Source organism: Spartobacteria bacterium UBA695, from assembly GCA_002298145.1.
Classification (GTDB): domain Bacteria; phylum Verrucomicrobiota; class Verrucomicrobiia; order Chthoniobacterales; family Chthoniobacteraceae; genus UBA695.
Genome location: DBMP01000006.1, coordinates 1 through 115,343, shown reverse-complemented (window position 1 = coordinate 115,343; position 115,343 = coordinate 1). Strand labels below are relative to the sequence as shown.

Genomic DNA, 115,343 nt, shown 5'->3' with positions numbered 1-115,343 from the left:
GGCAATGAAGCTTTTCCCCGGGGAGGAGTTTGGCCAGTTTTTCGCCGGCATGAACATTTTCGGGTGCGGGGGCCTGATCATCGGCAATCTTTTGATCGGGGCGTTAATGGACCTGGTTCATAACGACTACCGCATGGCCTTCCTGTGGACTACCGTGGTTTCGGGCCTGGCGATTTTTCCGATGCTGCGCGTGATCCGGGAATGGAAACGCTATGGAGGCCCCAATCGCTACGTGCCGCCGCTTCCGGTAGGGAAGGCATAAAAAGTCAACAGAATTTTCTTGCGGGAAAGCGAATCTTTTTTATATTCACAGACGTCTTAGAATTCATGACCCCCCAATGTCTTCCATATTCTCGACCGGCCGGGACTGACCTCGGTTCGCCTGCTCCGCTAGGGTTTAAACGGGAATCCGTCGTCGTTTCGGGGCTCGGGAGAATGGCTTTTGGGGTGATCCTGGGGAGTTTCGCGCTGGCCCACGGAGAGATCTCGCCTTTGTCGTTTGACGTGGCTTATCCCCAGGCCAGCACTCCGGGGGAGCGCATTTCGGTGGAAATCCTTGGGGATCGGCTGGGCCAGGCGGATGTGCTGCGTTGCGGACGGCTTGAGGTAGCGCTCGGCGGCGAAAAAGTCATGGATTTGGTGATTCCCGAAGATGCCGCGCCGGGCTCGAACCTGCCGATGAGCTTGAAAACGAAAGACGGAATCGAACACCTGCTGCCAGCTCTGGCCGTTGTTCCCGAAAGCAGCAGCTTTGGCCGCGACCGGCTCATCACGCGGCAGCCGCCTCTGGCTAACGGCAATCCGGCTCCGGCGGTTCTGCCACTGCGGGTTGGGGGGGATTTTTGCATCAACGGATTCAACGCGATCCATTCCGGCCCTTGTTTCAACGGTCCCTGGCCGTCCGAAGGGTGTTTCTTCCTGCGAACCGTTGATCACTCCGGAAGATATTCCGCCCCGTTTTGGTTCCGGCCCGTGGTCAGCCGCGATGAAACCCTCGCCGACTTTGGGTTTGGCAGCGAGGGTCCACAACTGGTCGACCGCTGGAGGAGGCATGCGCTCCTGCCGGTGGAAGGCGCGGTTAAAATCCAGGCGGGACTACCAGTGCTGGTCGGCCCGGTGCGCAAGCCCATTAACTTCACCGTAAATGACCTGCCCGCCGGACCGCTGACGCTTTCGTTTTGGCTCCGCCCCGGGCCCGCGTCAAAGCTGCAAGTCATTCGCGCATCGGGCATCCTGGCCGTGGGGATCGACGACAGTGGATGTTATTTTGCTAAGCGCAGCGACGACAGCAGGAATCCGCGCATCGCAACGAGCGCCGTCAAAGCCGCTGATCGTTGGCAACATGTCGCCGCGATTTTTAACGGTGTAGCCGTCCTGCTCTACGTAGACGGCCAGCAGGCGGCAATGGAGGCCTGTGACGGGCGAAAATCAGCGACCCGTGATCGTTGCGAAAATTTGGGATCGGAGGACGGGGGGAAGAATCCCTTCGTTGGCCAAATCGGCGCCTATGCCGTCTATAACCGGGCTCTGCCGCTCGAAACCGTTCGAGAGTTGTCCGAGGCATTCCATAACTCGGAATCCGCTTCTCTCGTAAAACTCGCCTTACCCTAAAGCTCAGCTCTCCCATGAAACGTCTTCTCATTTTCGCCGCATATCTGAGCATCGGCGCAGCAACCTTTCCCGTGGCTGCCGCTGAAACGGCGTCCGTGACACAACGCGGCATCCCCGTCATTTTCCACGCCTGCCCCAGTTGGTGCAACCCGCGTGGGTTTTCCGAACAATTCCGCTTTTGCTACGACCGCCCGTTTGCCCCCGGCGACGAGCCGGATTACGTCTGGCAGCTGCGGACCATGAAGGAAGCGGTGCCCAACAGCGCCTTGGCGATCTATTGCTTTGTCAACGAACGGCGTACCGTGGATTACTGGTGTGACATTTTCCAAAAATACCTGGATGCCGCCGCGCAAACCGGGGCCAAGGTGTTCCCGACCGTACATGCCGTCGATGGGGACCTTTCCAAGCGGCCGCAAGATCTGGAGAACCTTGCGACCGAACTCTTGAAACGCTTCGGCGACAACCCCAATTGGTATCAATGGAAGGGGCGTCCGTTCATGATGGATTACGGAAACGGCGGAATCCAGGAGCCCGAGGTGCTCAACGCCACCATTCAGAAAATCCGCGAGGCAAGCCGCCCTATCTTCTATGTTTCCGAACCGTTGAGCGATGTGGACTGGGCGGTGAAGGGAACCTTTTTGCCCACGGCAATCCAGTCGTTGTTACGGGAAGCGGACGGCGTTTATCACTTCACGCAGCCGTTGGATGGCGGTTTAGGCGGCTACAAGAATCTCAGCGAGGCCATCAGAAGAGCGGGATCCGACAAGATCTATGGCGCAGGCATCCAGGCTGGCTATTACGCTTCCCGCAAGGATGCCCGCAACTTCATTAGCAGCCGTGGCACCCTGACCTTGCGCAAAGGCTTCGCCGCGGCTCAAGCCGTCCCGATCGACCTGCTGCACCTCAAAACATGGAACGATTGGGTGGAAGCCACATCGGTCGAACCATCCTATGACCACACCCATGCCCTGCTCGACCTCATTACGGAGTTTGCGGACATCCTCAATAAGGCTCCGTTCCCTGCCGATACGCAACCCCGGGTGGTGGCCTCCTATCGCAAGAATGTCTTTCCCGGAGAAAACCTCGACGTCGAAATTCTGAACCTCCCAGTGGCGCCCGCCTTCGGTAGGTTATCCGGCAAGGTTAGTTTGAAGACCTCCAGTGGGAAGGCGCTCGGCGAAAAGAATTTTTCGAACCTCGACGGCACCGCTCTCGACGGGGTCGTGCTCTCGTTCCCCATTCTCGGCGATCTCACGCGCGACATGATCGAGGTCAGCGTGGAAGTCACCTCCGCCCGGGCCGGGAAACCTTACCATCGGTTCTATGAAGGTCTTCCTCCGGTTCCCGTGGTCGTTAACTCGGTCCAGGCGGATATGCTGGAGTTCAAGGTTCCGCTCCATCGCCTCAACCCGAACGCCAAAGTTCGCCTGCAAATCAACGGTGCGGACACAGCCCAGGCGAACTTGTCGGCTCCAAATCCCCGCCTGCTTTCGGTTGCTGTGCAAGGCGGCGAGCCGGTGCAGGGCGTGGCTTATTTGAAAGACGGCTCCGTAATCAACGATCCTGACGCCGCCTCGCGAAGCGCCGTGATCGACAACTGGATGAGCGATCCCTCGCTGGAGGGGGCGGCAAGCGGGAATGATTACTACGGGGCCTTGGTGGCCTTTCCGGATGGTACTGTTGCTTATTCCAATGGAGCCTGGGTCAATGAGCCTGCGGCGCAGGGGGGGTGGGCTTCGTATCAGTTTGAAAAGGAAAACAAATTCGCCCGCTACCCGGCTGGCGAAAACAAGCTTCGCGATCTCTCCGGCCACAAACTGCACGGGGATCTCTGCGCGCCAGCGGAGCAAAAACCGCCCCAATGGATAAACGTCGCCCCTCAGTTGGATGTTCTTAAATTTGACGGAAAGGGACAGACGGTGTTGCTGCCTCTTGACAGTGCACTGCCCGGGCCCATGTCCGTGGAGATGGCAATTTGCCCCGATGGCGTGGACCGGCAACAAGAGCTGCTAACCCAACGCGGCGCCTCCATTTCCCTACGTTTGGAGAAGGGAGGCCGCGTTTCCGCCCGCCGCCTCGATGAAAACCGTGAGTTCAAGACGGTAACCTCAACCGAAGCGCTTACGGCATCCCAATGGCATTTCATCACGGCCACGTACGACATGAAGAAGTTGAAGTTGTATGTGGATGGCAAATTTGCGGGCGAGGTGGAGGCGCGTGGACTTCGCTCCTCCGAAAAGGTTGTGCTTGGCGGTCCCCTCGGAACTTCCGATGGCGACGGTCTGGTCGATAAGACTTCCGCGGACAGCTATTTCGCGGGAGTCATGGGGCTGCTCCGCATTCTCGACGGGCCACTTGACGCCGATTCCGTGTCCACACAGGCGCGGCAGGCGCTCTTGGTTTTCTCCGGACTGTAACCCTTGCCGCACGTTATTTCCCCTATTCTCCTCATACTTCAAGAAAACAACAAATCATTAACCCCACGTAAATCATGAAAACCTCCTTACGGATTGTAACCTTATCCCTGATATTACCGGTTCTAAGCCCAGTGCCGAGCGTCTCCGGCGCTGACTTCGTTTGGTCCGGGACGGACAACAATTTCTCGAACGGTTTCAACTGGGGCGGTACCGCGCCCACCCCCTCCACGGTCAATACGTTTACATTTTCGGGCAGCCCCACGAATCTCGCGCCAGCCGTTGACACGTCCTACGCAACCTCGTCCATTACGTTTGCTTCGGGAGCGGGATCTTACACGATAGGATCTTCTTTGGGTTCAACGGCACAGAATTTCAAATTCAACGGCGGATCGGGGACCAACCTCATTACACAAAACTCATCAAACGCCCAAACCATCAATGCGACGGTCTATCTCGCCGCCAATACGTTGAATGTCGCGGGCTCCGGAACCGGCAACTTGGTGTTGAACTCGATGCTGTTCGATTCGACGGCGGCGGCGACGGGCACCATTGCCATTTCGGCCACAAACGTCACCCTAGGTTCGGCGGCCTGGACGGGCGCGACGGGAGCCACTGTCCTGTCCCTTAGCGCCACCAACGGCAGCCTGACCTTCTCGGGCGCAACGTATGCGGGACTGAGTCTTTTGAGTGTTAATCAGTCAAACAATAATTTCACCATTTCTGCCACCAATCCGAGCGGGTTCAGTTCCGCCACGAATTTCTGGTATTATGGCACCACAGTGTTCAGTGGAACCGCCGCCATTGCCTTGACTGGGAACATCCAGATGGCGGCGGCCAGCCAACGTGGGCTCACCTTTTCTAACACGGCCGGCGTGACCTTGGGCTCGGCGGGGTCAACGTTTGGAATCGGGTCCTTCTCCAATAAAACCCTCATGTCAGGTAGTGGCGTGCAGTTATCCGTGGCAAGCGGCTGCATCGCGACCATCGCCGCCAACGTCACAAAGCAGAATTCAACTGGAGTTAATTCCACGGGAACGACGGGGTTATTTTTGGTTAACAGCACAGGTGGAACGTTAATTTTTACGGGCAGCAACTCCTGGGATGGAGGGATAACGTACGCCGGCGCAGGGGGGACCATTCAGGTCGGCAATGGAGGAACGACCGGCTGCCTGGGTACGGGCGGCGTGAGCTTCAATCCTGCCGCCAGCGGTGCTTCATCTTTGGTTTATGACCGCAGCGATACGCTTGCCGATAGCAATAACATTTCCGGCAGGGGCACTGTTAAGCAGATTGGCACCGGCGCCACGATTCTCTCCGGTTCGAACTCGTACACTCAAGCTACCACCGTAAGCAATGGTACACTGCAGTTCGCCAACCGGCTTGCTCTTTACAGCGGTTCAACTGCGGGTTGGACGACATCGCAAATTGTTGTCAACTCGGGGGCGACCCTCGCGCTCAATGTGGGAGGGAGCGGCGAATTCACGCAGGCCGATCTTGATATTCTTAAAGGGCTCGGCACCTCCTCCGGCGGTCTCAAGAACGGTTCATACCTCGGAATTGATACCACCAACGCGAGCACCCCTTTCATTTATAGCTCGAACATCGCCAACACCAATAGCAAGGCCAACGCGATTGGCTTGGTCAAACTCGGTGCCAACAATCTCACGCTTTCCGGTAGCAATAGCTACACCGGCATGACGAAAGTCAACGGGGGCACGCTGCAGTTTGCCAAACAGGTCGCTCTTTACAGCGGTTCAGCAGCGAACTGGACGGCAGCGAAAATGGTTGTTAACTCAGGCGCGACCCTCGCGCTCAATGTGGGAGGGACCGGCGAATTTACGCAGGCCGACCTCGATGTCATCAAGGGGCTTGGCAGCTCCACCGGCGGTCTCATGAACGGTTCTTTCCTTGGGATTGATACCACCAACGCGACTGTTCCCTTTGTCTATGGGTCGGACATCGCCAACACCAATAGCAATGCCAACGCGATTGGCTTGGTCAAACTCGGCGCAAACACCCTCACGCTCTCCGGTAACAACACCTATAGCGGGGCGACCATCGTCTCCGCGGGCGAACTCGACATCACCGGTACATCCTCCAACAGCACGGTGAATGTGAATGGATCGATTCTGGGCGGCAACGGCACGGTGAATGGCCCCACGGTGTTCAACGGGGGCACACTTAACGGTAATGGACTTACACTGGGCGGCTTGGCGACCTTCAATGGAGCCGGCAATAGCCTGACCGGCATCGTAAATGCCAATGGCCACATTGCGATTTCCGCCTCGGGCGAACTGAACGTCAGCGGCACGGCCAACGGCAACATGACGGTCGGCAGCGGGGCGACCCTTACCGGTAGCGGTCAAGTGATCGGCACGGTTTCCGGTAGCAGCGCCACCATCAACGGCAGCGGCCTGAGCATTGGAGCCACCACTCTGAACGGTTCGAGCACGCTGAGCGGTTATAACATCGCCAGCAGCGTAACGGTGGCTGGCGGTACGACTTCTCTGACGGGCACCACCCAGTCCACCAGTACGCTTTCAGTCTCTACGGGCGCCACGTTGAACGCCAACGGCACTATTGCCGGAAGCGCCAATGTCAGCGGCTTGCTCAAAGGCAACAGCACGGTGACGAGCAACCTCACGCTAACCAGTGGCACTCTCTCCCCCGGCAACAGCCCCGGGATCACCACCGTCGAGGGCAACTTCTCCATGGACAAAAACTCCACTTTGGTGGTGCAAGTGAGCGGAACGGTGGCGGGAATTTCCTATGATCAGGTGAAGGTCAGCAGAAATGTGAGCCTTAACGGCACGCTGGATCTGAAAGAACTGAGCGGCCTGACGCTGGGCAACACCATCACGCTCATCGACAACACCGGCAGTGGCACGACGACGGGTTACTTCTCGGAGATTATCACGAGCGGCTCCACCTACACGGTCACCACCTCCGGCAGCACGTTTACGTTCTCGGTTGGTGGCACGGAATACCTCATAAATTACAAGGCCAAATCGGAGAACGACGGCCTGTATAACGACGTATCCCTGACGGTAGTTCCGGAGCCGAGCACGTGGGCAATGATCATTGGCGGCATCTGCATGCTGGGAATAACCCGGCGGTTGCGCAACTGATACGAATAATGCTAATCACGTTAATGTCCGCGAATGCGGGCACCAACGAAGGCCACCACCGTTTCAACAAAGACTATGAATCGGACCCATACTCAGCCTGAAAGTTCCGGTGCCGGATTTCGGTCCCGGCATAGGAATACCGCCGGTTTTTCGCTGATCGAAATATTGGTGGTAACCACCTTGATCTCGTTGATATCCACTCTGACCATTTCCACGTTCGTGGGTGGCGCCGATGTCAACAAAGACGCCTGGGAGATGAGTGGCCTGATCGAACGGGCCCGCGCCTACGCCATGGCCCAAAACACCTATGTATGGGTAGGCTTCAATATGACGGATGTCTCCACGGTTAACCAGTTGAACACGGCTGTTTTCGTCGTCGCGTCCCGCGATGGCTCCAGCAATTCGGCAACGGATAACCTGATTCAGATCAATAAGCCGGAAATATTGAAAAACGTCACGTTGAGCGACTCCCTTCCTGGCTATGGAAGCCGCCCAACCGTCAAGGTTGCTCAGCTTACCACTCAGACGCCGCCTTCTCCTGCCATCTCGCTACCGGGTGGGTTTGCGCAACGTTTTCAGTCGGATAACAACCGGGTCATCGAAATCCATCCCGATGGTTCCATTTCGTTGCCGGTGGACAATCCGCCGCCTGGTCTTCAATGGGTCGAGATTGGGTTGCAACCTACGCAAGGAGTCGCGAAGACGAGCAAAAATACCGCCGCGCTTCAAGTTGGATGTCTAACCGGTCAGGTGCGAGTCTTCCGGCCATGAAGATCCAGCGGACCAACGGCTTTTCTTTGGTAGAGGTGGCTATGGCGCTCGGCATTGCGAGTTTTTGCGTGATTGCGCTCCTGGGGCTTTTTCCCATCGGCTTGAATTCCACCCGCAATGCTTCCGAAAAGGCTTCGGCGATGAATCTCGCCATGGCGGTCGCCGCCGATCTTAAATCGACGCCCCTTCCGCTGACCACCGGAACCACGCCGATCTCATTCCGCTACCAACTGCCATTACCACTTTCCACTAAGGGCACCGTAAACCTCAGTGCCCCAACCTTTTTCGCCGACGAAGCCGGGCAAATGACAACCTTGGCCAAGGGAAATGCCCGTTACCTTGTGACCATTACCATGAGGACGCCCGCAAATCCGCTCGCGGATTCCATCGCGAGTCAAATCGCGCCGACGAACGCTGATATTCGGGTAAGCTGGCCGGCGGCGGCGAGCCTCGACTGCGCCTCCGGTTCCGTCGAAATCTTTACCACTTTGGATCGATGGTAAACGGCATGGATCCATTACAAAACGCGCCCCGAAATGGAAGATGCGCCTTCACGTTGATGGAGATTATCGTCTCCATGGCCGTGATGGCCGTTCTGGTCTGTCTGATTCTGCAAATCACCCACTCGGTCAGCACGGCCATCAATAACACCCACAAACACATGGATGCCGACGAACAGGCGCGCTTTGTCCTGGATCGCATGGCGTTCGACATTGTCCGGATGCTGAGGCGGACCGATATCGATTACACGTTTCAGAACACAGCGGCTTCCTCGGTCAATTCCGCAAACCCCGCCTTTCTCTCCTTCTATTCCACAGCGTTGGGCGATTCGAGCGCGTCGAGGCCCCTTTCGGTCATCGGGTATCGCGTCAATTCCGCCTATCAATTGGAACGGGGCGCGCTGCCCGTCAACTGGGTGCCCAGGGAAACCAGCCCGGCGGGAACCTTGACGGCCTTTTCCGCATGTGCCGTTGACCCGCAAACCCAAGAACTCCGCCCCACCCAAAAGCTGATGCAACCGAATACGCTGCCGAACATTTCGGATAGCGACTACCAAGTTGTGGGGGACCAGGTTTTCCGCTTCGAATTCTGCTACCTCGTTAACGGGGGAACGGGGGCGAAGCCATTCTTGAGCGCGACCCCGCCGACAAGCCTCGATGACGTACTGGCTATTGTTGTCGCCATCGCCGTTCTCGATTTGAAAAGCCGCAGCCTCCTTTCGGCCACCCAGCTGGACGCATTGGCTGGCGCGCTGCCCCCGGCAGCACAGATCGTGCAGAATGACCAGGACATCGCCACGGGCTGGAACAAAAAAGTGACGGACGGAGCCCTTTCCCGGAATAACGTAGCCGCCCCCCTTGCCGCCACGTCGGCCGTCCGGCTTTACCAGCGTTATTACTACCTCCCATGACTTTCCCTTCCCATCGTCAAGCTGGCAGCGCGCTCGTCATCGTTCTTTCCCTGGTTTTTCTTTTGACCGGGGTTCTCGTCGCTTTTCTCAGCCGGTCGATCCTGGACCAACAGATCGCGAGCTGCAGCGCCAGCCAAGCCCAAACCGACATTCTGGCCAAGGGCGCTTTGGAGATCGTCATTGGAGATATTCGCCAAGAAATCGCGGCGGGCTCAAAACCAGACACGGCGGGTGTGTATACGGCTGGAGGCGTGCGAATTTTTGTTCCTTCCAGTAACCAGACGGCAGTTCCTTTTGCGACCGGCGGCGTGGACCGCACGGCGTTTCCAAATGTGCTTAAGGAGAGCTTTGCCGGCCAGTCCTTTTTCTCCGGCACCGGCTACCTCACAGATACCTTTCCCTCCAGCAATCGTGCATCGGCCAGTGTGACGACGGCAGCGTCCCTCAATCATCGTGTGATCAGCGTCGCGCAGTGGAACGCGCCGTTGTTGATGGTCCCGACCAGCTCAACCGATGCCTCGCCGAAGCAGACTTTTACGCCCCCGAATTGGATCATTGTAACAAGGAGCGACGCGGGCGTGAATCAATCGGGCAATACGATCAGTTCCACGGATCTGCCTCATCTTAAAGACAAAGCGAACGCGGATTTCGCGATCGGGCGGTTTGCTTACGTCATCTATGACGAAGGGGGGGGGCTCGATATCAATGTCGCAGGGAACGGCCTTACACCCGCCCAGAACGCCCAGCGGGGATGGCTCCATCAGGTGGACCTGACGCAAATTCCCGGAATCGTACCCGCGGGCATTCCCGCATTGATCTCATGGCGCTTGGCATTGACCGGTAACAACGCGGATACGACGGCGGGCTCGGGCGGTATGTTTGATCCCACACGCTCCTTTTCGAGCATCATTAGCAATGGTGGCAGCGGGGATCAGTGTTTCCTTAGCCGCCAGGATTTGATCGCCTATGCCCGCAATCATTCCGATCAATTCAGTGCCGATTTATCGGCCCTTCAATACCTCTCGACCTTCTCCCGCGAAGCCAACGCGCCCAGTTGGACTCCAGAGGAGGACGCGGGGAACTCCTATAGTTATGCAACAAACGCGGAGGCCAGCAGCAGCGCCAACCGGGATCTTGCCAATGTCCGCGTGACCAACACCGATGGTTTCACGCGCAATGACAATACCGTGGCCAAGGTGGGAGACCCTCTCTTGAAAGCCCGCTTCCCGTTGAGCCGTATCGCATTGCTCAATGGAGCGACGACTCCATCGGCGGATACGTTGACCAAAATCAAAAATTACTTCGGCTTAAGCATCAAAAGCGGCGGAGGGTATCAGACCGTATGGATCTATAATCACGGCAGCGCGTCGAGCATCTATACGCTCGACCAGGTTGCGGGCGCCAAACGCGAACCCGACTTCTTTGAATTGTTGAAGGCGGCGATTCTCGCCGGTTCGTTGGCGCGTGATCCGGGCCCGCTATCCGACCAATCAGGCCCTTGTTTTGGCCCGGCTTCCGATGTCCAGGCCCTAAGTTCTTTGCCCGATGCCCAGATCATTCAAATCGGCGCGAACATCATCGACCAGTACGACTCCGACAGCTACCCCACCACAATCTATTTCCAAGCGATTTCAAACACCGGCTACGAGCCCCGGAATTATTTCTATGGGATTGAAAATCTTCCTTATCTTTCCCGCCTCTTCGCGATTAATCCCTACAATCCCGCCTCCCGGACATTTACGGGATACATTCAACCCGAAGTCTGGAATCCTCATCAGGCAACCAATGTGGATACCAATACCAGCCCCAGTAACTTCAAGGTCGTCGCCCTTGGGAGTGTTCAGACTGGAATCAAATATTATACGCCATCAGGAAGTTACAGCGGCGCGAATGGAAGCACCGTCATCTTCAGCAACTCGCTCGACCCCTCCACCGCAGTCAGTTCGGCGCAAATCACCTTTCCGAAGTCGGCGGCTTTATATAATCCCACGGTGCTTTCGTCCACTATCGGCGCCTCCTCTGATTCGCAAAATATGCCGACTCATTTGGCCGGAGTGCCGAACCCCGTGTTGTTTCGGTCGGGAACGAGCCCTGCCATGCCTACCACCGGAACCTTATCAACCGGAGCCATTCGTCCGTCACCGTCGATGAGTTTCATGATGGAATACCAAGCAGCGGATGGCAACTGGTATCCTTATTCAACGACTTATAACATCAAAATGCCGTCTCTAACCGGCACTGACAGCGGATACAGGTACGCTTACCTTAAAGCGGATCCCCGGACGGACCGGTTCGGCCTTTCCCAACACTGGCACACCACCCCCGGAAGCAGTCTCCGACCGGATGCCGGGGCCGGGCAGGAGATTATCTATTTTAGTCCCACGAACGGCTTTACATGGAATCCAAATCAGAACAGCGCTCATACCTCGGGATTCTATTTGGGACTGCTTAGCAGCAATACCAAAGCTGCGGTTGGCGGGAATATTGGATATTACGAGGATCGGGATGCCACTGTGCGTCCCGGTGACGCGATCTACGGTGTTTCAAACGCCGCCGGAGATGGTTGCCCGCTCGCTTTGACCACAAATGCGATGGAAAGCCGCCGCCCCGTCATTCTCAATCGTCCCTTCCGCTCGGTGGGGGAATTGGGCTACGCTTTCCGTGACCTGCCATGGAAGAGCCTTGATCTCTTTACGACCTCAAGCGCGGACGCGGCCCTGCTGGACGTTTTCTCCGTAAACGATGCGCCGGTAATGGCCGGGCGCGTCAATCTCAACACCCGTAACCGGGCTGTTCTTGAAGCGGCGCTCTCGGGCGGGCTGAAACTTGAAGCGCAGGCAGCCTCGGTCAGTTCGGTATCAGCCCCCGCTAGCGCCGTTCTTTCCACGGATGTCTCGGATATCGCAAACGCCATTGTCAACTGGACCAGTAGCGCAGCGGCTAGTCAGGGACCGCTCTTGAACCGGGCCGATCTGGTAACCAGGCTCGCGACGGTGATCGGGAGCGCGCTCTCGACGACTCCAGACCAAGCCAACAAGACGCAACGGGAAGCCGCCGTGCGTGCCCTGGCGGATGTTTCCAACACCCGCACATGGAATTTGATGGTCGATCTTGTCGCCCAGACCGGGCGTTATCCAACGACCGCTACCAATCTTGATCAATTCCTTGTGGAAGGCCAACGCCGCTACTGGCTTCACTTGGCGATTGACCGTTATACCGGGAACATTGTCGCCGAGCAGCTGGAGCCCGTAAACCAATAATCCTTTGATTTATCCCCGGAAGAGGCGTGGGGCTTTTATGATTTGACATGGGTACGGTTCATGGTCGCGGGCGGCAGGTTGCCCAGCCTCAAAACATAAAGAGAAAACATCCATGAAACAAATATTGGCCCTAAAAACAGGATGTATTCAGAGACCCCAAAAGGCCCGTCATCTACGGACCGGAAGGAATCGGAAAATCGACGCTTGCGTCGCGATTTCCTTCTCCCGTTTTTCTCGATACCGAGGGCGGCATCCATCATTTGGATGTGATACGGCTCTCGGTCACTAAAGGGTGGGGGATGTCACTGATGCTATCGTATGGCTCGCCACGGAGGCGCACGATTTCAAAACGCTGGTGGTTGATACGGCAGATTGGCTGGAAAAATTACTCGTCGATTTTATCTGCCAGCGCGACAACAAAACCTCCGTGGAGGATTTCGGCTATGGTAAAGGATACGTTATCCTTGCCGAGGAATTCACGAAATTCCGCACCTCGCTTGACCCGTTACTCCGGCGCCGGATGCACATCCTGCTTCTGGCCCATTGCTGGATCGTCAAGTTCGAGCAACCGGAGCCTATGACCGCTACGAGCCGGAGCTGACCAAGTAAGTCGCGCCGCTGTTTCGGGAATGGTGCGATATGCAGCTTTTCGCCAACTATTTCACGCGGGTTGCGGAAAACGATGTCGAAAAAAAGCGAGGCGTCGGTGGACGCGGCGCGTGCTCTACACCTGTCACACGGCGGCGTGGGACGCGAAGAACTGGCAGGGGTTTAATGAAAAACTGCCGTTCGCGTTCGCGTCCATTGCTTCCGCGTTCGGAACAACGGCCCCGGTTCAAAAAACCGGCTCCCGTTGATAAACTCGCCGAGCTGTTCAGCGCGCTAATCAAGACGAAACGGTCCGCCAAAATTCCAGGCTCCCATGCACATATTTCTTTGAAATGGATTTTCTGGTTCTTTGTGAATTTATACTCAGCCAGAATGAGTTACGAAAGTTTCGAATCCGTTCTGGTTTTCGATAGTTTCCGAAAAGTCGTTCTCGATTAACAGCACCGGCATTCGCTGTTATGAAAATGCCAGCATTGGCGGCTATCGCGATGGCCTATGGTTAACACAGATGTCCGTCGGTTTCCTTCTAACCGCCTCGGCAACTTGATGCCGCTTTCACGAGTCTTGGGCGGTGTGGTCGTGTTGCGATTAATTGAAAGTTATGGAAATTCTGAATCCTTGTTCGGGGGGCCTGTTTCAGTGTGGTTTTTTTTGGTTTGAGTCATTTCGAAAATGGACCGAATAAAACACAAGCTGGCGCAGGTACTTCAATGCTTTCTCCCGTTGGCGCAAGATCTCCCGTTTCGGTATTGACCTTCATGACTGTTATTTGATGGTCCGCTTGGCCCGCAATAATCATGTAGTGTCCACTTGGGTCAATAGCGAAGCTGCGCGGATGCCTAACCTGTGCCGGGGTATTCTTCTTCCACGTGAGTCGCCCGTCTGGGCTGATGGAAAAGATAGCAATTAAATCGCGGCCCATATTCAAAATATCTCGATTGGATATATATAGCCATTTTCCGGAAGGATGAACGGAAATTTCAGCTATTCCAAAGCCGGAAAGATCTACAGTTTTCGGGAATATGGAAATCGTTTGAATCGGCCTTATGGTTCCGTTTTCTTCTCGGAGAAATACTGTAACTGTAGAACTTAATTCGTTACATACATAAATAAAGTTGCCAATCGCATTGAATGCGAGGTGTCTGGGCCCCGAGCCCGCAGGGACTCGGCCTGATGCAGGGAAATTAGGTGCAAGTGTTCCTATGCTGGGATCGAATTTGAAACTCCAGACATTGTCTGACCCGAGATCGCACGCATAGGCAAAATGATTTGTGGAATCGGTGTAAATTGAATGCCCAAAGGATTGTCTTTGGCGGGTTGAATGTGGCCCTGAACCGTTTATAGGAATAAATGCGGTTTGTTCTTCCAGGTTTCCATCCTTGCCCGCTCTAAATGCAACCACGCTTGCCCCGCGATAATTTGCAGCAAATACATAACGCCCCGTTCGATCTACTGAAACATGGCAGCATCCTGCCCCTCCGGTTGGAAGTTCGTTAAGCCTAGAGAGCGATCCGTTGGCATTTAGTCGAAAAGCAGCCACCGCTCCCTGGGGGCGTTCGATGGCCGCATATAAATATTCTCCGCGGGGCGACAACGTAAGAAAGCTTGGGTTTTCAGCATCGCCCGCCACAATCACTGGGTTCAAATGGCCGGTGTCGATATTGAGACTGCCAACATAGATGCCGCAGCTTTTTAGTGATCCTGTCTGTTCGGGGTTAGTATAGGTGCCAACATAAAAGCGGATCTCTCGCCCGCGTAAATCGTGAGTGAAATTGGTCATGGCGATAAATGAATATCAAAGAGCCTCTTGGACTTTCAGGGCTGCCTGCCGACAGTGTGACAGTAGTTTTTGCCGCATTTGTTTTGATACATTGCCCAGGAGATAGCCTCCAACGGCGGCAATGGGTTCATGACCGCTGGAGAATATCGGAAAAGCGATGCGATAACCTACATTAATCTCCGGGCAATTCGGCGCACAATATCCCAAACTGCGAACTCGATCTAGAAATGTCGCCAAGTTTTCTCTCGTTTCCCATGTCGATTGTCCTTCCAAATCAAAGGGGTGCAGTTTCAGATAATCAGCGATCTGTTCCGGCGTACTATAGGCTAGAAATAGCAGGGAACTAGCCTTGATATAGGGATGAATGCTGAATGCCCGCCTTCGAATCAGCACTCCGGGCCTGGTTGTCTCAACACAAAGCCGCTGCCAGGTTAACGGAAATTCAAATTCGAATAATGCAAAATTTCCTTCGGGCATCTTTGCGGATGTCAACTTGAGGACATCCGCTCCAACGCTTAAGAGATGTCTATCGTTATCGAGTTGGTTAAGTTCGGTAAGTGCATGGCCGAGGGTAAAGCGTATCGGCTGTTCCCGGCGCGAAAGCAGACCTTCATTTTCCAAGGTCCGCACAAATTTGTAGGCAGTGTTGTGTTTTAGATTTGTAGCATCGGCAATTTGTCTGATGGTTCTACCGTCTTCGGCTCCGGCGACTGCGTATAGTATCCGAACCGTGCGCTGGACTGATTGCAAATATTCACTGCTTGGCATAACGGGTGTTTCTTGCGGCGGATCATTGATCCGCGCGTTATATCTATTTTATAGGATCCGGCTTGGAAAGTAGCAACCAAAATGGGATTTTTCAGGCAATGAACGGCTGCTTTGTAGTGTGGCAATACGGGGCGTTCCTCATTCCTTTACGCCACAGAGTAGTTCGAAAGATTCTAGAAACTAGTCAAGACTTCTCCCCCCCCGTCTTCATCATCATTTTTATCTTAACATGTGTGTCGTGAATCCAGTTACCAGTCCAAGCATCTCGTCGTATTCCCTAAAAGGCCGAACCGCATTGATAACAGGTTCGAGCCGTGGCATCGGGGCTGCTATAGCGTTGGTTCTGGCGCAAGCGGGCGCGGATGTGGCTATCCACTATGCGGGGCAGGAGGAAAAGGCGCGCGCGGTTGTGAAGCAGGCGGAAGACCTTGGAGTTCGTGCGGCATTGGTTCGTGGGGATCTTTCGCGGAACGGTGCCGCCGAACAAATCTACAACTCGACCGTCGTCGCATTGGGGCGGATTGATATTCTCGTGCTGAACGCCTCGGTGCAGATTCCGAAAAATTGGCTCGGCATTACGCGGGCCGATATCGACACGCAGTTTTCTGTGAATTTCCGGAGTGGGCTGGAACTTCTGCAACTGGCAGTGCCACAAATGGTCGCCCAGAAATGGGGACGAATTTTGAGCATCGGCAGCGTGCAGGAGAAGGTTCCCAGTTCTGAAATGCTCGTCTATTCATCGTTGAAGAATGCGCAATGCGCCATGGTGCTGAGCCTAGCAAAGCAACTCGCCGCGTTCGGCATCACTGCAAACAATCTCGCGCCTGGCGTAATCGTGACGGATCGAAATAGGGATCGGGTAAGTGAGCCAAAGGATGCAGCCAGAGTGCTTTCATGGATTCCAGCGGGATATATGGGGCAACCGTCCGATTGTGCGGGTGCCGCCCTGCTCCTTTGTTCCGATGCCGGACGCTATATAACCGGTCAGAGTCTCTTTGTAGACGGGGGCATGAGTCTATGAAAGCACCACACGCTTCAACGTATTCCACTTTACATCTATGAGTTCTCAAATTTCAGCAATTCCCGGCGGCCGGTTTTTCGGAGCGAATTTTGGTTTCTATGCTCGCAATGGCTATTTCGGTTCTCCTCAAGCTCGCGAGGAGGCGGACCGGATGGCACAACTGGGGTTTAATTGGGTTTGTGTGATTGCCACGGTCCTTCAAGACAATTTTTCCAGCACCCGGCAGTATCGTGATTTTCGCATGACACCTGCCGACGACGAACTACGCGACATCATTGATGTCTTTCACAAAAAAGGGATGCGGGTTCAGTTGAGGCCGATGCTGGAATGCTGGGACGGTTCGCAGCGTTACGATGTCACTTTCCCTAACGAAGGCGTCGTAATCCCGGGGAAGCAAAAGGACCATTGGTCCCGTTGGTTCGAGAGCATGACGGAGCGTACTCTTCACTATGCTTCATTGGCTCAGCGTGCCGGATGCGAGGCCTATGGTCTTGATAGCGAACTGGATCGCACCGCCGATAAACATGACCACTGGAAGCGGGTAGTCGCGGCGGCCCGCAGTGTTTACAACGGGCATATTACGACGGGGCATACGCGCACCATTGATTACCGCAAGGAACTCAAGGAATGTCCGGATCATTGGTTCTATGAACTGGATTCGCTTGGCACTAGCTTTTATACACCGCTGGCCGACGGTCCCGGAGCCACTGATGCGCAGATGGCCGAACGCATCCAGACTGAAGTTGTTTACTACCGCGAAACGGCCGCACTTTACGGAAAGCCTTTCTACTTTGACGAATGCGGTTGTTGCTCTACAGCGGGTGCTATTGCCAAGCCATGGGGTTGGGACAATCCCGGCGGTTACGACGGGGAGGAACAAGCACGGTATCTCGAAACCGTGTTGAAGGCATTCTGGGATGAACCGTGGTGGGGCGGATTACTATGGTGGAAGTGGGAGGAGCAGAATGAACGTCCGTGGCTGCGAGACGATCCGCGAGGGGAAAAAGGGTTTTCGGTGTGGTGTAAACCTGCGGCTGGTGTTTTCAAACGTTGGTCTCAGAGACTTGCATCGTAGCTCCTATTGAACTAGAAAATTATGTCTGTTGATACTTACAAAAAAGAGGTTGGAATGATGAAGTTGGAAAAGCTGATCGAGCAGCGCGAAGGGGTTTCGACTCAGTCATTCCCTGTTTCTGACAAAGAACTGCTATCGCGTTTTGAACAGCTTTATACCGGAGCGGTAAACGATGTTCTACGAGAATTCTGCCTGCTCGAACAGGCCCTTCCGGGATACATTCTTCCGTTGAGAGAATATCGCACCGTGGCGGGGTTTGCTTTTACTGTAAAAAGTGCTCCCAACGTGAAGATTCGCGGCGAGATGGAGTTTCGCACGCAGATGCTGGATGAAATGGGGGAAGATCATTTTGTCGTTTGGGATACCAGCAAGGACGAAAAGGCAACGCTTTGGGGAGGCGTCATGACGGCAACGGCGGTCGGCAAGAAAGTCAAGGCCGCCTGTATCGATGGCGGGATTCGCGATACTCACCAGATTTTGGAGAAAGATTTTCCTCTCTTTTACAAATATCGCATATCGAATGGGAGCCTTGGTCGATGCCTGATTACGCATTACCAAATTCCAATCAAAATTGGAGATACCACGATCAAGCCTGGAGACGTCATATTAGGTGATATTGATGGGGTGTTGGCTGTGCCGCGCGGAATCGCTTATGACGTTCTGCTTCGCGCCGAAGAGATCAAAGCCAACGAAAAGAAAATCTTCGGATGGGTAGCCGATGGGCAAAGTATCCAGCAGATTACCCAAAAAGGGGGATATTTTTAGGAGATCCCAATGATTATCGCCGAATTTCTTCCCGCCACACCAGACCTATCCTGGAAGCTGGCTCGGCAAATAGGTGTGACTCACGCGATTGTCAAAGCGGCACCGGAATTGACTGGCTTAGAGGCACCCTGGAATAGGGATGCCTTACGGACAATTTGCCAACGATTTTCCGACGCAGGTTTTCAACTGATCGGCGTAGAAGGGGATCAGTTTGATATGCAACGGATCAAGCTTGGGCGCGCGGGACGGGATGAGGATTTGGAAAAGTACGCCGCGATGCTTGGAAATATGGGGGAGTTGGGCATTCCGCTGCTTTGTTATAATTTTATGGCGACGATTGGCTGGTGCAGAACGCGGGTGGATGTACCAACCCGTGGCGGCGCCTTTACCAGTCGCTTTACCCTTAGTGAGCTTTCCTCGGAACCGGTGGCGGAGGCCAAATGTGTGACTCGGGAAAAACTATGGGAGAACTATACATATTTTATCCGCAACATCATTCCGGTAGCCGAAAAATCTGGAGTGGCAATGGGATTGCATCCAGATGATCCTCCGATCAGTTCACTTCGCGGTATTGGCCGCATCTTTACGACCCCTGGCGCATTCGAGAAGGCAATGGCGCTTAGCAATAGTCCGTCCCATGGAATCACTTTTTGTCAGGCGAATTTTGCAGTGATGGGAAGCGAACTTAAGGAATCCATTCAACGTTTTGCCAAAAGAATTAAGTTTATCCATTTTCGCGATTTGCGCGGAACTCCGGACTGTTTTGAAGAGACCTTTCAAGACGATGGTCCAACCGATATGCCGTACGTGATGCGATTGTACCACGAGGCTGGCTTGAATGTCCCCATTCGGGTCGATCACGTGCCAACCATGGCGGGCGAAAGCAATGCCCTGCACGGTTACGCCGTTCTGGGGCGGCTCTTTGCGGTAGGTTATTTGAAGGGAATTATGGATGCCCTCCAGATTCCCTATAGCTAGAAAAATTGAGACGATGAACAGAAGCATTGAGTTTAGCTTGACCCGGGGCGGCAAAGACGCCATTTCTCAAGAGGTAGTTTTTCGTTCGTCGAATAAAGCAACGGGATTCTCGTTGCTGGAGTTGTTGGTGGTTATGGCCATGATGTCATGCCTAATGGGGCTCGTAGTTCCCGCTGTTGTAAATATCGGGAAATCGAGCACGCTCAATGTGGATGGAGAGTTGTTAGGCGGGATGATCAACTCCGCACGCCAAAATTCCCTGTCTAGAAACACGATGACGGCGCTGGTGGTGGCGACGGATCCATCGAGGGATGTATCAAAGCGCGTATTTGCCATCTTGGAACTTACACCACCAACGAATGGCACCCAAGAATTGGCACCCACTGATTGGAAGCAAATCTCCAAATGGGAGTCGCTAAGTGCTGGAATTGACATTAGCCCCGGCCCGGGAACTCCCGCAGCGAATGCCACACCAGTAGCGTTCCCAACACTAAGCTATGGCGGAGGGGCTATATTGGAGCCTCTATTATCCATTGTCTTTATGCCTGATGGCGGTACTTATTACTCCGATGGCCCCACCATCGTCAAACTTGTGGAAGGCTATGGTAAAAATGGCACCCAGTCCGTTGTCACCACATCCCCCAACTATTACCAGCTAACGGTTCTTAACGCCACTGGTCGTATCAGGATTGACCGGCCATGACTAGTCGCCCCCATTCTTGCGGATTTTCGCTAGTCGAAATCGTTCTTGGAATGGGCGTGGTTTGTGTTGCGTTGGTGGCCATTCTTGGCCTGCTTTCTATGGGCGTCACCTCCAGCAGAAGCTCAGTGGATGAAAGCTTGATTGCTGTAATGTCTCGCCAAGTCATTAGTGATCTAAGGTGCCAATCAACGGGTCTTGTCGCAGGGAGCACTTCCTGCTTCTACGACGCGAGTGGAATTCCTACGTCCGAGACAAAGGCGGTTTATCGATGTTCTGTGGTGGTGTCGACCTCGGCGGATCCGAATCTGTTTAATGTCGCCCTGAATTTCTACCGTCCTGCTGGAGCATCGGAACCCAAGACCGTGATGCACACAGCTCAATCCCACTAACCCCAAATGGAACCTTCTGCCTCCCCCAAGCATGACGTTCCCGAAACAACTCGGAGAGATCGCGTAGACGGCGCACAATCTTCCGCGTTCACGTTGTTGGAACTGCTTGTAGGCGTTGTGATTCTTGCTCTTTTGGTAACCATATTGAGCCAAATGTTGAGCCATACCAGCGGAATTTGGCTGATGAGAAATGCGCAGGTGGAAAAGAGCGAAGGTGGTCGGGCGATATTGGAATTCATAAGCAAAGAATTGCAGTCGGCCCAACTTCCCATTGACCGTACTGACACGGCAAGCTTGCAGCTATTGGTCAACCCTACGACTCTTTCGGGGGCGTATCAGAACCCCAACGCTATATTCTGGCAAGCGCCGGTGGCCACCGACTCCACTTTTGGAGATCTCGCTGAAATCGGATATTTTGTGCAGTGGGATGAATCGACCAAGGGCAATCCACACGCAAATCTCTGTCGCTTTTTTGTCAATCCCGCCAATCCCGCAGTGTCAAGTACCACCTATTTGATCTATACGCAACCCACGAATTGGATCAATGATGGAGTCATTAACGCCATTGCTCCCGCAAATAGGAGCAACAATTACCAAGGTCTGCTTGTGGAGAATGTCATCGGCTTCTGGGTTTCGTGTCTCCAACATTCCGGGACAGCTATAAGCTGCGGAACAAGCACCTTCGACTCTCGAACGGGTTATCAAGAGTCAGGAAACACGTTTCATCTTCCTGCGGCAATCGATCTGAGTTTCGTAATGATCGACCGTATTTCGGCTAAACGGATTACATCCTCAATGGAGAGCGCAATAAAAAGTGCCGTAATCAGTTCCACAGACGCCAATGATTTTGTAGGCAAAGTGAAAGGACAGCCCGAACTTAGGGGAATTCTGCCGGGATTAAGCCCATGCGAAACACGCATTTACCTTCAGAACTCCAAATGAAAAGCACCGTTCGACCTTCGGGGAGCGCATTACTGATCATACTGGCCTTTATCGTCCTTATTTCAATCCTGGTGGTCGGTTTGATGGATACGGTAAGGATGGAAAGAGCCTCCGCGCACTCCAATCTCGGCGCGTTGCAGGCGGAATTGATTGCTCAAGCTGGGGTAGAACAAGGCCTTGCCAAACTTCAGCAAACCACCGCAAGCAACCTCCAGTGGATCAGCGGCCCAGGGCAGTTGATTGTATCAGACACGGCGAATAAAGGCGCGCTTAGTCAACCCATTTCGCTTTCCTCTGGCAGCGTTTCGAATTCGATTATATCCGATCCGCGACTGTCCCTCCGCCCCGCGAATCTCAATATTCCGACATTCCGGAATACGTCGACCCATCTGCTTACAGAGCACATAAATTCCACAACGGGGAAGGTGTGCGATATGCCGTTGGCTTGGGTTTACGTTCGCAAGAGTGGAGTATTGGAAAGTGCAACCGCGGTGCAGCCTGTGACGAAAAACGCTTCCAATCCCATCGTAGGCAGGTTTGCCTATTGGGCCGATGATGAAAGCTCCAAGATCAACTATAACCTTGCCTGGGGTCGTTCGCCCAACAATACGGCCCCGATGGGCGATCCTTCTAGGATTGATTTGACCGCATTGCAGTCATCCAGTGGCGCCTCGGTGACTGGTCCAACCGCCGATGCCCTGCGTTCCTACATTTTAACCGGTCAAAATGTCACATTAGCAGGCGCTGCTTTGATGGGGACCGGAACGGGACAAACTTATCACTTTTTTAATACGCCTGAAAGTGCCCGGCTAGTTCCGGGCATGGCCGATGGATTGACGGCGTATAAAATGGAGCTTACGAACTATAACGCGGATCCGGACACCAACTGCTTCAACGAAAGGCGAATTGCTTTAACCACCCAGAAGGCCCATATGCCGGTTACGAGCGGAACTTATCTCTGTATTTTGAAAGACGAGAGCAAAGACCCCGGAGACACCTCCAACGTCGATCCCCAAAAACTGGAGACGACCCTCAAGATGCTCTATGGATATCTGACAAGGAAGGACTGGCCGATGGCGCCGGGATCCAGTTTTGCCTCCAAGTACTACAACTCATCCGAAGGATATCGTGATGCAATACAGTTTGCCGTAAATATTATTGAATATGTCCGCTGCAAGGAGGCGTTCGGTGAAGTCGTCATTCCGATACGCGGAGATTGGGATTCAACTAACCAAAAATGGACTCCTTGGGCAAAGGGTAAGCAGGTGACATCGTGGTCATATATGGGAGTAACCCGAGCTCCCTCTATTACATCTCTGAGCGCTACGCTCAACGCATCCACCCTTACGGTTACGGCACAAGTATACTCCCCGCCTAATTATCATTTACCAGATATCGATCTCAGTAATTACTACTTCTATGTTGGGTTGAATAATCTAAAAGGGCCAAAAGTGACCAACGGAGGTTATGCTCAGGAAAACACAGTTTCAGGCCTATTGAAGAGCGGGAGTTTCGTTATGATTACAAGCACGTTTCCCCCCAACATTTTGCCAAACACATCAAATCTTGTTTGTTCGCGTGTTGCGCTGGGCCCTGCATTTCAAGCGGACCGCGTTGATATCGTCCCCCTTATAGATTCCGGCACAAACATCAGCTTGCATGTAAATGTGGATACATTGGGTGTCAATGACCCGAGGGTAAACAAAAATACAAACGACTGGAAACAATACACCCCGGTTGCGGGAAAAATCGGGCGATATCTGGAACAGGAAGTCACATCAGGAGGACCACAACAGGATACGGTTGGGGGTGGGCTCCCCAGTGCATCCAATGGCTTGAGCGATGCCAGTCTCTATATGCCGTCGCTCAAAGGAAAGGGTGACAATCCGACCGGTTTAGTAACCTCCGTTGCTGAACTGGGGTACATCACCACGGGGGTCCGAATTAACACCGCGGGAGTCCCTTGGCGCTCCATCCGACTGCAGCCTAACAGCGGTTCCTTTTCGACGGTGCCGGACTGGGCTTTTCTGGATCTGTTTTCGGTTCCAGTTTCAGACACCCAGACCAATGCGATTACATACCCCAATAAAAGCTCATTTGGCGGTCGCGTGAACATGAATTCCGGCCTAGAGTCATTTAGTCTGAATCGGATTCTACCACTAGCAGCGGTCTTTCAGGGAGTTGCTCCAACCACCGCTGCCACAGGGACGTTGTCTGCACCCGCGGCGCAAAATATCGCGCGAAATATTTATAACCGAATAGCAGCAACTAGTGGCACATTGTATAATCTCCCGAACGGATATTACTCCCCATACGAAATGGTGGAAATTGAGGATGTAGCGGACGGCGGCGAGCAGAGCGAAGAGCTGGTGCGCGAAGTCTCAAATCTCCTGACAGTTCGGGGTAATGTTTATACACTTTATTCAATAGGCGAGAGCATTCAACAAACGCCTAGTGGCGAACTTCAGGTCACTGGTCAAAAACGACTACAGGCAATGGTAGAACGATATTCCGACACCAGTGGATCCGTTCGCTTTCGCACGGTTTATTACCGAACTTTGTCACCATAAAATACGGGAACATCGACGTAATTACGTAATCTATCCGGATCATTGATCCGCGCGGATTGCAGCCTAAGCCAGCATCGACTTGGCAAGACTCCACCCCGGTGCAAAAGTGGGAAAACGAATTTCCCCAAGCAATTAACCCTACACAACCCCATGAAATCCAAAACCCCTAGTACAGCGATTCTATTTGCAACTCAGACACTCATCTATTTGACGTTGGCTTCAGCCTCATTGGCTGGCAGCGGAACGTGGAGTGGCGCTTCCAGCAACGATTGGATGACGCCCGGCAATTGGAACGGCGGATCCATTACCGTTGGTAATACGAACGGGACGACAAACACAGATATCGCCACGTTCAATTCAACTTCAGCCAACAACGCCGTTGTGATCGGCTCGTACAATCTCAATTTGGGCGGCATGGTGTTCGATACCGCAAATGCCGACGCCTATACGATCGGATCTGACACTGGCGCGTTGTTATTGACTTCTGGAGGAACGACCTCACGCACCAGCACTGTTATTAACAGTCAAGTCATCAGCGCCCCCATTGTTATTGCAAATACTGCAAGTTCCGGAACGGGCGTGTACACAGTCGCGAATAATTCTGCGACGGGAACACTGACCGTTAGTGGATCTATTCATGGTAGTGCCACAACGGGAACCAGTCGCCTGTTCCTGATAGGCGCAAATCAAAGCAATACTGTAATCGCCGGAACGATATCCGATGGCGGACAGGGCGGGGCGCTTACGCTCTCATCATCGGGAGCTGCGACGGTAACCCTTTCAGGCTCAAATAGCTTTTCTGGCGGTGTATTTATCGGAAACGGCTCACAGATCTTGGTGAAGGATTCCCATGCCTTAGGCACAGGCACCGTTACGAAACAGGCTGGGCAGACCAGTGGAATACAGATTGCAGGCGGTATTACACTAGACAATGCCATCCGGCTTTCCGGAGGCGGTGCCTTTGGCGGCGCGGTTGTTCAATCGCTCAGTGGCAGCAATACCCTCACAAACTTTGATTTTCTTGATGGGGCTGGTACAAAAATACAAGTCTTTACTGGATCATATCTGAAAATCACAAACAATATAGTCACAGCAAGTACTGTGCGCGTATTTGGAGGTGGTGCACTGGAGCTGGATGGAAACAATACCGGTATCAATCAAAGCTTTCTACTTGGGGTAGCCGGGACGAGCGGGGCTACCTTGGTGATCGGAAATTCTAAGGCTCTGGGGCCTTCCTCGGTTATCTTTAATTACGATTCGACCATCCAGAGCAAAGATGCTACCGCCTATACGCTGTCCAATTCCCTATCATTTGGAGCGAATTGCACGGCTACCTTGGGCTCCGCGACCACCGGAGCTCTTACATTCACCGGAAACGTAGGGCTTGGGGGCTACTCGGCCAATATAGCCGTCGCGAATTCTTCCACCACATTGAGCGGAACGGCATCTGGAGCAGGCACGCTGACCAAGTCTGGTTCCGGCACCTTGAAACTCTCTGGCACGAACACCTATACGGGTGCCACCACAATTTCCGATGGTGAACTCGATGTGGATGGATCGCTTGCAGCAGCTAGTGCAGTGAATGTCTCCAGCGGTGCCACTCTGGGTGGGCGCGGTACAGTGAACGGAACGGTTAGTGTGAGTAGTGGCACCGTGAATGGTAGCGGGTTGAAAATGGGGGCTACAACCCTCACGGGATCGAGCACTCTTGCTGGAACCAATACAGCCAGCAGCATCACGGTTGCCTCTGGTACCACAGCGGCCAGCGGTACCACGACCTCATTAAACACACTGGCGATCAGTGCTGGCGCCAGCTTGAAAAATACTGAGCGCGTAGTGGCCACTTCAGTAACGGTGGCTAATACCGCTACCCTTACCAACAATGGCACGATATCTGGTGATGTAACCGTGAGCGGGTTGCTCAATGGCACCGGCACTATCACGGGCGCACTGACGATCAAGAGTCGCGGTGAACTGGCTCCTGGTAACAGTCCTGGAACCACTACGGTCGATGGCAGCCTGGCCGTGGAAAGCGGAGCCAAGGTATCCATGGAGTTGGCCTCCCTATCCAGTCACGACAAAATTGTGGTAAATGGCACAGTCTCGCTCTCTGGCGAGCTGGTTCTCACGCTCTCGGACGCTTTTCTCATTCAAATCAGTGCTTTGACTTCCGGCACAACCCTTACGCTAATTGATAACGACGGGTCTGATGCCATTAACCACTTGGGTAACAGCATAGGATATATTACAACCAGCGGCTCATACTCTGTTGCAGGTAACACATTCACCGTTGGGAAGACGACCTGCAATCTCTCCTATACTGGTGGGGATGGAAACGACCTGACATTGACAGTGGTTCCTGAACCAAGCACTTGGGCTATTCTGATAGGAGGCTTGGGGCTACTAGCTGTAGGTCAGCGCTTCCGTCGCAGGCATTGAAGACACCGATCGCGTTGCCGAGAATATAGTTGTGGTGCTGCTGAAGATAGTCTGCAGCACCACCTTCTATTAGTCTTTCGTAAACACCTGTATAAGCAACGGATAATATGGACCATTCCAAAAATACATTCATCCGGCGAAGATAACAGTGGCCAATGACCAACCTATGAAATTTGTCTCCTCAGCACAATCCACCGTAAACTCCCCATTATTGAGTGGTTACTCGGTGGGATCATTGACATATACGCGGCGCGGTATCGTCACGTTGTTTGGCTGGCTTTTGTGGGGCGACTTTGCGTTTACGTTTTTTGAGCAAGTGTTGGGGCGCTTTTTGCCGCTTTACCTTAAGGATCTTAATGCATCAAATACAGTAATCGGAATTACAGCGGGCTGTTTTGCTGGTTTGGTTAATGTGGTATTCCTTCCGGGTATCAGTCAATGGAGCGATAGGTTCCGCAGTTGCCTGGGGAGGCGCATTCCTTTTCTGTTGGTGGTAACTCCACTGGCAGTGATTGCTCTGTTGGGCATCGGATTTGCTCCGGAGATCGGAGGCTGGATGTTTCAGCATGCGGTTATAAAAGTGGCACCGTGGATAACCATGTCCACTGTATTGCTTTCATTTTTGTGCACATTCGCAATCCTGTTCCACTTCTTTAATATGGTTCTTGTAAACGCCTATAATTGGCTTTTGCACGACGTGGTCCCACAGGTCTTTATGGCCCGCTTTTTAAGTTGGTTCCGTATAGTGGACACGGTGGCAAGCGTGCTATTCCTTTGGTATGTATTTCCGACAATGCTTGATCATCGACGCGAAACATTTTCAGCTATTGGTGTGTTTTATCTGCTTGCTTTTATGCTGATGTGTTGGCGCGTCAAGGAGGGCGAGTATCCAGACCCAGAACCTCGGCCATCTGGGAGCAATATTTTGTCCAGGTACTATGCCTATTTCCGGGATTGTCTCTCGCTTCCTATTTATCGCAATTTTTTCATTGCGTATGTTCTTGTTGCGGTAGGCAGTAGTTGCCCCGGTTCATTTGTAATGCTGTATGCACGGGATAATCTGAACCTTGATATGGACAACTTGGGGCGGATTTTTGCCTATGCCGCATTGGCTAGCGCCATTTTGTATGTGCCCGTGGGTTGGTTGTGCGACAAGTTTTCTGCTACTCAAGTTACGCTGACTAGTCTTATATTTCTTGTCACAATTCCGTTGTCCGCATTCTTTCTTGTGGTTGATAAATCGAGTTTTTTAATATATTCGATTGTTGCCATGATTCCCTGGGTATCCTGGACGCTGGGGTCGTTGGTTCTCAGTATGCATCTGTTTCCGGAAGAGGTTTTTGGAGAGTTTTCAGCCGGTCTCAACGTGTTCGGTTGTGGGGGATCGATTCTGGGCTATTACCTCATTGGGATTCTTATGGATTTCAATGGCAGTGACTACCGTGCGGCATTTCTTTGGAAAGTATTCTTTTTCGGCTCGGCCATCCTTCCAATGCTTTTCGTTTTTCGCGATTGGAAGCGCAACGGCGGTCCAGATAATTATATTCCGCCACTTCCGGATCATCTACAGATGCGGCGCATGATTCTGAGAGAACCTGAAACAGAGTAGTAAACGAGGAGGCGAGATCACTATTTTTCTATTTTATGAAGTTATTCACATCAACCCTTGTATTGTTCGTAATGGCTGTCGTTGCGACAATAAGCTATCCATGTCACGCTGAGGGTGAGAATTCAAAGGTCGTCAACGCCGCTGTTGCTCAACCTTGGCAAGTGCTGAGGCCGTGGCGTGATGCGGTTGAGAAGGTTGAATTCTCAAATAAATCAAAGGATTTAAACACGCTGTTTGACGGAAATCTTGGCACTGGGGCTCTCCTCACTAGCATGGAGGGGGGTGTACTTTCGATCGTCTTTAAGGAACCGAGGGAAATCAAAAATCTTGGGATCGTCCAGTTTGAAGCGGCGGATAATTGGTCTGATGTGAAGTCTATCGCTATTTCCGCCGATGGCGGCGATCCGCTCTGCGTCACGCTTGCACAAGCGCCAAGCACGCCTAAAAATCTGATGACGGGCGGCATTCAAGCTGTCCGGTTGGACAAGACCTGCAAACGGCTTAATATTACAATCACGGAAACCTATGACGGCCAAGGCAAACAGGGGTGGGGAGGCTTGGCAGAGATAGGCGATATCTACGATCCTATTGCTTCCAAATTTCCGGCTTTTGCCAACATGGAAGGCATAAAAGCGGTTGACGCTCAAGAAGCTAGGCAAACACAGACGATTAATCCATGGAGGGATTCCATTGAACGAATCGAATTCTCAAATAATTCCAAGGATTTAAGCACACTTTTTGACGGCAAGCTGGGCACCGGGGCGCTCCTCACTAAGATGAAGGGGGGCGTACTTTCGATCGTCTTTAAGGAGCTGAAAGAAATTAAAAATCTTGGGATCGTCCAGTTTGAAGCGGCGGATAATTGGTCTAATGTAAAGTCTATCGCTATTTCAACCGATGGCGGTGAGCCGCTCCAGGTCAACCTTGCGCAAGCTCCTTGTACTTTCAAGAACCCAGGGAAGGGAAAGATACAGACCATTTTTCTGGGAAAGACGTGTAAACGGCTAGATATAGCGATCACGGACACGTATTCGGATGGAAAAAAAGATTCGTGGGGTGGGTTGGCGGAAATTGGTGACGTAGTGGAGGGGGCTGTTTCTTATAAATTTACCCAGCCGCTGCGGCAGAAGCACAAGTCCATTGATTTGGAAATTGAATCTTCTTCTGAAGTAACCGCCGATCTTTCGTTCTTCTTTTTGGCGCCTGGGGCAACTGATTCAACCCGTAATAATAATCACCGGGTCAGCTTTTCTGCCGGGCCTTTATGCCTTCTGAAAGGTCGGCATAGCTATTCCATCAAATTTTCAGACCTGAAATCGGACGGAAACTATGGCATCGATTGGAATCCCGGGCATCTTGCAAATTTGGTGCTAAAAGCAAGGGACGACACCGCCGTAGTTTCCATATCCGCCGTAAAGCCGTTGCCCGAGGGCGCGCCTGAGGATGTGTGGTATCACCTGCCCGCCTTCACTCCGCCTACCAATAAGAGCGATGGAGTTTTATGGACTGAAGGCATGAGTTACAGCAGCGCTGGGAAGTTCGCCAACTGCAATTACTCACCCATCCTCACCGAATTTGTATATGGCTCATGGTTCCAAGTTTGTCTTCCCTACTACAATGGCCGCTCCTGGCAGGTCTTTTCAATGCAGCCTAACAATGCCAACCATGGCATCCCTTACACAGATTCGCTTGATGTGGACTGGGTTACATCCACGCGCACAAGAACCTACTCTGACGGGAATTTTACAAAGCAAATCTGTGGGGCGTCTGCTCCCGGATTTCTCATCGAGAGCACTCTACCTCTGAAACTACGCTCGCGCGGCACTTCAAACTCGGTCGCACGCACCGGCGCGGCGGAAGAAGATGACAAGCGATTTGGGGAAATGCCGGGAGCAGACGGAAAGCCGCTAACGGAATCTTTCCCGGCGAAGCTCCTTACGGCAGACGGCGATTTGCCCCTCGATGTACGTTCTGTCCGGTTTGAATCCCTTTCCGAACCGTGGGTTTTGGCTCTATGGAATATTGATAGCCCCCAAACGCTCTGGGGAGACTGTTATACTGGGGTTTTATTTTCGGGCACTTCCGGTGAAATTAAATTCGATCCAAGTGGAATTGTCCTTCCTGTCGGGATGATCGGGATCAGCACGTCATTCAACGGATTGCTGGGCAAGCAAATCGATCATGAAATTGTGAGAGAAAGGGCCAGTCTGCTTAACCGTATGCTGCGAACCTATCCGGTAAAATGCAAAGAATGGTACACCGTTGCCGGGGATACCCTTCGAATTAAAGACGAATTCAGTTATCTGCATTGGGGTGCCCAAAAATGGCAGGCTGCAGATTATTCTCCGATCCCACCGTTATATAGTTGGATAGCGGATTCACTGGGACGGATTAAAATTCCATGGCATGGCGGCAAAAGCTTCAACACCGCCACCGGGCCCTATCGTTGGACCGAAGGGAACTCCATGGAATATTCAATTCCAACGATTCCGGTGAAACACGCCGCATTTCCGCTTCTCCCGGGGAACGACGAGACTTGCAGGCTCCTTTCCGAAGAAATTAATTCGAAAGAACGCGCTGATCCGAGCGAAGATCTATCGAGAGGGCAGGTATGCTATACGGCATTCAATGTGATTGCATTGCCGTCCAGAAGAATGTGTTGGAATGCGGCCTTGCAGGGCAGTTCCATGCTGACGAAGGAAACTAGGGAATCTTTACTTTCGATGGGGAAAACGGCGATCCAGCAATCGTTGCTTCCCTCCCGTTGGGTTCCCCGAAAAGAACTCTGGACGGGCCGTCCGTACCTGGCTGATGGGTGGCTGGACAAATCAGTTACCCCTGTGATCATGGGCGACATCAATTCATCAAGCGCTTGTGTTTTCTACGGGCAATATATTTATAGCAAATATAGCGGCGATTGGGATATGGCGGCCCAAAACTGGGATAAACTCATGGATTTGCTGAGGTTCTCGGAGGTCGCTAATGATTGGGCATGCCCCACCTCCTCAGCCCGGGAAGGTGCTCGCTTCAGCGGAATCGACATGGATACGATCTCCTATGTCGGCCTTTGCGCGCTGGAGAGAATGGCCGATGTACTTGGCCATAAAGCAGATCGTGATCGGATCGCATACTTGCGCTTAAAGACTGCCTGGACGGCTTTTGCTAGGTTCAACATAGCCCGCTATTTTGACCCGAAATGCGAACACCCTGAACTCTTTGCTCCAACTGCTAGCGAGAATTGCTTCGACTTGGCTTCATTAACGCCTAATAAGAACACTTCAGACCGCCCGGGTTTCTTTTTGTCGACTTATTATAGTTGGATCGGCGTGCAACCGGAGATGTATCAATCCATTAACAATGTATTTTCAGAGAAGTTTTTGACGGAATTTCAGCGCGTTTTTATCGAAAAACAATTGCCTGACTGGCGTAGACAGCCGTATTGGATTGAGGCGGCTCCAAACTTCATCTCTGCCAGGGCTTGGATAAAATCGTGGCCCGAGAAAGATCTCAAGAACGACTACGCTCAATGGATACATTTCATTAGGAATGATGTACGGCGCGAATGGAAATGGAGAAAGGATGTAGAAGGAGAGACTACGCCGCCGTCCTGGGATGCAGGTGTGATCGCTCAGCTTCAGGCTCGAAGCTCAGGTATCTATCTGATTGATTGGGAGCCAGCGAAGCTTGGCGCCTTCAATTATAACCCGATGAATAGGAGCCTGACTGCTGAGTTCTCTACCTCTAGGCCATTCCACGTGAGGCTTCACTCGCCCGCTATAATCAAGCGCATCTTTGTTGACGGTGTTCCATCGAAAGTTCAGGTAAGGGACCTTGGCAACGGCGAATATATTATCGCAATGCCTCCATGCAACAAGGAGGCGACGATTCACTTTGCTGCACTAGATTGATCATTACAGCGCAATAATTAACACCCTGATATCCTGAAGTCTGATATGAATAGGATGGCTTCTACCGCCCAGTTTACCCAATCTTCTGTTTCCGTTCCGCAGGCCAAATCGGGAAGCGCTTTGAATTCGCATAGGCAAGGCAAGACGCTCTATTTGATTGGGAATGCACACCTGGATCCCGTATGGTTGTGGGATTGGAGAGAGGGGATGAATGAAGGCATTGCAACGTGCCGGGCAATGGTGAATCTGCTACGCGAGTTCCCGGATTTCTGCTTTATCCGGGGAGAGGCGGCTATCTATGCGTATATCGAGCGCCATGCACCCGCGTTGTTCGCGGAGATTCACGAACTTGTGGAGGAGGGGCGCTGGGACATTGTCGGTGGTAACTGGATACAGCCGGACACCAATTTGCCCTCAACGGAGGCTCTGCTCCGCCAGTTCGTGCGTGGGAAGAGCTACTTTCGCGAGAAGTTTGGCGTAGAGGTCACTTCGGCCTGGGCTGCGGATTCTTTCGGACACGCTGCGGGGCTTCCTGATATTTTTGCGGCAGTCGGGCTGCAAAACTATGCTTTCACAAGACCGCAAAAGAACATCCTGCCACTCCAGTCCCAGGCGTTCTGGTGGCGGGGGGCCAGCGGTGCACGCATTCTCGCTTATCGTCCTGATGACGGCTGGTACGCCAGTGAGCGGGCAGAGATTGGCAAACGACTTGATGCCTGTCTTTCGCATGCGGATACCGAAAACCTCGATACGGTGGCCATGTTCTATGGTCTTGGCAATCACGGTGGCGGACCGTCGCGGGTTCACTTGCGGGAAATATGCAAATGGGCAGAACAAAATCCCGAGGTGCGTGTGGTTCATTCCGGGCTGCACCGGTTCTTTGCTGCTTTGCGTGAGGAACTAGCTTGGCGTGGTGAGGACGCGATTCCCACACGTGAGGGCGAGCTGAACTTCTGCTTGCGCGGGTGCAGTGCCTCGGTGGCGCGATTTAAGTTCGCCTACCGCAAATCCGAAGCGCGAATGCTGTCCGCAGAGCGCACGGTAGCTGCTGTGTCCACGGTGTTGACTGAGTATAAATCATCCGAGACGGATAAGCCATCTGCGGTAGTTTCGTTCCAAAACGCTTGGGATACTCTGCTTTTCAACGCGTTTCATGATATCCTGCCGGGCTCTTCGATTGAGCGCGCATTTGACGATCAACTTGCTCAAGTTGGCGGGGTATTGGCCAATGCGCAGCGGGTTGAGACCGCAGCCCTTACGGACTTGGCTGCGCACATTGATACAGGGGAGGGGGCATGGCCAGTGCCAGCTCAACACCCGCTGCCGCAACCGGTGTTGGTATGGAATCCTCATCCCTGGAAGCTTCACAAGCAGATTGAAGTGGAAGTCTCCCTCGATTATCGCCCGCTCTGGACCTATCAAGGCAGACACCTCGACGCGCCAGTCGCCGTAGCTGACGCCACCGGGCAATGTTTGCCACACCAGATTATTGCGGAAGAGCACGATAGTATGATTGAGTTGCTCTGGCGGCGGCGTGTGGTGGTGCCCGTCGAGGTTCCTCCCTTGGGCTGGACGCTGCTGCATATGGGACTTGATCCGCTTGGACACCTTCCGCTGGCTCCAACATCGACTAGCGTCAAAACGGTGCAGGATGCTCGTTCCATGTCGATAGGCAACGGGCTGATTTCCGTTTCAGCGGAACTCGGGACGGCGATGGTGGCTTTTACACAAGATGGCTATGAATGGATGCGCGGCGGCTTACAGGTGCGACTTTACGAAGATCCCTGGGGTGCCTGGGGAGGAATGAACGAGGAGCGGGCTTCGTGGGAACTTACCGAAGAGCGCGAACGGTTTACCATTGAAAAGATTGAGTTGCTGGAAAAAGGCCCGGAGCGGGCATCCTTGTGGGTGAGGTTTTCCGGCGAGCATTCCCGTGTCGATTTCACATTTCTAGTGGGACGCGATTCAAATTATGTCGAGTTGCGAGTGCGAGCTTTTCTTGATGACCGAGGCGCCCGCCTGAAGCTGGTATTGCCCGCCGGAGGCATGGCCGAATATTCCGTGCCCGGGGGAACCGTGCACCGCGAGCCGTGCGGCGAAGTGCCCGGCGGACGCTGGGTAAAGGTAGGCAAGGCGGCAAACGCAGTGGGATTTGCCAGCGATGCACTGTATGGATTCGATACAACCGACTCCGAGTTTCGAGCAACGATCGCGCGTACCTCGCGCTACGCAAGCGATGTGAAGCGGACCCCAGCGGAGCGTCCGTGGCAACCCTGTGCGGATCTTGGTGAACACAGCTTTCGCGCGTTGCTAACGCCGGATTTTGATTTACTCCCCCGCCTTGCTGATGAACTGCAAGAGCCCCCTGTGACACTCCCCGTCCCGTTCCATACAACGGAAGACCAAATGCCGGCTCTCCCTTCGTGCGCCTCAATCATTTCGATCAAGGCCCCCGGGCTTTCCTTGCTCGCGCTCACTCCCGTTGCCAATTGCAGTTTACAAAGCATTCAGGTTCGTTTACAAAATAACACGCAAGCTTCTATCGCCAATGCCACGATAAGCATTCTTGGTTATTCAATAGTTTTAGGTGCGCTCGCCGCCGGAGAGATTGCGACGTGGCTTCTGGTCCTCGATAACTCGAAGTCGTTTTCTGCTCACCGGGTCCAAATATAGCAAAACATCCGGTTCATCCGGGAAGTTCCTGCGCTAAACGCCGGAGAGACGGAGGGAAGATTCGTGAAGGGAGTAGAGTTTGAGGACGAAAAAGGTGTGGTCGCGGAAGCCGTAGGCAGAGCGTTTGAGGCAGCCGACCTTGTTGTTGATGCCTTCGAGTTTTCCGCTGGAGATGGGGAAGTGGAAGTAGTTCAAGATGCCCAGAGCGTGGCCGCTGAGCGTCTTGGCCAAGCTCATCATCTGGACGATGCCGCTCTCCAATGCCTTGGCGCACCAGTTTTGCAAAAATGCGCTCATGGCGCTCAAGCTTGGCTGGCTCCAGAGCAGCCGCAGTTCCTCCTTGAGGTAGTAGGCAGTCGAGAGTGGCTTGTTGAATCGCAACGCCTCGGCAAGCTTTTCACGCTTGGTTTCGGGAAGGTTCTCGGCTCCCATCAAGAGCAGGTAGCGGCTGCCCTTGATGGTATTGCGCTTTAAAATGTCAGCCTCGCGCCACAGCGCCCGGCGCAGTTCGTCGAGCTTTTCGTTGACCAGCTTGATGACGTGGAAGTGATCGAAGACCAGCGCCGCTTGCGGCAGGTTTTCCAAGATGGCGCTCCAGTAGGCTGCTGCCATGTCGCAGGCGGCGGCTTCAATGCGTGCCTTGGCCTTGCGCACCTGCCGCCAGAACTTGCGCAGCGCCTCGGTTCCGCGTCCTTTGGCGACGTGGATAATGTGACCGTTCTCCAGGTCGATGACCAGGGTGTAGAACTTGGCTTTTGTGCCGATATGGATTTCGTCGATGGCGATGCGTTTGACCTCCTTGAGCGAGAGGCTTTTGTAGCGTTCGGCGAGGTCCTCTTTGACGATCTCCTTGACCTTGTCCCAGCCCAGGTGGGTCAAGGCAGCCACATCGATAAGCGGCATCAGGCGGCTCAGTCCGCAAACGAGTCGAGCCAGGGATAAGCTGTATCGGACGTAGGCTCGGGCAAAGGGGGGAGACCTCGAAGCTCTTCTGGCAGGCCGGGCAATAGCATTGCGGCACCTTCTACTACCAGCACCGTCTCTTTGAGCCCGATGGGCACGCTGCGGATGCGCCGGGTGCGTCCCCCGCGCCGATGGATCTTGGTGCTCCCGCACCCGGGACACACCATCAACTTCTTTTCAACCCGCAGGTGGAATTCCACCCGCCCCTCCACATACTTTGTGCTCCGATATTCGTAGCCCTCCCGGACTCCAAAGGCGTGATACAACAAACTCTGGCTCATGCCTCCCTTTTACCACATTACCCCTCCCTCAGCAGGAACTTCCCGGATGAACCGATTTTTTCTTGAATTTGTAGGGCTAAAGAATATTGTCATACAAATATTCTTTTTCGATCATCCTTTGTTTCCGTTATGAAACCCCTAAAACTCCTTTGCCGATGTGTGTTTTTGTTCAATGCCTTTTTCATCTTTGGGGGGGCCGTTCGTGGTCAAACGCTTGAGGAGGGGTTCCGGCAGCCATCGCAGGAAGCTCATCCACGCACGTGGTGGCATTGGGTGAGCGGAAATGTTTCCAAAGAAGGCATTACGCTCGACCTTGAAGCGATGAAGCGCGTTGGAATTGCCGAGGCTCAGATTTTTAATGTGAACCAGGGGCCGCAGGGGCCGGTTAAGACGTTCTCTGCTGAATGGCACCAGTTGGTGGGGCATGCCGTCCGGGAATCGGCCCGTTTGGGGATGCAACTGGGGTTCGAAAACTGTCCCGGGTGGTCGGAATCCGGCGGCCCTTGGGTCAAACCCGAGGAAGCCATGCAATTCGTTTTCACGACCGAGGCGATGGTGCATGGCGGGCAGAAAATAAAGATCACGCTTTCGCCCGGGAACCGTATGGCTTGGGGGGATATTGCAACCTGGGCTTTCCCTGCCGTGGCTGGGGACGATGTCGCTTTGACGGGACGGAATGAAGCGCTTTCCGCAAGCGCAGGGGCCGGTGGTTTGGAGAAAATCTGTGACGGCAAGGAGGAGACTTTTGCGGTGATTCCAAAGGCGGAGGGGGCGCAGTTTTTGCAGGTCGCATTTTCAGAACCGCGGAGTTTTGGTTCGTTTCGGTTGATGCTGGATCATCGAAAATGGGACACCGGTGGAGATGTGGCGATCAGCGACGACGGGGTTGAATTTCGCAAGATTGGGCGCATTACGATGAGTGTGTTTTGCCAGGGGGATACGCACGTTTACCTGAGCAGTTTTGCCCCGGCAAAAGCGCGCTATTGGCGATTGGAATTCGATCCCGACTCGGAACACGCAGAGGTGCATGTATGCGAACTGACGTTTGCGGGGGCCCGTATGCCGATGTGGGACCGCAAGGCTGCGTACTGGGCGGATGTGACGAGCAATGACCGTCCTTCGTGGGCCATTCCCGGCGGGATGGTGATTGATCCCAAAACCCTGGTGAATCTGAGCGATAAGATCAAGCCGGATGGGACGCTGGAGTGGGATGCCCCGGCGGGGAATTGGACGGTGGTCCGCTTTGGCTACGCCTCCAAAGGGCAGCAAAACAGCCCGGCCACGGAGGAGGCTACCGGATGGGAATGCGATAAACTTAGCCGCGCGGCGGTCGCCAACCATTTTAACAATGGGCTGATGGGGATGGTGCTTAAGGATGCGGGACCCCAGGCGGGCAAAGCGCTGAAAACGATGCTGGCCGACAGTTGGGAGGCGGGGTGCCAAAACTGGACCCCCGCGATGCGCGAAGAATTCCAAAAACGCTGCGGCTACGATTTGCTCCCGTGGTTGCCGACGCTTTCGGGGCGCATTGTCGGGAGTCTGGAGCAAAGCGAGCGTTTCCTGTGGGATTTTCGCCGGGTGATTGCCGATCTTACCGCCGATAATCACTACGGCGAACTCCGGGATTTGGCGCATCAACATGGGTTGCAGTTTTACGCCGAAGCGCCGGGGATTTTTATGCCGGCGGTGGCCGATGAATTGCAATGCAAAGGCCGTGTGGACATTCCGATGGGGGAATTCTGGATTCCCGACTCGCCGGATAAAGGAATAGCGGATTGCAAAGAGGCTTCGTCGGCGGCGCATATCAACGGACTGCGCTGGGCGGCGGCGGAGGCGTATACGGCCTTCCCGTCGCTGTCGTCGTGGAAAAACGATCCTTTCAGTTTGAAGGCTTTGGGGGACCGGAGTTTTTGCTTGGGGATCAACCGGATCGTGTTTCACCGTTATGCCCACCAGCCGTTTGCAAATCGGTTTCCGGGGATAACCATGGGGCCGTGGGGGATAAACTTCGAGCGGACGCAAACGTGGTGGGAGCAGGGCCGTGCGTGGATGGATTACCTGAGCCGGTGCCAGTGGATGCTCTCGCAGGGAGCGTTTGTGGCCGATGTCTGCTACTTTTACGGGGAGGGGGCGCCGAATACCTTGCCGCTCCGCGCGAAGCTTGGCATTCCCGAGGGGTACGATTACGACGGATGCGACGCGGAGACGTTGCTCAAAATGGAAGTCCGTGACGGTCGCCTAGTTCTTCCTGGCGGGATGAGCTATCGGCTGCTGGTGCTGCCGCCCACGGACCGGATGACCCCGGCTGTTCTGGCAAAAATACGCGACTTGGCGCGGGCTGGGGCTAGCATCGTGGGGAACCGGGTTTCCCAATCGCCCAGTCTGCGGAACTATCCCCAAGCCGACGGGATTCTGAAAAATTTGGCTGACGAATTGTGGGGGATGGGGGCGGAAACGCCCGGGATGCGGGCTGTGGGCAAGGGACGGATATTATTTGGTAAAGCGTTGGATCAATGTCTGCCGCAGCTTGGGCTTGCACCGGATTTCACCGCTAAACCGGCGACCGCGAAACTCCTCTACATTCACCGAGCGTTGCCGAAGGGGGATGTCTATTTCGTTTCCAACCAGGAATACCGCGGCGTGGATGCGGCGTGCCGTTTTCGCGTGGCGGGCCGAGTGCCGGAATTCTGGCATCCCGATACGGGCGTCATTGAAGCCGCGCCGGTTTACACCCAGTCCGGCAACTGCATCGAGGTCCCCATGCATTTGGACGCGGCGGGCTCGGTGTTCGTTGTATTTCGGAAAGACCAGGGTAGGGAAGATCACCTGGTTTCCATTCGTCGCGCCGGGGTGGCCGATGCGCCGGAGGGCTCCCCGGCTTTGTTGGGAACAGGCTTCGATTTATCCCCAAGCGACGGGTGGACGACGGTTCTTACCCCTTGGGTGGAGGGAACCTACACAGCCACGTTTGCGTCGGGGCGGCAATGGCGGCACGAGGTCTCTGCTACGCCCGAAAACCGGTTGCCCGGCCCGTGGAGCTTGAGATTCCCGCCGGGCTGGGGTGCACCCGGTCAAGTCACTTTGGAGCAGCTCATTTCCTGGGCGGACCACCCGGAGGAAGGCGTGAAGCATTTTTCCGGAACGGCCGTGTATACCAAGGACTTCGAGGTTAACGCGGTCCAGCTTGGAGCCGGTAAGGCGCTACGCTTGAACCTGGGTGTGGTGAAGAATCTTGCGGAAGTGAAGGTCAACGGCAGGGATTTGGGAGTACTGTGGAAACCTCCGTTTATCGTGGACATTTCCGGGATTGCAAAACCGGGGCGCAATACGCTGGAGGTGAAGGTGACCAATCTTTGGCCCAACCGGATGATTGGTGACCAAAGTATTGCTCCGGAGAAACGATACACTTGGTCCACGGTTTCTCCATTTCAGGCCGATACGCCGCTGTTGGAGTCGGGATTGATCGGGCCCGTTATCTTACAGTCGGCGCAGATGCTTCGGGTTAACCCGTAAGCCAATCTGGACGCTTCTGTTTCAGCCCCGCCATTTCTCCGCAGCTTCGGCATAGCTCTCGGCAACATTCCAGCAACAAGGATTGTAAAGCTAAAGTTAATGTAAGGTTAGATGTAAAGGCAACAGAACTCGTAATTGTCAGTCAATTAATGTTGATCTGCGATTGCGGTGGGTCTAATTTGGCTGGCAAATCCTAGTTTGAAATGCAATGAAGACCTCTAAAGCGGTAATTCTCGATCGTCCCTTCCATGCTTCCTTCCGTGATATCCAGCTCACGGAAATGACCTCTGATACCATTCTTTGCCGGACAACGATGAGCGCCATCAGTTCCGGAACGGACATGAAAACATGGCGAGGGCAGCAGCATCCCGAGCAGTGTTGGTACCCGCTTGTGCCCGGGTATGAGAGTGTGGGCGTGGTGGAAAGCGTTGGGCCGGAGGCAAAGACGACACTCAAACCCGGCGACCGCGTGATGATTAACGAATGCCGCCAGTTCGGCGACGTTTGCGCGGCTTGGGGCGGCAATTCGCATTACGTCATCAAGAATTCCGTCACCGCACCGGCAGGCTTCGATTATGCGGTCAAAATTCCCGATAATGTTTCCGACAGCGATGGGGTGTTGGCGTACCTGGCCTGTGTTGCGCTGAAAGGTGTACACCGGCTGAACTTCCGTCCCTGTGAAACGGTGCTGGTCGTCGGCGCGGGCATGGTGGGCTTGAGCGCGGTGCAGATTGTCAAAATTCTGAACCCTTCCGCAAAGGTCATCAGCATTGATCCTTCGCCCCGCCGATGCGAAATCGCGCAGCATTACGCCGACAATGTATTTTTAGCCGACGGCGCGGAAACGGAAAAAATCCGCGAACTTACCCACGGCAAAATGGCCGACAAGGTCATCGAGTGCAGCGGGAATCCCGCGGTGGTTGGCACGCTTCATCAATACATCAAAGACGGAGGGTGGGGGGCCGACGACGAACCGGCGCACATTCATCTACAGGGCGATTACCCGGAGCCGATCGCACTCGATTGGTGGCATCGCTGGTTTGTGAAAAACGCCACGATCACAATGACCTGCGCGCTCGCTCCAGGCAATAAGGAGCAAGTGCTGCAATGGATCAGCGAGGGAAAATTTTCGACGAACTGCCTGCCTGTGGAGACGTGGCCCGTTGAAAAATGCCACGAGGCTTTTTGCTACAAGCAGGAAAAAGGCGAGGACGTTTTTAAGATTCTATTCCAATGGGACTAGGGAACATTCAGCTTGGTACGGCGGCGTGGGGTTTTCGCGAAACACCGCTTGAGCGGCAGCTCGAAATTACCCGCGGCTTGGGGCTCTGCGTTTTGGAATTGGGCATTGCGGGTCATGAGAATGACCGGTTGCAAGTCGGAGCGACCAATGAAGCCATCGCCGAGGTCAAAGCCCTTTTTGCGCATTACGGTGTGCAATCGATTTGCGCCTCGACGGGCAACGATTTCACGCAGGCTGACGAGGCTGCGTGTTTCGCCGATCTTGAAAAAATCAAGCGCGTGAGCGAAATCGCGGCGAAGCTTGGCGTAAGCTATCTGCGGATTTTTGCGGGCTTCAGCCCGGCGGAAGAGGTGACCGGAGCGCGTTGGGAACGGATGGTGCGATGCCTTAACGAAGCCGCCGGACATGCGACACCGCTCGGCATTAAGCTAACCGTTGAAACGCACGGCGGCGTTGCGACCCGGCAGGGGGGAGTCGTGCATTTTCACAGCGTCACGACCCGGCCCGAAATGCTGGCCCGTTTGCAGGACGAGGTGGATCAGCGTATCGGTCTTTTGTTCGACCCCGCAAATCTCGGCGCGGTGGGGATGAGCGAAACGCGTATTGCAACGCTCTACCGTGCATTGCGCCCAAGGATATGCACGCTGCATCTGAAGGATTTTAAGACGGCGGGAGCCGGTGCATTGCAACCCTGCGCCTGCGGCGAAGGTAAACTGAATTGGGGAATATTGATGGCCGTGTTTCGCGATTTCGATGGAATAGGTATGATGGAATATGAAATACCGGGCGATATTGAGTCAGGGCTTTGCCGAACTCTCAGCGCGATTAATTCCTGTTTATGATCCGGCACGAATTACGCCTCATCCATTTGCAGCTCACCAAAAAATGCAACCTGCGTTGCCCTTTTTGCGGACAGTGGGGCGAGGCCGGTTACATGGAGGGTGACTCTGCTGCCGACCTTTCTATCGAGGATTGGCTGCGGGCCGTGGATCAGGCGGTGTGTTATCGTGAGGAAACCGGGGTTGCCCCGGAGTTCATCCTATGGGGGGGGGAACCGCTGCTGAGCCGCGCTTTCGAACCGGTCAGCGACGCGCTGCAGGAGGCGAATTTTCGAACCGCGCTGATTACCAACGGAGCCCTTTTGGAGAAGAATGCGGAGGTCATCAACCGGAATATCAAGACGCTCTATGTTTCGATTGATGGCCCCGCTGAAATCCATAATCGGCTGCGCCATTCCAGTCATTTGTTCGAAAAGATCGAGCACGGGATTTCGCGGATTGATTCAAAGGTTTTGCGCGTGGTATTGTTCACGCTTTGCGGAGAAAATTACCACGCGGCAGCCGATTTCCCTTTTCTGGCGGCACGGCTGGGGTTTGACCAGGTGATCTTTCAAAACCTGATCTATTGTACCCCGGCGCAAGCGCGCGATTATCGTCAATGGCTCAAAACCAGCTTTGGGCAGGACGCGCCGCATCTCGCCTCGTGGATTTGCGAAGAGGCTGAAGCCTGGACGGCGCGGTTGCCGGAGGTGACGGCACGGCTTCAGACCGAACACTACCCCATTCCGGTCGAAATCTATCCCAGCGAGATTCATGCCAATAATATTACCCAGTGGTTTGATGCTTTGGTTTCGCTAAAGATCGGAACCGCGCCGTGCCTGATGCCCTATCGTCATCTCCATATCAACCATGATGGTAATGCGCATTTTTGCGTCGATTTCAACGACTTCACGCTCGGGAACATTCGCTCCTGTTCCATTTCCGAACTTTTCAACAACGATTTGGCGCGTCGTTTCCGCGAGGAGTCGCCGAAATGCAACACTCTCTGTGCCCGCTGCCCCTGGTACTACAACAAAACGCTTAAAATCGACACCCATCCTCAATGAATAAAAGACGCATCATCTATATGCCGCATGCGAATATCCAGTATTCGCAGCTCGCCCCGGAAAGACGCCACTGGGTCATGAAGAATTGTTATGAGAAGCTCTTCGACTTGGTTTTGAACGGGGATTACAAAATTGCTTTTGAAGCTTCGGGCAAGACGATCGAGGAAATGGCGACCCAGGCGCCGGAGGTTCTGGAGAAGCTCAAGCAGCTTGTCGCCCGGCGAAAAGTCGAGCCGGTCTCCTCTCCGTACATCCACGTGATGCTTGCCAACATTCCGCTCGAGGTCGCTCTTGATTCGTTGCGGCACGCGTTGGATATTTGGGAAAAATACATCGGCGTACGGCCAGAGACGGGTTGGAACCCTGAATGTGGGTGGGCTGCCCACCTGCCGGAGCTGTATCTTAAGGCCGGTTTTAAGACCTTGGTGATGGATGCCGATTCGTTGCTGCTTTCGTTTGAGGAAATCCGAAACGCCACGGGGCTGGCTTACGATGTTCAAGGGCATAGCAACAAAAACCACCTCTTCAAAATCGAGGACTACATTAAAAACAAACCGCAGTTCCTCAAATATATCACCAACCCATCACGAACTGAAGAGGGGCTGCAAATGATCTTCCGCTCTGATTGCATGGCCAATCCGATGCTTTGGTTTTTGATGGGAGCCACCGAGGGATTGCGAAAAGAACCGGTTTCCATCCAGGAAATCAAAGCCATGCTGGCGAACTGGAAACTGCGTATCGACGGGAGCGGTTCGTTCATTATGCCGTATGCGGAAGACGCTGAGTACATCGGATCATCGGCCTATTTTTATGTGAAGCAATTCAATCAGGCTCGTTTCTTTGAACCTGAGCCGAAGAGCGTCGAACGGTTTGGTCAGTTGCTCGATGCCGCGGTTGAGGCGGGGTTCGAGCTTTCGACGCCTGGCGAAGTGATCGCCGCTGCCGAACGGGAAATGTTTACCAACAACCAACTGCTTTGTATCGAAAACGGAGTGGCATGGCACGGCGGAACGGCGAAGGCTTGGGCGAATACGGAGTATTCAAGAGTCATGGATCCGGTTTGCCTCTCGATTCTCAACGGCATCAAAGCGGTGGCTCAGTATTTAGGGTTTGATCTTGAAACGCTCGATGCCGACCTTTCGATGGCAATGAAAGCGGTAACCAGCGCTTATGTCTCAGACTCGCGCTGGCCTCCGCTGCCCACTTCGCCGGGCCGGTTCAATGTGCGCGAGTCGCTTGATGACATGGCTGCGGCCAATCGCGCAATAAAGGCAGCCATGGAAAAACACGGCATCGCGCATCTGCGTGCTCTCTACTCGCCCGAGTTGATGGCCACGCAGATCAAGGCGATCGACGACAAGCTCATGGCTGGCAATTTCTTCGGCGAATAAAGCGGAGAAAATTTCCGGGTGAGGGATGGGCAAATGCATCCGAATATGCTTAGCTTCGGCAAACGTGGAAGTCAGGGGGACTTACATCGCCAACCGAAGCAGGTCCATCCCGAACCCGGGATATTATTTTCATGACGACGAACGACAATTATATTGAGCTGCTCCTGGCCAGGATGACTTTGCGCGAGAAAGTCGGCCAGATGACGCAGGTTAGCGGAGCCACGGAAGATCACTTGGCATTGGTCAAGAAGGGGCTCGTGGGCAGCCTTCTCAATGTGGTGGACCCGGTTCTTGTCAATGAATACCAACGCGCCAGTGTAGAGGAAACGCGGCTCGGGATTCCGCTGCTTGTCGGGCGTGACGTGATTCACGGCTTTCGTACGATCTTTCCCATTCCATTAGGCCTGGCTGCGTCCTGGAATCTGCCTTTGGTGGAGAAAGCGGCGCGCGTTGCGGCACGGGAAGCTTCGGCAGTCGGCGTTCGCTGGACTTTCAGTCCGATGGTGGATATTTGCCGGGACCCCCGCTGGGGCCGCATCGCGGAGGGGGCAGGGGAAGACCCGGTGCTTTCTGGTGCAATCGGTGCGGCGATGGTGAGGGGGTACCAGGGAAAAGATTTGGCAAACCCCGAATCCATTGCGGCTTGTGCAAAGCATTTTGTCGCTTATGGTGCGACCGAAGGGGGGCGCGATTACAACACATCGGATATGTCTGAGCGCACATTGCGTGACGTTTACCTTCCCCCATTCAAAGCTTGCGTGGATGTGGGTGTATCAACGCTGATGTGTGGCTTCAACGACCTCGCGGGCGTGCCTGCAAGCGGAAATGCGTTCACGTTAAGGCAGGTGCTCCGGAGTGAGTGGAAGTTTAATGGTTTCGTTGTGAGCGACTGGGCTTCCATTGGCGAGATGGTCATCCATGGCTTTTGCGCCGACAAGCGTGAAGCCGCCCGTGAAGCTGCTTTGGCGGGTGTGGACATGGATATGATGAGCGCTTGTTATTTGGAGCACATGGAATCGCTTGTGGCTTCAGGTGAAGTTCCACTCGCCTTGGTGGATGCTTCGGTGCGCGCCATTCTGGGGTTGAAATATCGTTTGGGGCTATTCGAACGCGCGCAAGTGGATTTGTCGCGTGTTAGTGAGGAGCTTGAATGGGAAAGTCTGGAGGCGGCCCGGCACTTGGCTCGCGAAAGTTGTGTGCTATTGAAAAACGAAGGCAACCTCCTTCCGTTGAAAGAAGATGTCGCGTCCGTTGCCGTCATTGGTCCGCTTTCCGACAGCCCTGTTGACCAGATGGGATGCTGGACCGTCGACGGACGCGCGGCGGATGTTTGCACCCCTCTTGCTGCGATTCGCCAAATGGTAAGCCCTGGCACGAGGGTTCGATATGTCAGAGCGCTCCCGGAGGCTTGCAGCGGCGAGACGGACGAATTTGACGCGGCGGTGCGCGCTGCCGAGGCGTCTGATGTGGCGATTCTTTTTCTTGGCGAAAGCGAAAAGCTTACTGGGGAATCCCATTGCCGTGCGTTCTTGGATCTTTCCGGCGCGCAGCAAGCGTTGCTCGAACGAATTTGCGAAACGGGAAAACCCGTGGTGGTGGTTCTCATGACTGGGCGGCCATTGACGATTCCCTGGGCTGTGGCGCATGTGCCTGCGCTGTTGCTTGCTTGGCATCCCGGAACAATGGGCGGACCAGCCATTGCCGATCTTCTTTTCGGGAAACACTCGCCGTCGGGTAAACTTCCCGTAAGCATTCCTCGTTCGGTTGGGCAGATTCCCTTGTATTATAACCACAAGAATACAGGGCGTCCTGCGATTGATTCCGTTCGCAAAATGCCTTTGGGCACTCCGGCTGATCCTGTCGGTTTTTGTTCCAGCTATTTGGATGCGGAGCCAACGCCCGAATTTCCCTTCGGCTTTGGATTAAGCTATACCTCTTTTGAATACAGCCTTCCCAAAGTTGTTGTTCAGGGTTCGTCCATTCGAATTTCCGCCGACATCACAAATACGGGAAACCGGACGGCGGGTGAAGTGGCGCAGCTATATGTTCGTGACGTCGTTGCCAGTGTGACGCGCCCAGTGAAGGAGCTGAAGGGTTTCCAGCGTGTGGATTTGGCTGCCGGGCAAACCAAGACGGTTGCCTTTACGCTCTGTCCAGATGATCTGGCGTTTCACGGTCGCGATTGCCGCCTGCGGGTCGAGCCGGGTGATTTTCAGGTCTGGATCGCTGGAAATTCGCAAGCTGGCGAGGCCGCCGGATTCACATTGCGGGAATCAATGATTTAGTAATATTCTTATCCATGCCGCAGTACTACCTCGGCATGGATGATAGGAATTAAGCAGGTTCTCAGGCTTGCTCTTCCAACAGTGCCACGCCGGGGCATTCCATTTCGAAAACGGCTTTGGTGCCTGTTGGTTCGCTTTTTATCGTGACGGCATTCGCGGGTGCGACGGTAAACGAATTAGCCTCGCGGAGCTGCGAGACTTGGCATGGCGTGGGATAATCCGGCGCACCGAGCTCCTTCCATTTCGCGATGATATTATTTTCCTCGGCTCCGAGGCGAATGAGAGCGGGTTTGCGGAAAGGCCAATCCAACTCAACGCGAATGGATTCGGATGGGCTGCCGGGCTTGTCCGGGTAAGCATAAACCAGTGCGGATGCCAGGCCGTTGTTGCGGGTTGCTATGACGTTGACCAGGGAATTCCCGTTGCGGACGTTGACGCGATCCTCCCCGAGACGGCCAAGCATCTGGTGGGCCAACCAGGCTTGTTTGCGCAGCCCGTGCAAGCTGAGCATTCCGTAATGTCCTTGGAATTCGCTGCTTTGAAACCCGATTTGATCGTAGATATCGGAGAGGCACCAGAATGCGAATGCGTCGGCTTCGTGAGAACATTCAGCCATGGTCTTGACGATAAACGCCGGTTCCAGTGCGGTTTCCTTCGCGGGATCCTGAGGGAACCAAGACCGTCCCCATTCGTTCCAGTGAAATTCGCCGGTCCACCCCAGCTCGCGTGCCGCTTTTCGCGCGCCCCGGATAACGCCTGCCGCAAAATGCGGGGAGTCCGCGGCTCGATCGGCTGCCGGGCCGTCGAAGGGCGAAAATGGCGCTTCCCCGGAGTCATTGTTGTAGACGTGGGTGATGAGGTAATCCGGGCGGGTGCCATCTTTTTCTGTAAAGCGGAGAAAATCGGGGATCCACTCGCCACGAGCGGTCGATGGACCGCCGAAGCGGAGCGATGCGTCGACGGATTTGATGGCGTGCCAGGTCGCGGACCAGAGCCGGAAAAATTCCTCCTGGGTGCCGTTGAAAAACCAATCGAGGTTCGGCTCGTTCCAGCATTCAAAATACCACGAGCGTACTTCATCAATGCCGTAGCGCTCGATGTGGTGGCGAATGCCGGACGCAACGAAGTCCTGCCATTGAGCGAGGTCCCGGGGCATACCGGACGGGTTTTTGTCCGGCCAGCAAGTCGCCGGATTGTCGGTCATGCCAAGGGGGGTGAAGCACGTTGTGTAGATTGGCTTAAGTCCCAAATTTAGCAATGCTTCAATGCTGAGGTCCACCATCTGCCAGTTGAGGTGTTTGGTTCGGTCAGCTTCCGGAATTTTCCAGTCGGCCAGGCGATTGCCAAACACTCTCATTTCCGGAGAATACATCGCGGCAGCCCGGACATAGCGGAGCCCCAGCTCGTCGCGGGCCATGCGCAAGTGCTCTTGAACGTCCCCGCGCGAGAGCCATCGAAATTGATCGATGTTCCCAACATGGGCCCATGTTTTTTGGAATCGATAGGAGGTTCCGGACCATTCGGGGGAGAGCTGGATAGTTCTCATTGTGAGCGTGGTTATTTTTGGTTTTCTTCGAGGATGGTTTTTTGTGCTCCTTTGGGCATATAGCTGTGAATTCCGCCTTGCACAAACTCCAGGCGCTTGGGGCCTTTAAGGTGATTGTACAAAACGCATATCCCCGAAGGCGGGCAGGTATAGTCGCCCAAACCGGCGATGATGGATGTTTTGCAATGGATGCGCTTGGCCATGTTGACCGGGTCGTAGTAGTCGAGTGCGGCAACATAATCGGGCCGCCAGCCTCCGAGTCGGCCTTTGGTGACACCGCCGAGATCGCAGCACCAGGGGATGAAGACGGTGCATTCCGACACGCTTTGATCGAGGCTCGCGGCGGCAATGGCCTGGAAGCCTCCCTGGCTACCGCCCATTACTTGAAGCTCTTTGCCATTCCACTCGGGCTGGGTTTTCAAGAACTCCATTGCCCTGATCAAGCGAAGAAACATCCCGTTGAAGTAGGTCGTCTCAGGATTGCTGTTTTCATCGTTTTTGAATCCATAGCCTTTGAGGGCTCCATCCTTTAGCGCTTCATAATAGGCGGGCTCCTTGCCGTTCTCCATCCCGTGGGCGTTGATATTGAAGAACACAACCCCTTGCGCGCAATGCGGCTTTGCCGGGTCCCACCCGTATCCCATCAGTCCGAACTGCGCTATCAACGATTTCGGCGCGGCGTTTTTCGGTTTGCTTAAATAACCCGAAACCGGCTTCCCTCCGGCGCAATCCACCTTTACATCGAAAACGTCGAACTCGGGATTTTGCGATTCCACTTTCGCGAGGGTAAATTTAAGCGGCACTTGGGCGAGCCGGGCTTTTTGCTTGGCCCAGAAAGCATCGAAGTCAGCCGGTTCTTCCACGCTTTCCAGCTTCGCCACTTCAACGCCCGCGCCACCGCTAAACTCGACAGGCTTATTGTTGCCTGCATCAATTTTGCTCATCAACGGCTGGTCATTTTCGTCAAACGCCGAGACTTGGATTCTCACAAAACCGGGCTGGTTGAGGGAAGTGGTCAGCTTCAACGGTTCTGCCGCCGAAGAAACCGCCTCTCCTGATTCCTCCTTCCCGTCGTCTCCTGTTCGTTTCCATCTCAGCTTTTTCCCAGCCACGGGCGTGGAATCGTCCAGCAACTGGACGAAAAAAGTTATTTTCTCGCCGGCTTGATAGAGGGCTGCCTCCTTATCGGTTGTTCCACGAAGGTTGAGTTCGCCAGCCCACAAGCCCAGGGTAGACACCAGGAGAGCAGTGGAACAAAGGAGGGATTTTTTCATTTCAGATGATTTTAGGGATGCATTGTTAACGAAGGCCGTTCCTGCAGAGTTGGTGGGGGAGCGGCGCAAGAAAAGGGAGGATGTTTTTATTATTTCTTTTAATTGGGCAGACAAATCAAGAAGTATTTTCCTGGTGATGTCCGAAATCCATTCTATGACGCGGATTCTTCTATTGGAAATTTGGATATAACAGAGTAAAAATGACGAAGTTTATCAAAATCCAGCGATCAAAATGGATCCTCAAATCTCATCGGAAATATTTTTCGATAGGAAGAGAAATGGAAAAAATTCAATTTAGTTCTTGATTTGTCACTCCAATAGATGGAAAAACATTGTCCCGAGACAACCCCTAACTATTAACCCCTCAAAAATGCTATGAAAGCTGCAAAACTCCTGCGTGGATTGCTCATCTCTGTGCTGTTTGGAATGGCTGGCCCCCTCAATGCGCAAACTGTGGTGATTACTTCCACCAACAGCGTTCCCACTGAAAACGTGGTTATCAGCCAACCAGATTATTCCGTCAATAGTGGTCAAGCGGATCGTGTCTATTTCAACGGAAAAACTTATATCGACGGGCAAACCTTTACGCCTACGGAGTCCTTTGCGCTGGGAAGTTTTACGATCCAGCTTAGAGCTGTAGATCCTTTCTCCGCGGATGCAAGCACCTTTGCGGTCAGCCTTTTTACTTATTCCTCGGCTAATACCAACGTGCCTGCCTCTCTTTTGTGGACAGCCACCGGGAATCTTCCGCAGACGCTTGCGACTGATTTTGCAGCCCAGCCTGACAGCACCTATCTGACATTTACTCTCCCCACCACGTTGCTCGATGCCGGGACAACGTATGGAATAATGATCTACGAGACGGGTGGCGGGCCTGGCATGTTGCTGGGTATGAACTGGAATGGCGGCTATTCAGATGGCCAACGGACCCATCTTGATTCCTCTACTCAACTGCCGGGCGCTTTAACGGGATTTCCGGAAGATGCCACCAACGCCGACCTGACCTTCTGGATAACTGCGGCCGTGCCCGAGGCCTCTTCTGTTTACCTCTGCTCTCTCGGCGCTTTTGCCGTGCTTCTGTTCAAACGCTGGTCGAGAAAACGGGAGTAATACATCAACGGGAGGGTCGCTCTGCTGAAAGGTGCAGGCTGCCACGCCGTCTATAGTCTATGAAATTCAATTGTCCCTCCTGCGGAACTCACCTGTTGGCGGAAGCGGAAGCCGCCGGGACGGTGGTTCGCTGTCCCGGTTGCAATAACAAAATCCAGGTGCCCCTGACATTCACGGAGCCGGAAGAGGCTCCCGCAGAGCCGCAACCAGGCGGGATGCCGGGCAGCGCGGATGAAACCGAGGGAGCGCCCGGTGATTATGCCCCCCGCAAACAGCACAAGGCGTGGCAGGAGGCGGACCCCACCAACCCGAATGCCTATATCTCTTTCGGGATCGGGCTCGCGGTGACGCTCCTTTGGTTTGCGGTGATCTATTTTCTGCAAGCGCCCGCGGATACCCCCGTTGCCGAGTATTCCTATTCGCAGATCCTCGCGAGCATTTTCTTCAAACATCTCAGCGCAAACTTCGCCAACACATTGCTCTTTGCGTGGGCGGCGACGATTTGCTTTTTGAAGTGGAAAATCCTGGGGCACCAGCGCGAGGCGATGCTACTGGATGTGCTTCCAGTGGAGCTGGGAAAGGAAATTAACATCGGCAACATCAGCTTATTTATCGACCACGTTTACCTTCTGCCGATCCACCTGCGGGACAGCCTGATGGTCAACCGCATCCGCAAGGCGCTTGAGTTTTTCGAGGTGAGGCCGAATGTTACCGACGTCAGCTCCGTGATGAACAGCCAGTCGGCCATTGACGGGGCGCGCATCAGCGCAAGCTACATCGTCGTGCGCGCCTTTCTTTGGGCCATTCCGCTCGTTGGGTTTATTGGCACGGTCATGGGCCTTTCGCACGCGATCAGCGGAATGAGTTTTTCGAACGTGGAGGACGTGAGCCGCATCGTGGGCTCGATTAACAACGTCACCAAGGGACTCGGTTCTGCCTTCGATGCCACGCTGGTTGGCCTCATTTTCGCGGTCATCCTCAATTTCCCCATCAACGCGCTTGCGAAACAGGAAGAGGAGACGCTCAACGACATCGACGCGTTTTGTAACGACGTTCTTCTCCCGCGGCTGAGTGCCGGAGGTGCTGACCGCACCAAGGGAGACATGGGGATGGTGACGGATTTGGTGGTGAAAGCCATTACCGGTGCGCAACAGGAATTCCTCACGGACCTCAACCAACTTTCGACTAAGATCTTCGATTACACGAATAACCTTGATAACCGCGTTCAGGATTTCCAAGAAACGGTGAAGCAGGAATTTGTTTGCAGCATGGGGGAGATGCGCAACGGCGTAACCGAGCTCTCCGATCGTCTCATGGAAGCCACCACTAACTTGGAAAAGCGTAGCGGCGAGTATCAGCAATCGGTCATCAAGGAATTTATCAACAACATGGAAGTGAGCCGCGCCCAGCTCAAAAAATCGGTGGCCGATCCCATGGAAATGACATCGCGATACGTTGCAGGCATCGAGGAAGGGCTGCGGGGGCTCAACAAAGTGCTCGCCGAACTCGGTGAAAAGAAAATCGTGATCCAGAAGCCCGGTCTGAACTGGCTGTTCTGGCGCAAGTAGTCTTCACATTTTGAACCGGTCAACCGTACATTATGGTTAGACATCGCAGCCGCCGCAGCGACGAGATCATGCTGATCCCGTTTCTGGATATTCTCTGTTCTCTCATCGGCGTGCTCGTGCTCATCATCGTGGTTCTTGCGGTGGGAGAGATGCAGAAAATCAACGGCCGCAGCCCGGAGGAAATTGAGCGCGCGCAGAGTCAGCTTGCCTTGCAAAAAGAACTTAAGGAAAACCAACGCATCAACGCGCTGCTCAAGGAAAAGCTTGCGAAGCTTGATAAAGTCAGCAAAAGGGCCAAGGAAAAGGATGCGGAAGTTTTGCAACTGCGGATGCTCCTCCAGAACGCCGCCGACGTGAAACAGCAGAACGAGAAGCTGATCAAAGAACTCGACAACCTGATGCTAGAAATCAGCGGCCTTACCAGTCAAGAAACCGCCCTGAAAAAACAAATCGAAGCACTGGAGGCTGAAGTCAAACAACGCCAACCCCCGGAGTGCAAAGACGCGCGCGTCCTCGTGCAGCCTGGCGGATCGGGCTTTGCGCAGGGATCGAAGGTCTTTGTGATCGAATCTGGCGGCGGGAAGCTCTCGTTCTACTGGAACGAAGCAACCAAAGGTATTGTCAGCGTCGACCCTGCTGTCATTGCAGCCGATGGGCCCTTCAACGCTTTTCTCAAAGCAGTGGCGGCGGTCCCTCAATCGAAGCTGCTCTTTCTCCTGCGCGACGACGGCATGTGGGGCTACAGCCTTGGTGCGGGTTGGGCCCAGGCTAACTATGGCTACGGAGTCGAACGCATTGGCAAACTGCCGATCCCTGGCCGGGGTGACATTGATATGCATCTTTTCGGCACATCCTTGGGGACACTCGAACCGCCGCAACCCACTCCCTAACTCCATAGAATTTCCATGGCCCGCCGCTCCCGATCTGGTGAAGAAGAACTGCCGTTTGTGGCATTGATGGATACGCTCACAAACGTTGTGGGCGTGCTCATCATTGTCATGGTCATGATCGGCATCGGGCTGGCCAAAGCAGTGAACAAGGTGCTCTCCGATCTTCCTCCGGTGACGGTCGAAGAACACGCCAACCTGCAAAAGGTCGTTGAGGATACAAAGCCCGAGCAGGCGCCGGAAACCGTGGATGAGGCGATCGCCAAGATGGAAGAAAATCTCAAAAAAGCGGCTGAGGAACTCAAGCAGACTAAGGTTCCCAATCAGGACCGGATGGCGGCGGCTAAAATCGAGGAAATCGAAAAGAAAATCGCCGAAATTAAAAAGGAGCGGGACCAGAGAAAGGAGACCGTCGAAAAACTTTTGGCTGAAATCGACAAACTCAAAAAACAACTCGATGACACCCCGGCTTACGTTCCGCCGCCCGATGTCACGGTGAAAATTCCCAATCCACGGCCCATCCCTAATAACGCCGTCGCACAACATTTTTTCGTAAAAGGGGACCGTATTCTCTACATCAATACTGAGGATTACAGGAACCTTGTGATTCAGGAACTCAAGCGGAACGAGGCTTCGCTAAGCCCGCACAACGAAACCGTCAAAGGTGATGATGGAAAGCCGGTGATGCAAAAGGACGCCTCTGGACGGGTTGCCCCTCAACGGAGGGCTACCTATGAGCCTCAAAAAATCGCGGAATACTTTTCACGGATGCACCTTACGGGCCGCAGCCTTGGCGGTTCCGGAAAGGACATCGGCATCGAGGTCGCGCCGTCGCCGGATTCCCCGAATATTAATATTAAACTCGCGGTTCCGGCCACGGCGGGAGAAACGGTGGAACAGGCTCGGAAGCTGACTTCGGAATTCCAGACTCTTCTGCGCAAATTCAAGGGGGATCAGCGAACCGTGGTCTGGTTCAATATCGCTGAAAAGGGAATCCCGACTTATCTTGCGTTGCGCGAAGTGGTCGAACGTGCCGGACTACCCGTTGCCTGGGACTTGGACTGGTACTGCCTGCTCAACCTCACGTTGCCGCAGGAATGCGTGGTTACTTTCACGCCTTCGGCGAACCCCTCGGCCACTCCGCCCCCGGTCGTCATTACTCCGCCGAAGCCGACGCTGGATTGATTATGCCGTCTTTCTGCGGACCAGGGTGCCGGTAATGTGGATTTCGTCCGGGGCGGTATTGCCTGAAAGGATGGCGTTCAACACGCGGAATGAACGGTCGCCGATCTCTTCGTAAGGAATTTGGTAGGTTGTCAGGCCGTGCTCGGCGGCAAACGCGAAATCGTCCATTCCAACAACTTTCAATTCTTCGGGAACTCGGATACCCCGTTCTTTGGCTGCCCTCAACACCCCCACTGCCAGGAAGTCACTAGTGCAAACGACGCCTTCAACGTCGGGGTGCTCCGAGAGATAGTGTTTGGCGATCTCGGTCGGTTCTTGGAAAGGGTCGTCGTAGTTCGGATGCATCTCGGGCTCGAGCATAGCGTGCTGGCTGCATTCCTGGATGCCCGCCTCCGTCATCGCGCGGCGATATCCTTGGTACTTGTCGCGCGCAACGGTCGTCCATGCATAGTTAGCAAGAAAGCCGACTTTGCGAAGGCCCAGACCAAGAAGATGCCGAGTGGCAACGTACCCGGCGTCGAATCCGTCCACAATGACCGCCGGTCGGCGTGTTTCAGGAAGGTTGACCTCGACGAATACAATCGGAAATTTGCTCTGTGTGACCATCCGGCTGTAATACGGGTGATTCAGCGGATCGATCACCATGGGAAAGATAACCGCGCCGCGAACATCGAATTCGCCGAGGCGCGACACGATGTCGACTTCCTGCTGGATGTCAGCCCGGGTTGAGAGCAGCAGGGCCCGCTGGTCGAGATTGCTGGCGGCATTCTGAAATCCGCGCATTGTGCGCCAGACGCCTTCGTGATGTTCGCTCGGGTAGATGAAGGCGCATGCATTCAGCAGGAAAGGGGATGAAACCTGCGTCGAAACGTTGCTGATAACGTGGGTTCCGGCCCGTGTCCGCCGCGAGACCAGGCGCCCATGCTCCAGTTTAGCGACGGCTTTGCCAATCGTGCTGCGGCTGCAATGGAATTCCTCAGATAACTCGGCTTCCGTTGGAATCTGGTCGTTAATTTTCCAGACTTTGTCCAGAATTCGGCGTTCCAATTCGGCGAAGACGATATCTACTTTTTTGTTCTTCCGAGAGCCGGTCTTTTGCATACAAATGAGATTTAATCCCGTTAATATCTCATAACTCTGGCGCTCAATCGACTACAATTTTACTTTTTCGAAACGTCATAAGCTTAACAGCATGAGCAGCTAACACGAACCTATGGTGATTCGATGTCATTTTCGCGGCGTGTTGAAGGTAGTTTCGGCAGACAAATCGGAGTTTTGGCCCAATAGAGAAGAACCGATCCGATGGCAGCGCAAAATGCACCGATCACCATCAACGCGCCCGGTTCAAACCAAGTGCTTGCGATTAAGGGAAAGGTGACGACCTCGGGTGCGTTTTGATCGTAGTAAATAAGGTCCGCCGAGGGGAGGCCGTCCGCATCGATGAGCGGGTAGAGCGGTTTTGCCACGCTGCCCACGGGAGCGCGTACTTCCACGCTATGCCCGGTTTCCGTCCGGAACTGAAAGAGATTCCAGAAGATATAGCTGCGGTCATTCGGTTCGAGTTGGGCTTCGAGTTGGGCCGGGTCGGTTAACGCTACATCGGGAAGCCCTTCTTTGGTTTTGACCACGGCGACAACTTCGGCCCGAACTTTTTTCCCGAACAGCACCATTTCCACGGGGTGCCATATCTGACAAAAGCCTGCGATAAAGAGCCCGATTCCCAGCAGGATCATGATGAATTTCGGTTTTGATCCGCCTGGCGTATAGGTATCTATGCTTGGGGGCGGGATGAGTTGACTGTTGCTCATGATGCTGCCTCGGCTTCCTCGACTCCGCGTTTCTGGATATAGCCCCGTTTCTCCAGGTGGCTAAAATAGAGCGTAATTGCAATCCCGATGCTGCCCATGAATAACATCCAGAGATAGCCGCACATATAGTTATATTTCATGGGAACATACCCCGAGGCCACGACGGGGCGGCAAATGGTGAGCCGCTGTGCGTGTGCCGCCTTCTCGACGAGATCGTAGAATCCGCGCGCTTGGTCAATGCAAGGTTCTTCCGCACTTGGGCCTGTTAACATGCGAATGCGGGCCGTGATCGGGTCGGCGGGGCTGGGGCCGAAAGATGCGCCCTCTGGCAGCACGGCCAACACTCGAATTGATCTCGATGTGGGGCCGGGGCTGACTCTAACGTGGTCGATTTTCCCCGGCGTCCGCAGTCCGTGCGCCATCGCGTTGAGCTTGCGGTCGGGGCGGGGGATCGCATCGAACAATCCCAGGAACAGGTTGACGATGCGATGAATGGGAGAAACATAATCATCCAGCGGCGATTCGATGGTCATGAGGTCCATTGCAAGCGCGCGGTGGATTTTAAAAATGGGGACGCCATCGGGATTCGATCCATCGAATAACTCGGCGCGACGTTTGCCAAATGCGGTGGCGATTTTCATGCGCGCGCTTTCAGCCTGCTGAGCGTTATCGGCTCCGGGGTTTGTCAGAATGCTGGCGAGAATCCGATATCCGGCCTCCGTTTTTACCGGTCGCATGTCGATAAAGCCGGGCAATTCGGAACGCAGCTTGTTAAGGGAGGAGTTCATATCGCGAGGGCCCGGACGATCCGCTAAGGGGAGTTCAATTTCGAGAGCTTCCTTAACTTGCCAATCGAGGATTTGATCTCCGTCGGCGATCATGCGGCTGGAAAGGGTTCGGGTGACCTGCTGCTCAAAGTCTTTGGACCGTTGTTCGAGAGTTCGATCAATCCCCTCGATTTGTTGCGAGAGAACCTGAATCTCCCGCGCGAGGTCTTGGACGCTTTTTTGCAGAGCGCTGTCGGCTTCAGTGTTGCCCGCCTTCACGCGAATTTGATCGCGTTTTGATTTTTCCTGCGTAACCGCGGCGGATTTTTTCTTCAGCAGAAGCTCGCGTTCTTTCGCAAGCTTCTCGCTTGAGTTGTCGCGAAGACGCACCTCCCAGGAGCATCCCTTTTGGCTGACAACCCCGTTTGCCTGCCAGGCATTCGCTTCGATGCTTTTGGAGGTAAAACTTGGTTCGTCGTTCGATGAACTCCACGTTTTGGATCGAAGAAATGACTGCACTTCTGCCTTGGGTGCTTCGTTCTTGAGCACGACGCGAGCCATCTCTCCCGCCGCTGGCTGGAAGAGGACGGCAAATGCCCAGATGAAAAGGCCTACGCCATTGAGTGTGATTAACGCAGTGAGCTTTTGAATAATGACGGAACCCGCGCCGTAGGTTCCCATTTTGTTGCGCCGGATATAGTCATAGACGAGCGGAAGATAGACCATATTTGTCAAAATTCCGATGATTGATCCTGTTTCGCCGAACGTGATGATCTCGACTAACGAGGGACGCTGGTCCGGCAACAAATAGGTGACGTAGCAAAAGTAAGCAAAGTTGAGCGCAACCGAGATGCAAATGAGCGTTCGATACGCTTTCATCCGGTTAAGCTTATCGGCGAAGAGGGTTAACAAACCGATGATGAACATATTTAGGACACCGCCAACGGCGACGTTGATGCCCATGTCTTGTTTAGTGTAGTTCCACTGGTCTGTGTAGAGGAGATTCCCCAATGGCCCGAGGCCAGCCGCAAGCACGGCCGATCCGAAAACCAATAGAAACACTGGCCAGAGTTCGCGGTCGGACAATCCGCCGACAAAGCTTCGCAGCGACAGGCGCTCTCCCTTCAGCGGACTCTGTTGATCCATTTCCTTAATGCCTAAGGTAATTAGCAATAGCAGTACCAGCAGCGCTAGCCCCGATATCCAGTAAATCACCGTTTCGCCCACAATTGGAACTCCCGCCATAAACCGAACGTCATCGAAGCGCCCCAATGCGACGAAATAGAATATAATACCTGCGAAATTGTTCAGCCACTGCATGATTCCCGTAGCGCGGCCTCGTTCGTGCGGGGGAATGATTTCCTGGCTGAGCGCCTCCATTGGAGAGTTTAGATCGCAGCACAGGCAGTAGAGCATGTAAACTGCCAAGAGCGCCCAGAAGTTTGGCATCAACGGCATGAGTGCCATGCTCAGGATCATGCCGGACCACGAGGCCACGATAAACGGTTTTCGGCGGCCCAGCCGGGTCCAGATCCGGTCTGAGATGAAATTAACGCAAGGCCCGGCGATCATCGAAATCGCCGTCGGTAGGCTTAGAATCAGTGTGAGCCCCGCGGGATGATCGAGGAACTTCTTCAGGGAAAATATAAACGCTGTTCCTACACTCCCGAGGGTGTATGCGAAAGCTGCGGAAGGCAGCACCGCGAAAATGATCCATCGCGAAGGAATCTCTTTTTTGCAAGTGATAATCATGCCGGAGTAACCGTGTAAAGACTTCGAATTTTCAATGTGCAGCGGCGACTAGGGAGTGAGACTTCTCGAATAAAACGGGATCACGGCAGAGCCATCGGCGTTGGCGGAGACGATGGTTTCAAGGCGTTTTTCTGCAAGTACATTGATTTGTCCCGAGGGGAGCTGTTTGATGGATTGGCCGATGGAGTAGATCAGAAATACATTGCTGCGTGTGGTGAGAAGATCCACGGTATTGCGAAGCAGTTCCTCGCTTGCCTCACCGCTGGAGGTTGCTTGGTCGATCTCGGCGAGTTCCCCTCGCGACCAATAGTAAGGGAGTCCGTAATGGTTGCCCGGGTTCTTCCCTGAGGCGACGGTAAAATGGATTACCGAATCGGCAAGCGAACTTCCGGTCGTTGCGGCAAGGGCCCCGCTTGCGGGGTAGCCGTCGGGAAGTAAACTAGGTACGCCAAGAAAAATAGCTTCGAGCGGCTTTGACCGTATCGAAGGGGTTGCACCATCCATAAATGGGATAATGGAGGCATTCAAATTGACCCGCCCTCCGAGGTAACGGGTGCTGCCGCTGGTGGTGCAGACATTGTAGGGAAGGGAATCGGTGGAAGAGGTTTGCAGGGGAACTGAAAACATATCCAGCAAAGCCCAGTCGGGCAGCGAATCGGGATCGTTCTTGGGCTGGAGCCTGAGGGTCCGCCATGGTACTACAGAATATTGAGACATCGTGTACTGAGGATCGTTCCCGGTGTGGACAAAACCCAATTCGGCAACGCTTTGCATAATGCCTGTGGGGTTTAGCATTTGGCCCGTGGTACTGGCGGTTGTCCCCTTCGGGCTGGGTAACCGCACGCCTTCCGCAAGATGACCGTCCGCGTCGGTGTCTTGTTGCGCGGTGCCGTAAACGTAGTCTTTCGTTCCCAAGGTCCCGAACGGAACATTCGGCGGTGCTCCCACAACTCCGTTCCCGAGGGTCGGCCCCCCATTAAGACCTCCGGCCGTGGAGACCCACCCCCCGTCGTTTGTGTAGGGATCATCAACGGCAAGCGTTGAAATGGAATTCTCGTCAACAGACTCGTCATCAATGGGGCACCTTAATCGATCGGTTCCACCTCGATCAAATTCGTCCGCATTGCCGTGTTGGGAGTACAGAATCACGCACGGCATGAAAGACAACGGCTGGCCCCGGTTATGAGGGGGCTTAAAAGTTAAGGGCATCTTGGTTCCGGTCGAGGGGTCCTCCGTGAACTCGATGTTAATTACCCGGTATTCACCCGCATTGACGACTAGTTTGCTATCGTCACCGCCGACGTTGTCTATGGTGATGTCCGAGAAATTGTCCAGCATTGCCCAAAAATAGCATTGATCAAATACATCTTCCGATGCATTCCCATTAAAGACTTGGAGGTGATGCTTGATTTGCCAACCGGTTAGATTCACTTTGTCGAGCCCGCCGTAGCGAGGCAGGCAAAGCTCTGTTTTTGAAGTGATGCCATATTGCGGGGGATTGGTATCGGGAAGCTTGTGTAGGTAAAATCCAAATTCGGTGACCCTGGGGCCGCTCCTTGTAATGCCCCGCACGTCATTCCGAGAGAAAGTCCACGGCATCGACATCGTAAAGCCGCTTTCGCCGATGGCCTCGCCGCGGATGGGGTCGCATGATTCCCGCGCGGACTCCCGGGACCGGACATAATCCAAGATGTTCACGGCAATTTGTTGAACGCGCACCGGCGCGTATTTATCGACGAAGCTCGTGCCCGGCTTATAGGGCCAATCCCTTCGTGCTAGGATTTTCGAAAGGGTGATAATGACGTTGCTTACTTTGTTTGCGTCAAGACTGTAGATCGAGCCGGGATCGGAGTTGGGGTTGTCGTCGGGGAGGATGTCCAGGAAGGGTGAATTGCCGGCCAGATTTCTCTGCGTCGTCAGCATGATGCGGGGCTCGCCGAAAATGTTTACATCGGGAGTCTGGCTTGTGACGCCAACCGAGAATTTTTCGGCATCAATGGCCGAAGCGATGGCTGGACCCACGGCTCGGGCTTCGGCTAGACTATTGAAATAGTGCCCCTTTGCAGCCGATGTGCCGGTGCGGTAGTTGATGAGGTCCTGAATATTTTCTGCTTTAAGCCCCGTATTTGAAAATGCGAGGAGATTGACTTGGGATGGAAGGCTCGGCGGGGAATTCGGGTCCGGGTTCGGTTTGTAGGAAGCGGTGTTCAGGTTTACCCGGGAAGAGCCGTCATCGGTCCAAAACGCAAGTCGCCCGACCAGCGGGTTGGTGGCGTCGAAGGGTGGCAAGCTGGTCCCGGTAACGGCCACTAGACTTCCATCCTGACGCATGTAGATCCAATTTACAGTCAGCGACACCGGGTTGGTGGTGATGAGGTTTCGGGAAGAAGGTTCGCTGGAATGGTTCAGGTTTAAATCCACGGCAATATCCTTGTCGGTGGAAGTGGCCTTGCCTGAATGCAGCTCGACGATTTTTGAAGTTGCTGTACTCCCCGATACCGTGGTTGTCATGATTTGGCCCGGTTGGGTCGCTACTGCCCCGCCGGGTTGCATCGCCTGTTGAATGCGTGCCATGACAATGTCGTTGGCGGCTTGAGCATAGTAGTGAGACATTTCTCCTTGCAGGTGCGAAAAGGCCGATGAGCGTTCAAAACGCATGCTGGTTAGGAATCCAATCACCACAACCGAGATGAGCGCGATAAAGATGAGCGCCAACATCAGGGTAAATGCCTGCAACTTACCTCGTGCGTGGAGTGGAAAGCGATTCAAAGTCATACAGCGCCTATTGCCCATTTTCCAGGATCACACTGAACTTTACGATGCTGGCATTCGAGCGAATGGATTGGGGAAGATTGGAGAAGCAATTTTGCGCTGTCGAAGCGGCGGCTACCGCCTGCCGGACGGTGGTCGTGAGCTCGTCAGTCAGTCGTTTGGCCGCGGCTGGACCGATGACGATGAGGGAAATGTCCACCCGGGCGGGGAGTTTTTTCGTGGATCGAGAATCCCACGATGTGAGCGGTGTTTCCGTGGGGTTGCCCGACGCATAGGCTTCCATCCAAAATCCGATGACGTTTTCAAGAAATAGCCCTTCGAAATTGGTTCCCGGTGCAAACCCGTTTAGCAAGTCACTAGTTATCCAGTTATCGGGATCGCGATAGATCAGGTAATTGGGGGAGTCTGGATTGACAAAAAAACGGCAAAGGCAGGGAAGGTTATTTTTCCAAGCCACGAAATAACCGACTTCCGCGAAGTCGCCTGAATTTGTTGTACTGGCGATGGGGGCTTGCCAAAAAACCGAATCATGGAATGAATATGGCGCGCCCACTTTGGGTGGGTTAATTAAGAACTGAAGGCTGTTGGCGGTTGAACTGGAAGCATCGCGTGACAACACCGCCTGACGCATTTCTTTTTCTATAAAATTCAAGGCCGCACGTGCTCCGCTCCGCTGCTGTGTTTTGTCAACTTCCATGGGTATAAGGCGGCTGACATGGCCTGAGATGGCCGCCAGAAGCGCCATGAAGACCATCGTGATTGCCGTGGCCGTGAGCATTTCCAATAGCGTAAAGGCTCGGCTATCGGGGGAGCGTAACATGAATCACTTTCTTGTTCTGACTTTCAGGTGGCGCGCCGGCGGGCCAAGTAAATGCCAGCGTCAAAATCGAAAAATGAGCCCCAACATCGGGGAGTTCCGTTTCCTCGGGATGCCGTAGGGATACCTGGCAGGAGTAGATGGTTCCCGGTGCCGATTTAGCGAGGAGCGTTCCCTGATTATCAAAGCAGTAGGGAGAATCGGCAATGGTTTCAGTGGTCGAGCTGATTTCGGCATTGCCGCGCAATTGTGCCACGACCACTGAAGTCATTGCGGTGAGGGTGGTGTCATCACTGGCGCATTTCTCTGAGGCGAAGCCAATGCCTAACAACCCCAGTATCGCCGGGATAGTGACTGCGACCACCCCCAAAGTCAAAACCAACTCCATGAGACTGAACGCCGTTCTATTGGCTCGGTTAAGCATGTTCCTTTGGAGACTCAGCTTCGGGCATTACGGGCGCAACGCCTTGGGGGTGCCTGTGAATTGATTGAAAATGATTTGATAATAGTTTCCGGCATTGCCGCGCTCTGAAACAATATTTAGCGTTGGCGGGGCTGCGATCGCGGGATTGCCACCGGAAGCCATACTGCCATTGGGCAGGAACACTTGGTATCCGTACGCCCCAGAAGAGATTGCTCGTCCGTTGTGGGAGACATTTTCCAGGGTGGGGGGCATCATCGGTGTGTTATCTAAAAACGACGCGCTCTTGGCACCTCGGTCGAATTTGACTCCGGAAGGCAGCGATTGCCATTTCGTAGCGGGTGTCCAAGTGTTGCTTCCTGGCTTGCATTCCATCAAGCAGTAAGCCTTGTAATCAAGCGCGGGATCGTTTGAGGCTGTTACGATAACAAGCGCGGTCATTGAGTTTTGCGTCATCGCATTCTGTCGCGCCTGATTGGCGATATCGACTAGTTGATTACCCGCAATAGTCACGCTGTTGCCTTGGTTGAGGTTATTTAGGGAGGGTAGGGAAACGGCGGCAAATGTCGCTGCGATTGCGACAACCGCCACAAGCTCCAGCAAAGAGAATCCGCCGCTAAGGATTTGCGGATCGCACCGGCGGGGGGGATTTCTTTTCATAAGTTTCCGGGGGCTACACTATAGGAATACTGCCGACGTGAACAGATAGGTTCACACCAATAGGTGGTCCGTTTTTCATCGGTATGCCGGGACGTTACTGGGATTAGGCAGACAAATCAAGGTTTTTTTATTTTGCCGGGCCCCGGGTTTTTTCGTCGTAGCGTATTGAATGGCGGGAGAATGGGATGGATGGGAGTTATTTCCAGGGAAAGAAATGCTTTTCGAGATCAACGCGTTTTGAAGGGGGTGGTCGCCGAAATGGTTGGCGATTGAATACAAAATTTTAAGGATGCGGTGCGAAAACGCAATTTCGGCCTTGATTTGTCAGGCAAAATAATGGAAAAGATTTCCGTAATCAATGGCGGCTTGGCTAATGGAGGCATTGGCAAGAACGCTCGCTTCCCCTTTTTTGATCCCGGCTCTACCCATCATTCCCTGTAGTTCTCATGAAGTTTCCCGCGATTATTATCCTGGCGCTAGCCTCGTTGTGTTTGTCCGTTGCTGCGGAAATTGAAGGCGTCATTCCCGATCCGGGTTTTGAGATATGGAATCCGAAGCGAAATCTTCCGTTTAGTGAAGCGGGACAATGGTGTATTTGGAACCAGGATCGCGGTGTTTTTTCTGTCTTTGAACAAAACGCAACGGAAGTGCATTCGGGCCGTTATTCACTGCATTTAAAAGGGACTCCCAATGTCAATGCTTCGTGCATTTTTTACGAAGTGCCGCCGGAAAAACTTGAAGCGCTCAAGGGAAAAACGCTGGTGTTCAGCGCTTGGATTAAGCGAGTGAGCGGCGCATCGGGGAATGTAGGCATCGGGGTTGGCGGGCACGATTCCGAGGAAAACGGCTTTGGAAAATCCGAATGGACCCTCGACACAGGGGCGCTGCCTTGGCTGCGTTATGTGTTGAAGTATCCGATGCCCAAAAAGCTCAACTATCTTCGGCTTTACCTTACATGTAAGAGCGACAACGAGGGGGTGGGCGATGCCTATTTCGACGACCTATCCGTCGAGACGGAAGATACTCCGAAGGCTTCCGCCATGGCATCGGATTCGCGGGAGTTGAAGGTCTTTTCACCAGAGGGTCTCGACATTGCATGGACCGCTGACAAGTTTGGTAGAGACCTGTTTTTCCAGACGGTGTGGGCGGCGGAGTTTAATGACAAGGTCTTCTACCTGGGCGCGTTAGACGGTCCCGCAGGGCAATTCTCCGGGCTTAGAATCAACGCCGCAGCGACCGACCGGCGCTTGGTAATTGACGCCCCCAATGAGCTTCAGCTAGTCCTCAAACTTAAGAGCCCCATTGACGTAAATGTTCAGCTAAAAGGGACCGATGCCGATTGCGTTGCGCCTCTTTCGAAGACGGGTGAAGAATGGCGCGAAACGGCGGTGCCTCTGCGATCCTTCTCTGGTATCGAGAAGCTCAAGGACTTGAAAGACATTGTGTTTCAGCTTCCTGCCAATCTTTCCAAGGGCGAGGCGTTGGAAATCGCGGGGGTCAAATTAGTCTCTACCGGATCAAGCCCAGCGTTCAGCTGGAAGGAAACCCCCAAAGTGGCTCAAATGCGCCAGGAAATCGCCTCGCACTCGATGGTATTCAAAAGTGATCCGTACAAACGGCCCTCGATCGAAGGCGGCGTATTCCATATGCAGGGGAAGCCCGTGTTTTATACTGCTCCGATTTGCCCCAGCTTCACCTTTCTTGCGGACTTCACGCCCAATGCACGGAAGTATAGCAATGATCCACTATATACAGACTTGCCGAATCCTAAAACACTCGCGCAATTAAGGTTCAATACATTCGGATTTACTTCGGAGCCGCTGTGTCTGATGCCGATGTGGCTCCAGAATTATTGCGTCATTTCCGAAAATCGAATTGCGGAACGCAACATCGCAAGATCATTCCTGGATGGCATGTCAGGCACTCCGTTCTTTGCGGACCTGTCCCAACTTCCCGATGCGGGGATGCGAATTTTGAAGGAGACGAAGTTGTGGCGTCCCGAAATGGAACAGCAAAATAGCATATGGCACGACTTCGTTCCGCTTTGCATGGAAAACCCAGCTTGCGACAAGGTGCTGACTCAGGAATTCAAAGATACAGCGAGAGAAATCCTGTCCAATCATGGGAATCCGTTTTCCTACGAATTATTCAACGAACCTGTTTACAACTGCCAGTGCGAATTCAACCGGGCGGCTTTCGGCAAGGAGCTGGAAAAGAAATTTAAATCCATAGACCAGCTTAACCGCGCGTGGAGTACCGAATTCAGTTCGTTCGACGAGGCTGCATTCACCAAAAGTTTGGAAAAGACCCCCGGCCTGTGGGCGGAATGGTGCAAGTTCTCTGGGACGAAATATGCTGAAACCCTCAAAAAATATATCAACGTCATCAAATCGGTAGACCAGCGGAAAAACGTCTACTTTACTGAGCAACCCGTTGTCCTTTCCATCCTCACCGGGCAAGACGCTGCGGGGATGGATTATCGGAAAGTTGCGGAAGTGCTCGACATTCTTGGCATCGAAGGGGGCTGGAGTTATGGTCGGGACGCGGTGAACCGTCGAGCTGACATTCAAGGAAATGTCCTGGAGAGTGCCCTCAATTCGGTGAACGCAAAGTATTCATTCATCTGCGACTTTTTCCAGAACCTCGCCAAAAATCAAAAACCGGTGGTCGATCACGAGCATTACTGTGCGCGTTTTGAATTCGGCAAGCGCGTGCCTTCCCAAAAGACGGATTTTACCACGACTTTTTGGAACCAGATCATGCATGGAATGGACGGCGCGCTGCTCTATCTCTGGGACAAGCGTTCCTTTGACTGGAGGACTTTCGAAGAAGCCAAAGCGAATGTCTATAACGGAGGTTACAAGGCATATAGTCTTTTGAACCCTTATAACTATACGCGCGAGTCATTGGACGGAATCAAACAGTTTCGGGATGAATTGGATGGGCTGGACACGATTGTCATGCCCAAGCCGCGGCAGCAACCCGCGCGAATCGGCATCGTCTATTCCTATCCTTCGATGCGGAATAGTGCCGTAAACGGACGCAACGTCATCAGCGAAGTGATGAACCTGTATCATTGGCTCCTGACAAAGCATTATCCGATGAGGATTGTGATGGAAGAGGAATTGGGTGATGCCGATATCGCTAGCTTGGACATGTTGATTGCGCCGGCCATGCACTTTTCTTATCCGGAAACCGTGGGGCGTCTGACTTCGTACGTCAAAAAGGGAGGCAAACTGTTCCTTTGCAACGATGCGCTGGCAAACGACGAGAATGGGAGGTTAATTGACAGCGTTGCCCTAACCGGGATCACCCGGTCCGCATGTGCTCCATATCGAACCGAATTGACGGTGTCTGGCACATCCGCTGCGGTTGAAGTTACCCGGCGGGCGAGCGTCAAAAGCGCCAGCGCCATTGATACCGACAACTCCGGGAACGTTCTCTTGAGCATGAATAAAATCGGAAGCGGCCGTGTCTTTTACTTCGCGGCGTCGGGCGATAGTGTTGCCGCCGAGCATGCGCTTGAGTATGCCGTCAATCGCGAGAAGATTTCCAAGTACATTGATATCGTTCCGGAGGACTCCAAGGAACTCAACGAGACCGAAGCCGCTTTGATTGACCGTGGCGACACCAAAGTGCTCTTCGCCGTCAATTGGGAGGACCGCGGATCGCGGCTGGCCAGAATACAAATTCCGCAGAAGGTCCGCGGAACATTCTATGTAACTGATTACGTGACAAAGAAACACTATCTTGCGCCGGATGGAAACCGGGTATGGACGGGAGAAGCGCTTGCCAAAGGGGTGTTGACGATCATTCCACCACAGCAGCGGACCATTTTATTATTGCAGCGTCAGGTACCCTTCGCGGTCATGCCGGTCAGCGAGGCTCAAGTCCGATGCACCTTTGCTGAAATTGCCGCAAAGGAGGCAGACGGCCTCAAGAAACAAACTGCACTTGAATCAGCCGCGATGGCCGAGCGGCTCAAGGGAAGATCGTATCCCGATGTGAATGCTTCGAAATGCGTTCCGTTGGATATTCATCGGCAGGTCAACATGGGTTTCGCCGATGAAGTCGCGGGCGATAAAAAAGGCGGCTGGTCAGACCAGGGTATCAACGACTATGCGCTAATGCCCACCGGGAAGCAGACGCTCGCCAATGTTCCGTTTAAGATCATCGTTCCGGCGGAAAATCAAGGCCGGTCCGCGATCGTATTGGCAGGGAAACCTCGGCCTTATTTTCCGAAGGAAGTCTCTGGAATAGCCGTGGATACTCAAGCCAGATACATCTACTTTCTGCACACCGCATGTTGGGGCGTTGATCCCGGGCAACCCGCGTTCAATTACAAGATCAACTATGCTGACGGCACCTCAAAAGCAGTTGCTCCAGTGATGGATCAGGATGTGGCCGCTTGGGGAAATCCGGAGGTGATCCCCAACGCGAAGATTGCGCACGAGTCCCACAACGGATTTTGTGAGCGAATTGGCATTTACTGTTGGCGCTGGAGTAATCCCTCTCCTGAGAAACTTGTTAAATCCATCGATATATCCTCCCTAAACAACGATCTGGTTCCGATCATCGTCGGCATTACGGTCGAGCGCCCATAACTAGTTCATTCCTCGCACGCTACGTTGTAATATGAAACCTTCTATCGCATTGTCCATTTGGAATCAGGAAACAAAGGCCGTTTCTTTTCAGTGGCCTCAAGGCATCGGTCCCGCAAGAGTTACGGAATCGTTGTTAAACCACGTTGAACTTCAGGTTGAGGTGGATGGTGAAAGACTTAACCTGCATAATTGGGCATCGAACGGTGATCGCTGCATCTCTGCGGAATGCTGCGGTATCCAGGTGACCATCGAACTATCCCTAGAAAATACGATCAAAGCCCTGGTTCGGAACCATTCGGAGATAGTTCATCAACTCGATCGCTTTGTTTTCCGTGCGACTCCGGTGGACAGTAAAGATTTTCTTTCGATCCCAGGGAATCGCTTGCGCATCTATAGGGAAGGCTGGACGATGACCAGCGCTGCGGGCTCAGTGCGCCTTGGTGATTCGGATTTTGCGATCAATCCTGTTTACAAACCGTTTGCTGTATCGGACACAAAATCCTATTGCGAGGACCGTCCCAACCAGTTCTCTGGCGAATATGTGTCGGTCGTCAACGACCGGGAGAGCGGTATTTCAGTGCTCGCGGGATTTGTCACCTCGGCGGATCAGGTGACTCGCACGGCCATTGCGATGAACGAGAACGGTATTTCGTGCTTCGAGGCGATTTCGTATGGGGATGGCATTGAACTGAGCCGTGGAGAATCCGTTGCGTCGGAAGAATTGATTGTTCTTGCCGGTGATGACGGTTATGGATTGCTTGAAGAGTTTGCTCGGATTTGGGGGGCGCGAATGAAGGTCGCTCCCCCTCCCGCTCATCTCCCCACGGGGTGGTGCAGTTGGTACTATTACTACGAGCATGTTACTGAAAATGACATCCTTGAGAACGTCAAATGGCTGAGCGAAAGAAATGATGTATTCCCGTTGGAATATATCCAATTGGACGATGGCTATCAGTCGGCATTGGGGGATTGGCTTGTATGCGATGGCGTGAAGTTCCCCAATGGGCTTGAGTTTCTCGCAAAGCAAATCGCCAGCGCGGGTTTGAAGCCCGGCCTTTGGCTGGCACCGTTTATGGTCGAAGATTGCTCTCGTCTGTTTGCCGAACATCCCGAATGGATGATCCGAAACGAACAAGGAGAAGTTGTCTGGGTCACAGAGTGGCGCAATTCGCGAGTTGCCGTGCTTGACGCTACCGTGCCGGAGGCGGCGGAATGGCTCACCGGAACGTTTGCGCGGCTGAGGAGTATCGGCTTCGAATATGTGAAGCTTGATTTCCTAATGTATGAATGTGCGGCCATAGCGATGGGGGGCCGCTATGCTGATCGAAAGGCCACACGCGCCCAAGCACTGCGCCGCGGATTAGCCGCCATTCGGAAGGGAATAGGGGATAAGTTCATTCTCGGCTGCACGTCCCCCCTTGGGCCAGAAGTCGGCATGGTTGATGGATGCCGCATTGGTACAGATATTACCCCCAACTGGCAGGATGCCGATGCTAAGCCGTATAAAGAATCCTGCTGTGTTCCTAATGTCTGCCGCAACGTCATTAATCGGTCGTATATGAACCGGCGTCTCTGGATCAACGACCCGGATGTGCATATTGCGCGCATTGACAATAATAGACTTACCGAGGACGAGGTGATTCTCTGGACCTCCGCGCTTTGGCTCGTGGGCGGCATGGTTTTGCTGTGCGACCGTTTCAGCACCTTGGCCCCCGAAAGAACCGCCCTTTCGCAAATGCTTCTGCGGGACTTGGGTAGATTCGAGAACGTGCGGCCTCTTGATATTTTCGATCGCGAATTTCCCTCGATTTGGCTGGCTAGGAATCAATCCAAACCTAGTGAATACGCGCTCGGGTTGTTCAATTTTGATGCTGTTGAACAAAACCTTTTGGTCGATTTTTCCAAAGTGCACGGATTGGAACAGACCAGGTTTACAGTGAAGGAATATTGGACGAACACGGATATTGGGCTCAACAATGCCTGCCTTGAAGCAGCCGTAAGACCACATTCCTGCAAGGTTTATCTATTGAACATACAACCTTAAGTGGCAGCGATGGATACCGAACAGCAAATCGAGTCATTGCTAAAGCGAATGACTCTTGAAGAAAAGATTTCGCTATGCCACGCGGGATCGAAATTTTCCGTAAGCGGCATCGCTAGGCTTGGTATCCCCGAGTTGACGATGTCCGATGGGCCCCACGGAGTGCGTCGCGAGATTACGCATGATAGCTGGGACTTCGTCAATACTGATACCGACTACGCCACTTATCTGCCAACGGGCAGTGCGTTGGCGGCCACGTGGAATCTGGACCTGGCGCAGCGTTTTGGCGAAGTGCTTGGTGCCGAGGCTCGCCATCGCGGCAAGGACGTGATCCTCGGCCCGGGGGTCAATATAGCGAGAATACCGATTTGCGGACGTAATTTTGAATACTACGGAGAGGATCCATTCCATGTGGCAGCCATGACGGTACCGGTTATCCAGGGAATCCAGAGCCAGGATGTGGCCGCGTGTGTGAAACATTTTGCCGCCAATTCCCAGGAACTCAACCGCTCCGGGGTGGATGCCCGGATGGATGAGCGGACCCTACGGGAGATCTACCTGCCCGCTTTCCATGCGGCGGTTACGCGCGGAGGTGCGTTGACGGTGATGGGAGCTTACAACAAATTTCGTGGCCAGTATTGCTGTCATAACGAATGCCTCGTCAATGGAATCTTAAAAGACGAATGGAAATTCCAGGGCACCTATATTTCCGATTGGGGCGGAACCCATGACACGCTGGAGGCCGCGCGGTATGGTCTTGATATCGAAATGGGTACCACCGGAGCGTATGGGGATTACTACCTGGCAAACCCATTTAGGCACGCGATTGAGAGCGGAGAACTGGACGTCGCTCTTGTTGACGATAAAGTCCGGCGCGTGCTTCGCGTCATGGCTCGGATCGGACGGTTCCGGCCGGATCGCAAACCCGGAGAACGCAACACTCGCAAGCATCAAGCGGCCGCTTTGGAGATCGCGAGGGAAGCGATTGTCCTCCTGAAGAATGAGGGATCGGTGCTGCCGCTTGACCCTCGCAAGATGAAACGGTTACTAGTCATCGGCGACAACGCTACGGAAAAGCACGCTTTGGGCGGAAATAGCTCCGCAGTCAAAGCGCTGTACGAAGTGACCCCGCTGGAAGGCCTGCGTTCCGCATTGGGCGACAATGTTGAAATCGTTCACTTCAGAGGCTACCCGCCAGCCTATGATGAGGCCGAGCCCATCAAGGCCGAATATCTGGGCGTCGCCGATGAAGCAGCTGGGACCAACGGTTGGAAAGGGTTCTACTATACGGATCGCGAAGGGGCTTGGACGGGTTCGGGCCTTCAGTTCGGCAGGCCCGACGCGGCGATTGATTTTGACTGGAGCCAATCCGCGCCCATTCCCGGGCAGGAGACGGATCAATACTCGGTACGGTGGGAAACAACTATTACTCCGCCGCAAACCGGGGAGTATCAATTCGTCCTTAACGGAGCAAACCATGCCGTGTTGGTTATTGACGACATGGACTTGATCCAGCGCTGGGAAAATGGCGGGCCGGAAGAGGTTGCTAAATCCGTTCGCCTGCAAGCCGGTCGCGCCTACAGAGCGGTAATCCGGGTCAGGCCGGGGCACAAGCAGGTGCGGATCAGACTGGGCTGGATCGTGCCGGGAACGGAGCGCCACAACGAAACCCCAGCCGAGATTTTTCAGGCGGCGGAAAACGCGGATGCCGTTTTGTTTTTTGGCGGATTAGACCATCAGTATGACGTTGAAGGACTGGACCGAAGCGACATGGCTTTGCACGATGGCCAAAACGAGCTGCTCGAACAAATCGCCGGCATCAACCCAAATACCGTTGTCATTCTTGTGAGCGGTAGCCCAGTGGAAATGCCCTGGATTGATCGACTACCCGCCGTAGTGCAGATGTGGTATGCAGGAATGGAAGGCGGTCATGCCATTGCCGATGTGCTTTTGGGAAAATCAAACCCGTCCGGGAAATTGCCGGTTACTTTTCCTCGGCGGTTGCTGGATTCCCCCGCTCACGCGTTGGGCGACTACGGCCCGGAGATCTGCCACTATAGCGAAGGCATTTTTGTCGGCTACCGCTGGTTTGACGCGAAGGGCATCGAGCCGCTCTTTCCTTTCGGTCACGGGCTGAGTTACTCGCACTTTTCTTGGAAGAATTTGCAAGTCTCCAAAAAGCGCGACGGCGTCCGGGTTCGCCTTGAACTTACAAACACCGGCCAACGTGCTGGGGCCGAAGTGGTGCAGCTTTACGTATCGCAACGCAATTGCGCCGTTCTGCGGCCCGTTCGCGAATTGAAAGGCTTTGCAAAAGTTTTCCTCGCCCCAGGAGAAACACGGGGTGTGGATCTTTGGCTGGAACCGTCCGCATTCGCCTACTGGAGCGCTGAACTCAAACAATGGACGATTGCCGCCGGAGAATATGTTATTGAAGTAGGAGCGTCATCGCGCGATTTGCGCCTCCGCCGGTCTCTTTGGGTCGATCGGTTCGAATAATGCCAACTATGAAAATACTTACCTTCCTTGCGTTGTTTGCTCTTTCTGCATTATCCCAAGCAACGGCTGTCCCGGTTCGAGTGGAAGCCGCGAAAGCCAACGGCGGTTTCGACATCGTCGTGGAGGCTTCTGACTTTGCGCCCGGCGCGGCCCTCGCCTTGGGCGACCGTGGCGTGGACGAGCGCCCGCGTTGCGCTTAGGGATTGCGCGACGGTAGGACTTCACCATCGATTCGAGCACACTAGCGGTGGGCAATAGTCATGTGAAACCCGGTGAACTCATATCTTTGTTGGAACGCAGGAAGCGAAAGGTGCTCTTCACCTCCAATTGGATCGGCGAACGTGACTTGATCTCCGCTGATGTTCAGGGCGGCGATAAAGTGACCAACGCCGCCGAGATGAACGCCTACAACGGCAGGCAATCCGATCTCGGGAGAAAAGGTATTTCTGATGTCAAATCGGGGAACTAACCCTTTGCTTCGCACGTAACGTGCCAAATACCAAGCTTCTGTGCCTCCCACGTATTTTTCTGTCTCGCTGGCAGACCGCTATCTATTGCTTCGAAAATTCGCAACCCGAAAAAAGCGATTGAATCTCGCACTCAGTTTTCCTTTTCTTGTGCATGATCATGGATTGCGATGGTGCCGCCCGGACAGAATATGTTACGGAAGCGATGCGAGCGAGGGCGGCGAGGGATACCCCATTCACCACCCTCGACCATGCGCGCAAGTAGGTGGATGGCTTCTTTTGCCATGAGACCTATATCAGGAAGAAGTCCACTTTTCTTTCCTCCCTGAGAGCTGAGGTAAACCACTCCGATGTCCCGAGGGACTCTGGTTTTTGTCTTGGCTAGCCAGCGTGGGATTTGCGGCTCGTAGACCAGCAACACATCAGGCTTCTGATCTCGCAACCAGCGGTTGAGGCCACGTGCACTCCATTCATGTGATAGATGCATTGGCAAAACAGGTTGCATGTCGAGGTGGTTCCGTTCGAAGAACAAGAGCGTTGATTCAGGCATGTGTCGCATAAACTCCAGGCGCATTTTTGGAAGTGCTATTCCAATTCGGCGATACCCCAGATCACGCAAGTAGCCATAGAGTTCTAAGAGATCGTCATAGAAACCGCGCTCCACCCGGTGCAACGAGGGGTTCTGGAGCGTAGACCCTAGTTCGACGCATGCGAAATGTTTCCAGTCCAGCGCAAGAATGGCTGGGCTCCATGTTGTCACGGGGCCAATGAGCAAGCCCCGGATGCCCTGGGTCCATAGGGCGCGGCTCAATTTTTTTTGCGCTGCGAAATCACGATCAATTGTTAGCGGTTTCAATTCATAGCCAAGAAGATGAGCTGCTTCCTTGGCCGCATGGAACATGCCGTGCAACCAAGGCGTCTTAGAATTTGGGGTTCGCCCAATCGGAGCTTCGCTTAGGAACACCAACTCCTCGCGCGTTGTGAGTTGCTCCGGCCTACGCGCACGTGACATTAGGCGCGACATTTCGAGATCGCGCACGTAACCCAACTCGGCCGCTTTCTTGGTAATTCTCTCCCGCGTGGCAATCGGTACCCGTCCCATATTCCTCAAGGCCATGGAGACTGTCGCAACAGAGCACCCACAGGCTTGGGCGACGGCCCGGAGGTTGCATTTCTTTGGTTGTATAAGAGGCATGTTAACTGTTTACATGAAATCATATTGCCGTGTCCACGTCCAGACGGGATATTGCTCACATCAACCAGCGCACCAATCGCCGGTCTACTCAACTGCCTTACAGAAAACACCATCTTCCGACGGTTCACGTAGGACGATCACTAGCTCCAAGCGCAAACGCCGTTTCTATATTATTTTTTGTGAACTCAGACATCTGCGCCTATAGTGTTCTTGCTCAAGGACTTGATTTCGCTGAGGGGCCTGCTTTCGACAACCAAGGGCGGCTTTGGTTTGTTGAGCTGAAGGCAGGAAATCTTTGTTTTTTGGAAAATGGCTGCCTGAGACGCGTTCCTGTTGGGGGCGAACCGAATGGCATTGCGATTGATAGTGAGGGCCGCATCGTCTTTTGCGATGCGAGTAACTGCTCGATCCGTCGGTATGATTCCGAAACCGGAGAGACAACGGTAATTGCGGATTCGGTTGAGGGAGAGCCCCTCTTCAAGCCTAACGATCTGGCCTTTGATCCAGTGGGCAACTTGGTCTTGACCTGCCCCGGAGACTCCCGCACTGTTCCGACGGGCTATGTCTGTGTGCTTACCACGGGCGGCAGCATCCGCCGCGTCGCCTCCGGTTTCTATTTTCCCAATGGCATTGCCTTCTCGCCCGATGGCAGACATCTCGTTGTTGCCGAGACCCGGCGTCAGCGGCTTTGGCGGGGAGGCTGGGATGCCGGGCGTGCTCTTTGGCTGGCACCTCGCCCTTGGGCGAGTGTGGGCGGCACCATCGGACCCGACGGAATGGCCTTTGCCGCCGATGGACGGCTTTATGTTGCCATTTACAGCGGCGGCGCGGTGAAATGCATCGCTGCGGACGGCGAAGTGGAAGATGTCATTGCAGTCTCTGGAGCTAATCCCACCAACTGCGCCTTCGATCCCTCGGGCACACTGGGCCTTGTTGTCACGGAGGCTGAGAGTGGCCGCCTATTGAGCTTTCCCTCGCTCGGAACCGGAGCGCCATTGTTTCCAAAATCCGAATCGCCGATATCCGTATGAACAAAACGCCTACGTTCAACTTTGCATCTTTCACACTGACGGGCCGCCGTGCAGTGGTCACTGGATCGTCACGAGGCATCGGAGCTGCCATCGCTCTCGCCCTTGCTGAAGCTGGGGCAGACGTGGTGGTAACCTACACCGGCAACCGCGACTGCGGTCTCGCCGTTTCCGAAAAAATCCGTTCACTCGGGCGTCGCAGTGCAGCCGTGGCATCGGATCTGAGTGCATCCGATGCTCCTCAACGCCTCTTCGATGCTTCAATGGAGGTATTGGGAGGCATTGATATTCTTGTCTCCAACGTTGCCATCCAACATCCCGAGAATTGGCGGGTTGTTTCCCGTGAGCACTTTGACGAGCAGCTGACGGTCAACTTTCGCAGTGCATTCGAACTGATTCAACTCGTGGCTCCTGCCATGCTGGCGCGCAAGTGGGGCCGTATCGTCACCATAGGTTCGGTTCAGGAGGCCAAGCCACATCCCGACATGGTTGTCTATTCTGCGCTCAAGGCCGCCCAGACCCTCTTGGTGCAAAATCTCGCCAAACAATTCGCCCCGCATGGAGTCACGGTCAACAACCTAGCCCCCGGCGTGATCGGCACCGAGCGCTCTTTCGCCCGGATGGCTGATCCTGAATATTTGGAAAAAGTGCTGTCGTGGATCCCCTCGGGCCGAATTGGTCAGCCAGAGGATTGTGCCGGGGCCGCGCTGTTGCTTTGTTCCGATGCTGGCCGCTACATCACCGGTCAGAGCCTGTTCGTGGATGGAGGAATGAGTTTATGAAGAAAGTTAGTTTAATTGGTGATTCAATCCGTATCGGCTATCAGTCTGCTGTCTCTGGGGGCCTCTATGGCCTAGCGGAAATATGGGCTCCAGAGGGCAATTGCATGCACTCGGTGCACCATCTCTTTAACCTTCAGCCTTGGTATCTGGACCCAGCAGCCGATGTCATTCATGTGAATTTCGGTCTATGGGATTGTCGGCGACTGGGGACCGATAGCACCGAAAACGCCGTGCCCATCGAAATCTTCGCCCGAAACCTCGACTTCATTCTTGGAAAAGTTCGCGCAGCCACATCCGCACCCATCGTTTGGGCCACGATCACTCCGGTCGTGCAGGCCCGTTACAACGCCCGCTTCTGCCAGCCATACGATCCTTGCCGCGTCGCTACCGATGTCGAGCGCTACAACGCCGCCGCTGCATCTATCCTTGCTCGACACGAGGTGTTGATTAACGATCTGCACGCTTTTGTCGAAGGCCACGGCCGCGAACGCATGATCTGTGAAGACGGCATTCACTATACAGAGGAAGGCTGCCGCCTCCTTGGCGAACAGGTGACGCAGGTCATCCGTAGATTTTTATAACAACCTACCGAACAACCACCATGTCCATCGACACCTACAGAAAAGAAGTCGGGATGATGAATCTCGAAAAACTCATCGAAACGCGCGAAGGAATCTCCACTAAGGAGTTTCCGGTGCCCACTAAGGAGTTGCTGGCCCGCTTCGAGCAGCTTTATACGGGCGCGGTCAATGATGTATTGCGCGAATTCTGTCTGCTGGAACAGGCGCTCCCTGGACACATTCTGCCGCTACGCGAATACCGTACTGTGGCTGGGATTGCATTCACGGTGAAAAGCGCACCTAATGTGAAAATCAGCGGAGAAATGGAATTCCGCACGCAGATGCTCGATGTCATGGGCGAGGATCATTTCATTCTTTGGGATACCAGCAAGGATGAGAAGGCCACGCTTTGGGGCGGCGTTATGACCGCTACCGCCGTAGGCAAGAAAGTCAAAGCTGCCTGCATTGATGGAGGCATCCGGGATACGCATCAAATTCTCGAAAAGGACTTTCCGGTTTTCTATAAATACCGGATCTCCAACGGTAGCCTCGGCCGGTGTTTGATCACGCATTATCAGATTCCAATCAAAATCGGGGACACGACCATCAAACCCGGTGATGTTGTTTTGGGCGATATCGATGGCGTACTGGTTGTGCCGCGTGACATTGCATACGACGTTCTCATCCGGGCGGAGGAAATTAAGGCGAATGAGAAGATCATATTTGGCTGGGTTGCAGAGGGCCAGAGCATCCAGCAAATCACCAAGAAAGGTGGCTATTTCTAGTGCATCTGATCGAATTCGTCCCCCCCGTTCCCCATCGGCTGTGGCCTCTGTGTCGACAGATGGGGATCGACCATGTGGTGGTTAAGTGCGCTCCCGAGCTGACGGGCGTGCCAGCGCCGTGGGATCGCGATGCATTCGCCTCTATTGTTCAACGATTGGCCGATGCCGGATTGCGTGTCGTCGCCTTGGAAGGCGATCAGTTTGACATGACCCGCATTAAATTTGGCCTTCCGGGGCGAGACGAGGATCTCGAACTCTACCGCCGGATGCTGGGCAATATGGCCGAATTGGGAATATGCCTGATCTGCTACAATTTCATGGCGGGAACCGGATGGTATCGCGGCTCAGAGCGGATGGGAAGAGGGGGTGCTCGCTGCACCGCCTTCCAGTTAAAAGAGACGCCGTCGCTTTTGCCGGGCGCTCCTTTGGACGCAGAGTGTTTATGGGAGAACTACGAGTATTTCCTGCGCGCTGTTTTGCCAGAGGCTGAACGGTTTGGATTGCGAATGGGGCTTCATCCTGACGATCCGCCGCTATCTTCGCTCGGAGGAATCGCCCGGATTTTCGGTAATATAGAAGGCTTTGATCGAGCCTATTCCATTTACCCATGCCATGCGAATGCTGTTACCTTTTGCCAGGCAAACTTCAAGCTCATGGGCCTGGATTTGAAAATGGCTGTGGAACATTTAGGGAAGCGGATCGCCTATGTCCACGTGCGGGATGTCAGCGGCTCTCCTGAGGATTTCGTCGAACTTTTTCATGACGAAGGCAACACCGATCAACTTGCCTTGTTCCGCCTCTATCGCGAACTGGGCTTGGATGTTCCCTTTCGTTGCGACCACGTCCCGACAATGGCCGGCGAGGGAGATGAGCCGGGCTTCGTTCCCGGCTACGGGGTATTAGGGCGGTTGTTTGCTAATGGGTATTTGAAAGGTATTTTAAAGAGCGCTTAACTTTTTCCATCAGCAATGAAAACAACATCAGTCTTTGAACGATATATCACGCGCGAAGGGAACCGGCTTTACGACGGCGAGCAAGAATTCCGCTTCGTTGGATCCAACGTGCCGGGAGTCATGCTGCCCTATGACTTCACGCTATTCCTTCCCGACCGTATGGAGCTTCCGACGCCATGGGAACAGGAGGACGCGTTCAAAACGCTTGTCCAAATGAACGCGCGCGTGCTCCGGCTCTGGAATCTGCCCGTCCGCGGCCCTAGTGAGGAGGCTCAACCCTGGCATTACGTCCTCGGCCCTGGAGAATTTAACGAAGCTGCCTTCAAATGCCTGGACAACGTCATGGCGCTGGCTAACCGCTACGGCATCCGAGTGATCGTGAATTTCGCTGCCGAGGGAGGGCGTTATCTGGGGAGCATCCAGACCTACGCAGCCCATCGAGACAAAGCGGGGGACGTTTTCTATAGCGATCCCCAACTGAGAGAAGACTACAAGCAGACCGTCAAATTTGTGGTAGAGCGGGTAAACAGTATCACCGGTATTCCATACCGGGAGGACAAATCCATTCTCGCCTGGCAATTTGGAAACGAGCTCAATAACAGCACCCCCGGATGGTCCGGGGAGATGGCGGCGTATATCAAAGGGCTCGACTCCAATCACCTTGTAGAAGACGCGCTCGCCTACAAGCCGACCCCTGTCATCGATCCTAACATCGACATTTATTCATGTCATTTTTATGGAGATGCGAGAAAACCGGATCTTGTGCAGAGGATCAAATTCGAACTCTCGCACCTTCACGGAGAGAGACCGTTGATAATCGGAGAGTACGGGCCTTATGTTGATGGAAAAGTTCTCACGCGAGACAACGTGGTGGATCAAACCCGCGAAATGCTGGACTATGTCTGCTCGGAGCAGTCTGTTGCGGGTGTGCTCTTATGGAGTCTCTATTTTCATCATGAAAAAGGCGGTTTCAAATGGCACCAGATTTTCACATTCCCGTCCACATGGTCCTTTCACTGGCCGGGATTTCCAAGCGCAGAGGCCCAATGCGAACAGGCCCTTCTCGAAACTATCCGTTGTGCTGCATTCCAGATCGAAGGACGGGCGGTTCCTCCGGTGCCAGTTCCCGAAGAACCTGTATTGCTGCCTATTGACGACGTTCCCTTGTTGACATGGCGCGGGTCGGCGGGGGCTTCCGGATACGACATCGAGCGGGCGCCCTCAAATGAGGGTCCATGGGCAATGATCGCTTCAAACGTATCCGATGCCGATGTTGCCTACCGCCCGCTGTTTAGCGACGAAACTGCCGTTGCTGGGGATACATGGTATTATCGTATCTCGGCGCGAAATGTTTCCGGAGTTTCCAAGGCATCCAATGTCGTCGGTCCTGTGAAGGTGCGTTACGCCTGTTTCGTCGATGAGTTGCAGGATTTTTCTAGAGCGGATGCGAAATCAGGCAACCCAACCCTTACCAACGACTTCAACGCGTTCTACGCCGAGTATCTTTTCCGAGCCAAGGGTGATATCGGCGATTCGCTGACCTATCGCGTTCCGGGAGCAATCCAATCGGCCAAGATCGTTGCCTTTCTCACCACTGCTGGCGGAGCGGACGAGGATTTTGAGTTCCAAGTTTCCTGCGACGGAATTCATTTCGAACCGATAATTTTGAATTGTACGGAACACATCCTGCCGAGTCCTCCTTCAGAAGAGTCACAGCCTTCGCGGTTTCGCTGCACCATGGTTGAGTATGGGACTTCTATTCCCACTGTTAGCACTTTTTTCAAAGTGCTTTGGAAAGGGCCCGCTGAACTTGACCGGGTGGAACTGCAACATCTGGGACGGTAAAAATAAACAGCCAGGTGCGAAGATTGGATTAAGGAGTTGGAGGTCGTTGCCGTCGAGAACAACGTCGCATATTCGAGAGTAACCATCGTTTCCCGCCCGGCTGCAATCTCGATGCCAACATCGAAGCCCTTGATCAGAAGATCGTGGTGATAGCCTGTCGCATTGTTGGCATCGGTCACCAAGCCTGCCCGGCCACGTCCATCGCCCGAACGAATCGCCACGTTGCGCACACCACCCCAGTTGAAATCGCCCCCCTTGGCAGGGCTGATGCGAAGGCTGCCCTCCGGCGCTTCCGTCACGCAAAGCACATCACCATCCCCCACTTTCAGATAGCTCAGAGCCTCTTTGGGGAAGACAACGCCCACGGAATTGCCGACTTTGCGGAGTTTGAGTTCAAGCACCATAGAATTGTTTGTGGTTACACATGTAATAACGTCCATAACGGGGAAAAAGCAAGCATCACCTTCGACGGCTTCGGGAAAAAGCCTCACCCGTCCACGAAGGCGATGATCCCGGCATCGTCGGTTTTAATCCGAAGTTTTGAGCGATTTTGATCGAAGAAAATGCGGTGGACTACTTTGGGTAGAAGGCGATCACGGGCGCACTCGTCCAGGGTTTTCCACTTTTCCTGAAAACGATGGAAGGTGTCACGATCCATCCCTGCGGCACCTGAGGGCGATTCGAGAAACTGCATTTTCCCGATGAAATCGCTGACCAGGTGTTCAAGATCGTAGGCAGGAAATGCCGAGCCTTTGCAAGGCGGCCGGCCACGCCACAAAGGAACATCACGATAAGAACCTCCTTTTTAGGTTTCGTTTCCCTGAGTGCTTGCGTCTGCCCCGCCTTCAAAAAAGCCCTGCGTTGTAGGCGAAATAATGAAAACTAACCCTGAAAACTACGCAAGTATCGTAGTTTCTGAACCTTACGAGGATTATCTTGTCGGAATGGCAACCACGCGTCCTTTCTCGACAATGATGAGCGGCAAACTATAGCGGGCATTCTCAATAGCCACATGGCATTGGGCTCTAGCCAATGCCGAGTAGCCTTCAGGGCCAACTCCGAAATGCCGGGCTCTTCAAAGCACTTGGATGGTTTGCTTGTTCTTTTGTCTTCAAATCTCCTTGGAGTTTGCCTCCAGCCAGCAGGCGTATTCTTTTTCTCCGATCTCTCCGGCGGCAAGAGCCAAAGTTTGAATCACTGCATCTACTTCCGTCGCCATCAAGCCTCGCCCGTTGAGTTGAAGAAAGAGCGCACCAATGGCAAACCCAATCCGCTTGTTGCCATCCACAAACGGGTGATTTTTGACCAGTCCGAATGCATATGCCGCTGCGAGTTCGCTGACGGTTGGCTGGCCGTATACAAATAGATTTTCCGGGCGGCTCAATGCGGAGTCCAACAAGCCCCCGTCTCGTATCCCATCCGAGCCGCCAAATTCAGCAAGAAGCTGCTCATGCAGGGCGAGCACCGTTTCACGCAGAATCCACTCCGGGCGCTTCACTTGGCGAGTTCTCTGAGGGTGTTACGGTAGCGTGCGACAACGTCCTGCGCGGCCTGCATTTGGCGGTTGAAATCGCCCCCCTTGGCAGGGCTGATGCGAAGGCTGCCCTCCGGCGCTTCCGTCACGCAAAGCACATCACCATCCCCCACTTTCAGATAGCTCAGAGCCTCTTTGGGGAAGACGACGCCCACGGAATTACCGACTTTGCGGAGTTTGAGTTCAAGCACCATAGATTTGCGTTTGTGGTTACGAATGTAATAACGGCCTTTTTGGGGAGAAATCAAGCCATCCTTTTGGAGCCCCGTCAAAAACTATGCTCGTTCGTGACCTCAATCATTCCAGCATCATCGGTTTCGACCTGGAGCGTCGAGGTTTTCCGGTCAAACGATATTTTGCTGACGACCTTTGGCAAAAGACGATCTCGGCCACTCTCGTCAAGAGTTCTCCAGATCTCTTGGAACCGGCAAAAAGTAGCCTGGTCGAGACTCGTCGAACCTGAAGACGATGCAGGGAATTGCATTTCGCCGATTAAATCGCTGACCATGCGTTCCAGATCGTAGGCAGGAAAAGCCGAGCCCTTGCAAGGCGCACGTCCTCCTGCGAACGAGCGGCAGCGGTAATGCCGAAACCAAATAACTCCCTTTTTGCTGATATGGGGGCTCATTACCCGGCCGCAATCCGGGCATATGATCTTGCCTCGAAGTGACCAGAAAAACGAATGCCGCTTGACGGGAGTTTTTGTATTTTTTCCGAGTTTTCGCCGGGCCGCAATTTTCAGGCGAACCTGTTCAAACAGCTCTTCAGATACAATGATGGGGTGAGTACCTGGGCGAGTCCCCTCTTTGTAAGAAAAACGGCCAATGTAGACTGGATTGGACAGCAGCGTGAGCACTTGCCGTGGCGTCCACAACCCGCCTCCTGATTCTCGTCCCGTTCGACGCGCGACGTACCGCTTGGTGCGCCAGTCGAAAGCATTTGCCTCTGCCGCAATATCGCGAGGCAACATTCCTTCAGCCGCCATCCTGAACATTTCCTCCACGTGAGGAGCTTCTGCTTTGTTAATTAAGAGATGCTTTGTCTGCGGATCGGCGTCATACCCAGGAGAAGGTCGCGGACTCAATGAGCGGCTGAACCGTTGGCTGCAAGCCAAAGGTCTGGCGCTCAACGAACAGAAAACCCAAGTGCCCCAGAGCCGTGCGAGCGGCTTTGAGTTTCTGGGGTTTCCCTTCCGCTGGCAACAATCGAGGAAGGGAACGCCCTACGCGCATACCAAACCGAGTCCTGCTGCAGAGCAGGCCCTACGGGACCGCGTGCGCGAACTTACCCCAAGAAACACCACATAGAGAGCACAGCAAGAGGTCGTGCGCGAAATCAACCGAGTAACCCGTGGTTGGGGCAATTGGCCCACCATCACCAAAATGGAAGTGTTCTTCACCTTCCTCTGGGAACGCTACGAGCGGCGCAGCGTGATGATCAGCTCGAACCTGGTCTTCTCGCAGTGGGACCAGATCTTCAAAGACAAGATGACCACCATGGCCGCCATCGACCGGCTCGTCCATCACGCCGTCATCCTGGAATTTGATGGGGCCCGCCTACGGGTGAAAATAATCCGCTTCCCACGCTTCCTTGGAATTCGACTCTCCCCCCACAGTGAATATTGCATTGTCCTGCCTTGCTGAGGAATAAACATGCGAGACCCGCCGCCCGTGCGGATACTTAACGTTATCTAGGGTTATCTTTCCGACTCGCTCGGCTTGTATCACCGGTCGAAGATCGGCCTCTTCAAGGCTGAAACGAGCATCCTCCACGAGAAGAGTTCCCACGTTCGTTATGTACAATCCCCACGCTGGTAAATGATTGAGAGAATTGTCGGGAGTTTGATCCCTTGATTTCTCTGGCATAACTGACACACCTCCAGAGAATTCTACACTTAGATCTCGCAGAACGATGCTTGATATTGGTGCATGCGCCCAGTTTTGTACGGTAATAGCCGATTGATAAACGCCGTTAGCCGCGAGACCCGCAACGGTGATACGGCCAGCTGTATTGCCGGGCCCGATCCAAATCGTCACCGGTGCGGCAACGTGGTGCATGGTGTTGTTCGAGAGAAGCACGTCATCGAGCAAACCATGAGTAGGGTTCCATGCTCCGGGTTGGATGTTTATGCCACTGAGCATATTGGTGCGGCGCTTTTCGAGAGAGGTCCGGTGCGGATGCCGACCCGGTCCGTGGAAAAGACAGTCGTTGACGATGAGCCTTGTGACGGGGCCGATGACTCGAATGCCATTGCAGGAGGAGTTGATGACGCATCGCGTAATGACCGTATTATCCCAGTAATAACCCGCAATGGCATCGTCTCCGGTGGAAAACTGGCAATCGGTGATAGTCACATCACGGCACCAGAGGTCCGGTGATCCGCGAAAATGTATGCCATCCCAACCGCCGGTAATCTTAACATTGCGAATGTCAACCTCGTGACTCAGCATGAAGAAGATAGCATAGTTCGCAGCATTGCGAATTGAAATATCGCGCAAGGAAAAGCGTTGGCAATTGATAAAAGCGATGGCGTGGGGACCGCGCATTTTTTCCTCGCCCTCTGGGTCGAAAACATGTCTGCCGTCTATCACTCCCTGTCCCGTAATCGCAACGTCTTCGAGATTTTCGCCGACGATGAGCGCGCGGTGCCATTGCCCCAATTGCGCCTCCCACAAATGGTCAGGCACGGCGGGCCGTTGATACTGCGACAAGTTGGTTGTCCCAATCAAGACCGCTCCAGCATCGAGGTTAAGGGTGACTCTACTGCGTAAATGCACCGTCCCAGATAGATAATGGCCAGGGGGAAAGTGGACTTGGCCACCCCCGGCATGGGCACAGGCTTCGACCGCTCGGTTGATAGCCACCGTGTCAGTCATGACGCCGTCCCCTTTCGCGCCATAATGACAAACGTCGAAAATGAAGGGATTAGAATTGAGCCTGGTTGTTTTTCCCATTTTTTAAGGAATGCTTGTAAAGGACGGGCGGAAAAGGGCGGCGTTTGATCGGGATTTCGGCGGAACTAGTCTAGTCAGGAAGAGGTGCCACGTATTTGTCCTGGCCGCCATGCGCTTTCCAGCCACGAATGACTAGCAACATTGGAAGAATAGCAGTTGCAGAAATAACAGTCGTCCAGAGGAAGGCCATCCGGTAGTTGCTGTGAGCCCAGTCCATGAGAACGCCGATGAGGACGTTCCCGACGATCAAGGCCCCGCAACTGAAAACGTTGATTCCCCCGGAAAACTGGCCGAATTTCTTGGCAGGGAATAGCTTCATCGAAGCAGCTCGTAGTCCTAATAACCAAGCCTGCGTTGGCAATGAAACGCCAGCGAGTAAACCAGGTAACCATTCTGATCATTAATGAAAAAAAGGCCAGCAACGACCCGAGACACAGAGTGATGATCGCTCCCAAAACCACGTGCATGGGCGTGAAGCGGTCGTATAGCCAGCCGATCGGATATAAAAAGACGAGAGAGACGGCGGAGGTCCACGCAAAAATATGTCCCATGTTCGCCATATTGATCGAGAGGGTGTCACTGGCGAAGAGAGTGAGGAAACCTCCCGCGCAGTTGAGCGCCGCCGTCACGAGGAGAGAGACGATGAAAAAGTTGCGATAGAGGGGAACCTCCAGGCATTCGCGGAAGTAAACGACGAATGTCTTGAGGATGACTGGACGGTTTTGCGAAGGCGTGTGAGGCGGATACTGCCCTTCCTTGACATTGCGGCACATGAGAAGAAATGCGACAAGATAAAAGAGGCCGACAGCAAGGAATATTCCCCTGCGGTTGGTCATTAAGTGAGGGAAAACGAACCACAGAAAAAGTGTCCCGCTTACGGTTCCAACGATGCTGAACCAGGCCAGGAGGCGGGACATCACCTCCAATGGGACCACGTCGCGGATCAGCCAGTTGTAAGCGTTGACTAGGACCATGTTAAAAAAGTGGAAGCTCACGGTGAGCCCGCAAAGCAGTCCCAGAACCAGCCCCCCTTTGGTTACTGACGGGGGTAGGTGGGCGAATAGTCGGTCAAAAAACCAGCTGGCGATTTCGGGGGCGAACCCGATGGCCACGACGGCAAAAACCGTCAGCGGCGTTACTAGATAAAGAAGTGGAACGCGTCGCCCGATGGCGCTTCGAAAATCATCGCTCCAACGGCTGATGCCGGGAAGAAACAGCACGTTCACCAACCCTGCGAAGCTTCCTGCCATCACGCCTATGAGCGTGTTGGATGCTTGCAGATCCTTGAGATATATCGGGAGGAAGCGTCCGAAGACTGACTCGAAGAAATTGAATGCAAAATCTCCCCACAACAGCCAGAACGAGAGGACGAGTAACCCGCCTTTTGTGTAACAGAGGTTTTCTGTGCGGTAAAGGCGAGGCCCGGCTGTTTTAACGATGGATGGCGAAAAATGATCCATAGGAAGTGTGGTTCTAATACCTGTAGGATAGGGATGAGATAAAAGTGTTAATCCGAACTTCAATATCAACAATCAGATTGGCAGACGGATTCGTGCACCTGAATGCCTTTTCCCTCAAATTCCACGGGGAACAGGAGACGCTATTGCAATTGGCAGGTGTGCTTCCCAGGTTCCAAGTTGTCGAGAAATACGGTGCCATCCTTCGCTGTTACCTTTACGGACCGACCGTCGACCTTCACCGTAACAGGGCCATCCGTGGCTTGGGTGGGCAGCCCGACTCGCGCGGTGGTTTTCTGCGGGATCTCAATTTGCAGCAGAAACTCCGGGCGGTTCTCGAAGCGGACTGAAACGGGTCCCTTGGCCGTCGGCACTTTGATCTGTGCCCATTTTAGCGAACCGGGTTTGGGGGCGATCAGAATTTTTCCAAAACCTGGTTCCAGCGGTTCGATGCCCATTAGCTTGCGCGGAATTAAATTTGCGGGAGCGGTTCCCCATGCATGGTTCCAATCCTGGTTGGGCTTGTATTTTTGATCCCAAGCCTCGTAGGTCAACGTAGTTCCCTGATCTACCATGTGCCTCCAGCTCCGATCTCCATTGGTGGTCATGAGCGCAAGGGCGCAGTCGGCCTTTCCATAGTCAAAGAGCGCATCAAGGAGAAATTGGGCCGCATAGACGCTGCACACCATGTCGTGGCCGCCCAAGAAATCGACGACGGACTTCGTCTTTTCCGGCGGCACCAGCCCGAAGGCCAGGGGAAACATGTTGGCATGGAGCGAACTGTGGCGGCTGCCTTCGCCGTCGACGTAGAGTCCCCTCCCTGCGTCAATGAGGACCGTGTTCAAGCTGCTGGTGGCTTTTGCAGCGGCGGCTTGGAACAGGGCGGCATCTTCCGACTGATTCAATGCCTTGGCTATCTGGGCCATGCATCGAAGCGCCTTGCAATGGAAAGCATTCACCACTGTATTTACCGGCCCCATTTCGTATTGATCGCGCTCGCTGGTCGGCCAGTCGACAAGGTCGCCGATCTTTGCGATGGGGATCAGCTTCTGTATCTCTGCAGGGACTGGAACGACGGCTGTGCGCAGCAAACCATCGGGGCGCGATAGAAACAGCAGGGTGCGGGCCTTGAGTTGGTCATACGTTGTATTAAGCCCCTCGGGGTTGCCGGTGTAGAGGTAGTCATCCCAAGCCAGAATGGGGGCCAAGAGGATGTAATCGGTAGGCCAAGTGGGGTGTTCGATCAGATACTCCCAGGTATGACGCGGAAGAGTGATGTCTGTTGTGCAGGAGAACCAGCCTAACTGATTAATATAGGCATCGCCTTCGTAAGGTTTCCGTTCCCGGTCGCCGTCCACGAAAATGCCACAATAGCTGGTGGCCTTGATTGTGTAGCGGCAAAGCTCCCAAATGGCGTTCAGCTTTTCGTCCGAGCTTTTGAATTGCGCAGCGTTGTCCTCGAAAGGATAGTGAACGGCAAGTTGGGTTATCGAGTTTATGTTGAAACCGACGGGCGCTCCCTTGATTTCGACATACCTGAACGGCATGACCGGGCCGATGGAAGCGGGCATCAGTCGCTGGTCCCGGTCGGGAAGTGGGATGCGATAGACTGGCTTCTCGGGTGTCGGCGTGATTTCGGTGCGAAGGAAGCGCACGGAGCCGGGCGGTTTCTGGTTCACGGTTTGTGGAGCGGAAAGAGCCTCGCCCATGAAGACTGTTAACTTCTGTCCTTCCTGGACTTGCGGCACATTCAATTCAAGGGCAGCAAAGGCCACGCGGCCAAAATCAACAAAGAGATGTCCGGGTTCTTTTTCGACGACAGTCACTGGCTTGATTTGCTCGACTTCCAATGGACGAGGCGGTGTGGTTTCCGCGCTGATGGTCTGGACGAGGGGCAGGATCATCAGGAAGATGCTACGCCCAAGGACAGAAGCGAAGTCCGTTAAATGAGGATGGAGCGATGGAAACATGATGGGATTAGGGAAGAAGTGAGGACTGGAAATGGTAGCTACCCGACTCGATGGCATACACAGCCATACCGGGTTCTTCGCGCAGGAATTTGATTCCAGAAACCTTCGCAACAGGCTGGCCTCCTTCCGTAATCACCGAGTCATTGGCGGCGGGAATGTAGACCGTTCCTGTGGTGTTGGGCGGAAGGGTTATGGAAAGGGAAAGTGCTCCGCCTTGCTTGCTCCAGCGCGTCTCGATACGCCCCCGGACGCTATCGTAACGGGTCTCGGCATGGGTGAGCTTTGCATCCATCTGCGGAGCAATGATCAGCCTTTCGTAAGCAGGGCTGTCGCTGCGAATTCCGCCGATGTTTTCTACCATCCATTGGTAAACGGCCCCGAAGGAATAGTGCGCGAATGAATTCATCTTTGGATCGCCGAAGCCCTTGTCTGGTGTCCAGCCGTTCCATCGTTCCCAAATGGAGGTTGCCCCATTTTTGATCGAGAATCCCCAGGACGGATAAGTGTCGTTAAAAATCAACCGGTAGGCTACGTCGTTGCGACCGATCTTGGAAAGCGCCAGCATCAGGTCCTTGGTGCCGATGAATCCCGTCGTGAGATGCCAATCGCTGTGTTCAACGGCTTTGATAAGGAGATTGCCCGCGAGCTTTGTTTTCTCTCTATCAAGTAAACCGAAGGCTATCGGTATGGCGTAGCTGCCCTGCGTGTTTCCCTTGATGTGGCCGTCCGCGCTGACATATGTTCGGTTGAATGCCACTTTGACGTCCTCATACAAGTTACGGAATCGCGCGGCATCCTCAGGCTTCCCTAGAACTTCAGCGGCCTGTGCGGTTAACTCCGCGCTTTTGGCAAAGTAGGCCACGATAATGACATCCGGGGGCGTTTTCGCGCCGACGCTGAGCCAGTCACCAAAAGTGGGGAATCCTGCTGGAGGCAGACGGTTCGACTGACAGCGCATTTCGTAGGATTCCACGAAGCGCACCATGCTGGGATATTGCCGCGCAAGCACCTCGCGGTTTCCGTAGACATCGTAAAGCGTCCAGGGGCAGATCACCCCAGCGTCGGCCCATGCCGATCCCCCTTCGCCCGAAGTCACTTGACTTGGCGCAACCTTGGGGAAAGTTCCGTTTGGAAGCTGCGCATCGGTCAAATCCACTAGCCACTTGGCGTAGAAGGCTTGCACGTCGGTGTTGAGGGTAGCTGTGCGAATATAAATCTGCGAATCGCCCGTCCAGCCCAGTCGCTCGTCGCGCTGAGGGCAATCGGTGGGGATGTCGATGAAATTCATCCGCTGCGTCCAGTAGATATTATTGTAGAGTTGATTGAGCATCGGCTCAGAGCAGCTAAAGGCCCCGGTGACTGGGGTGTCGCTGCTCAGTGCCACGCCGACCACCGTATCGACCTTTGGCTTGTAACCGAGCCCGCGGACTTCCACATACTGAAACCCGTGAAAGGTGAATCGTGGCTGCCATGTTTCCTCGTCCCCGGTGCCACGGCAGATATAGGTATCCGTGCACCGGGCTCCGCGAAGATTGGCCGTGTAGAGCGTGCCATCCGGGTTGAGTCGCTCTCCAAAGCGGAGTGTGATCTTCTGTCCGCTCGCCCCCTTGACTTTGATGCGTGTAACCCCCGCGAAGTTCTGACCCAGGTCGAGTACATAGATGCCCGGCGTTGGTTCGTCGATGGTTTTGGCCTGGAACTCCTTAATCGCCCGAACCGGTTGAGCCGGATGCGACTCAACTTGTGGATTTACCGGAGCGCCCGTGTTCACGGAGGCCCACGCGTGGTCGTCAAAGGCCGCCTCGCTCCATTTTCCCATGTCGGCGCGGGCATCATAGGTTTCTCCGTGCAGTATATCTCCCTCCTGAACTGGCCCCGTGGCAGCTTTCCATGAAGCTCCCGACGCAATCACTTCGCTGGAGCCATCGGCATACGTGATATTTAGTTGCACCCGCACGCGCGGATTCTTCCCATAGAGATCGCGTTCCCCTCGATAACCCACGTAGCCGCTGTACCATCCGTCGGCAATCACGGCACCCATCGCATTAGCTCCACGATGGACCGCCTGGGTAACGTCGTAGCCGCGGGCATATACGCGCTTTGTGTAATCCGTCCAACCCGAGGTGAAATAATCGTCGGAGACGCGCTGTCCATTCAAATAGATGTCCGCCAGGCCCAGTGCCGCCACGTGCAGCGTCGCCCACATAATGGGCTTGTTCGCGGTGAATTTTGTCCGTAAATACGATGCCGGGGGTAACAACAATGGCTTGGCCTTGGCATCTGGAGTGGCGGGCGGCACGGCGGCTTCAGCTGTGGCGCGTGGCGTGTCGAACCCGATCCATTGCGCCTGCCATGCCTCTGGTTTCATGAGCCCGGCCTGCCAAAAAGCGGGGGTGCTCCACGCGGAGGAGACGCTCTTTTCATCCCACGTCCGCACTTTCCAAAAGCAGCGTTGTTCGGATGTCAGGGGCCGTCCCGTGTATTCGATGCTAAACGTCTCCTTGGAAAGAACCTTGCCGCTATCCCAAAGGTCTCCTTTGTTTAGGGTCAAGTTTTCCGCTGTCGATGCCACGAGAATCTGGTAGGCGGTCTGCTTGCTTCCGCGGGTGGGGGATTGCAGAACCCAACTCAACCGGGGGGCAGGGGCATCGATTCCGCAGGGATCAACCAGCGATTCGCAGCGCAGGTTTTCCACGGGCATCGCATGGGTTGGCGTTGTGCTTAGTGCGAGGTAGGCGCAGAACAGACTTCGGAGGTAAGTCGATAGGTTCATGGGGATTAGTGGGAAGGAAAGTGACTAGTGGACGCCGCTCAGGCTTTTCAGGTAAGTGCCAAAGCCAATGATGATGGTTGAGAGGATAAGCGATGCAATGCCCGAGGCAATGAGCCGGTGAGCTTTATTGCTGCAGCCTTTCCACTCATGGAAAAACCAGCCCCACATCGTGCTAAAAATAATGATGCTCGCCATGTGGAGCGTCCAGCTTGCGAAGCCAAATTTTCCCATCTGGGTTTCGCCCATTGTATAGAAGAAAAACTGGAAATACCATGTGGTACCAGCTAGCGCGGAGAACAAGTAGTTGCGTAGCCGTGGAATTCGCAGATTGGCCACCGCAGGGGCGATGAGGGTGGCCACGCCATATTCGCCGCCTCCTTGGCCTCCGTGATGAAGGTGCTCTGGCCTTACCTCGGTAGCGAGGTATTGGTAGCCGGTCCGGTTCTTGAGGTTAAGCAACATGCACCAGATGAAGTTGGTGGTAAACCCACCAAACATCACTATGACCAACTTCGGCAACCCCGACCAAATCTCGGTTGTCCCGGCTAGTTCGGAGGCATCGCTAATCGGTTTCCCTGCGGTGAGCGCAAACGAGAAACAGGCGCTCATAATGCCGGAAAACGTGGCTACCATAATTCCTTTGGAAAAATTGAACTCCGCCACGGCCTTCTGCTTTTCCTCGGCGGGCATCTCCTTTTCTTTGGTAAGGCCTGCAATCGCCGCGATGCCGATGCCCAGCAGGCAGACGCCCACCCCGGCCAGCGTGGTTTGCCCCGGCGCGGTGGAGGCGATTTGTGCGATGGTCTCCGGAACCGGGATGGTGGAGACAAAGGATTTCAGGATTGGCGGCAATAGCGTGCCAAAGGCAGCGCAATAGCCGAGCGCAACGCCCATTCCCAGCGACATGCCCAGGTAGCGCATCGTCAGCCCGAACGTTAGCCCGCCAACACCCCACATGACTCCAAAGAAATAGGTCCACCACAGTGTGCTGACCGATTGCTTCGCGAGCACCCCCAGCAGATCGTTCGTCATCAATCCGGCAAAGAACCAAGGGCAGATGATCCAGGAGAAAAAACCACCGACCAACCAGTAGGTTTCCCATGACCACTTCCGGACCTGCCGGTAAGGAACGTAGAAGGAACCGGAAGCCAGGCCGCCAAGCCAATGGAAAATGACACCGAGGAGGGGATTGGGACTCATAGGGGGGATGGGTATTATTGAATCGTGTGGATTTGCAGCTTGAGCGTGACGATTTCGAAAGGACGTATGTCCAGCTTCATCGCCCCGTTCGTGACAGCGAGTTGCTCGACGGGATTTTCAAGCATGTCAGTGCGGCTAGCTGCCTTAACCGGCAACGTTGTCGTCAGCTTGAAAGGCCCTCGCGATCCGTAGGCTTCGTAAAGCCGGACCACGATGCCTGTCCCGTCTTCTGCGACCTTAATGCATTCGATGATGATTCCCGCACGATCCGTCGTAAAAAAGGCCCGTTGCGAGGGGAAAGAGCCGGATTGCACTGCTAGCGGAGTGACGCGCAATGGAACGTTTAGTTGATAGCCTTCTTCGATCACGCGGCCTTGATGAATGCCTCCCGTGTGTGGCAACAGAGCATAGGTGAACCGGTGATGGCCCTGGTCCGCCGTCGGATCAGGAGCTCTGGACGAGCGCAAAAGACTGAGCCGCATCACGTGGCCATGGATGTCGTAGCCGTATTTGCAGTCATTGAGGAGCGCCACACCGTAGCCCTCCTCGGAGAGATCGGCCCATTTTTGCGCACAGACTTCAAATCGCGCCAAATCCCAGCTCGTGTTGTAATGGGTGGGGCGTTCCACATTGCCAAACTGAATCTCATACGTTGCTCGGAGGGACTGGACGTTCACGGGGAATGCAACCTTGAGCAACTTGTGCACTTCGTTCCAGTCGACCTCGGTGGTAAAATCTATGCGCTTGGAACTCGCGGTCACAATTAAGTCTTGAACAATCCGCGAGGCGCCAAAGCTTCGCTCGATGCGAACCTTTACGCGCAGCGGATGCGCTTCCACAATTTCGATTTTGTCAACCGCGCGCAGATCCGTGACCTTTTCCTTGTAAAATACATCGATGTCCCAGGCATCCCAATTATTCGGGGTATCCTGGTGCAACTGGAAGAGATTTCCTCCGCCGCTTTCCGCAAGAACCTCGCGGTCGCCCGCTTCCTTGTCCATGATCGACTGGATCACGCCATCCCGCCCCAACCGCAAACGGATAAGTGCGTTCTCTATGAGAATTTCGCCGCCCACTTGTTGAACCGAAACAGTATCGGAGGCTGATTGAAGGCTCGTGGCGTTCTTTGCATCGATCACCCGATAGCCGCACGGCGGAATCTTCGCTTTGACCAGAGTTCCGGGCGCGGTCTCAATCACTTCCTCGCGTTCAATGTTGAGCGTATTGAAAATCTGGAAGGGGACCTTCATTTCCGTCGTATCAACCGCGCCATTTAGTGCGTTGAGCGAGGACTGAATGACGGAGTTTGCGAGAATATCAATCGTATGGTAATCGCGCGCGCTGTCCTCATATACCCATTCGATCGATGACCCGGGGATGATGTCATGAAACTGGTTGGTGAGTAGGAGCTTCCAGGCCCGTTCTAGCGCATGGGCATGACGATTGGCATTGGACTCGCCCAGGCCGGTCACGTCGTAAATCGCACGTTCGGGATCGGCGGCAGATTCCTTGCGGGCGGGGACGAGGGCGCGACTCAGCGCATCGAGGAAATCCGCGTCACGCAATAGGAATTCCGATTTCCGGTTGCTGCGCTTGTTGCGAGCCTGGGTCGTGTAAGTGCCGCGATGAAGTTCCAGGTAGAGTTCGCCAACCCAGACTGGGAGATCTCGCGCATCGGCTTTCGCCTTTTGGAAGAAGTCGCTGACCTTTTCCAATTCCAACTTCGGCAGCCCGTCTAGGTTGTACATTCGTTTCGCCTGCTCCAACATGGCGATCGTCGGACCGCCGCCGCCATCGCCAAACCCGTAGAGATAGAGCGAGCACGTGGCCTGCCCGTGTTCCTTGAAGTTCGAGACGTTGTAGATCAGTTCCTTTGGTGTGACCAATCCGTTATAGGTGTCAGCCGGGGGAAAGTGGCTGAAGATGCCAGTGCCGTCGATGCCTTTCCACAGGAAGGTGTGGTGTGGAAAACGGTTGAACTGGTTCCATGAAATCTTCTGGGTAACGAAGCAATCAATGCCGCAACTGCGGTAAATTTGTGGGAGCGCTGCGGAGTAGCCAAAAACGTCCGGAATCCATGCATCCTTGGTCTCGTAGCCAAACTCCTCTTTAAAAAAACGCTTCCCGTAAAGTATCTGGCGGATCAGCGATTCGCCGGAAGCGAGGTTGCAATCGCCCTCCACCCACATCGAACCGATGGGTTCCCATTGACCTCGCTGGATACGTTCGCGGATGCGCTCGAAAAGGTGGGGATAGTAGGCTTTCATCCAAGCATACTGCAGGGCTTGCGAACAGCCGAATACATATTTCGGGTAGCGGTCCATGTAGTCAACCGCCGTGGAAAACGTGCGTGCACATTTGCGGATCGTTTCCCTTAGTGGCCAGAGCCACGCGGTGTCGATGTGGGCATGACCGATGGCGGAAATCCGATGCGCGGTGTCGCCGTTTTTCTTTGCCAGGACGCCGGCGAGCGCTTTTTGGGCTGCGGGAATTGTGCAGGGATCGGTGATTTCGAGCCGGTTTAGAGATTCGTTGAGCGCATAGCGAAGTTCACCCCGCCGTTGGCCGTCTAGGGGGAGTACCTCCATCAATTCGGCGGCCACTTTAAAGTCGTAATAGAAGTCGAAGGCTTCCCGGTTCACGCATGCCAACTCGGCTTGGGCGAGCCGAAACGAGGGCGTGCTTTTCTTTTCAATGACCCCGCCGTAAGCGTCAGCCACGTTCGCTGCTGCTTCGATGTAGAACTCAAACGTATCGCCGCCGTGTGCCGCTTCGGCTACCTCGATGTCGTTGCGATTTGCGTTCAATGCGCGCACGATTTCGCCGTTACAGTAAACCAATCCTTCGGCGGTAAAACCTTCGCGACCTTGGTCTGACAGGCGAACCAGCAGAACCACGTTGCGTTCTACCCAGGAGGAAGGCACCTGTCCGCGAATCCGGAACCACGTTGTATCCCATTGCGGTCCCCAGGGATCTCCCACGCAAAAGGGGATGTAATCGGCAGCCAGGGCGATTTCTAGAGGAACAGGTTCTCCGCCGACGTGCCAAGCCTCCACACTGACGGGGGCCGCCAGGGGGTGAATCAACGCTTCGATGGCGGGTAGAGCCTTGCGAATACGGCCCTCAATTAACTCTGGGTGTTTGATCATTGGGATGAGCTCCGAATTCATCTATACGCGACTTGGTATTAAAGTAAAGACCAATATCGACGCCAGTGAAATTCGAATGTTCGCCGGATCAGATATGTTCCATTAGTTTCAGATCGGAACCGCGATGAAGTCTGCGAGTGCTGGGATGGCTCCCGCACGACTGGCGAACCACCAGACGAGGCGAGAGAAGCAGGTGGTGGTCGCGGATTTCCAGGTTGGTCTCTTTGAGTTTCGAAATCAGAATCCGTGCTGCCTCCGACCCGATCTTTTCCGCAGATTGGTCAATGCTGGTGAGGGCCAGACCCGCAGCGCGGAAGAGTTCCCGATTGAGATTGTCGTAACCGACCAACGCCACCTGTTCGGGGACTCGTACCCCCGCTGAGCGCAAGGCCATGTAAGCTCCATAGGCCATGTTGTCCTGCATGCAGCACAGGCCGTCGAAACGGGGGCGTCCACGGCCTCCATCGAGCCATTCACGAACGGCTTTTTCTGCCGACGCTTCGTGGTGATGCACACCAAGGCTTGCCTCGAAAACTGGCTTGGGGGGAAGCCTGTAATCTTGCAGCGCGGCAAGAAATCCCTTCCTCCGATCCCTGTCTGCGATACCCCCTTCCGGACCAAAAGCCAGTAATCCCAGCCGTCGGTGGCCTGTCAAGATTAGGTGTTCGGTGGCGATGTATGCCCCCTGAAAATTGTCGGAAAGAACGCAAGCGGATGCGATTTCCGGTGCGTAACGGTCGATCATCACCAGGGGAATGCACTTCTCATCGATGTATCGCAAAAGGTTCAGATATTCCGTGCGCTGAAGATTGTCAGCGGCGGGGTAAACGGCTAGACCGCCTACCTCGCCATCGGTCATTTTGCGCAGTTGCCGCAGTTGGTGATCCTTGTCGTTGTGATCGTAGGCGAGGGCGAGATGAAACCCGTGGTCGGCGGCGTATTGCTCGGCCCCGTGGACGATGCGAGAGATATAGGGCTCGTGTACGGATGGCACCACCAACCCGATGAAACGGAGATCTGGTTTGCCGCGAAATTTGGGCAGCGTGGTGACGGGGCGAACCAGACAGGTCCCGCAACCCTGCCGGGCCTTTAGGACGCCCTGGCGCTGGAAATAATCCAAGGCGCGGCGCAGGGTGGTGCGGCTAATCTCAAGCTCCACGCAAAGGGAGCGCTCGGGGGGCAAATACTCGTTGACCTGCATATTTGCAAGCATGCAGTGCAGACTGTGCAACGCCCTCGGGTAGGGCGCGGAGAGTTTGCTGTTATCGTAGGAGTTACCAGTCATCACAAATTCCAGTTGACCATAAATAGGATCAATGGTAAATACCAAATACCAATTTAAAAAGAGGCAACCATGAAACTGATTTACTCTGATGGAACCAACCGCCTCCCGCAGATTTCGGCAGACGCTTTGAAACTGGGCAGGCGCGGCAGGTCAGTTCAGTTGACGTCATCCAATTAAGATGGAAGGAAGTATCTTATGTATCCCCCCCTTAACTCGTTGCGAAACTCCGCTTGGCGGCGGGACGCTTTCACTCTACTGGAACTGCTGGTAGTGGTCGGGATGATATGCATGATGACATGCCTTACCCTCCCTGCCATGAGTTCGCTTAATCGAGGTTGGTCTATGAACCGGGCAGTGTATGATGTCCCCATGTTGCTGGAGCAGGCACGCGCCTATGCTATGTCGCACAATACTTATGTGTGGATTGGCTTTTATAACGATAGCGCCAATCAGCGTCTGACGGTGGGGGCCATTGCCGGAACCACCGGGGCCTCCGCCGATATCAATTCCGCCAGTACTTATTACCCCATCGGAAAGATCCAAAACTACCCCCACGTCTCTGTGCAGCAAATCGATGCCATGGCCGGGATGACGCCAGGCGAGGATATTTCCAACTCTAACATTGGAAGCTTTACCGTGAAGACAGGGGCCGCGCCGGTGACATTTGAGCAGGTGATCCAATTCGATGCCACGGGCAAGGCGAGCATTGATTCCAGTTCGATCTATCACTCCATCCAAGTGGGCATCAAACCTTCCTCCGGGGCGGCTGTCGATTCCAAGGATATCGCGGCGGTTCAGGTGGTGGGAATGAGCGGTCAGGTCAGCATTTACCGGCCATGAAGCTGTTTCCCCAGGAGATGCGCAAGGACGGGGCGGCGGCCTTTTCGCTGGTCGAAGTGGTGCTAGCCCTTGGGGTGGCGGTCTTTGCGTTGATCGGAATCATTGGCCTGCTGCCGCTGGGAATTAAGTCGACTGGGGAATCGGTCGACGAGAGCCGGGCGGTCGATATCCTCACTTCGATGATCGCAGACCGCCAGGCAACACCGTACGCGGCCACTTCCAAGATTTATGGACTACCCGCGTTGACAGGTTCCTCGGGGGCCGTGACAGGGACGAATGTGTTTGGTATTACCGGCCAGGACAGTTCCTCCGGGAGCGATTTGACCAAGGCTCGCTATCAAATAAGCTATGTTATCACTTCCCCCGCGAGCGGCCGGCCGGACCCGTACCTGATTTGGTTTCGGGTCACATGGCCCGCCCTGAACAGCTCTGAGTCTGCGTCCGTGCTCGAGACGGTCGCCGCCTTCCCCCAGCAGTGAATACCCCCTACATCCATCGTTGCCGACGGATCTGCGCCTTCACCCTCATTGAACTGATGGTGTCGATAGCGGTGGTCGTGATCCTGACCCTCCTTGTATCTCAGATCATTGGTATGGCAAGCAAGGCCATCACGAGCAGTTCCAAACAACTGGACAGTGCTTCGGGGGCGCGTATGGCCTTTAACCGGCTGGAAATGGACCTGGCGGCCTGCTCCATCCGCTCCGATCTGCCGGTCGCTTTTTCCAAGGGGACTGGCAATGACACCATTGGGTTTTACAGCGGTGTTCAAGGCTACAGCGGAACCCGAGGTGTATCGGTGGTGGGCTACCGGATTCAGGAGACAAATGCCAATCGGTATTTTCAATTGGAACGCGGTGTACAGGGGGATGACTGGAGTGGGGCTAGCGGGGTGGTGTTTCAATCCAAGACTCTTCCGAACATTGCCGATGCAAACTACGACGTGTTGGCCGACGCTGCCTTCCGTTTTGAGTTTTGTTACCTGAAAACGGATGGCACCCTGAGTAATACCGCACAGAGCGATCTGAGCGATGTTTCTGCGATTGTGGTGGGCATTGCCGCTGTCGATGGCAAGAGCCGAAAACTGCTTAAGAATGCCGACTATGCCACGCTGGTGAATGCCCTTCACGATCCGGACGAGGGCGAGGCGCCCATCACCAGATGGCATGCCGATATGTCTCAAAAGGACTTTGCCAAAGGAGTTGCCCCTGCGGCGGTACAGGCAATCCGTCTTTATCAACGTACCTTTTATGTTAAATAGACATCGATTTTCCAGGGGGCGCGCGAAGATGCGTGGCGTGGCGCTTATCATTACGCTGGGGGCGGTCGTCATTATTACCGTGATGATTGTGGCGTTTCTCTCGCATGCCACGTTAAACCGGAGCATTTCTCTTTCCAGCGCGGGGCAGTTCCGTTCCGATCGGTTGGCTAAAACGGGATTGGAAACGCTGGTGGGCGATCTGCGTGCCGAAATCGTGGCGGGTTCGACGAGTTCCACTACCAATGGCATCGTGATTTACCAGCCCTCCATCAACACCACCGTGGTGCCTTGCCGGGTGGGGAATGGCGGATATCCCAACATGCTCAAACGCAGTGCGTCTGGGCTAAGCTTTTGGACGGGCTCGGACTACAGTGCCAGCGTCCGTGCGCCGGTTCGGTCGGGTTCAAACAATAGCACCGCTGCCCTGTCGACCAATGGGCGTTTTATCCAAGCAGATCGCTGGAACGCGCCGTACCTGTTGGGCGGCAGCCTTCCTGCGGATTTCGTGGCTCCCGATTGGGTGGTAGTGACGCGGGCCGGGGCCATTGGCGACGCCACCGCGCTGCCTTCATTGTCGGACTTGGCCAACAAGTCGGCATCCAATACCAAGTATGCCATCGGGCGCTTTGCCTATGTTATTTATGATGAAGGCGGCCTGCTGGACGTGAACGTGGCCGGGTATCCTTCCGGGGTAACGACCGACTTCACTTCCCGTCGTGGAGTTTTGCCCCAAGTTGGCTTGGAGAATATCAGCGGCATCGACACCATCCCCAATGCGAGTGCTCTTGTTACTTGGCGCAATCAAACCACCGCATCCGACGTTACCTCCTATACCAACTACGTCCTTAGCGCCACGAATGGGTTTGTCATGGTGGCGTCCGGAGACCAGACCTTTCTTTCCCGTCGGGACCTCATCAACTACGCCAAAGCCAATCCGTCGCAGCTCCAACTCAAAGCCCTCCAATATTTGGGCACCTACACCCGCGCGTTGAATGCACCTTCTTATACCCCGAACTCTACTCGGGCCAAGGTGGGGGCGAATGATGATGTTTTTAACCCGAGCCTGATCAATACGCGCGTGAGCGGCACATTTACGCGGGACAGCGACGGCACAACGGCGCAGGTGGGGGAACCGTTGCTTAAATACCGTTTTCCTCTCAGCCGGTTGGCGTTGATTACTGATGGGACCACGGCCTCGGCGTCATCGACAATCTATAAATACTTTGGCCTGACGCGTTCTTCCTCGTCCGATCCGTGGGTTTACAACCATGGAGATGCCACGCGCATTTTCTCCCTTGCGGACGTGGCTGCGGCGGGCCGCGAACCGGACTTTTTCGAATTGCTCCAGGCCGCCATCGCCTTCGGTTCGCTGGGGCAGGGGCTCAAAGGCAACACGTTCGCCAACCGGTATTCGCTGGATACCGCGCTTTACACACAGATTATCCAAATCGGAGCGAACCTCATTGATCAATACGATACCGACTCCTATCCCACCCGGATAACGTTCAATTCGAACACCTATTGCGGGGTTGAAAACCTGCCCTACATAGCCCGGATTTTTGAGTTGCCCTACTCGACGCCTGGTTCCGGGAAATATGGGTATTGGTTCCAGCCTGAAATTTGGAATCCGCACGTGAACCCAACTGCCGCGATGAGTTCGGGCCCCACGAAGTTCCGCTTCATCTGTTCCGGAACGGCGGAGGTGATCATCCAGAATTCCACCGGTACTAGTTCCGCCAAGACAAAGGGTAATTTTTCGAACTCTTCGGGGCTCACGTTTTCGATTAGTGCCGCCCAGACCTTTTCCACTCCAACTTTGCTGAGCCCTTCGAATGCAACGGCCTCGGGAAGCGATGTCATGAATGACGGCAAAGTCAATTTTATCGGGGTGTGCGCGGGCGTTGCGGCGGGGATTTCGTCGACGACGACGATCCCGTATACGATGGCCTATTTCGCGGCCGGATCGTCTTCGCCGGTAAGCCATCAGTTGCAGTATTACCGGGATAGCGATACGACATGGGTCACTTATTCGTCGATCGCCAATGTGACCGGCGGTGCAACCACTGTGGCTGGCGACGGGTTTTATACCTACCGCAACTTAGTTGATGAAATTCGCAGCGATCCCCGTACCGACCGCTTTGGCGTTTTTGCCGGGTACCTGACGCTTTCCAACAACGAATATCCTGGCCAATCAATCCGCCCGACGACCGCCAGGGGGATTCTCTATTCCAAAGGTTGGCCCGGTTCGAATAACCCCGCTTGGACGGCCGGTTCTCCAGGATATTTGGGATACTTGAGCGAGAACGGGACTTCTTCCTCGATCCATTACGCCGACCCTGATGGCACGGTGCGTCGCGCCGACGGGGCCTATGTTGACGGGAACCTTGCCGACGGGGGGTATCCATTGGCCACGGATTCCGTCAACAACCCATCCAGCCGCCCGGTGGTGCTCAACCGGCTCTTCCGCTCGGTGGCTGAAATGGGCTATGCCTTTCGCGACGAACCGTGGAAGCATCTTGACTTTTTCACCGCAGAGAGCGCCGACGCTGCGCTGCTCGATGTCTTTTGCCTAAACGAATCGCCTGCGCCCGCTCACCCTTCGCAATCGACCGATCCCGTCCCGATTGCCGGGGGGCTGAACCTCAACACCCAGCAGACCGCTGTGCTTGGGGCTGTGCTTGCCGGCGTCATCAAGGCGGACGAGGCTGACAGCACACTTTCCTCATCGGAGGCTGAGGCGCTTGCGAGAAATCTGGCGGCCATGACCAAGGCCAGCCCACTTCTCAACCGGAGTGAACTGGTGATGCGCTGGATTTCCGCCAGCAATATCAAGAGCTGCTTTGGAACGGCGGCAGATGCGGTCATCAAACGCCGCCGCGAAGCCGCTATCCGCGCTCTCTCTGACGTGGGCAACGTTCGCACATGGAATCTACTCATCGACATTATTGCCCAAAGCGGCCGGTATCCAAAATCTCCCAAGTCGCTCAATGATTTCGTCGTCGAAGGGGAACGCCGCTATTGGCTTCACGTGGCCATCGACCGCTATACCGGGAAGGTTGTCTCGCAGTTCCTGGAGCCGGTTTATGAATAGGACGTTTCCTATACGGTGCGTTCCTGGAGGGTGCCTCCGCAGGATTCGCGCACCACGAGGCGTGGCTTGAGGAGGATATGTTGCGCCCGGCTTTGGGTTGGCTGACCTTCGATGCGCTCAATCAAGAGGCGGGCGGTTTCCCGTCCGATGTCCTCCGCGGGTTGATCCACGCTGGTTAGGCTAAGGCCGGAAATATGGAAAAGCTCGCGGTCGAGATTGTCGTAGCCGACCAGACCCACGTTATCTGGCACGCTTAATCCTGCCTCTTTGAGCGCAAGGAAAGCGCCATAGGCCATGTTGTCCTGCATGCAGACGATCCCGTCAAAGTTGGCTCGCCCGCCGTTGGCCTCAAGTTGGGCCACCACGGCCTTGTGTGCCGAAATTTCGTGTTCCTGGGTGCCAAGGGCGACCTCGAAAACCGGTTCGGGTGCTTGGTTGTAATCTTGGAGCGCAAGCAGGAACCCCTTGCGTCGTTCCTGGTCGGTGACGCCGCCTTCCGGCCCAAACGAAAGCAGAGCCAGACGGCGGTGACCCGTAATGATGAGGTGTTCCGTAGCGGCATACATCCCGGCAACGTTATCGGACATCACGCATGGGGTCTCCACGTCGGGGACATAACGGTCAATCATCACTAGCGGGATTCCCTTTTGCTGGATTTTGCGGATGAGGTCGTGAAATTGGGGCCGCAACAGGTTGCCACCGTCAGGATAGACGGCCACACCGCTCACACCGCTTTCTGCCATGCTTTGGAGCTGCTTGAGTTGGTAATCCATGTCGCCGTGATCGTGGGCCAGCGCCATGTGAAAATTCGCCTCTGAAGCGAAACGTTCCGCCCCCTGTACGATACGGGAGATAAGGAGATTCTCCACGGTGGGGACGATCAGGCCAATCAACCGATGCACCGTTAGTTCTTCGGAAACAGGAAGCGAGATCGGCCGCTTAAGCCAGGTGCCGCCGCCGCGCCGGGTTTCAAGAAAGCCTTCGCGATGCAGCACTTCCGTCGCGCGGCGAAGCGTCACGCGGCTGACGCCCAGTTCAGTGCATAACTTGCGTTCGGCTGGAAGGCGGTCCCCCACCTTCATTCCGGCCAGACGACGTTGAATTTCGCGGGCTACCTTGACGTAGATGGGGAGCAAATCACTGGATGTCACAGAAGATAACGGGGCGGCAGGCATGGGAAAAAATTAAGAGTTTGGTTTGGTATTTGCAAGAGAACAAAAGAGGCTCTGGCATGGGCGAATAGCCCGGCTCTATCCTTTTGCGATCTTATGAAAAAACGAAGCGGTCGGATGGTTGATTGGTCTTTACAAAGTATACCAAATAAGCCAAATTTGCAGCACTTGTTGAACGGTACCCTGCCGAGAGCTTCCTTCCCCAAGTTTTTTGTAACGCATGCAAATTTACCTGATCCCCCATTTTCGTAAGTCGGATTCCCGTGAACCGCATTTCGTGTTTCGCTCTTTTTGCTGTAGCTTGCTGGGCTTATTGATTCTTGTGGCTTGCAGTCCATTTGCTTTTTCACAGGAGTCGACAGTGCGGTTCACAAAACCTCGTTTCGAGGCGGAAAGTAATGTAGCGGAAGCCGGAAAACACTGTCGTTTCTATCTCCATTTCGATCCCCCTGCGAGTCCGGGCGTCTTGTTTCCCAATGCCCTTGTGGTTCGGCTGAGCCTGGGCTCTGAGCGGCCTTACTTTTATCAAAAGGTGGAGCTGCGAAACGCTCTGCCCTCGGCTTCCATCGGGCCTTTCACTCTTGATCTACCGTCCGATCTTCCCGGAGGCTGCTATACTGTAGAAGCCGCTTTGGTCGGAGAACCTTGCTCCGATCCTCGGGATCTCACCGTGGGCACGCTGGAGGTGAAAGCGGCGCGCCAAGGGTCTTTCCGCAAGGTTCTCGCTTCCGGTAACTACGTGGACTCCAAAGGTGTGCCTCACCTTTGGTCGTCCAGTCCGGAGCATGCGTTTTATTGGGACGGAGACCCGTTCATGCCGGTCAGTGCGATGCTCGCGGGGCCATACCTGTTCGGCCCTAAATCGGAGCGGGACTTTGCGTTATTCCGAAAGGATGTCGAGGCAATCCGAAGCCATGGACTGAACCATCTCTATCTTTATACCCAAACCACCATGGAAAGGTTGAGCCCGGAACAGTGGCAACGGGTGATCGACTATATCGAGGGTCTGGGAATGACGTACGTGATCGGCTATCCCTGGGAAATGACGAAAAATGGGGCGCCCAAGCTGATAAATGCCCGCCCGATTCGTGTCGGGATGGGGTTGGAAATGAAGACAAAGGCCACGCTTCCCGGAAAGGCGGGGCGTGTCCTGAAGACCGCCGAACTTGGTTTTCCCATCGATTCCAACACGATCAGTTCCTGTCAGGCTATCGCCATCGATGCCTCGGGGCTCGTGCGTGGCCCCGTGGACTGTTCCCTGCGGCGCATTGATTCCAAGCAGGCCGAGGCCGTCGCGTCGTTTGGTGACGTTCCCGCCGGGGGGTATGACGTCATTTTCCTGCCCGAACTCCAGGTTCCCACCCGGGATATGGGCAACCCGTGGTACAACCCGGAAGAGGAACTGGCGCAAATCCGTAACTATTTGGTGCAGGTTCGTTTCGGGCCTGGGTTCCGTGGGTTCATCGACTTTGGAATGGTCAATGAACACGGGATTTACAACCAGCACGAATCGCTGTTTATCGAAACGCCGGAGTTTTTGAAAGAGCGTACGGAATGGCTAAAACGGGCTCATGGATCGCTCCACGCCTTGGGTGCGGCATGGGGTCTCACGACGGAAAAACCGGAATCGTTTGAACAGGCGGCTCGGCTTTATCCTGCGGCCCGGATCTCGGGAACGGGGCAGACCTTGGTTTTGGCCGATCCAGTTACCAACCACCTCTTTTGCGCCAATGGGAAAACGTCGCCCTTTTGGCTGGAATATTTGGAACAACGCGATGCTGTTTATGCCGCGGTTCAAGAGAAGGTGTGCGACGGAGTGCGGGACGTCGTGGATGTGCCCGTGACCTATAAGCGGGTCGCTCTGACGCGGACGTACAACTCGAATTTCAACGTGACCAACCGAGGCTTTGATGGGGTGGGTTACGAGCTTTATTCCGCAAAGGATGGTCTGGTTGGCTATGGCGCGGGATGCGGTTATGCCGAAGTGCTCCAATCGGGGAAGTCGATGATTGGTGCCGTTACTGAAATGAGCCGGGGCTTTTCGAAGGAAATGCCCGCCAATTGGCCCGACCTCCCCTCCTTCATTCAGGACATGACGGTGGGCCTGTTCTTTGACGCAAAGCAGTATTATTTATTCTTTTTCGATGTGCTCCCGGCGGATATGTACCCGCGCAATCACCTCATCATCGATTCCCGCATGCTTGAATGGATGCGCCTCTGGCAGGAGATCCTGGAGACGCACAGAGCTGTCGTTTTGTCGCATGTTCCGGAGGTTTATACCTCGTGGCCGGTGCCCGATGCCTGGTGGCCCCGGCCAAGCGAACGCCGCGCAGGGGGAGTCAACGATGATGCACCGGGCATTCCTCCGGCCAAGGCTCCCAATGGGATATGGGTTCTGCCGGTCAACAAGGCAGCCACACCTGCCCCCGTTACTTTTATTACGCTCTCGGACGATCCGGCGGTTTCCAGGTGGGCTGCCGAATTTGAAAATCTCTTGAGCAAAAAGGATCGGCAAATCGTATTTGTCGGCCTGCGTGAAAATCCCGGTAAGCTGTCGATTGATTCCTACTTCAGTGGCGAGAAATTCGAGGACGGAAACAGTGTCTGCCAGCGGCTGATTCCGACGCGGACTTCCACGGTTCTGCATCAGGACGGCCAAGGCCGTGTTTGGGCGTTGCAGGATGGCCAACTCCAGATTGTGGCCCGGCGGCTGAAGAAAAACGGGACGCTTGAGGCGTCGTTGGCCTTTGCCGTGTTGCCACAGCCTCGTGATGCCGCTAGGGCGTCGTGGCAATCGTTACTCTCCGATGAGCTGGGGATTCAAACCCTGGCTGCGGAAAACGGAGCACTGAAGGGCATTTCGTTTTGGAAGGGCAATCTCCCAGCAGTGGTGATGCATACCACCAGCCGAGCCGGAGGTGAAACCGTGCAGCTTTGGAGCCGTTCAGGGAAAGCGTTCCGCTTCAAGAAGCCTCAATCCACTGAGTGGACCGATGTGAAATGTGGGGAGAAGGCGGAGTTCATCTTTCCTCCAGGGCCGGGTGACGATCTGCGGCGCGGTGCGGGTTTGGGAATGGTTCGGGTTGAGGGAGCCAACGCGGACGACTTGGGATGGCATTTCCTTAAATCAACGCCCCAAAGTTCCGGGCTTGCGGCAAAGGCCACCGAGCTGCCACGGGGGATCATTCTGCCAGAGGTCGAAATCCCGGACTCATTTGCCGCCGCTAACATTGATGAGGAGCGGGCCTCTGCGACGTTGCAGGAAGCCGTGAAAGCTTTCAAGGCGGGCAACCAGGAGGAAGCTGCGCGATTGCTAGAGGAAGGCAAGGTTTTGGCCAGCAAGCCAATGCTGGTGTTTTACGATCTTCTGCAAGGTCGGATTCTCTTGCAGGAGGGCAAGGCCGTAGAGGCCGAAAACATTCTGCGCAAAGCGCAAGAATTGGCACCCGAGGATAAAACCATTGTCCATGCGCTCGGGCTTAGCCTATGCGCGCAGGGGAAGAGCGAGGAAGGGCTTCCTCTTCTTGACTTGGCTTCCAAGGTTCCAGGAAAGGTAGGGAATGCGGCTCGGCAAAATCTCAATCTGCTGAAAAATCGTCCATAACGGCTTGTAAAGATACGCGGAAGGAATGGGAAATGGAATATGCGGCGGAGTGGTTCTGTAGACAATACCAACTCACTGCTGAAGATGAAAATGCATACCCCGCCCAAGGGACGCATGTTTTGCTCTTAACAGAGAAAAATCAGGTAAAAGATGTTCAACAGGAAGTACCGTTTGCAGAAAAAGAAAAGTTGACGCCTGTGGTGTAAGTTGGTATTTAATCAAATACCAACATTGTTTATTCCCCTAAATATGAAAAACCTAACCCCTGTGAAAAATATGAAAACCATCCCCCATCGGACCCCCTTATGCGTTCTCGGAAGTGGGCTGCTTTTAGGTGTTTCCTGTATTACTTTATACGCGGATACGACGACATGGACGAGTACCTCCAGTGCCGACTTCACCAGCGCGACAAACTGGTCTTCGGGGTCGATCTCCAGTGGCTCCGCTGTTTTGGCCAATAACGACAGCGTGGTTCATGCGCTGACCTATTCGGGATCGTCCTTGACGATTGCCTCACTATCCATTGACAACACCGGGGTTGATTATTCAATCGGAGGCTCGGGGATGATTGCCATCTCGAATGCTGCAGGGATCGTGGTCACCGGTGGCGGCGTCACGTCAATTTCGCCCGATGTCTGGTTCCAAACCGGCGGTGTTCAGACGATCAATTCCGGTTCCACTACACTTACGCTGGCTGGCATCAGGTTCAGTTCTTCAAGCAACGCCCTCAATCTGGTTAATAGCACACCTCTCCTGGTTAGCGGGACCGTTCAATCCTATGGCAATTCGAGATCGCTCCAACTCACTGGGGCGGGCGGCAGCATGACCATCAATGGAGTGGTTGTCGATAACACCGGTTCAATCACGACAGGGATCGTTTTGCAAACGGGATTTACCGGGGTACTTACTCTCAACGGCGTCAATACCTACACAGGAGCCACCAAGATTTATAACGGCAAAATGGTGGTGAATGGTTCCCTGGCCAATACCGCGATTGCCCTGGGCGGTGCAATCTTGACCGGCTCCGGTACGATTGGGGGAGCTACTGTGGTCACTGGAGGCACAATTTCCGGCAGCTTGACGTTCAATAACACCGTGAGCGGCACCAATGCTACGATCAACGGCAGCGGGTTGACCTTGGGTGCCACGACACTCCATGGCACCAGCACGCTCTCCGGGGCGAATACCGCCAGCAGCGTGACCATTGCCGATGGTACCACGACCCTCAGTGGTACAACAACAGGTGGCTTTAATGTGAGCAGCGGAGCAACTCTCGCCGGCAGTGGCAATGCGAAAGGAACGGTGGTTGTCACCAGCGCCACGATTAACGGCAGCGGCCTGACCCTGGGTGCCACGACACTCCATGGCACCAGCGCCCTCTCCGGGACGAACAGCGCCAGCAGCCTGACCATTGCCGACGGCACCACGACCCTCAGTGGTACTACCCAGTCCATCAGCACGCTTTCGGTTTCTGCGGAAGCCACATTGAACGCCAACGGCACCATTGCCGGAAGCGCCAGCGTCGGCGGCTTGCTGAAAGGCAACAGCACCGTGACGGGAAACCTCGCGCTGACCAGCGGCACCCTCGCTCCCGGCAACAGCGCTGGGATCACCGCAGTTGAGGGCAACTTCACCGTGGACCATAACTCCATATTGGTGGCAGAAGTGAGCGGAACGGGCGCTGGAATCTCCTATGATCAGGTGAAGGTTATGGGAAGTGTAAGCCTTGACGGCACGCTGGATCTTTCCACGTTGAGCGGCTTGAATCTGGGCGACACGATTACCCTCATCGACAACACCGGTACCGGTGCGACGAGCGGATACTTCTCCACGATCCTTGCGGGCGGCACCACCTACACGCTCACCTCGAACGCCAACTATAAGTTCATATTTGGAAGTACTGAATACCTCTTGAGTTTCTCGTCCAACGCCGATGGAGACGCCAATTCCAACGATGTGACTCTGACGGTGGTTCCCGAGCCAAACACCTGGGCGATGCTGGTGGGCGGCGTCGGCATGCTCGCTTTTGGCCAATGCCTGCGCCGTCGCAGAGGCGAGTAACAGAATCAAGGGATTTCCGCTATAGCCAAAATCTACCTCAACATGAACTCGCCTTCCCAACTTCAAGCCGCTTAAACACACCCCTGCCAGCACATATTTTACAGAAAACTCATTGCGTGGTCGGCCTGATTGCGTTGGGACGTTAATTCCCCCATTTTATGAAAAAAACACCTACCATGGAAAAAATACTAACATTGATTGTCTCTGGAATTTTATTATCAGTTCACTCCTTAATGGCACAGACTGCCGATGTGACTGATCAGGTAAAGGGATTGGTGACTAATAATGCCCTTACTATTCTTGTCACCAACGAGCTAATGCAAAGGGATCCAGCATACGGTGCCCAGAAAAAGCTGAAGGTTGAATATACCATTGATGACGTTCGATCGAGCAGTGTGATGCTTGAAAATGGCTTTCTAGTTATCAAAGCACCCGTTGGCAAGACTTTGACTGTTACTAAGGCGGTCTATGGCAACCTTCCAGACAAAAACATAGATGTGACGGAAAAGTTAGCAGCGGCGATCAAAGCAAATGCGCTTTCGATTGAGGTTAGCAATGATACATTTGAAGGTGACCCATGTTATGGCAGCCCAAAAGAGTTGCGCGTGAGTTATACTGTCGGTGGAAAACCTCATAAAACAACCGTTTCTGAACCCGATAAATTGGTGTTACCACTTGAGGCGGACGGAAAGGGCGACCTTGTCATTATCAGGGCCGACTACGGCTCGTTTAAATAACGGTTAAATCCGGCTCTCTATGTGACAGGATTCACAAAACTGAGCCAGGGGAGAGTTAGGCCGCGGGAATGGTTTGTATGGTTAGGTTGTTTTGATGGGTTTGTCCATCTTCTGCGTAAGGAGGCCGTAGTGCCACGTGTTGCGAACCGACCGGGCATTGCGTAGCGCCGACGTGCTGGAGTGGATGGGAAAAGCGATCCAAGAGCACGGAGCACCGGAATACCTTAGGAGCGATAACAGTAGCGCAGCGTAGATAGCCTGCCGAAGGTAGCCCGGAGGGCGAGCAAAGCGAGGCAATTCATCGCCAAGGAAGTGCAGCGCTGGCTCAAAGAGAACCGGATCAAAACCCTCTACATAGAACCCGGGAGCCCGTGGCAGAACGGCTTCGTAGAAAGCTTCCATGGGCGATTCCGGGACGAATGCCTCAACCGGGAGCAACTCTGGACGCTGACCGAAGCGTGCGTGGTCATCGAAGATTACCGGCGCCACTACAATCAATATAGGCCACACAGCAAGCTTGGATACCAAAGCCTGGCAAGCTTTGCGCCTCAGCGTGTCCATCTTCCGCTCCAGTCGGCCTACGGCCTCCTTACGCAGAAGATGGACAAACCCATCCTCCGCGCATGAAAATTCTAAGTAATACTAAGCAATTGCAAGCGATTCAACGCGGCAAGACGATCTTCGCGATTTTTTACGAGGCAGGAGAGTGTGAGGTGACTGCCAAAAGCTCGCTGGCGGTCGATCGGTCATGCGCTATGATCTTTGAGAATATCAAAGGCAAGCCACGTATTTCCATCGCCAGCCCCGCACAGCAAACAGGTACGGTTGAGGTCAAATTCAACGGCAAGATATACCCTGTTGCTTTCCCAGAAAAAGAGGGGATGTCTGGCGCCAGTGTTCAGTGGTAGAAACTGGTTGATACAAGAGCGGTAGCCGACAAGGCGCGTGCCACGAAGGTGGCAGAGTTCGCCGCATCGTCGGAGAAGTCATCGCAGGCAGGCTACGCGTCGCTTACGACGATACGCATGGCAACCTACCCCGGGCAATCCTATGGTTTGCTGATCTGCACCCGGTAGAATTTCGCTTTTCCTGCGGCGTCTGTGTCAATAACGGTTCTCTGCTGGCCGTTGTCGCTTTGCGAGGCTCCGGCAAGCGGCGTCCATGTGCCGTCGGTGAGATTGTTCTTGTAAACAACCGTATAAGCCCGATCTGAGACCACAGGGCTGAAAACGATTTTCCTCTGACTGGGTTGGCCCGAAACAGGTTGCACTGTGACGCGAAACACCGAGGCTGGGTCCGTGGGGTTGAGCCCGGCAACGTATTTAAAAAGGTTCGTTTGCCCGGAACCAGTGGCGTCTACGTCGGGGGCCGCGTTCGGATTATTTTGACCAAAGTATTGAACCTGCCAATCGTCAGGAATGCCGTCCTTCGCATAGATGCCAAAGTCGTCGGTGTTCACATTGAGGACGGCGAGGGAGAGAGTGCCCGTGAAGCCTTGGTAGTTGAGTCGGACGGTAGCCGAGGTGTTTTGATAGACGAGTGCGGCGGTAGCGAAGCCGTTGGGGGTAATCGAGGTAATCGGGCCGCTTCCAACGCTCCAAGTAGCGAGCGACGGAGAGAACGGCAGAACCGTAGCATCATCAAGCACTTGCAACGCTCCAAGTTGTACTGTTCCTCCCTCAACGATCTCTGCCACAGGAGCGGTGGGGAGCGCTCCCACTACATCAAATAGCTGGCCGATATAACTGCTCTTTACAAGGTAGCCGCAGGTCGGTTCGCTTCCTGTGGCACCTGTGTCGTTGGCGCTCGCGTTAACGGCATAGTTGGCGCTGGTCAGCAGTGCGCCTCCCTGGTCGATGGATTCCGAAGAGATGGAATAATCCGCACTTGTGCGCGGGGCTGCTCCTGCGGCACAGGCGAATGCGATGAGGCCGAGCGCGCTGAGAAAAGGGAATTGCGGTTTCATGGATGCAGCAGATGCCCTGTCAATATCGCTATTGGTGCTGGTAAAGGAACATGTCCAACTCGGGGCTATAATAGAATATATCGTTCAAATCATTGCTGCCATCGTTTCCCCCAAAGATGTATAGCTTGCTATTAAAGGCGTCCACGGAAACAGAGTGCCCATATCGAGCGCTGGGAGCCGAATCGGCCTTGATCTGTGTCCATTGATCGTAAACTGGGCTGTAATACGCGCCATCCCCATAAATTGGCGCGCCGCCACCGGGCGTTCCCGAACCGCCCCACACGACGAATTTATTCGTAATCCAGCTCCCCGTATGAAGAGTGCGCGCGCTGGGTGCGCCGCTGGCGTTCATTGTCTTCCAGGTATTGGTGGTGGGGTTGTAGCGCGCACCGGTATTCGTTGTTGTCGAACTGGAGATTTCTCCGCCCCAAATGAGCATCTCATTCCCGGTCCATGCGGCGGCGGGGTTGATGCGGCCCGCAGGCGCTCCGGTGGCAGGCAAGGCGGTCCAGGTATTGGTGGCGAGGTTATAGCGCGCACCGTCGTTTACAAAGCTACCCCCGTTTCCATTGCCCCCCCACACGATCATCTCCGTACCTGTCCACACAGCGGAATGGTTCATCCTTACCGCGGGCGCGCCACCAGTCGAGAGTGATGTCCAAGTATCGGTGCTGGGATTGTAGCGCGCGCCATCGCTTAAAAGGGCGCCGGTGCTCCCCTTGCCGCCCCAGACAATCATTTCTGTGCCCGTCCATATGGCGGAATGGTTGCTTCGGGCGACCGGTGCGCCATTGGTCGAAACAGCGGTCCATGTGTCCGTCGCGGGATTGTAGCGCGCGCCGGTTTTAAAAACCGTCGAACCATTGCATCCGCCCCAAACGATCAGCTCGGTTCCCGTCCATACGGTACTATATGCTGATGAAGCCGTGGGCGCTCCGGTGGTTCCAATGGCACTCCAATAATCATAAAGTGAAGCTCCTGAGAGTCGCCCATCGGTTAACCAAGATGCCAGAGAAGACGAATACCCGCCCCAAACCAGCAGCGCGTTTCCAGTCCAATAGGCGCGTGCCTGACTGCGGATACCGGGACGGGTTGTCCCCAAAATGGGAGTCCAGGAATTTGTGTTTGGGTTGAATCTCCCGCCATTGGAAGAAGGAGCGCTGCAATTATTCCAAATTACCGTATCTGACCCAGACCATAATGCCTGAACCGGTTGCGAAACATACGATGGGAATGACAGGCCATAGGGTGAGATTTGCGACCAGGAGTCCGTTGCGGGATTATAAGAGCCTCCACTGTCGGAACCGGTAACAACGGTCATCTGGGAGCCGGTCCATGCGACAGCGCTTGGTGAATTATACAATGCTGTGGGGCTTCCCGTCCCTGTAACCAGAGACCATGTGTCCGTCGTGGGATTGTACCGGGCCGCATGACTTGGACTGGCGGGCGTGGGGGTCTGGGAAACAGTAACATTCCAAATAATCATCTCTGTGCCGGTCCAGACGGCGTTTGGTATGGCAGTGTTACTTAAGGAAAAAGAACTATTTGATCCTGATACCGAGGGTATCGCTCCATAGCTCCAAGTGTTGCTTGAAGGATTGTAGCGGGTAAGAGCGTAGCTTTTTGAGGAACCGAAGTTGTACCCCCAAAAAAACGCTTCTGTTCCCGTCCAGACAGTCGCATTTTCAGTTGCGCTGGGCATATAAACCGTTCCCGTGGTGCTGATGGGACTCCAAGTATCCGTGGTTGGGTTGTACAGAGCCCCGTTTTGAATATCCCCGCCAACTCCGTATCCACCCCAGACAATCATCTTGCTGCCAGTCCACAAAGCTGTCTGCAGAAATCTCGCGGAAGGCGCTCCGACCGAAGAAATCGGCGTCCATGCATTATTCGCAGAGTTGAATCGCGCACCGTCGCCAAGAGCTTTCTGGTTGGCATCTCGCCCTCCAAAAATAATGACATCGGTCCCCGTCCAAACGGCAGAGAAACCTTCTCGGAACGACGGTCCCGTTCCCGTGGTGGGAACAAATGACCAGTTTCGGGATGAGGAGTTATATTTTGCAACGACTAACGGCTGTGCTCCCGAATAGTCATATCGCACTCCGACAGCCATCACGTTTGTTCCGTTCAAGAACAAAAACGAGCTTAATTTATCATCCGCAATTCCGCTAAATAAAGATGGATCCGATGAACTATTCCATCCTTCCGATTTCACTTTCTGCTTTCCGACATTGACATAACCCGCATTCGTTAGGTTTGTGGCACTCGGATTATCCGACATGATGAATGCCCCTTGTCCCACGCTGTCGGCCGCAGCGGTGGGCGACAACTGGCTGCCGGTGATTGAGTTAGATGCAATGTTCGACCCTGAAATGGCTCCCGGCGCAAGTTGGGCCGAAGTGATGGCGCCGTTCGCAATCGCAGCGGAAGTCACCGCACCAGCGGCAATCTTGGCGCTGGTGATTGCCCCATCAGGAACTGTTTGAGCAGAATTGGCGGTCATGGCGTACCCCACCGCAGCGATGCGTTGATCGGGAGTAAGTTGTTGCCAACCGTGTGCGGTGCCGTCGTTAAACCATACCCGCAGTCGAACATCGGAATTGCCGAATACTCCATAAGGAATGGCCGTCATATTTGGCAAACTGGTATTTCCAAGAAGCACGGAATAAAGTCCCTGCGCAACAGGAAGAGTCACTGCCGCAGTCGGCGGTGCCCCGGCAACACTTGAGCCATCGTTGCTCCAAAACGACGTGCAAACGATGTTCTGTGGAGGGGCCGCTATCGTCACCGTGGGGTTTGCGGAATAGCCTGAACCGGGGGTTGAAACCGTGACGGCGGTGACCACTCCGCCGGAGACACTGGCCGTGGCCACGGCTCCTGTGCCCGTTGGATCGGTTATGGTCACTTTTGGGGCCGAGGTATAGCCGGAACCGCCGCAGCCATTCGGCACCGTGACAGCAACCAGATATCCATAGGAAACGGTTGGGGTGGCCGTGGCTGTGGATGCAGTGTTTGTGCCTCCATCTACCAGAGCGAATTTGAACTGGCCGGAGCCGGTAAAGTTCGTCCCGCCAACGGCCACCCGGCCTTGATAGTTGATGATTTGCGGCACTTGGGCGCGGATGGTCGAGGTAAACACGCACAATGTGGCGCTCGCCACGGTGGCAAGGCTAAAGAAACTGGATAACTTCATGGGACTCCTTTTGACCAAAACTGACAATTCGATATCGCGCCCAATAAAATCAAAACGAATCTGCCTGCGCAATCTTTTCTGATTTACTTCTTGGTTTGGTGGGAGTTTGAACCGACCGGGTGATGTCGGAATGCCTCATTCGATCTTACTGGATCCTTAATTGCCCGGCCTGTCTTGATGTGATGCTGGGGGGCGCTTCAGGCTTATTCGATAATCAACAACGTCTCTTTGTTGAAGCGTTTGTATCCATACGGCGGATAATGGGCTCTCCATCAAAGAATGGGGAGGGAGGACAAAAGATGAAAAATAGTCCTAATGACCACCCTGCTCAATCGAATTGGAATCGACGGCTACCAGGTACTGCGTACCGAAGCCACAAAGCCTCTTAAAATCCACGTTAAACCCGAGGCGCGAACGTGCTCCTGCCCTTGCTGTGGAGGCGGACGCCTCCACAGCAAGGGCAGGTATCAAAAGCAGGTGCGCCACCTGGATCGCTTTGGCGAACCGACCTGCCTGGTTGTCCATACCCGGCGGTTGCGATGCCGGGATTGCCATCACTGCTTTGTCCCGCCGCTGCCCGGTATCCTCGCCGGGCGCCACAGCAGCGAACCTTTCCGCGAAGACGCCTATCGCCAGTACGACAATGGCATCTGCGTCTCCACTCTCGCTCGGATTCTCCACATCGGCAGCGCCACCATCGAGCGCATCTACCACCAGTTTACCGAGCGCAAAGCCAAGGAGCGTCTCAGCCTGCGTTGCCCAATGGTGCTGGGCATCGACGAGCACACCCTCCACAAGGGCCAGCCTCCCCATGCACAACTCTCTTCGGAATGGTTTCTCTGTTTTTTTCTCCGTTTTCTCTTGTTTTTGAACCACTTATACGACTCGAATCCTTTGTGGTTTGGCTTTCCTCTTTACGGAAAGTTGCTCTCGGTTAACAGCATTCGGATTCTCTAGTTCGAAACGCCGATATGGGCGGCCATTTCGATGGTGCGGAAACGCCCTTTTCTGCCAACACGCTCGACCATTGCTTCGCCTCCGGGCATCTCGTCCACTCGAAGCCGTTCCCTCGGGATTTGAGCGGTATGCAAAAACCTTGTTCTTCCCCACGTTGCCTCTATAAAATCCTTTTTTCGACGGCTCAGAGATTCATATCGAAAAACCGCCTGCTTGACTATCTCCTTCCGTACTTTTCGATGTCCAGAGTCCGTCAAAATCCGCTCCTCGTTTTCCTGATTCACATGACGCAGTCGATCCTTCTGCGCGAGATCTCTTATCTCAAAGCAGAGAATCAGATTCTCCGATCCCGGCTGCCAAAACAGATCCAGACCACTCCCTCAGAACGTTCGCTTCTGGTACGCCTGGGGGCGCCGCTGGGCGATGCG

Annotated in this window: 80 protein-coding genes and 3 pseudogenes (1 of these 83 running past the window's edge); 53 read left to right on the top strand and 30 right to left on the bottom strand. The window is 54.3% G+C overall.

Translation table 11 applies throughout. The features are described from left to right. The 9 genes and pseudogenes from B2828_RS02410 to B2828_RS02370 form a co-directional block, all read left to right on the top strand. Window positions 1-262 carry the end of an MFS transporter gene (locus B2828_RS02410; protein ID WP_479632088.1) on the top strand. 1,163 nt of this gene lie to the left of the window's left edge, so 262 of the gene's 1,425 nt are visible here — the last part of the coding sequence; its start codon lies beyond the left edge, outside the window; the stop codon is at window positions 260-262. Window positions 263-447: 185 nt separating this feature from the next. Further along, a complete protein-coding gene (locus B2828_RS02405; RefSeq protein WP_479632087.1) occupies window positions 448-1,611 on the top strand; it encodes a LamG domain-containing protein in 1,164 nt (387 codons plus the stop codon). Window positions 1,612-1,625: 14 nt separating this feature from the next. Continuing rightward, window positions 1,626-4,028, top strand: a complete 2,403-nt coding sequence (locus B2828_RS02400; RefSeq protein ID WP_479632086.1) for a LamG-like jellyroll fold domain-containing protein — start codon at window positions 1,626-1,628, stop codon at window positions 4,026-4,028. Window positions 4,029-4,102: 74 nt separating this feature from the next. Next, window positions 4,103-7,156: a beta strand repeat-containing protein gene (locus B2828_RS02395; RefSeq protein WP_479632085.1), complete on the top strand. Its 3,054-nt coding sequence runs from the start codon at window positions 4,103-4,105 to the stop codon at window positions 7,154-7,156. 75 nt (window positions 7,157-7,231) lie between these two features. Beyond that, on the top strand, window positions 7,232-7,927 hold the full coding sequence (locus B2828_RS02390) for a pilus assembly FimT family protein (protein WP_479632084.1): 696 nt from the start codon (window positions 7,232-7,234) through the stop codon (window positions 7,925-7,927). After that, window positions 7,924-8,430, top strand: a complete 507-nt coding sequence (locus B2828_RS02385; RefSeq protein WP_479632083.1) for a hypothetical protein — start codon at window positions 7,924-7,926, stop codon at window positions 8,428-8,430. The genes B2828_RS02390 and B2828_RS02385 overlap by 4 nt, the downstream gene beginning before the upstream one ends. A 5-nt stretch (window positions 8,431-8,435) precedes the next feature. Continuing rightward, a complete protein-coding gene (locus B2828_RS02380; protein WP_479632081.1) occupies window positions 8,436-9,338 on the top strand; it encodes a PulJ/GspJ family protein in 903 nt (300 codons plus the stop codon). Continuing rightward, window positions 9,335-12,598 (top strand): hypothetical protein, encoded by a 3,264-nt coding sequence (locus B2828_RS02375; protein ID WP_479632080.1) that lies wholly within the window; start codon window positions 9,335-9,337, stop codon window positions 12,596-12,598. Before B2828_RS02380 ends, B2828_RS02375 begins: the two co-directional genes overlap by 4 nt. Before the next feature lie 170 nt (window positions 12,599-12,768). Next, a pseudogene (locus tag B2828_RS02370) lies at window positions 12,769-13,199 on the top strand (ATP-binding protein). Window positions 13,200-13,868: 669 nt separating this feature from the next. Here B2828_RS02370 and B2828_RS02365 read toward each other — a convergent pair. Next, entirely contained in the window at window positions 13,869-14,987 is a 1,119-nt protein-coding gene (locus B2828_RS02365; protein WP_479632079.1) for a lactonase family protein, read from the bottom strand. A 15-nt stretch (window positions 14,988-15,002) separates the two neighbouring features. After that, complete coding sequence (locus tag B2828_RS02360) at window positions 15,003-15,755, bottom strand: IclR family transcriptional regulator (protein ID WP_479632077.1); 753 nt, start codon at window positions 15,753-15,755, stop codon at window positions 15,003-15,005. A 229-nt stretch (window positions 15,756-15,984) separates the two neighbouring features. On the opposite strand from B2828_RS02360, the gene B2828_RS02355 reads away from it, so the two are divergent. The 11 genes from B2828_RS02355 (at window position 15,985) to B2828_RS02305 (ending at window position 34,827) form a co-directional block, all read left to right on the top strand. Further along, complete coding sequence (locus tag B2828_RS02355) at window positions 15,985-16,776, top strand: SDR family NAD(P)-dependent oxidoreductase (RefSeq protein ID WP_479632076.1); 792 nt, start codon at window positions 15,985-15,987, stop codon at window positions 16,774-16,776. A 37-nt stretch (window positions 16,777-16,813) separates the two neighbouring features. Further along, window positions 16,814-17,851, top strand: a complete 1,038-nt coding sequence (locus B2828_RS02350) for a glycoside hydrolase family 113 (protein ID WP_479632074.1) — start codon at window positions 16,814-16,816, stop codon at window positions 17,849-17,851. Between the two features lie 21 nt (window positions 17,852-17,872). Continuing rightward, window positions 17,873-18,616, top strand: a complete 744-nt coding sequence (locus tag B2828_RS02345; protein ID WP_479632073.1) for an RraA family protein — start codon at window positions 17,873-17,875, stop codon at window positions 18,614-18,616. Between the two features lie 9 nt (window positions 18,617-18,625). Next, complete coding sequence (locus tag B2828_RS02340; RefSeq protein ID WP_479632071.1) at window positions 18,626-19,594, top strand: mannonate dehydratase; 969 nt, start codon at window positions 18,626-18,628, stop codon at window positions 19,592-19,594. 13 nt (window positions 19,595-19,607) lie between these two features. Beyond that, the gene (locus tag B2828_RS02335; protein WP_479632070.1) at window positions 19,608-20,297 is read left to right on the top strand and encodes a prepilin-type N-terminal cleavage/methylation domain-containing protein; all 690 of its coding nucleotides are present in this window, start codon (window positions 19,608-19,610) and stop codon (window positions 20,295-20,297) included. 395 nt (window positions 20,298-20,692) lie between these two features. Beyond that, window positions 20,693-21,628: a PilW family protein gene (locus tag B2828_RS02330; protein WP_479632069.1), complete on the top strand. Its 936-nt coding sequence runs from the start codon at window positions 20,693-20,695 to the stop codon at window positions 21,626-21,628. Continuing rightward, window positions 21,625-24,198, top strand: coding sequence for a hypothetical protein (locus B2828_RS02325; RefSeq protein ID WP_479632068.1), 2,574 nt, complete (start codon window positions 21,625-21,627; stop codon window positions 24,196-24,198). The genes B2828_RS02330 and B2828_RS02325 overlap by 4 nt, the downstream gene beginning before the upstream one ends. 150 nt (window positions 24,199-24,348) lie before the next feature. Next, window positions 24,349-26,637, top strand: coding sequence for a beta strand repeat-containing protein (locus B2828_RS02320; protein ID WP_479632067.1), 2,289 nt, complete (start codon window positions 24,349-24,351; stop codon window positions 26,635-26,637). Between the two features lie 166 nt (window positions 26,638-26,803). Further along, a complete protein-coding gene (locus B2828_RS02315; RefSeq protein WP_479632066.1) occupies window positions 26,804-28,246 on the top strand; it encodes an MFS transporter in 1,443 nt (480 codons plus the stop codon). Between the two features lie 35 nt (window positions 28,247-28,281). After that, window positions 28,282-32,154, top strand: a complete 3,873-nt coding sequence (locus tag B2828_RS02310) for a hypothetical protein (RefSeq protein ID WP_479632065.1) — start codon at window positions 28,282-28,284, stop codon at window positions 32,152-32,154. Between the two features lie 45 nt (window positions 32,155-32,199). Next, window positions 32,200-34,827, top strand: coding sequence for a glycoside hydrolase family 38 N-terminal domain-containing protein (locus tag B2828_RS02305; protein WP_479632064.1), 2,628 nt, complete (start codon window positions 32,200-32,202; stop codon window positions 34,825-34,827). 33 nt (window positions 34,828-34,860) lie between these two features. Here B2828_RS02305 and B2828_RS02300 read toward each other — a convergent pair whose 3' ends face one another. Next, the gene (locus tag B2828_RS02300; RefSeq protein WP_479632285.1) at window positions 34,861-35,763 is read right to left on the bottom strand and encodes an ISL3 family transposase; all 903 of its coding nucleotides are present in this window, start codon (window positions 35,761-35,763) and stop codon (window positions 34,861-34,863) included. Further along, window positions 35,739-36,071: a transposase family protein gene (locus B2828_RS02295; protein ID WP_479632063.1), complete on the bottom strand. Its 333-nt coding sequence runs from the start codon at window positions 36,069-36,071 to the stop codon at window positions 35,739-35,741. Before B2828_RS02295 ends, B2828_RS02300 begins: the two co-directional genes overlap by 25 nt. A 129-nt stretch (window positions 36,072-36,200) precedes the next feature. On the opposite strand from B2828_RS02295, the gene B2828_RS02290 reads away from it, so the two are divergent. The 6 genes from B2828_RS02290 to B2828_RS02265 all read left to right on the top strand — a co-directional run bounded on the left by B2828_RS02290 (window position 36,201) and on the right by B2828_RS02265 (window position 46,388). Beyond that, a complete protein-coding gene (locus B2828_RS02290) occupies window positions 36,201-39,584 on the top strand; it encodes a glycosyl hydrolase (protein ID WP_479632062.1) in 3,384 nt (1,127 codons plus the stop codon). A gap of 208 nt (window positions 39,585-39,792) precedes the next feature. Next, window positions 39,793-40,827 carry a zinc-dependent alcohol dehydrogenase gene (locus tag B2828_RS02285; protein WP_479632061.1) on the top strand — a complete coding sequence of 345 codons (1,035 nt, stop codon included), beginning with the start codon at window positions 39,793-39,795 and terminating at the stop codon, window positions 40,825-40,827. Further along, window positions 40,818-41,669, top strand: a complete 852-nt coding sequence (locus B2828_RS02280; RefSeq protein WP_479632060.1) for a sugar phosphate isomerase/epimerase family protein — start codon at window positions 40,818-40,820, stop codon at window positions 41,667-41,669. Before B2828_RS02285 ends, B2828_RS02280 begins: the two co-directional genes overlap by 10 nt. After that, entirely contained in the window at window positions 41,666-42,712 is a 1,047-nt protein-coding gene (locus tag B2828_RS02275; RefSeq protein WP_479632059.1) for a radical SAM protein, read from the top strand. Before B2828_RS02280 ends, B2828_RS02275 begins: the two co-directional genes overlap by 4 nt. Then, a complete protein-coding gene (locus B2828_RS02270) occupies window positions 42,709-44,103 on the top strand; it encodes a glycoside hydrolase family 38 N-terminal domain-containing protein (protein ID WP_479632058.1) in 1,395 nt (464 codons plus the stop codon). The genes B2828_RS02275 and B2828_RS02270 overlap by 4 nt, the downstream gene beginning before the upstream one ends. A 131-nt stretch (window positions 44,104-44,234) precedes the next feature. Then, complete coding sequence (locus tag B2828_RS02265) at window positions 44,235-46,388, top strand: glycoside hydrolase family 3 N-terminal domain-containing protein (protein ID WP_479632056.1); 2,154 nt, start codon at window positions 44,235-44,237, stop codon at window positions 46,386-46,388. Window positions 46,389-46,449: 61 nt separating this feature from the next. On the opposite strand, the gene B2828_RS02260 is transcribed toward B2828_RS02265, so the two are convergent. Then, entirely contained in the window at window positions 46,450-47,934 is a 1,485-nt protein-coding gene (locus tag B2828_RS02260) for a GH39 family glycosyl hydrolase (protein WP_479632055.1), read from the bottom strand. Between the two features lie 11 nt (window positions 47,935-47,945). Continuing rightward, entirely contained in the window at window positions 47,946-49,208 is a 1,263-nt protein-coding gene (locus B2828_RS02255; RefSeq protein ID WP_479632054.1) for an acetylxylan esterase, read from the bottom strand. 375 nt (window positions 49,209-49,583) lie between these two features. On the opposite strand from B2828_RS02255, the gene B2828_RS02250 reads away from it, so the two are divergent. The 4 genes from B2828_RS02250 to B2828_RS02235 all read left to right on the top strand — a co-directional run bounded on the left by B2828_RS02250 (window position 49,584) and on the right by B2828_RS02235 (window position 53,958). Next, window positions 49,584-50,318, top strand: a complete 735-nt coding sequence (locus B2828_RS02250) for a hypothetical protein (protein ID WP_479632053.1) — start codon at window positions 49,584-49,586, stop codon at window positions 50,316-50,318. A 59-nt stretch (window positions 50,319-50,377) separates the two neighbouring features. Continuing rightward, window positions 50,378-51,886: a MotA/TolQ/ExbB proton channel family protein gene (locus B2828_RS02245; RefSeq protein WP_479632052.1), complete on the top strand. Its 1,509-nt coding sequence runs from the start codon at window positions 50,378-50,380 to the stop codon at window positions 51,884-51,886. Between the two features lie 68 nt (window positions 51,887-51,954). Beyond that, the gene (locus B2828_RS02240) at window positions 51,955-52,776 is read left to right on the top strand and encodes a hypothetical protein (protein ID WP_479632051.1); all 822 of its coding nucleotides are present in this window, start codon (window positions 51,955-51,957) and stop codon (window positions 52,774-52,776) included. A gap of 15 nt (window positions 52,777-52,791) precedes the next feature. After that, entirely contained in the window at window positions 52,792-53,958 is a 1,167-nt protein-coding gene (locus B2828_RS02235; RefSeq protein WP_479632050.1) for a hypothetical protein, read from the top strand. Here the strand turns inward: B2828_RS02235 and B2828_RS02230 are convergent, their stop codons facing one another. The 7 genes from B2828_RS02230 to B2828_RS02200 all read right to left on the bottom strand — a co-directional run bounded on the left by B2828_RS02230 (window position 53,959) and on the right by B2828_RS02200 (window position 62,955). Continuing rightward, on the bottom strand, window positions 53,959-55,059 hold the full coding sequence (locus B2828_RS02230) for a substrate-binding domain-containing protein (protein WP_479632049.1): 1,101 nt from the start codon (window positions 55,057-55,059) through the stop codon (window positions 53,959-53,961). It abuts the gene before it with no gap. Window positions 55,060-55,169: 110 nt separating this feature from the next. Beyond that, window positions 55,170-55,766, bottom strand: a complete 597-nt coding sequence (locus tag B2828_RS02225; protein ID WP_479632048.1) for a hypothetical protein — start codon at window positions 55,764-55,766, stop codon at window positions 55,170-55,172. Beyond that, on the bottom strand, window positions 55,763-58,285 hold the full coding sequence (locus tag B2828_RS02220) for an MFS transporter (RefSeq protein ID WP_479632047.1): 2,523 nt from the start codon (window positions 58,283-58,285) through the stop codon (window positions 55,763-55,765). Before B2828_RS02220 ends, B2828_RS02225 begins: the two co-directional genes overlap by 4 nt. A 48-nt stretch (window positions 58,286-58,333) precedes the next feature. Continuing rightward, window positions 58,334-61,060 (bottom strand): hypothetical protein, encoded by a 2,727-nt coding sequence (locus tag B2828_RS02215; RefSeq protein WP_479632045.1) that lies wholly within the window; start codon window positions 61,058-61,060, stop codon window positions 58,334-58,336. A 7-nt stretch (window positions 61,061-61,067) separates the two neighbouring features. Next, window positions 61,068-61,877: a PulJ/GspJ family protein gene (locus B2828_RS02210; protein ID WP_479632044.1), complete on the bottom strand. Its 810-nt coding sequence runs from the start codon at window positions 61,875-61,877 to the stop codon at window positions 61,068-61,070. Beyond that, entirely contained in the window at window positions 61,858-62,298 is a 441-nt protein-coding gene (locus B2828_RS02205) for a hypothetical protein (RefSeq protein WP_479632043.1), read from the bottom strand. The genes B2828_RS02210 and B2828_RS02205 overlap by 20 nt, the downstream gene beginning before the upstream one ends. Window positions 62,299-62,325: 27 nt before the next feature. Continuing rightward, entirely contained in the window at window positions 62,326-62,955 is a 630-nt protein-coding gene (locus tag B2828_RS02200) for a pilus assembly FimT family protein (RefSeq protein ID WP_479632042.1), read from the bottom strand. 446 nt (window positions 62,956-63,401) lie between these two features. On the opposite strand from B2828_RS02200, the gene B2828_RS02195 reads away from it, so the two are divergent. The 5 genes from B2828_RS02195 (at window position 63,402) to B2828_RS02175 (ending at window position 72,568) form a co-directional block, all read left to right on the top strand. Further along, window positions 63,402-67,559 carry a beta-galactosidase gene (locus B2828_RS02195; protein ID WP_479632041.1) on the top strand — a complete coding sequence of 1,386 codons (4,158 nt, stop codon included), beginning with the start codon at window positions 63,402-63,404 and terminating at the stop codon, window positions 67,557-67,559. A 31-nt stretch (window positions 67,560-67,590) separates the two neighbouring features. Further along, window positions 67,591-69,603 (top strand): alpha-galactosidase, encoded by a 2,013-nt coding sequence (locus tag B2828_RS02190; RefSeq protein ID WP_479632040.1) that lies wholly within the window; start codon window positions 67,591-67,593, stop codon window positions 69,601-69,603. Between the two features lie 9 nt (window positions 69,604-69,612). Further along, window positions 69,613-72,099 carry a beta-glucosidase H gene (locus tag B2828_RS02185; RefSeq protein WP_479632039.1) on the top strand — a complete coding sequence of 829 codons (2,487 nt, stop codon included), beginning with the start codon at window positions 69,613-69,615 and terminating at the stop codon, window positions 72,097-72,099. Between the two features lie 8 nt (window positions 72,100-72,107). Next, a complete protein-coding gene (locus B2828_RS02180; protein WP_479632038.1) occupies window positions 72,108-72,299 on the top strand; it encodes a hypothetical protein in 192 nt (63 codons plus the stop codon). Between the two features lie 62 nt (window positions 72,300-72,361). Further along, window positions 72,362-72,568: a hypothetical protein gene (locus B2828_RS02175; RefSeq protein WP_479632037.1), complete on the top strand. Its 207-nt coding sequence runs from the start codon at window positions 72,362-72,364 to the stop codon at window positions 72,566-72,568. A gap of 131 nt (window positions 72,569-72,699) precedes the next feature. On the opposite strand, the gene B2828_RS02170 is transcribed toward B2828_RS02175, so the two are convergent. Together B2828_RS02170 and B2828_RS02165 are read right to left on the bottom strand one after the other, a co-directional pair. Continuing rightward, on the bottom strand, window positions 72,700-73,467 hold the full coding sequence (locus B2828_RS02170; protein WP_479632292.1) for a LacI family DNA-binding transcriptional regulator: 768 nt from the start codon (window positions 73,465-73,467) through the stop codon (window positions 72,700-72,702). A 144-nt stretch (window positions 73,468-73,611) separates the two neighbouring features. Next, window positions 73,612-73,761, bottom strand: a pseudogene (locus B2828_RS02165) (helix-turn-helix domain-containing protein); the annotation flags it as partial. 179 nt (window positions 73,762-73,940) lie between these two features. On the opposite strand from B2828_RS02165, the gene B2828_RS02160 reads away from it, so the two are divergent. From B2828_RS02160 to B2828_RS02135, 6 genes are read left to right on the top strand one after another with little or no spacing between them, the layout of a single operon-like run. After that, entirely contained in the window at window positions 73,941-74,792 is an 852-nt protein-coding gene (locus B2828_RS02160; RefSeq protein WP_479632036.1) for an SMP-30/gluconolactonase/LRE family protein, read from the top strand. Beyond that, complete coding sequence (locus B2828_RS02155) at window positions 74,789-75,571, top strand: SDR family NAD(P)-dependent oxidoreductase (RefSeq protein WP_479632035.1); 783 nt, start codon at window positions 74,789-74,791, stop codon at window positions 75,569-75,571. The genes B2828_RS02160 and B2828_RS02155 overlap by 4 nt, the downstream gene beginning before the upstream one ends. Next, window positions 75,568-76,152 (top strand): SGNH/GDSL hydrolase family protein, encoded by a 585-nt coding sequence (locus tag B2828_RS02150; RefSeq protein WP_479632033.1) that lies wholly within the window; start codon window positions 75,568-75,570, stop codon window positions 76,150-76,152. The genes B2828_RS02155 and B2828_RS02150 overlap by 4 nt, the downstream gene beginning before the upstream one ends. A gap of 20 nt (window positions 76,153-76,172) precedes the next feature. Then, the gene (locus B2828_RS02145) at window positions 76,173-76,916 is read left to right on the top strand and encodes an RraA family protein (RefSeq protein WP_479632032.1); all 744 of its coding nucleotides are present in this window, start codon (window positions 76,173-76,175) and stop codon (window positions 76,914-76,916) included. Further along, window positions 76,916-77,869: a mannonate dehydratase gene (locus B2828_RS02140; RefSeq protein ID WP_479632031.1), complete on the top strand. Its 954-nt coding sequence runs from the start codon at window positions 76,916-76,918 to the stop codon at window positions 77,867-77,869. Before B2828_RS02145 ends, B2828_RS02140 begins: the two co-directional genes overlap by 1 nt. Before the next feature lie 15 nt (window positions 77,870-77,884). Then, window positions 77,885-79,714: a glycoside hydrolase 5 family protein gene (locus B2828_RS02135; protein ID WP_479632030.1), complete on the top strand. Its 1,830-nt coding sequence runs from the start codon at window positions 77,885-77,887 to the stop codon at window positions 79,712-79,714. 487 nt (window positions 79,715-80,201) lie between these two features. On the opposite strand, the gene B2828_RS02130 is transcribed toward B2828_RS02135, so the two are convergent. The 4 genes from B2828_RS02130 to B2828_RS02115 form a co-directional block, all read right to left on the bottom strand. Next, entirely contained in the window at window positions 80,202-80,408 is a 207-nt protein-coding gene (locus tag B2828_RS02130; protein WP_479632029.1) for a hypothetical protein, read from the bottom strand. Window positions 80,409-80,825: 417 nt separating this feature from the next. Further along, window positions 80,826-81,212 carry a type II toxin-antitoxin system death-on-curing family toxin gene (locus B2828_RS02125; protein WP_479632027.1) on the bottom strand — a complete coding sequence of 129 codons (387 nt, stop codon included), beginning with the start codon at window positions 81,210-81,212 and terminating at the stop codon, window positions 80,826-80,828. Continuing rightward, on the bottom strand, window positions 81,209-81,442 hold the full coding sequence (locus B2828_RS02120; protein ID WP_479632026.1) for an AbrB/MazE/SpoVT family DNA-binding domain-containing protein: 234 nt from the start codon (window positions 81,440-81,442) through the stop codon (window positions 81,209-81,211). The genes B2828_RS02125 and B2828_RS02120 overlap by 4 nt, the downstream gene beginning before the upstream one ends. 74 nt (window positions 81,443-81,516) lie before the next feature. After that, complete coding sequence (locus B2828_RS02115; RefSeq protein WP_479632025.1) at window positions 81,517-82,332, bottom strand: recombinase family protein; 816 nt, start codon at window positions 82,330-82,332, stop codon at window positions 81,517-81,519. A 295-nt stretch (window positions 82,333-82,627) separates the two neighbouring features. Between B2828_RS02115 and B2828_RS02110 the strand changes: the two are divergent. Further along, window positions 82,628-82,891, top strand: a pseudogene (locus B2828_RS02110) (ATP-binding protein); the annotation flags it as partial. On the opposite strand, the gene B2828_RS02105 reads toward B2828_RS02110, so the two are convergent. From B2828_RS02105 to B2828_RS02075, 7 genes are all read right to left on the bottom strand, one after another. Further along, the gene (locus tag B2828_RS02105) at window positions 82,805-84,202 is read right to left on the bottom strand and encodes a glycoside hydrolase family 28 protein (RefSeq protein WP_479632024.1); all 1,398 of its coding nucleotides are present in this window, start codon (window positions 84,200-84,202) and stop codon (window positions 82,805-82,807) included. The pseudogene B2828_RS02110 and the gene B2828_RS02105 overlap by 87 nt on opposite strands. Before the next feature lie 74 nt (window positions 84,203-84,276). Continuing rightward, complete coding sequence (locus tag B2828_RS02100; protein WP_479632023.1) at window positions 84,277-85,662, bottom strand: MFS transporter; 1,386 nt, start codon at window positions 85,660-85,662, stop codon at window positions 84,277-84,279. A 140-nt stretch (window positions 85,663-85,802) separates the two neighbouring features. Further along, a complete protein-coding gene (locus B2828_RS02095) occupies window positions 85,803-87,563 on the bottom strand; it encodes an alpha-L-rhamnosidase-related protein (RefSeq protein ID WP_479632022.1) in 1,761 nt (586 codons plus the stop codon). A 73-nt stretch (window positions 87,564-87,636) separates the two neighbouring features. Beyond that, the gene (locus tag B2828_RS02090; RefSeq protein WP_479632020.1) at window positions 87,637-90,402 is read right to left on the bottom strand and encodes a family 78 glycoside hydrolase catalytic domain; all 2,766 of its coding nucleotides are present in this window, start codon (window positions 90,400-90,402) and stop codon (window positions 87,637-87,639) included. Window positions 90,403-90,426: 24 nt separating this feature from the next. Then, window positions 90,427-91,602 (bottom strand): L-rhamnose/proton symporter RhaT, encoded by a 1,176-nt coding sequence (gene rhaT / locus B2828_RS02085; RefSeq protein WP_479632019.1) that lies wholly within the window; start codon window positions 91,600-91,602, stop codon window positions 90,427-90,429. A 14-nt stretch (window positions 91,603-91,616) separates the two neighbouring features. Continuing rightward, on the bottom strand, window positions 91,617-94,751 hold the full coding sequence (locus tag B2828_RS02080) for an alpha-mannosidase (RefSeq protein ID WP_479632018.1): 3,135 nt from the start codon (window positions 94,749-94,751) through the stop codon (window positions 91,617-91,619). Window positions 94,752-94,839: 88 nt separating this feature from the next. Continuing rightward, the gene (locus tag B2828_RS02075) at window positions 94,840-96,081 is read right to left on the bottom strand and encodes a substrate-binding domain-containing protein (RefSeq protein ID WP_479632017.1); all 1,242 of its coding nucleotides are present in this window, start codon (window positions 96,079-96,081) and stop codon (window positions 94,840-94,842) included. A gap of 297 nt (window positions 96,082-96,378) precedes the next feature. Here B2828_RS02075 and B2828_RS02070 point away from each other — a divergent pair, with 297 nt between their 5' ends. Genes B2828_RS02070 through B2828_RS02055 form a run of 4 tightly spaced genes read left to right on the top strand, consistent with a single transcriptional unit; the run spans window position 96,379 to window position 101,225 of the window. Beyond that, on the top strand, window positions 96,379-96,876 hold the full coding sequence (locus B2828_RS02070; protein ID WP_479632016.1) for a hypothetical protein: 498 nt from the start codon (window positions 96,379-96,381) through the stop codon (window positions 96,874-96,876). Continuing rightward, complete coding sequence (locus B2828_RS02065; RefSeq protein ID WP_479632015.1) at window positions 96,873-97,355, top strand: type IV pilus modification PilV family protein; 483 nt, start codon at window positions 96,873-96,875, stop codon at window positions 97,353-97,355. The genes B2828_RS02070 and B2828_RS02065 overlap by 4 nt, the downstream gene beginning before the upstream one ends. Beyond that, window positions 97,352-98,134 (top strand): PulJ/GspJ family protein, encoded by a 783-nt coding sequence (locus B2828_RS02060; protein WP_479632014.1) that lies wholly within the window; start codon window positions 97,352-97,354, stop codon window positions 98,132-98,134. The genes B2828_RS02065 and B2828_RS02060 overlap by 4 nt, the downstream gene beginning before the upstream one ends. A gap of 37 nt (window positions 98,135-98,171) precedes the next feature. Further along, window positions 98,172-101,225: a hypothetical protein gene (locus B2828_RS02055; protein ID WP_479632013.1), complete on the top strand. Its 3,054-nt coding sequence runs from the start codon at window positions 98,172-98,174 to the stop codon at window positions 101,223-101,225. A gap of 8 nt (window positions 101,226-101,233) precedes the next feature. On the opposite strand, the gene B2828_RS02050 is transcribed toward B2828_RS02055, so the two are convergent. Then, on the bottom strand, window positions 101,234-102,400 hold the full coding sequence (locus tag B2828_RS02050) for a LacI family DNA-binding transcriptional regulator (RefSeq protein ID WP_479632012.1): 1,167 nt from the start codon (window positions 102,398-102,400) through the stop codon (window positions 101,234-101,236). A 217-nt stretch (window positions 102,401-102,617) separates the two neighbouring features. Here B2828_RS02050 and B2828_RS02045 point away from each other — a divergent pair, with 217 nt between their 5' ends. The 6 genes from B2828_RS02045 (at window position 102,618) to B2828_RS02020 (ending at window position 109,707) form a co-directional block, all read left to right on the top strand. Then, window positions 102,618-106,001 (top strand): tetratricopeptide repeat protein, encoded by a 3,384-nt coding sequence (locus tag B2828_RS02045; RefSeq protein WP_479632011.1) that lies wholly within the window; start codon window positions 102,618-102,620, stop codon window positions 105,999-106,001. Between the two features lie 32 nt (window positions 106,002-106,033). After that, complete coding sequence (locus B2828_RS02040; RefSeq protein WP_479632010.1) at window positions 106,034-106,207, top strand: hypothetical protein; 174 nt, start codon at window positions 106,034-106,036, stop codon at window positions 106,205-106,207. 70 nt (window positions 106,208-106,277) lie between these two features. Continuing rightward, on the top strand, window positions 106,278-108,062 hold the full coding sequence (locus B2828_RS02035) for a beta strand repeat-containing protein (RefSeq protein ID WP_479632009.1): 1,785 nt from the start codon (window positions 106,278-106,280) through the stop codon (window positions 108,060-108,062). Between the two features lie 158 nt (window positions 108,063-108,220). After that, a complete protein-coding gene (locus B2828_RS02030; protein ID WP_479632008.1) occupies window positions 108,221-108,799 on the top strand; it encodes a DNAJC11 domain-containing protein in 579 nt (192 codons plus the stop codon). 312 nt (window positions 108,800-109,111) lie between these two features. Further along, a complete protein-coding gene (locus B2828_RS02025) occupies window positions 109,112-109,426 on the top strand; it encodes an integrase core domain-containing protein (RefSeq protein ID WP_479632007.1) in 315 nt (104 codons plus the stop codon). Further along, window positions 109,423-109,707: a polysaccharide lyase beta-sandwich domain-containing protein gene (locus tag B2828_RS02020; protein WP_479632006.1), complete on the top strand. Its 285-nt coding sequence runs from the start codon at window positions 109,423-109,425 to the stop codon at window positions 109,705-109,707. The genes B2828_RS02025 and B2828_RS02020 overlap by 4 nt, the downstream gene beginning before the upstream one ends. Window positions 109,708-109,847: 140 nt before the next feature. Here the strand turns inward: B2828_RS02020 and B2828_RS02015 are convergent, their stop codons facing one another. Together B2828_RS02015 and B2828_RS02010 are read right to left on the bottom strand one after the other, a co-directional pair. After that, entirely contained in the window at window positions 109,848-110,765 is a 918-nt protein-coding gene (locus B2828_RS02015) for a hypothetical protein (protein WP_479632005.1), read from the bottom strand. 28 nt (window positions 110,766-110,793) lie between these two features. Then, on the bottom strand, window positions 110,794-113,958 hold the full coding sequence (locus B2828_RS02010; RefSeq protein ID WP_479632004.1) for a Kelch repeat-containing protein: 3,165 nt from the start codon (window positions 113,956-113,958) through the stop codon (window positions 110,794-110,796). 315 nt (window positions 113,959-114,273) lie between these two features. On the opposite strand from B2828_RS02010, the gene B2828_RS02005 reads away from it, so the two are divergent. Next, window positions 114,274-114,915, top strand: coding sequence for a transposase family protein (locus B2828_RS02005; RefSeq protein ID WP_479632003.1), 642 nt, complete (start codon window positions 114,274-114,276; stop codon window positions 114,913-114,915). Here B2828_RS02005 and B2828_RS02000 read toward each other — a convergent pair. Beyond that, the gene (locus tag B2828_RS02000) at window positions 114,912-115,199 is read right to left on the bottom strand and encodes a hypothetical protein (RefSeq protein WP_479632002.1); all 288 of its coding nucleotides are present in this window, start codon (window positions 115,197-115,199) and stop codon (window positions 114,912-114,914) included. The two genes, B2828_RS02005 and B2828_RS02000, sit on opposite strands and share 4 nt — an antisense overlap. Between the last annotated feature and the right edge of the window lie 144 nt (window positions 115,200-115,343).

Bases quoted from the DNA above. Each gene is read 5' to 3' on its own strand.
- B2828_RS02255 (WP_479632054.1), bottom strand. From the start codon at position 49,208: ATGAAAAAATCCCTCCTTTGTTCCACTGCTCTCCTGGTGTCTACCCTG.
- B2828_RS02375 (WP_479632080.1), top strand. From the start codon at position 9,335: ATGACTTTCCCTTCCCATCGTCAAGCTGGCAGCGCGCTCGTCATCGTT.
- B2828_RS02235 (WP_479632050.1), top strand. From the start codon at position 52,792: ATGGCCCGCCGCTCCCGATCTGGTGAAGAAGAACTGCCGTTTGTGGCA.
- B2828_RS02380 (WP_479632081.1), top strand. From the start codon at position 8,436: ATGGATCCATTACAAAACGCGCCCCGAAATGGAAGATGCGCCTTCACG.
- B2828_RS02285 (WP_479632061.1), top strand. From the start codon at position 39,793: ATGAAGACCTCTAAAGCGGTAATTCTCGATCGTCCCTTCCATGCTTCC.
- B2828_RS02315 (WP_479632066.1), top strand. From the start codon at position 26,804: ATGAAATTTGTCTCCTCAGCACAATCCACCGTAAACTCCCCATTATTG.
- B2828_RS02210 (WP_479632044.1), bottom strand. From the start codon at position 61,877: ATGTTACGCTCCCCCGATAGCCGAGCCTTTACGCTATTGGAAATGCTC.
- B2828_RS02265 (WP_479632056.1), top strand. From the start codon at position 44,235: ATGACGACGAACGACAATTATATTGAGCTGCTCCTGGCCAGGATGACT.
- B2828_RS02150 (WP_479632033.1), top strand. From the start codon at position 75,568: ATGAAGAAAGTTAGTTTAATTGGTGATTCAATCCGTATCGGCTATCAG.
- B2828_RS02010 (WP_479632004.1), bottom strand. From the start codon at position 113,958: ATGAAGTTATCCAGTTTCTTTAGCCTTGCCACCGTGGCGAGCGCCACA.
- B2828_RS02090 (WP_479632020.1), bottom strand. From the start codon at position 90,402: ATGAACCTATCGACTTACCTCCGAAGTCTGTTCTGCGCCTACCTCGCA.
- B2828_RS02250 (WP_479632053.1), top strand. From the start codon at position 49,584: ATGAAAGCTGCAAAACTCCTGCGTGGATTGCTCATCTCTGTGCTGTTT.
- B2828_RS02050 (WP_479632012.1), bottom strand. From the start codon at position 102,400: ATGCCTGCCGCCCCGTTATCTTCTGTGACATCCAGTGATTTGCTCCCC.
- B2828_RS02045 (WP_479632011.1), top strand. From the start codon at position 102,618: ATGCAAATTTACCTGATCCCCCATTTTCGTAAGTCGGATTCCCGTGAA.
- B2828_RS02035 (WP_479632009.1), top strand. From the start codon at position 106,278: ATGAAAACCATCCCCCATCGGACCCCCTTATGCGTTCTCGGAAGTGGG.
- B2828_RS02390 (WP_479632084.1), top strand. From the start codon at position 7,232: ATGAATCGGACCCATACTCAGCCTGAAAGTTCCGGTGCCGGATTTCGG.
- B2828_RS02205 (WP_479632043.1), bottom strand. From the start codon at position 62,298: ATGCTTAACCGAGCCAATAGAACGGCGTTCAGTCTCATGGAGTTGGTT.
- B2828_RS02220 (WP_479632047.1), bottom strand. From the start codon at position 58,285: ATGATTATCACTTGCAAAAAAGAGATTCCTTCGCGATGGATCATTTTC.
- B2828_RS02345 (WP_479632073.1), top strand. From the start codon at position 17,873: ATGTCTGTTGATACTTACAAAAAAGAGGTTGGAATGATGAAGTTGGAA.
- B2828_RS02400 (WP_479632086.1), top strand. From the start codon at position 1,626: ATGAAACGTCTTCTCATTTTCGCCGCATATCTGAGCATCGGCGCAGCA.
- B2828_RS02180 (WP_479632038.1), top strand. From the start codon at position 72,108: ATGAAAATACTTACCTTCCTTGCGTTGTTTGCTCTTTCTGCATTATCC.
- B2828_RS02215 (WP_479632045.1), bottom strand. From the start codon at position 61,060: ATGACTTTGAATCGCTTTCCACTCCACGCACGAGGTAAGTTGCAGGCA.
- B2828_RS02365 (WP_479632079.1), bottom strand. From the start codon at position 14,987: ATGACCAATTTCACTCACGATTTACGCGGGCGAGAGATCCGCTTTTAT.
- B2828_RS02260 (WP_479632055.1), bottom strand. From the start codon at position 47,934: ATGAGAACTATCCAGCTCTCCCCCGAATGGTCCGGAACCTCCTATCGA.
- B2828_RS02095 (WP_479632022.1), bottom strand. From the start codon at position 87,563: ATGATCCTGCCCCTCGTCCAGACCATCAGCGCGGAAACCACACCGCCT.
- B2828_RS02200 (WP_479632042.1), bottom strand. From the start codon at position 62,955: ATGAAAAGAAATCCCCCCCGCCGGTGCGATCCGCAAATCCTTAGCGGC.
- B2828_RS02395 (WP_479632085.1), top strand. From the start codon at position 4,103: ATGAAAACCTCCTTACGGATTGTAACCTTATCCCTGATATTACCGGTT.
- B2828_RS02280 (WP_479632060.1), top strand. From the start codon at position 40,818: ATGGGACTAGGGAACATTCAGCTTGGTACGGCGGCGTGGGGTTTTCGC.
- B2828_RS02155 (WP_479632035.1), top strand. From the start codon at position 74,789: ATGAACAAAACGCCTACGTTCAACTTTGCATCTTTCACACTGACGGGC.
- B2828_RS02190 (WP_479632040.1), top strand. From the start codon at position 67,591: ATGAAACCTTCTATCGCATTGTCCATTTGGAATCAGGAAACAAAGGCC.
- B2828_RS02230 (WP_479632049.1), bottom strand. From the start codon at position 55,059: ATGCAAAAGACCGGCTCTCGGAAGAACAAAAAAGTAGATATCGTCTTC.
- B2828_RS02145 (WP_479632032.1), top strand. From the start codon at position 76,173: ATGTCCATCGACACCTACAGAAAAGAAGTCGGGATGATGAATCTCGAA.
- B2828_RS02135 (WP_479632030.1), top strand. From the start codon at position 77,885: ATGAAAACAACATCAGTCTTTGAACGATATATCACGCGCGAAGGGAAC.
- B2828_RS02005 (WP_479632003.1), top strand. From the start codon at position 114,274: ATGACCACCCTGCTCAATCGAATTGGAATCGACGGCTACCAGGTACTG.
- B2828_RS02350 (WP_479632074.1), top strand. From the start codon at position 16,814: ATGAGTTCTCAAATTTCAGCAATTCCCGGCGGCCGGTTTTTCGGAGCG.
- B2828_RS02015 (WP_479632005.1), bottom strand. From the start codon at position 110,765: ATGAAACCGCAATTCCCTTTTCTCAGCGCGCTCGGCCTCATCGCATTC.
- B2828_RS02290 (WP_479632062.1), top strand. From the start codon at position 36,201: ATGAAACCCCTAAAACTCCTTTGCCGATGTGTGTTTTTGTTCAATGCC.
- B2828_RS02360 (WP_479632077.1), bottom strand. From the start codon at position 15,755: ATGCCAAGCAGTGAATATTTGCAATCAGTCCAGCGCACGGTTCGGATA.
- B2828_RS02040 (WP_479632010.1), top strand. From the start codon at position 106,034: ATGGAATATGCGGCGGAGTGGTTCTGTAGACAATACCAACTCACTGCT.
- B2828_RS02170 (WP_479632292.1), bottom strand. From the start codon at position 73,467: ATGTTCCATGCGGCCAAGGAAGCAGCTCATCTTCTTGGCTATGAATTG.
- B2828_RS02120 (WP_479632026.1), bottom strand. From the start codon at position 81,442: ATGGTGCTTGAACTCAAACTCCGCAAAGTCGGTAATTCCGTGGGCGTC.
- B2828_RS02330 (WP_479632069.1), top strand. From the start codon at position 20,693: ATGGAACCTTCTGCCTCCCCCAAGCATGACGTTCCCGAAACAACTCGG.
- B2828_RS02355 (WP_479632076.1), top strand. From the start codon at position 15,985: ATGTGTGTCGTGAATCCAGTTACCAGTCCAAGCATCTCGTCGTATTCC.
- B2828_RS02275 (WP_479632059.1), top strand. From the start codon at position 41,666: ATGATCCGGCACGAATTACGCCTCATCCATTTGCAGCTCACCAAAAAA.
- B2828_RS02245 (WP_479632052.1), top strand. From the start codon at position 50,378: ATGAAATTCAATTGTCCCTCCTGCGGAACTCACCTGTTGGCGGAAGCG.
- B2828_RS02030 (WP_479632008.1), top strand. From the start codon at position 108,221: ATGAAAAAAACACCTACCATGGAAAAAATACTAACATTGATTGTCTCT.
- B2828_RS02130 (WP_479632029.1), bottom strand. From the start codon at position 80,408: ATGCAGTTTCTCGAATCGCCCTCAGGTGCCGCAGGGATGGATCGTGAC.
- rhaT (WP_479632019.1), bottom strand. From the start codon at position 91,602: ATGAGTCCCAATCCCCTCCTCGGTGTCATTTTCCATTGGCTTGGCGGC.
- B2828_RS02335 (WP_479632070.1), top strand. From the start codon at position 19,608: ATGAACAGAAGCATTGAGTTTAGCTTGACCCGGGGCGGCAAAGACGCC.
- B2828_RS02320 (WP_479632067.1), top strand. From the start codon at position 24,349: ATGAAATCCAAAACCCCTAGTACAGCGATTCTATTTGCAACTCAGACA.
- B2828_RS02020 (WP_479632006.1), top strand. From the start codon at position 109,423: ATGAAAATTCTAAGTAATACTAAGCAATTGCAAGCGATTCAACGCGGC.
- B2828_RS02325 (WP_479632068.1), top strand. From the start codon at position 21,625: ATGAAAAGCACCGTTCGACCTTCGGGGAGCGCATTACTGATCATACTG.
- B2828_RS02105 (WP_479632024.1), bottom strand. From the start codon at position 84,202: ATGGGAAAAACAACCAGGCTCAATTCTAATCCCTTCATTTTCGACGTT.
- B2828_RS02065 (WP_479632015.1), top strand. From the start codon at position 96,873: ATGAAGCTGTTTCCCCAGGAGATGCGCAAGGACGGGGCGGCGGCCTTT.
- B2828_RS02080 (WP_479632018.1), bottom strand. From the start codon at position 94,751: ATGATCAAACACCCAGAGTTAATTGAGGGCCGTATTCGCAAGGCTCTA.
- B2828_RS02385 (WP_479632083.1), top strand. From the start codon at position 7,924: ATGAAGATCCAGCGGACCAACGGCTTTTCTTTGGTAGAGGTGGCTATG.
- B2828_RS02195 (WP_479632041.1), top strand. From the start codon at position 63,402: ATGAAGTTTCCCGCGATTATTATCCTGGCGCTAGCCTCGTTGTGTTTG.
- B2828_RS02240 (WP_479632051.1), top strand. From the start codon at position 51,955: ATGCTGATCCCGTTTCTGGATATTCTCTGTTCTCTCATCGGCGTGCTC.
- B2828_RS02310 (WP_479632065.1), top strand. From the start codon at position 28,282: ATGAAGTTATTCACATCAACCCTTGTATTGTTCGTAATGGCTGTCGTT.
- B2828_RS02270 (WP_479632058.1), top strand. From the start codon at position 42,709: ATGAATAAAAGACGCATCATCTATATGCCGCATGCGAATATCCAGTAT.
- B2828_RS02070 (WP_479632016.1), top strand. From the start codon at position 96,379: ATGAACCGGGCAGTGTATGATGTCCCCATGTTGCTGGAGCAGGCACGC.
- B2828_RS02305 (WP_479632064.1), top strand. From the start codon at position 32,200: ATGAATAGGATGGCTTCTACCGCCCAGTTTACCCAATCTTCTGTTTCC.
- B2828_RS02340 (WP_479632071.1), top strand. From the start codon at position 18,626: ATGATTATCGCCGAATTTCTTCCCGCCACACCAGACCTATCCTGGAAG.
- B2828_RS02185 (WP_479632039.1), top strand. From the start codon at position 69,613: ATGGATACCGAACAGCAAATCGAGTCATTGCTAAAGCGAATGACTCTT.
- B2828_RS02225 (WP_479632048.1), bottom strand. From the start codon at position 55,766: ATGAGCAACAGTCAACTCATCCCGCCCCCAAGCATAGATACCTATACG.
- B2828_RS02295 (WP_479632063.1), bottom strand. From the start codon at position 36,071: ATGAGCCAGAGTTTGTTGTATCACGCCTTTGGAGTCCGGGAGGGCTAC.
- B2828_RS02100 (WP_479632023.1), bottom strand. From the start codon at position 85,662: ATGGATCATTTTTCGCCATCCATCGTTAAAACAGCCGGGCCTCGCCTT.